The sequence below is a fragment of the Cupriavidus sp. 207A1 genome, assembly GCF_057798955.1.
This window is the reverse complement of the sequence record NZ_JBYOJO010000016.1, coordinates 57672-162131: the sequence shown is the minus strand read 5'-3', so window position 1 is coordinate 162131 and position 104460 is coordinate 57672. Positions and strand designations below refer to the sequence as shown.

102 protein-coding genes and 2 tRNA genes (1 of these 104 cut by a window edge) are annotated in these 104460 nt (G+C 68.7%); 56 read left to right on the top strand and 48 right to left on the bottom strand.

The window, feature by feature from the left end:
* The first annotated feature begins 596 nt into the window (after window positions 1-596).
* The 3 genes from AC3FMM_RS25800 to AC3FMM_RS25790 all read left to right on the top strand — a co-directional run bounded on the left by AC3FMM_RS25800 (window position 597) and on the right by AC3FMM_RS25790 (window position 2949).
* The gene (locus AC3FMM_RS25800; protein WP_488687660.1) at window positions 597-983 is read left to right on the top strand and encodes a DUF488 domain-containing protein; all 387 of its coding nucleotides are present in this window, start codon (window positions 597-599) and stop codon (window positions 981-983) included.
* Window positions 984-1062: 79 nt separating this feature from the next.
* Window positions 1063-2307, top strand: coding sequence for a nucleoside recognition domain-containing protein (locus tag AC3FMM_RS25795; RefSeq protein WP_488687658.1), 1245 nt, complete (start codon window positions 1063-1065; stop codon window positions 2305-2307).
* A gap of 363 nt (window positions 2308-2670) precedes the next feature.
* On the top strand, window positions 2671-2949 hold the full coding sequence (locus AC3FMM_RS25790; RefSeq protein ID WP_078198172.1) for a DUF1488 family protein: 279 nt from the start codon (window positions 2671-2673) through the stop codon (window positions 2947-2949).
* 14 nt (window positions 2950-2963) lie between these two features.
* Here the strand turns inward: AC3FMM_RS25790 and AC3FMM_RS25785 are convergent, their stop codons facing one another.
* Window positions 2964-3434: a universal stress protein gene (locus AC3FMM_RS25785; protein WP_326348070.1), complete on the bottom strand. Its 471-nt coding sequence runs from the start codon at window positions 3432-3434 to the stop codon at window positions 2964-2966.
* A gap of 207 nt (window positions 3435-3641) precedes the next feature.
* Between AC3FMM_RS25785 and paaA the strand changes: the two genes are divergently transcribed.
* The 7 genes from paaA (at window position 3642) to AC3FMM_RS25750 (ending at window position 9190) form a co-directional block, all read left to right on the top strand.
* Window positions 3642-4661 carry a 1,2-phenylacetyl-CoA epoxidase subunit PaaA gene (paaA, locus tag AC3FMM_RS25780; RefSeq protein ID WP_115678830.1) on the top strand — a complete coding sequence of 340 codons (1020 nt, stop codon included), beginning with the start codon at window positions 3642-3644 and terminating at the stop codon, window positions 4659-4661.
* Window positions 4662-4687: 26 nt separating this feature from the next.
* Complete coding sequence (gene paaB / locus AC3FMM_RS25775) at window positions 4688-4975, top strand: 1,2-phenylacetyl-CoA epoxidase subunit PaaB (protein WP_012354162.1); 288 nt, start codon at window positions 4688-4690, stop codon at window positions 4973-4975.
* A gap of 10 nt (window positions 4976-4985) precedes the next feature.
* Complete coding sequence (paaC, locus tag AC3FMM_RS25770; RefSeq protein WP_326348067.1) at window positions 4986-5837, top strand: 1,2-phenylacetyl-CoA epoxidase subunit PaaC; 852 nt, start codon at window positions 4986-4988, stop codon at window positions 5835-5837.
* A gap of 43 nt (window positions 5838-5880) precedes the next feature.
* The gene (paaD, locus tag AC3FMM_RS25765; protein WP_473703611.1) at window positions 5881-6450 is read left to right on the top strand and encodes a 1,2-phenylacetyl-CoA epoxidase subunit PaaD; all 570 of its coding nucleotides are present in this window, start codon (window positions 5881-5883) and stop codon (window positions 6448-6450) included.
* Window positions 6451-6474: 24 nt separating this feature from the next.
* Window positions 6475-7572 carry a 1,2-phenylacetyl-CoA epoxidase subunit PaaE gene (gene paaE, locus AC3FMM_RS25760; RefSeq protein WP_326348065.1) on the top strand — a complete coding sequence of 366 codons (1098 nt, stop codon included), beginning with the start codon at window positions 6475-6477 and terminating at the stop codon, window positions 7570-7572.
* Window positions 7573-7767: 195 nt separating this feature from the next.
* Window positions 7768-8562 (top strand): DUF1835 domain-containing protein, encoded by a 795-nt coding sequence (locus AC3FMM_RS25755; RefSeq protein WP_115678834.1) that lies wholly within the window; start codon window positions 7768-7770, stop codon window positions 8560-8562.
* Window positions 8563-8572: 10 nt separating this feature from the next.
* Window positions 8573-9190, top strand: a complete 618-nt coding sequence (locus AC3FMM_RS25750) for a TetR/AcrR family transcriptional regulator (protein ID WP_018006092.1) — start codon at window positions 8573-8575, stop codon at window positions 9188-9190.
* Window positions 9191-9217: 27 nt separating this feature from the next.
* Here the strand turns inward: AC3FMM_RS25750 and kefC are convergent, their stop codons facing one another.
* On the bottom strand, window positions 9218-11032 hold the full coding sequence (gene kefC / locus AC3FMM_RS25745) for a glutathione-regulated potassium-efflux system protein KefC (RefSeq protein WP_115711173.1): 1815 nt from the start codon (window positions 11030-11032) through the stop codon (window positions 9218-9220).
* Window positions 11029-11583, bottom strand: a complete 555-nt coding sequence (kefF, locus tag AC3FMM_RS25740) for a glutathione-regulated potassium-efflux system oxidoreductase KefF (protein ID WP_116311854.1) — start codon at window positions 11581-11583, stop codon at window positions 11029-11031. Before kefF ends, kefC begins: the two co-directional genes overlap by 4 nt.
* Window positions 11584-11912: 329 nt before the next feature.
* Here kefF and AC3FMM_RS25735 point away from each other — a divergent pair, with 329 nt between their 5' ends.
* The gene (locus AC3FMM_RS25735; protein WP_488687657.1) at window positions 11913-12602 is read left to right on the top strand and encodes a GNAT family N-acetyltransferase; all 690 of its coding nucleotides are present in this window, start codon (window positions 11913-11915) and stop codon (window positions 12600-12602) included.
* A gap of 88 nt (window positions 12603-12690) precedes the next feature.
* Here AC3FMM_RS25735 and AC3FMM_RS25730 read toward each other — a convergent pair whose 3' ends face one another.
* The 5 genes from AC3FMM_RS25730 to AC3FMM_RS25710 all read right to left on the bottom strand — a co-directional run bounded on the left by AC3FMM_RS25730 (window position 12691) and on the right by AC3FMM_RS25710 (window position 17051).
* Window positions 12691-13185, bottom strand: coding sequence for an Lrp/AsnC family transcriptional regulator (locus AC3FMM_RS25730; protein ID WP_010813460.1), 495 nt, complete (start codon window positions 13183-13185; stop codon window positions 12691-12693).
* Window positions 13186-13597: 412 nt separating this feature from the next.
* Complete coding sequence (locus AC3FMM_RS25725) at window positions 13598-14218, bottom strand: EF-hand domain-containing protein (protein ID WP_115711178.1); 621 nt, start codon at window positions 14216-14218, stop codon at window positions 13598-13600.
* Between the two features lie 154 nt (window positions 14219-14372).
* Window positions 14373-15158 carry a type II secretion system protein N gene (locus AC3FMM_RS25720; RefSeq protein ID WP_116311855.1) on the bottom strand — a complete coding sequence of 262 codons (786 nt, stop codon included), beginning with the start codon at window positions 15156-15158 and terminating at the stop codon, window positions 14373-14375.
* 126 nt (window positions 15159-15284) lie between these two features.
* Window positions 15285-16505 (bottom strand): globin domain-containing protein, encoded by a 1221-nt coding sequence (locus AC3FMM_RS25715; protein WP_115711181.1) that lies wholly within the window; start codon window positions 16503-16505, stop codon window positions 15285-15287.
* Between the two features lie 93 nt (window positions 16506-16598).
* The gene (locus AC3FMM_RS25710) at window positions 16599-17051 is read right to left on the bottom strand and encodes an RrF2 family transcriptional regulator (protein WP_115711183.1); all 453 of its coding nucleotides are present in this window, start codon (window positions 17049-17051) and stop codon (window positions 16599-16601) included.
* A 244-nt stretch (window positions 17052-17295) separates the two neighbouring features.
* Here AC3FMM_RS25710 and gspG point away from each other — a divergent pair, with 244 nt between their 5' ends.
* The 11 genes from gspG (at window position 17296) to gspF (ending at window position 28907) form a co-directional block, all read left to right on the top strand.
* Complete coding sequence (gene gspG, locus AC3FMM_RS25705) at window positions 17296-17757, top strand: type II secretion system major pseudopilin GspG (protein WP_012354175.1); 462 nt, start codon at window positions 17296-17298, stop codon at window positions 17755-17757.
* 33 nt (window positions 17758-17790) lie between these two features.
* On the top strand, window positions 17791-18291 hold the full coding sequence (locus tag AC3FMM_RS25700) for a GspH/FimT family pseudopilin (protein ID WP_115711187.1): 501 nt from the start codon (window positions 17791-17793) through the stop codon (window positions 18289-18291).
* Window positions 18288-18701, top strand: a complete 414-nt coding sequence (gspI, locus tag AC3FMM_RS25695; RefSeq protein ID WP_488687656.1) for a type II secretion system minor pseudopilin GspI — start codon at window positions 18288-18290, stop codon at window positions 18699-18701. The genes AC3FMM_RS25700 and gspI overlap by 4 nt, the downstream gene beginning before the upstream one ends.
* Window positions 18679-19386, top strand: a complete 708-nt coding sequence (locus tag AC3FMM_RS25690; protein ID WP_488687655.1) for a PulJ/GspJ family protein — start codon at window positions 18679-18681, stop codon at window positions 19384-19386. Before gspI ends, AC3FMM_RS25690 begins: the two co-directional genes overlap by 23 nt.
* The gene (gene gspK / locus AC3FMM_RS25685; RefSeq protein ID WP_116311856.1) at window positions 19383-20429 is read left to right on the top strand and encodes a type II secretion system minor pseudopilin GspK; all 1047 of its coding nucleotides are present in this window, start codon (window positions 19383-19385) and stop codon (window positions 20427-20429) included. Before AC3FMM_RS25690 ends, gspK begins: the two co-directional genes overlap by 4 nt.
* A gap of 270 nt (window positions 20430-20699) precedes the next feature.
* Window positions 20700-22145 (top strand): type II secretion system protein GspL, encoded by a 1446-nt coding sequence (gene gspL, locus AC3FMM_RS25680; protein WP_488687654.1) that lies wholly within the window; start codon window positions 20700-20702, stop codon window positions 22143-22145.
* A 16-nt stretch (window positions 22146-22161) separates the two neighbouring features.
* The gene (locus AC3FMM_RS25675) at window positions 22162-22767 is read left to right on the top strand and encodes a type II secretion system protein M (RefSeq protein WP_488687653.1); all 606 of its coding nucleotides are present in this window, start codon (window positions 22162-22164) and stop codon (window positions 22765-22767) included.
* A complete protein-coding gene (locus tag AC3FMM_RS25670; protein ID WP_116311858.1) occupies window positions 22767-23576 on the top strand; it encodes a type II secretion system protein N in 810 nt (269 codons plus the stop codon). Before AC3FMM_RS25675 ends, AC3FMM_RS25670 begins: the two co-directional genes overlap by 1 nt.
* 34 nt (window positions 23577-23610) lie before the next feature.
* Window positions 23611-26100, top strand: coding sequence for a type II secretion system secretin GspD (gene gspD, locus AC3FMM_RS25665; RefSeq protein ID WP_116311859.1), 2490 nt, complete (start codon window positions 23611-23613; stop codon window positions 26098-26100).
* Window positions 26101-26198: 98 nt separating this feature from the next.
* The gene (gene gspE, locus AC3FMM_RS25660; RefSeq protein ID WP_488687659.1) at window positions 26199-27674 is read left to right on the top strand and encodes a type II secretion system ATPase GspE; all 1476 of its coding nucleotides are present in this window, start codon (window positions 26199-26201) and stop codon (window positions 27672-27674) included.
* Window positions 27675-27689: 15 nt separating this feature from the next.
* Window positions 27690-28907 carry a type II secretion system inner membrane protein GspF gene (gspF, locus tag AC3FMM_RS25655; protein ID WP_115678851.1) on the top strand — a complete coding sequence of 406 codons (1218 nt, stop codon included), beginning with the start codon at window positions 27690-27692 and terminating at the stop codon, window positions 28905-28907.
* Between the two features lie 197 nt (window positions 28908-29104).
* Here the strand turns inward: gspF and AC3FMM_RS25650 are convergent, their stop codons facing one another.
* Window positions 29105-30394 (bottom strand): NYN domain-containing protein, encoded by a 1290-nt coding sequence (locus tag AC3FMM_RS25650; RefSeq protein WP_488687652.1) that lies wholly within the window; start codon window positions 30392-30394, stop codon window positions 29105-29107.
* 337 nt (window positions 30395-30731) lie between these two features.
* Here AC3FMM_RS25650 and AC3FMM_RS25645 point away from each other — a divergent pair, with 337 nt between their 5' ends.
* Window positions 30732-34349: an indolepyruvate ferredoxin oxidoreductase family protein gene (locus AC3FMM_RS25645; RefSeq protein WP_488687651.1), complete on the top strand. Its 3618-nt coding sequence runs from the start codon at window positions 30732-30734 to the stop codon at window positions 34347-34349.
* A gap of 145 nt (window positions 34350-34494) precedes the next feature.
* On the opposite strand, the gene AC3FMM_RS25640 is transcribed toward AC3FMM_RS25645, so the two are convergent.
* Window positions 34495-35106: an HD domain-containing protein gene (locus AC3FMM_RS25640; protein WP_111521211.1), complete on the bottom strand. Its 612-nt coding sequence runs from the start codon at window positions 35104-35106 to the stop codon at window positions 34495-34497.
* Window positions 35107-35281: 175 nt separating this feature from the next.
* Between AC3FMM_RS25640 and AC3FMM_RS25635 the strand changes: the two genes are divergently transcribed.
* The 4 genes from AC3FMM_RS25635 (at window position 35282) to AC3FMM_RS25620 (ending at window position 38640) form a co-directional block, all read left to right on the top strand.
* Window positions 35282-35632, top strand: a complete 351-nt coding sequence (locus AC3FMM_RS25635; protein ID WP_018006114.1) for a GFA family protein — start codon at window positions 35282-35284, stop codon at window positions 35630-35632.
* 4 nt (window positions 35633-35636) lie between these two features.
* Window positions 35637-36056 (top strand): VOC family protein, encoded by a 420-nt coding sequence (locus tag AC3FMM_RS25630; RefSeq protein ID WP_115711204.1) that lies wholly within the window; start codon window positions 35637-35639, stop codon window positions 36054-36056.
* 98 nt (window positions 36057-36154) lie between these two features.
* Window positions 36155-37444 carry an MFS transporter gene (locus tag AC3FMM_RS25625; protein ID WP_198036007.1) on the top strand — a complete coding sequence of 430 codons (1290 nt, stop codon included), beginning with the start codon at window positions 36155-36157 and terminating at the stop codon, window positions 37442-37444.
* On the top strand, window positions 37441-38640 hold the full coding sequence (locus AC3FMM_RS25620) for an MFS transporter (protein ID WP_326348054.1): 1200 nt from the start codon (window positions 37441-37443) through the stop codon (window positions 38638-38640). The genes AC3FMM_RS25625 and AC3FMM_RS25620 overlap by 4 nt, the downstream gene beginning before the upstream one ends.
* A 4-nt stretch (window positions 38641-38644) precedes the next feature.
* Here the strand turns inward: AC3FMM_RS25620 and AC3FMM_RS25615 are convergent, their stop codons facing one another.
* Window positions 38645-39529, bottom strand: a complete 885-nt coding sequence (locus tag AC3FMM_RS25615) for a DODA-type extradiol aromatic ring-opening family dioxygenase (RefSeq protein ID WP_116311865.1) — start codon at window positions 39527-39529, stop codon at window positions 38645-38647.
* A gap of 239 nt (window positions 39530-39768) precedes the next feature.
* Between AC3FMM_RS25615 and AC3FMM_RS25610 the strand changes: the two genes are divergently transcribed.
* On the top strand, window positions 39769-40107 hold the full coding sequence (locus AC3FMM_RS25610; RefSeq protein ID WP_326348053.1) for a hypothetical protein: 339 nt from the start codon (window positions 39769-39771) through the stop codon (window positions 40105-40107).
* 77 nt (window positions 40108-40184) lie between these two features.
* The gene (locus AC3FMM_RS25605; RefSeq protein WP_414249189.1) at window positions 40185-41495 is read left to right on the top strand and encodes an MFS transporter; all 1311 of its coding nucleotides are present in this window, start codon (window positions 40185-40187) and stop codon (window positions 41493-41495) included.
* 69 nt (window positions 41496-41564) lie between these two features.
* On the opposite strand, the gene AC3FMM_RS25600 is transcribed toward AC3FMM_RS25605, so the two are convergent.
* Window positions 41565-41921 (bottom strand): DUF2314 domain-containing protein, encoded by a 357-nt coding sequence (locus AC3FMM_RS25600; protein ID WP_488687650.1) that lies wholly within the window; start codon window positions 41919-41921, stop codon window positions 41565-41567.
* Between the two features lie 105 nt (window positions 41922-42026).
* Between AC3FMM_RS25600 and AC3FMM_RS25595 the strand changes: the two genes are divergently transcribed.
* A complete protein-coding gene (locus AC3FMM_RS25595) occupies window positions 42027-42653 on the top strand; it encodes a DNA-3-methyladenine glycosylase I (protein WP_116311867.1) in 627 nt (208 codons plus the stop codon).
* A gap of 345 nt (window positions 42654-42998) precedes the next feature.
* Here AC3FMM_RS25595 and AC3FMM_RS25590 read toward each other — a convergent pair whose 3' ends face one another.
* Window positions 42999-43943, bottom strand: coding sequence for a cation diffusion facilitator family transporter (locus AC3FMM_RS25590; protein WP_240987629.1), 945 nt, complete (start codon window positions 43941-43943; stop codon window positions 42999-43001).
* Window positions 43944-44159: 216 nt separating this feature from the next.
* Here AC3FMM_RS25590 and AC3FMM_RS25585 point away from each other — a divergent pair, with 216 nt between their 5' ends.
* Complete coding sequence (locus AC3FMM_RS25585; RefSeq protein WP_018006124.1) at window positions 44160-44411, top strand: hypothetical protein; 252 nt, start codon at window positions 44160-44162, stop codon at window positions 44409-44411.
* 15 nt (window positions 44412-44426) lie between these two features.
* Here the strand turns inward: AC3FMM_RS25585 and AC3FMM_RS25580 are convergent, their stop codons facing one another.
* Window positions 44427-45140, bottom strand: coding sequence for an aspartate/glutamate racemase family protein (locus AC3FMM_RS25580; RefSeq protein WP_488687649.1), 714 nt, complete (start codon window positions 45138-45140; stop codon window positions 44427-44429).
* Between the two features lie 302 nt (window positions 45141-45442).
* Window positions 45443-46294 (bottom strand): MurR/RpiR family transcriptional regulator, encoded by an 852-nt coding sequence (locus AC3FMM_RS25575; RefSeq protein WP_488687648.1) that lies wholly within the window; start codon window positions 46292-46294, stop codon window positions 45443-45445.
* Between the two features lie 719 nt (window positions 46295-47013).
* Here AC3FMM_RS25575 and AC3FMM_RS25570 point away from each other — a divergent pair.
* Window positions 47014-48933 (top strand): hypothetical protein, encoded by a 1920-nt coding sequence (locus tag AC3FMM_RS25570; RefSeq protein WP_488687647.1) that lies wholly within the window; start codon window positions 47014-47016, stop codon window positions 48931-48933.
* A gap of 204 nt (window positions 48934-49137) precedes the next feature.
* On the top strand, window positions 49138-50169 hold the full coding sequence (locus AC3FMM_RS25565) for a hypothetical protein (RefSeq protein WP_488687646.1): 1032 nt from the start codon (window positions 49138-49140) through the stop codon (window positions 50167-50169).
* A gap of 90 nt (window positions 50170-50259) precedes the next feature.
* Here AC3FMM_RS25565 and AC3FMM_RS25560 read toward each other — a convergent pair.
* The 18 genes from AC3FMM_RS25560 to AC3FMM_RS25475 all read right to left on the bottom strand — a co-directional run bounded on the left by AC3FMM_RS25560 (window position 50260) and on the right by AC3FMM_RS25475 (window position 64080).
* Window positions 50260-50335 (bottom strand) — tRNA-Ala (locus tag AC3FMM_RS25560).
* Between the two features lie 73 nt (window positions 50336-50408).
* On the bottom strand, window positions 50409-52130 hold the full coding sequence (soxB, locus tag AC3FMM_RS25555; RefSeq protein ID WP_116311871.1) for a thiosulfohydrolase SoxB: 1722 nt from the start codon (window positions 52128-52130) through the stop codon (window positions 50409-50411).
* Window positions 52131-52187: 57 nt separating this feature from the next.
* Window positions 52188-52682, bottom strand: a complete 495-nt coding sequence (locus AC3FMM_RS25550; protein WP_115711225.1) for a TlpA disulfide reductase family protein — start codon at window positions 52680-52682, stop codon at window positions 52188-52190.
* Window positions 52683-52686: 4 nt separating this feature from the next.
* Window positions 52687-53349, bottom strand: coding sequence for a sulfur oxidation c-type cytochrome SoxX (gene soxX, locus AC3FMM_RS25545; protein WP_116311873.1), 663 nt, complete (start codon window positions 53347-53349; stop codon window positions 52687-52689).
* Window positions 53350-53368: 19 nt separating this feature from the next.
* On the bottom strand, window positions 53369-54196 hold the full coding sequence (gene soxA / locus AC3FMM_RS25540) for a sulfur oxidation c-type cytochrome SoxA (RefSeq protein ID WP_116311874.1): 828 nt from the start codon (window positions 54194-54196) through the stop codon (window positions 53369-53371).
* Between the two features lie 78 nt (window positions 54197-54274).
* A complete protein-coding gene (locus AC3FMM_RS25535) occupies window positions 54275-54739 on the bottom strand; it encodes a DsrE family protein (RefSeq protein WP_115678869.1) in 465 nt (154 codons plus the stop codon).
* Window positions 54740-54845: 106 nt separating this feature from the next.
* Window positions 54846-55157: a thiosulfate oxidation carrier complex protein SoxZ gene (gene soxZ, locus AC3FMM_RS25530; RefSeq protein WP_115711233.1), complete on the bottom strand. Its 312-nt coding sequence runs from the start codon at window positions 55155-55157 to the stop codon at window positions 54846-54848.
* Between the two features lie 50 nt (window positions 55158-55207).
* Entirely contained in the window at window positions 55208-55663 is a 456-nt protein-coding gene (gene soxY / locus AC3FMM_RS25525; RefSeq protein WP_018006136.1) for a thiosulfate oxidation carrier protein SoxY, read from the bottom strand.
* Between the two features lie 156 nt (window positions 55664-55819).
* Entirely contained in the window at window positions 55820-56146 is a 327-nt protein-coding gene (locus tag AC3FMM_RS25520) for a c-type cytochrome (protein WP_035826540.1), read from the bottom strand.
* Window positions 56147-56263: 117 nt separating this feature from the next.
* A complete protein-coding gene (locus AC3FMM_RS25515) occupies window positions 56264-57313 on the bottom strand; it encodes a c-type cytochrome (protein ID WP_488687645.1) in 1050 nt (349 codons plus the stop codon).
* Window positions 57297-58655 carry a sulfite dehydrogenase gene (soxC, locus tag AC3FMM_RS25510; protein ID WP_326348042.1) on the bottom strand — a complete coding sequence of 453 codons (1359 nt, stop codon included), beginning with the start codon at window positions 58653-58655 and terminating at the stop codon, window positions 57297-57299. Before soxC ends, AC3FMM_RS25515 begins: the two co-directional genes overlap by 17 nt.
* Window positions 58656-58771: 116 nt before the next feature.
* On the bottom strand, window positions 58772-59191 hold the full coding sequence (locus AC3FMM_RS25505) for an ArsR/SmtB family transcription factor (protein WP_326348041.1): 420 nt from the start codon (window positions 59189-59191) through the stop codon (window positions 58772-58774).
* A 51-nt stretch (window positions 59192-59242) separates the two neighbouring features.
* Window positions 59243-60142, bottom strand: coding sequence for an EamA family transporter (locus tag AC3FMM_RS25500; protein ID WP_115711241.1), 900 nt, complete (start codon window positions 60140-60142; stop codon window positions 59243-59245).
* A gap of 126 nt (window positions 60143-60268) precedes the next feature.
* Window positions 60269-61534, bottom strand: a complete 1266-nt coding sequence (locus tag AC3FMM_RS25495; RefSeq protein WP_115711243.1) for an NAD(P)/FAD-dependent oxidoreductase — start codon at window positions 61532-61534, stop codon at window positions 60269-60271.
* A 12-nt stretch (window positions 61535-61546) separates the two neighbouring features.
* On the bottom strand, window positions 61547-61912 hold the full coding sequence (locus AC3FMM_RS25490) for a c-type cytochrome (protein WP_115711244.1): 366 nt from the start codon (window positions 61910-61912) through the stop codon (window positions 61547-61549).
* Window positions 61913-62088: 176 nt separating this feature from the next.
* Window positions 62089-62967, bottom strand: coding sequence for a BON domain-containing protein (locus tag AC3FMM_RS25485; protein WP_115711246.1), 879 nt, complete (start codon window positions 62965-62967; stop codon window positions 62089-62091).
* Window positions 62968-63020: 53 nt separating this feature from the next.
* Window positions 63021-63608: a phosphoheptose isomerase gene (locus AC3FMM_RS25480; RefSeq protein ID WP_115711248.1), complete on the bottom strand. Its 588-nt coding sequence runs from the start codon at window positions 63606-63608 to the stop codon at window positions 63021-63023.
* A 61-nt stretch (window positions 63609-63669) separates the two neighbouring features.
* A complete protein-coding gene (locus AC3FMM_RS25475) occupies window positions 63670-64080 on the bottom strand; it encodes a YraN family protein (protein WP_115711250.1) in 411 nt (136 codons plus the stop codon).
* An 18-nt stretch (window positions 64081-64098) separates the two neighbouring features.
* On the opposite strand from AC3FMM_RS25475, the gene rsmI reads away from it, so the two are divergent.
* Window positions 64099-65004 (top strand): 16S rRNA (cytidine(1402)-2'-O)-methyltransferase, encoded by a 906-nt coding sequence (rsmI, locus tag AC3FMM_RS25470; protein WP_488687644.1) that lies wholly within the window; start codon window positions 64099-64101, stop codon window positions 65002-65004.
* A gap of 102 nt (window positions 65005-65106) precedes the next feature.
* Here the strand turns inward: rsmI and AC3FMM_RS25465 are convergent, their stop codons facing one another.
* Complete coding sequence (locus AC3FMM_RS25465) at window positions 65107-65874, bottom strand: septal ring lytic transglycosylase RlpA family protein (protein WP_488687643.1); 768 nt, start codon at window positions 65872-65874, stop codon at window positions 65107-65109.
* Window positions 65875-66144: 270 nt separating this feature from the next.
* Between AC3FMM_RS25465 and AC3FMM_RS25460 the strand changes: the two genes are divergently transcribed.
* The 3 genes from AC3FMM_RS25460 to AC3FMM_RS25450 all read left to right on the top strand — a co-directional run bounded on the left by AC3FMM_RS25460 (window position 66145) and on the right by AC3FMM_RS25450 (window position 67881).
* Window positions 66145-66795: an MBL fold metallo-hydrolase gene (locus AC3FMM_RS25460; protein ID WP_115705330.1), complete on the top strand. Its 651-nt coding sequence runs from the start codon at window positions 66145-66147 to the stop codon at window positions 66793-66795.
* Between the two features lie 4 nt (window positions 66796-66799).
* The gene (locus AC3FMM_RS25455; protein ID WP_115711257.1) at window positions 66800-67447 is read left to right on the top strand and encodes a 3'-5' exonuclease family protein; all 648 of its coding nucleotides are present in this window, start codon (window positions 66800-66802) and stop codon (window positions 67445-67447) included.
* Window positions 67448-67653: 206 nt separating this feature from the next.
* Window positions 67654-67881, top strand: coding sequence for a hypothetical protein (locus AC3FMM_RS25450; RefSeq protein ID WP_115705439.1), 228 nt, complete (start codon window positions 67654-67656; stop codon window positions 67879-67881).
* A gap of 70 nt (window positions 67882-67951) precedes the next feature.
* Here the strand turns inward: AC3FMM_RS25450 and arsC are convergent, their stop codons facing one another.
* On the bottom strand, window positions 67952-68311 hold the full coding sequence (arsC, locus tag AC3FMM_RS25445; protein WP_115711259.1) for an arsenate reductase (glutaredoxin): 360 nt from the start codon (window positions 68309-68311) through the stop codon (window positions 67952-67954).
* 172 nt (window positions 68312-68483) lie between these two features.
* On the opposite strand from arsC, the gene AC3FMM_RS25440 reads away from it, so the two are divergent.
* Both AC3FMM_RS25440 and AC3FMM_RS25435 read left to right on the top strand, forming a co-directional pair.
* Window positions 68484-69068, top strand: a complete 585-nt coding sequence (locus tag AC3FMM_RS25440) for a GNAT family N-acetyltransferase (RefSeq protein ID WP_116311882.1) — start codon at window positions 68484-68486, stop codon at window positions 69066-69068.
* A 97-nt stretch (window positions 69069-69165) separates the two neighbouring features.
* Complete coding sequence (locus tag AC3FMM_RS25435) at window positions 69166-69462, top strand: antitoxin of toxin-antitoxin stability system (protein ID WP_115711263.1); 297 nt, start codon at window positions 69166-69168, stop codon at window positions 69460-69462.
* An 88-nt stretch (window positions 69463-69550) separates the two neighbouring features.
* On the opposite strand, the gene AC3FMM_RS25430 is transcribed toward AC3FMM_RS25435, so the two are convergent.
* Complete coding sequence (locus AC3FMM_RS25430) at window positions 69551-70819, bottom strand: M20/M25/M40 family metallo-hydrolase (protein ID WP_116311883.1); 1269 nt, start codon at window positions 70817-70819, stop codon at window positions 69551-69553.
* Window positions 70820-70875: 56 nt separating this feature from the next.
* Complete coding sequence (locus tag AC3FMM_RS25425; RefSeq protein ID WP_488687642.1) at window positions 70876-72132, bottom strand: allantoate amidohydrolase; 1257 nt, start codon at window positions 72130-72132, stop codon at window positions 70876-70878.
* 386 nt (window positions 72133-72518) lie between these two features.
* Between AC3FMM_RS25425 and AC3FMM_RS25420 the strand changes: the two genes are divergently transcribed.
* The 5 genes from AC3FMM_RS25420 (at window position 72519) to AC3FMM_RS25400 (ending at window position 77746) form a co-directional block, all read left to right on the top strand.
* A complete protein-coding gene (locus AC3FMM_RS25420; RefSeq protein WP_115711269.1) occupies window positions 72519-73916 on the top strand; it encodes a C4-dicarboxylate transporter DctA in 1398 nt (465 codons plus the stop codon).
* Between the two features lie 47 nt (window positions 73917-73963).
* Entirely contained in the window at window positions 73964-74656 is a 693-nt protein-coding gene (locus AC3FMM_RS25415; protein ID WP_012354232.1) for a GntR family transcriptional regulator, read from the top strand.
* A gap of 580 nt (window positions 74657-75236) precedes the next feature.
* On the top strand, window positions 75237-76040 hold the full coding sequence (locus tag AC3FMM_RS25410; RefSeq protein ID WP_115711270.1) for an SDR family oxidoreductase: 804 nt from the start codon (window positions 75237-75239) through the stop codon (window positions 76038-76040).
* A gap of 51 nt (window positions 76041-76091) precedes the next feature.
* Window positions 76092-76871 (top strand): enoyl-CoA hydratase-related protein, encoded by a 780-nt coding sequence (locus tag AC3FMM_RS25405; protein ID WP_115711272.1) that lies wholly within the window; start codon window positions 76092-76094, stop codon window positions 76869-76871.
* Window positions 76872-76912: 41 nt separating this feature from the next.
* The gene (locus AC3FMM_RS25400; RefSeq protein ID WP_414249176.1) at window positions 76913-77746 is read left to right on the top strand and encodes a crotonase/enoyl-CoA hydratase family protein; all 834 of its coding nucleotides are present in this window, start codon (window positions 76913-76915) and stop codon (window positions 77744-77746) included.
* A gap of 10 nt (window positions 77747-77756) precedes the next feature.
* Here AC3FMM_RS25400 and AC3FMM_RS25395 read toward each other — a convergent pair whose 3' ends face one another.
* From AC3FMM_RS25395 to AC3FMM_RS25385, 3 genes are all read right to left on the bottom strand, one after another.
* Complete coding sequence (locus tag AC3FMM_RS25395) at window positions 77757-78137, bottom strand: DUF2784 domain-containing protein (protein WP_115711276.1); 381 nt, start codon at window positions 78135-78137, stop codon at window positions 77757-77759.
* 17 nt (window positions 78138-78154) lie between these two features.
* A complete protein-coding gene (locus tag AC3FMM_RS25390; protein ID WP_025586057.1) occupies window positions 78155-79075 on the bottom strand; it encodes a LysR family transcriptional regulator in 921 nt (306 codons plus the stop codon).
* A 149-nt stretch (window positions 79076-79224) separates the two neighbouring features.
* Complete coding sequence (locus AC3FMM_RS25385) at window positions 79225-79923, bottom strand: hypothetical protein (protein ID WP_116311885.1); 699 nt, start codon at window positions 79921-79923, stop codon at window positions 79225-79227.
* 283 nt (window positions 79924-80206) lie between these two features.
* Between AC3FMM_RS25385 and gcl the strand changes: the two genes are divergently transcribed.
* The 7 genes from gcl (at window position 80207) to AC3FMM_RS25350 (ending at window position 91437) form a co-directional block, all read left to right on the top strand.
* A complete protein-coding gene (gene gcl, locus AC3FMM_RS25380; protein ID WP_326348032.1) occupies window positions 80207-81991 on the top strand; it encodes a glyoxylate carboligase in 1785 nt (594 codons plus the stop codon).
* A 127-nt stretch (window positions 81992-82118) separates the two neighbouring features.
* On the top strand, window positions 82119-82901 hold the full coding sequence (gene hyi, locus AC3FMM_RS25375; RefSeq protein WP_115678893.1) for a hydroxypyruvate isomerase: 783 nt from the start codon (window positions 82119-82121) through the stop codon (window positions 82899-82901).
* Window positions 82902-82977: 76 nt separating this feature from the next.
* Entirely contained in the window at window positions 82978-83898 is a 921-nt protein-coding gene (locus AC3FMM_RS25370) for a 2-hydroxy-3-oxopropionate reductase (RefSeq protein ID WP_092316699.1), read from the top strand.
* 112 nt (window positions 83899-84010) lie between these two features.
* On the top strand, window positions 84011-85324 hold the full coding sequence (locus tag AC3FMM_RS25365) for a glycerate kinase type-2 family protein (protein ID WP_488687641.1): 1314 nt from the start codon (window positions 84011-84013) through the stop codon (window positions 85322-85324).
* Between the two features lie 73 nt (window positions 85325-85397).
* The gene (gene pyk, locus AC3FMM_RS25360) at window positions 85398-86861 is read left to right on the top strand and encodes a pyruvate kinase (protein WP_115705363.1); all 1464 of its coding nucleotides are present in this window, start codon (window positions 85398-85400) and stop codon (window positions 86859-86861) included.
* A 256-nt stretch (window positions 86862-87117) separates the two neighbouring features.
* Window positions 87118-87993 (top strand): KPN_02809 family neutral zinc metallopeptidase, encoded by an 876-nt coding sequence (gene ypfJ / locus AC3FMM_RS25355; RefSeq protein ID WP_488687640.1) that lies wholly within the window; start codon window positions 87118-87120, stop codon window positions 87991-87993.
* A gap of 306 nt (window positions 87994-88299) precedes the next feature.
* A complete protein-coding gene (locus AC3FMM_RS25350; RefSeq protein ID WP_488687639.1) occupies window positions 88300-91437 on the top strand; it encodes a multidrug efflux RND transporter permease subunit in 3138 nt (1045 codons plus the stop codon).
* A gap of 111 nt (window positions 91438-91548) precedes the next feature.
* Here the strand turns inward: AC3FMM_RS25350 and AC3FMM_RS25345 are convergent, their stop codons facing one another.
* The 3 genes from AC3FMM_RS25345 to AC3FMM_RS25335 form a co-directional block, all read right to left on the bottom strand.
* The gene (locus AC3FMM_RS25345; RefSeq protein ID WP_115711291.1) at window positions 91549-91962 is read right to left on the bottom strand and encodes a hypothetical protein; all 414 of its coding nucleotides are present in this window, start codon (window positions 91960-91962) and stop codon (window positions 91549-91551) included.
* A gap of 259 nt (window positions 91963-92221) precedes the next feature.
* Window positions 92222-92641, bottom strand: a complete 420-nt coding sequence (gene rnk / locus AC3FMM_RS25340) for a nucleoside diphosphate kinase regulator (RefSeq protein ID WP_115711292.1) — start codon at window positions 92639-92641, stop codon at window positions 92222-92224.
* Window positions 92642-93159: 518 nt separating this feature from the next.
* Entirely contained in the window at window positions 93160-93591 is a 432-nt protein-coding gene (locus AC3FMM_RS25335; protein ID WP_116311889.1) for a Cd(II)/Pb(II)-responsive transcriptional regulator, read from the bottom strand.
* Between the two features lie 222 nt (window positions 93592-93813).
* On the opposite strand from AC3FMM_RS25335, the gene AC3FMM_RS25330 reads away from it, so the two are divergent.
* Window positions 93814-94149, top strand: a complete 336-nt coding sequence (locus AC3FMM_RS25330; RefSeq protein ID WP_326348025.1) for a hypothetical protein — start codon at window positions 93814-93816, stop codon at window positions 94147-94149.
* Window positions 94150-94271: 122 nt separating this feature from the next.
* Window positions 94272-95150, top strand: coding sequence for a protease HtpX (htpX, locus tag AC3FMM_RS25325; RefSeq protein ID WP_111521265.1), 879 nt, complete (start codon window positions 94272-94274; stop codon window positions 95148-95150).
* Between the two features lie 9 nt (window positions 95151-95159).
* Here htpX and arfB read toward each other — a convergent pair whose 3' ends face one another.
* On the bottom strand, window positions 95160-95564 hold the full coding sequence (gene arfB, locus AC3FMM_RS25320) for an alternative ribosome rescue aminoacyl-tRNA hydrolase ArfB (protein ID WP_488687638.1): 405 nt from the start codon (window positions 95562-95564) through the stop codon (window positions 95160-95162).
* Between the two features lie 38 nt (window positions 95565-95602).
* The gene (locus AC3FMM_RS25315) at window positions 95603-96430 is read right to left on the bottom strand and encodes a MipA/OmpV family protein (protein ID WP_414249171.1); all 828 of its coding nucleotides are present in this window, start codon (window positions 96428-96430) and stop codon (window positions 95603-95605) included.
* 310 nt (window positions 96431-96740) lie between these two features.
* On the opposite strand from AC3FMM_RS25315, the gene AC3FMM_RS25310 reads away from it, so the two are divergent.
* Entirely contained in the window at window positions 96741-98489 is a 1749-nt protein-coding gene (locus tag AC3FMM_RS25310) for a diguanylate cyclase (protein ID WP_488687637.1), read from the top strand.
* 52 nt (window positions 98490-98541) lie between these two features.
* On the opposite strand, the gene AC3FMM_RS25305 is transcribed toward AC3FMM_RS25310, so the two are convergent.
* A tRNA-Arg gene (locus tag AC3FMM_RS25305) sits at window positions 98542-98617 on the bottom strand.
* A 464-nt stretch (window positions 98618-99081) separates the two neighbouring features.
* On the opposite strand from AC3FMM_RS25305, the gene AC3FMM_RS25300 reads away from it, so the two are divergent.
* On the top strand, window positions 99082-99975 hold the full coding sequence (locus tag AC3FMM_RS25300) for a c-type cytochrome (RefSeq protein ID WP_115711303.1): 894 nt from the start codon (window positions 99082-99084) through the stop codon (window positions 99973-99975).
* Between the two features lie 76 nt (window positions 99976-100051).
* Here AC3FMM_RS25300 and hemN read toward each other — a convergent pair whose 3' ends face one another.
* Window positions 100052-101509, bottom strand: coding sequence for an oxygen-independent coproporphyrinogen III oxidase (gene hemN / locus AC3FMM_RS25295; protein WP_488687636.1), 1458 nt, complete (start codon window positions 101507-101509; stop codon window positions 100052-100054).
* A gap of 211 nt (window positions 101510-101720) precedes the next feature.
* On the opposite strand from hemN, the gene AC3FMM_RS25290 reads away from it, so the two are divergent.
* Window positions 101721-102848, top strand: coding sequence for an ABC transporter substrate-binding protein (locus AC3FMM_RS25290; protein ID WP_488687635.1), 1128 nt, complete (start codon window positions 101721-101723; stop codon window positions 102846-102848).
* Window positions 102849-102872: 24 nt separating this feature from the next.
* On the opposite strand, the gene AC3FMM_RS25285 is transcribed toward AC3FMM_RS25290, so the two are convergent.
* Window positions 102873-104460: the 3' portion of a UvrD-helicase domain-containing protein gene (locus tag AC3FMM_RS25285; protein ID WP_326348017.1), read on the bottom strand. It continues 509 nt past the right edge of the window; the window shows 1588 of its 2097 coding nt (coding positions 510-2097); the start codon falls outside the window, past its right edge — the gene reads right to left on this strand; it ends in the stop codon at window positions 102873-102875.

Sequence of the window (104460 nt, the reverse complement as noted above, 5' to 3'; positions counted from 1 at the left end):
TCTGTGTGGACCCGAAGGTCCTCGCTCTTTCGAGCGGTCGCTCACTCTCAGAAAACTGACTGACCAGATCCGAAGATCCAGTCACGTTTTGCTGTGCGAGCACTGTATAACTTGAAGCATCACTGTCTGTAGACAGCGGCGTCCGCTACCCAGCGCCCACACTTATCGGTTGTTTGTTTGTTAAAGAACTTCGCCACCCGGCTTTGCCGTTCAGCGCGCTGCGTTGTCAGCAGCAGAGAAACGAGATTATGCAGAGCTTTCTTCGTTTCGTCAACCGTTTGCCGCAATCTTTTTTGCTGCCGTCAGCGCTGCAAACTTCGCCGCGCCAACCTCCCGATCGACCCCGCATCCCTTGCTGCGCCTGCCTTGCAGGTGCCGCGTCGTGTTGCGAGGGGGCGAATAGTAAGCGAGCGCAGCGAGGTTGGCAAGCGGTCCCACGAAATAATTCGATGACGCCGGAAAGACCTGCCCAATGCGCACGACAATGAGCACAGTTTGTCAGCCGCAGCACCATGATTCATGATCTGGGGCTGGAGCGAAGCAGGCACACCGCCGCCGCGGCTCTGCATGGCGGCCAGAGCCAAACCGGGATCCTCATGACCATCAGAATCGTAAGATTGGGTACACCGCGCGCGGCTGACGAAGGACTGCGCGTCGGTACTGTACGCCGGCCGCCGCGGGGCGTGCCCAAATCGAAGTTTGCGAGCCGCGATTACTATGATGTCTGGTATCCGGCCCTTTCTCCGTCACCAGAACTCGTCGCCCAGGCGCTGCATGCGACCGACGACAAGCAATGGCGCGCCTTCGTGCGGCATTTCCGCAAGGAAATGGCCGAGCCGGACGCCAGCCGCACGCTGGACCTGCTGGCGGCGCTGTCGCACCAGACCAATTTCTCGGTGGGCTGCTATTGCGAGGACGAAGCGCGTTGCCACCGCTCCGTCCTGCGCGAGTTGCTCGCGGAGCGCGGGGCCGTGATCGACTGAGTTGCGCGACGTGCCGGGATCTTCCCGGCTTTGTTTTCACGCTTTTCCGCTCTCTTTTTTCCCGCTTCCCAATTTTCCGATGGCGCTGAACGTAGTCTGGCTCGGCTTCTTTCTGATTTCCTTCGCCGCCGCCTGCGTCCGTGTGGCGCAGGGTGACCTCGCCGTCTTTCCGGCGATGCTCGGCAGCCTATTCGACAGCGCCCGCACCGCCTTCGAGATCGCGCTCGGACTGGCCGGGGTAATGAGCCTATGGCTGGGCATCATGCGTATTGGCGAGCGCGCCGGCGTCGTCGACGCGTTTGCCCGGCTGGTGAACCCGCTGCTGCGGCACTTCTTTCCCGGGGTGCCCCAGGGCCACCCGGCACAGGGCGCGATGATGATGAACGTGTCGGCCAACCTGCTCGGGCTCGACAACGCCGCCACGCCGCTGGGTCTGAACGCCATGCGCGAGCTGCAGACGCTGAACCGGCGCCCGGACGTCGCCACCGACGCCCAGATCATGTTCATCGTGCTGAACTCTGCCGGGCTGACGCTGATCCCGACTTCGGTCATCGCCATCCGCCAGGCTATCGCAGTCAAGCAGGGCCTGGTCGGCTTCAACGCCGCCGACATCTTCTTGCCGACGCTGCTGGCCACAGGCGGCGCCTGCCTGGCCGGATTGCTCGCGGTGGCGTGGGTCCAGCGGATCAACCTGCTGCGGCCCGCGGTGCTGGTGATGTTCGGAATGGTGATCGCGTTGCTGGGGGCAATGTTCGCGTGGTTGCAGCATGCGCCGCCCGAGCAGGTTGGCACCGTGACGGCGCTGGCTGGAGCCGGCTTCATCCTGTCCTTGATCACTCTCTTCCTGATTTGCGGCGCGCTGCGCCGGGTCAATGTGTATGAGGCGTTTATCGACGGCGCCAAGGAAGGCTTCGGCGTCGCGGTGCAGATCATGCCCTATCTGGTTGCGATCCTGATCGCCATTGGGCTGTTCCGCGCTGCCGGTTGCATGGACGTGCTGATGCGCTGGCTCATGCACGGTTTCGCGATGCTGGGCGTCAACACCGACTTTGTCCCGGCGCTGCCGGTCGGGCTGATGAAGATCCTGTCCGGTGCCGGGGCGCGCGGGTTGATGGTGGACGTGATGACCACTTATGGCGTCGATTCCTTCCAGGGACGCCTGGCGGCGATTATCCAGGGTTCGACAGAAACGACCTTCTATGTACTGGCGGTCTATTTCGGAAGCATCAATGTGCGCAACACGCGCCACGCGCTTGGATGCGCGCTGGTTGCGGACGCGGCTGGCATTGTTTGTGCCGTTGGCGCCGCATATCTATTCCGCTGACCACCCTGGGGTGTCGGTTTGTTGCCGCCTTACAACAATATTGTGCGCATCATCGTACATTGACACATTGGACTTGGTGCGTCGCAACAAAGCATGTATAGTGAAGTCTGTCTCCTCCACCACCTCGGTGGATTCCAACCCACGCACAACCTGCGTGGGTTTTTTTTCGTCCGTATGCAGCCACTGCCGCGATGGATTTCCGCATCGCAACAACGGGGGCCCAAAGGCCAAGCCATGGCAGGTCAGCGGAACATCGGCGACGAGGGAAACATCGTATGGACGGGCATCTTGGCGCGGGGCTTTACGGAATGCCGACTTGGCCTATATTGATTGGATACGTCCGCCGCCAGCCCGAGGCACGCCATGCCAGACATCACGTTCCCTCGCAGCCTCCCCACCTACTGTGCAGCCAGCCTGACGCTGTCCTGCCCCGCGACGGTCAACGGCAGTCCCACCTTGTATTCCGTCACCGCCGAGGCCCTCGAAGCCCATTTCGGCGCGCGCTCGCCGCGCGAGGAAGATCTGGTGGCGGCCTTCACCAGTAACCGCCAGCGCATCGAACGCCTGGCCGAAAGCCTGTTCGAGCTCACCGAGGCGCGCGAAATCGTGCTGCGCAGCGGCCACTTCCGCTTTGCGGGCTGAGCTTCAGGGGCGCTTCAATCGGCTTTCGCTTCGCCGCGCACCAGCAGCACCGGCACGGTGGACTGGCGGATCACCGCTTCGGCCACGCTGCCCAGCACCAGCCGGCGCACGCCGCGACGGCCATGCGTGCCGATTACCAACAGGTCTGCTCCCCATTGGCATGCGGCCTCATTGATGGAAGCACCAATGTCCCCAGGCACCGCAGCCGCGGTCACGAGTTGGGTTTCGTGCGTGACGCCGGCACCAGCCAGGCGCCGTGCTGCGTCCTGCAGGGCGCGCTGCCCGCTTTCCTCGAACGCCTTCTGCAACTGGCTTGGGTCGTAGTAGCCGGCGTCGAACATCGGCGTGCCGGTATCGACCACATAAAGCGCCAGCACGGTGGCGCCGCCTGGCGATGCCACGCGAATGGCTTCGTCAACCGCCAGGTCTGACGTGCTGCTGCCGTCCACCGCCACCACGATCTTGCTGTATGCCGCGCTTGTCATGAGCGTACCTCCGTCGATGGAAGAGAGATGCGGCGCGGGGGCCGCTTGTCCTGGATAGTACACATCGGGCGAAGCCGGCGTCATGCGCCGACACAAACCCACCGGCGGGCACACCCGCTTTAATTGACCGACCGGTCGGCTTATATATAATAGGGCCAGCCACGCCGGACCGATTTGGCGGGGCGCCCCCCCGCCAGAGGAGATGCTATGTACACGCAGAGTCTTGACCTGCCCGGCCAGCACGCCGATGCAGCACAGGCCAGCGCGCCCCCCGATGAAGCCGCCCGCCAGGCAGCATTCGATGCCTGCATGGCCGCCGACGGCAAGATCGAGCCGCAGGACTGGATGCCGCAGGCCTACCGCAAGACCCTGGTGCGGCAGATCTCGCAGCACGCGCACTCCGAGATCGTCGGCATGCTGCCGGAGGGCAACTGGATCAGCCGGGCGCCGTCGCTCAAGCGCAAGGCGATCCTGCTGGCCAAGGTCCAGGATGAAGGCGGCCACGGGCTCTACCTGTATTCGGCGGCCGAGACCCTGGATGCGTCGCGCGACGACCTGGTCGATGCGCTGCACAGCGGCAAGGCCAAGTATTCGTCGATCTTCAATTACCCGACGCTGACCTGGGCCGACGTGGGCGTGATCGGCTGGCTGGTCGATGGCGCCGCGATCATGAACCAGATCCCGTTGTGCCGCTGCTCCTACGGGCCGTATGCGCGCGCCATGATCCGCATCTGCAAGGAAGAGTCGTTCCACCAGCGTCAGGGCTTCGACGCGCTGCTGGCCATGATGCGCGGCACCGACGCGCAGCGCGAGATGGTGCAGGACGCGGTCAACCGCTGGTGGTTCCCGGTGCTGATGATGTTCGGCCCGCCCGATGCGGCCTCGACCAACAGCGCCCAGACCATGGCCTGGGGCATCAAGCGCATCTCCAACGACGACCTGCGCCAGAAGTTTGTCGACGCCACCGTCGAGCAGGCGCGCGTGCTGGGCGTGACCCTGCCCGACCCCGGCCTGCAATGGAATGCCGAACGCGGCCACTACGACTACAGCCCGCTGGACTGGGATGAATTCTGGCGTGTCATCAATGGCGACGGCCCGTGCAACAAGGAACGTTTGGCCACCCGCGTGAAGGCGCACGAGGACGGCGCCTGGGTGCGCGAAGCCGCGCTGGCGCACGCCGCCAAGCTGGCCGAACGCGAATCCGGCGCCGGTCGCGCCGCCGCCTGACCCCTGACATCGCCGAGGAGACCACGATGCAACGCAAGGAATGGCCGCTGTGGGAAGTGTTCGTGCGCAGCAAGCAAGGCCTGGAACACAAGCATTGCGGCAGCCTGCACGCGGCCGACGCGCAGCAGGCGCTGCACATGGCGCGCGACGTCTATACGCGGCGCCAGGAAGGCGTGTCGATCTGGGTGGTGCCCTCCGCGGCGATCACCGCCAGCGTGCCCGAGGAAAAGCCGGAGCTGTTCGACCCGATGGCCGACAAGATCTACCGGCATCCGACGTTCTACCAGCTGCCCGACGAAGTCAACCACATGTAAGGCCCGCACGATGACCGCGTCACCACAGCCCGCCGTGCCCGCTTCGATCGACCACCTGCCACCGGCCCGCACCGCCGCGCTGCGCTACGTGCTGCGCCTGGCCGACAACGCCCTGATCCTCGGCCAGCGCAATGCCGAATGGTGCGGCCATGGGCCGGTGCTGGAAGAAGACATCGCGCTGGCCAATATCAGCCTCGACCTGATCGGCCAGGCGCGACTGCTGTATGGCCGCGCCGGCGAACTCGAGGGCGAGCTAACCGGCCTGCCCCGCCATGAAGATGACTACGCCTACTGGCGCGCGGAGCGCGAGTTCCGCAACTGGACGCTGATGGAACTGCCGCATCGCGGCCCGCTGGCGGGCAACGCCGCCGCCGAACGCGACTACGCCGTCACCATCGTGCGCAACTTCCTTTACAGCGCGCTGATGGTCGAACTCTGGCAGGCCTTGCACGCCAGCCGGGACGAACAGCTGGCCGCAATCGCCGCCAAGGCGATCAAGGAGGCGCGCTATCACCTGCACCACGCCGCCGGCTGGATGGTGCGGCTGGGCGACGGCACCGAGGCCTCGCACGCGCGCATGCAGCGCGCGCTGGAACACCTGCTGCCGTATATGAACGAGTGCTTTGCGGAGGACGCGGTCGAAAGCGACGCCGCCGCGCAGGGCATCGGCGTGGTCACCGCCACGCTGCGCCCGGCCTGGGACGCCACCGTCGCCGAGACGCTGCAGGCGGCCACGCTCGCATTGCCGCCAGCCACCGGCTTTGTCTCGGCCGGCAAGCATGGCGTGCATTCGGAACACATGAGCTACCTGCTGGGCGAGATGCAGGGGCTGGCGCGGGCCCATCCGGGCGCGCAATGGTGAGCACACTGGTGAGCGCACGCTTCATCGCAAAGGCCCGTTCCACATGAACATCACCGCCCTTCCATCCCATCACGTGGACAACGCAGGGGCCACCGACGCGCGCCTCGCGCGCGCGTGGGCGGCGCTCGAGGCGGTGCCGGACCCGGAGATCCCGGTGGTGTCGATCCGCGAACTGGGCATCCTGCGCGAGGTGGCAGCGGCGCCGGACGGCGTGCTGGAAATCGTCATCACGCCCACCTATTCCGGCTGCCCGGCGATGTCGCAGATCGGCGAGGACATCGGCCACGCGCTGGACCGCGCCGGGCTGGCGCCCTGGCGCATCCGCACCGTGCTGGCGCCGGCCTGGACCACGGACTGGATCACGCCGGCCGCGCGCGAGCGGCTGCGCGCGTTTGGCATCGCGCCGCCGGGACAGTGTGGCACCCCGGCCGGGACGCAGCCGCTGCGCTTCGTGCCGCGCGCCGCGCGTGCCGGCGCGCCCGATGCCGTGCCCTGTCCACGCTGCGGCAGCGTCCATACGCAGGAGATCTCGCGCTTTGCCTCGACCGCCTGCAAAGCGCTGTACCGGTGCCTGGACTGCCGCGAGCCGTTCGACTATTTCAAACCCTACTGAGCCCCCGGGCCGAGCCAGGCTGCCATGACTCCACAGTTCCACCCGCTGCGCGTGGCGCAGGTGCGCCCCGAGACCGCCGACACCATCTCGATCGCGTTCGAGGTCCCGGACGCGTTGCGCGATGCCTACCGGTTTACGCAAGGCCAGTTCCTGACGCTGAAGGCACCGGTCGACGGCAAGGACCTGCGGCGCTCCTACTCGATCTGCTCGGCGGTGCAGGACTATGACGTGCATGGCGAATTGCGGGTCGCGGTCAAGCTGGTGGAGGACGGGCTGTTTTCCAGCCATCTGCACGATTCCATCGCCCCCGGGCAGGTGATCGATGTGATGACGCCCGACGGGCGCTTCCACGTGCCGCTGGATGCCGATGCCGCGCGCCACTATGTCGCCTTTGCCGCCGGCAGCGGCATCACCCCGGTGCTGTCGCTGGTCCGCACCACGCTGCAGGCCGAGCCACACAGCCGCTTTACGCTGGTTTATGGCAACCGCAATGTCGACAGCATCATCTTTTCCGAAGCGCTGGAGGACCTGAAGAACCAGTACCTGGCGCGCTTCACGCTCTATCACGTGCTGTCGCGCCAGCCGCAGGAAGTAGACCTGCTGCATGGCCGGCTCGACCACGCCCGGGTGACGGCCTTCCTGCAGACGCTGATCCCGGTCGACGATATCGACGCGGCCTTCGTGTGCGGGCCGGCCTCGATGATCGACGAGGTGGAAGCGGCGCTGCGCGATGCGGGCCTGGACCCGCATCGCATCCACGCCGAGCGCTTCGGGGTGCCGCTGGCACCGACCCGGCGCAAGCCGGCCGCCGCCCATGACGCGCACGCTGACCATGCCGGCACGGCGGAGCTGGTGGTGGTGCTCGATGGCAAGCAGCACAGCATGCGCCTGCCGCTGGAGGACGGCAACGTGCTCGACACCGCGCTGGCCGCCGGGCTGGACCTGCCCTACGCCTGCAAGGGCGGTGTCTGTTGCACCTGCCGGGCCAAGGTGCTGGAAGGCAAGGTCGAGATGGAAAAGAACTACACGCTCGAGCCCTGGGAGATGGACAAGGGCTTCGTGCTTACCTGCCAGGCACGCGCGCTGACGCCGCGGGTGGTGGTCAGCTACGACGAACGCTGATCCCGGCGCGCCGTCGCGTGCGTCGTCAGACAATCGCCGACATTGGCCAGCACGGGCCGTGACTACAATGGCGGCAGGCGGCGCCCTGCTGGCGCGATGCTTGCAGGCGGGTGATCAGGCGCGCGGTGCGGGCAGCTGTCGCGCCGCCGCCGCGGCGGCGCCAGCGAACCGCCCCACCCATATACAATCACGGCCATGCAATATATCCACGTCGTCAACGGTGATGTAGCAGGCACGACCCTGCGCCAGGCGCTGGCCCAGGCGGCGCGGCCGGATCCTGTCGTGGTGCTGCGCGACGATCTCGCCGTCGGGCCGCTGGCGGACATCGACAGCACCGGGATGATCCGCTCCGGATTCTGGCAGCGCGTCGCCCCGCACACCGACATCGACTTCGCCGCCGAGATGCGCCAGGCGCTGGACCAGTTGCTGGCGCTGCGGCAGGACGACATGGAAGTGGCGATCTGGCACGGCCAGAGCGCGGCGGACCAGCTGATGCTGCGCCGGGTGGTGTTCCACCTGTACCAGGCGCCGCAGCGGATCAACGAGGTCGCGATGGACCTGCGCGAACTGGAAATGCCCGCGCAGGGCAACCTGGCTGCCATCGGCATGTACTCGCCGGCGCGGCTGGCGCGGCGCTTCTCCACCATCGCGCCGGTCTCGGTGCTGCGGCTGGGGCGCCTGGGTTACGAATGGCAGCAGAACGTCAAGGAAAACGCCGACGTGCGGCTGTGGAAGGGCAACACCCTGGTGCCGGCGGCCTACCGCACCATTGACGACATCATCATGGAGCGCGCCCCGGCCGAATGGACCCCCGCGGCGCAGGTGGTGGGCAGCGTGATGGGCGCGATCGAGGGCCTGCTGGCCAGCGACTGGTTCGTGTTCTGGCGCTGCCGCGAACTCATCGCCATGGGGCAGCTGGTGCTGCGCGGCAACGCCGACTCGCTCGACACCTGTGAGCTGCGCCGCCATGCCGGCGGCGGGGGCGAATAAACAAGAATATATGGCCCGTACCAAGGCACCCGATTTCGAGGCGCAGCGCGAACAGATCCTGGACCTGGCCGCCGCCGCCTTTGCCAACAGCAGCTACCCCAGCACCTCGATGGCCGACCTGGCCGCCGCCTGCGGCACCTCAAAAGCGCGGCTGTACCACTACTACGAGAGCAAGGAAGCGATCCTGTTCGACCTGCTGGACCGCTACACGCGCCGGCTGATGCTGCTCGTCACCGAGGTCGAAGCCGACGCCGAGCGCCATGCGCGCACCGACAAGGACGCCTTCGGCAACCTGATCCGCGCGTTCCTGGCCGAATACGAGACTTCGCAGACGCGCCATATCGCGCTGATCAACGACGTCAAGTTCCTGGCCGAGACCCAGCGCGACCTGATCCTGGGCCGCGAGCGCGACGTGGTCGCGGCGTTCTCGCGCCTGCTGCGCCGCGCCTACCCGGAGCGCGTCACGCGCGAAAACCAGACCGCGCTGACCATGACCATCTTCGGCATGATCAACTGGACCTTCACCTGGCTCAAGCCGGGCGGCCGGCTCTCGTACGCTGACTTTGCCGAGATGGTGGTCGACCTGCTCGAAGGCGGCCTGCCCGGCCGCGCTGCCGCCGGCCGCTAGGCCGGCCACGCCGGGCCACGCCCGCGCCTACATCCACTCGGCCTCTTCACGCTGGCGCCGCTGCTCGCGGTCCTGGCGGAACATCTCTTCCAGCTCGTCGCGCGCCTGGCGCGCCAGCGAGACCAGCTTCTTCTGGTCGGTGTAGTGCGGGTAGAAGCGGTCGATCGCCTCGATGTTGTGGCGCCGGAACCGCAGCGCCACGTTGCGCGCCTCGCCGGGGTCGAAGCCCAGCCCTTCCAGCACGCGCCGGCCCAGCATCAGCGAGCCCTCGAACATCTCGCGCTCGAACAGCTGCACGCCGCGGTCCTTGAGCTGGTAGACATGCGAGACGTGGCGCGCGCGGGCATAGATCTGCAGATCGGGGAAGCGCTCGCGCACGCGGTCGATCAGCGCCAGGCTGTCGTCCATGCTGTCGATGGCCACCACCAGGATGCGCGCGTCGGCAATGCCGGCGGCCTCCAGCAGGTCCAGCCGGGTGGCGTCGCCATAGAAGACCTTGAAGCCGTACTGGCGCAAAAATTCGATCTGGTCCGGATCGTGGTCCAGCACCGTCACGCCCACGCCCTGGGTGTACAGCAGCCGCCCGATGATCTGGCCGAAGCGCCCGAAGCCGGCGATCAGCACCGGGTTGTGCTGCGGCGTGATGACTTCGTCCGGCCGCGCCTTGCCGGCGCCGATGCGGGGCGCCACCAGCCGGTCATAGGCCAGCAGCAGCAACGGCGTGGCCACCATCGACAGCGCCACCACCAGCACCAGCAAGGCCTCGGTCTCGCGCGGCAGCAGCCCGGCGCCGCCGGCGACGCCGAACACCACGAAGGCGAACTCCCCGCCCTGCGAGATCAGCAGCGCGAACAGCAGGCGCTGGCCGCGGGCAATCGCAAAATACCGCGCCAGCAGCGCCAGCACCGCGGTCTTGGCCACCACGAAGGCCGCCACCAGGCCCAGCACCAGCCAGGGGGAGCGCGCCAGCACGGCAAAGTCGATCGACATGCCGACCGCCATGAAGAACAGCCCCAGCAGCAGGCCCTTGAACGGCTCCAGGTCCGCCTCGAGGGCGTGGCGGTATTCCGAATCGGCCAGCAGCACGCCGGCCAGGAAAGTGCCCAGCGCCATCGACAGGCCGACCGCGTCCATCATCAGCGCGATGCCCACCACCAGCAGCAGCGCAAAGGCGGTGAACATCTCGCGCATGTCGGTGCGGGCGATGAAGCGCAGCGCCGGGCGCACCAGGTAGCGGCCGCCGGCCACCACCGCGCCGATGACCGCCACCGCCTTGCCCGCCGCGAGCCAGCCGGCCGCGCCGGTGCCGGTCCCTTCGGCGCCCTGCGTGGCCAGCAGCGGCAGCAGCGCGATCATCGGGATCGCGGCGATGTCCTGGAACAGCAGGATGCCAAAGCTGGCGGCGCCGGCCGGCGTGCCGAACAGGTTGCGCTCGGTCAGCGTCGCCAGCGCGATCGCGGTGGACGACAGCGCCAGCCCCAGCCCCGCCACCAGCGCCACCTGCCAGGGCGCGCCGGCCAGCGCCGCGGCCACCCCGATCACCAGCGCGCAGGCGGCAAGCTGCGCGCCACCGTAGCCGAAAATGCTACGCCGCAGCGCCCACAGCTTGCGCGGCTCCAGTTCCAGCCCGATCACGAACATCATCAGCACCACGCCAAACTCGGAGAAGTGCAGGATCGATTCGACATCGGTCACCAGGCGCAGCGCGAACGGCCCGATCGCCGCCCCGGCCAGCAGGTAGCCCAGCACCGCGCCCAGTCCGCCGCGCCGCGCCAGCGGCACCGCCACCACCGCCGCAACCAGGAACACCAGCAGCGCAATCAGGAAATCATGCTGGTTCATGCCTGCACCTCCGCCGGCGCCGGATGCGTCCCCAGCCGCCCGCAAACGTGGGCGATATGGTCGGCCAGCGCCTGGGCGTCGGCATTGTTGGCGTCGTGCAGCACCACCGGCGGCAGCCAGGTCATGCCGCACAGCAGGGCGGTCTGCTCCAGCGGCAGCAGGAATTCGGCGATCGGGTGGCCATGCGTGCCCTCCGGCCCGTACGCGTCTGCCGTGCCGCCGGTGCTGACCACCGCCAGCAGCGACTTGCCGCGCAGCGCGGTGCCGCCCGGGCCATAGGCCCAGCCCGGTTCGAGCACTTCATCCAGCCAAAGCTTGAGCAGGGCCGGCACGCTGTACCAGCGCACCGGGAACTGCAGCACGATCGTGTCCGACACCGACAGCACGCGCTGCTCGGCGACGACATCGACGTCGTAGTCGACATAGCTGCGGTAGAGGTCGCGTACCTGGACCTGCGGCAGCGCGTCCAGCGCGTCGGCCAGCGGCCGGTTCACGCGCGAGCGGCTGGGCGTCGGGTGCGCGTAGATCACAACGATTGGGGGCTCTTTCATTGAAAGACGTCAGGGCTGTCTGGGTGATCGGAGTTCGGCAGGGTGCCGGTGAATTGCCGCGTTGCACCATATCCACACCTGACGGCGCGCAACAATTCATCACATTTTTTTAAGTCGTTGTTTTTACTAAAATTTATTTCGCAACGGGGCCGCAAAGGTTTCTGCTGCGGCGCAGGATGCTTACGTCAAACTGACAATTCCACTACAATACTTTTCGTGCTGCATCAAGTTGGTGTTTCCCCGAGTCTCGCACGGTTTCGGGGAAAAGTGCCTGGAAAAACACCACCGCAGTGCCTATTTTTTATCTGACAGCACCGGAAGGAATCATCGTGAACCCGCTCGAACTGAGCAAGGCCGTCGGCGCACTGACCGACGAAGATCTACGCAAGGCAGCCGAAGCCGCCCACCGCGCCACCGTCCTGGTGCGCGAGCTGTCGGCCCACCACCGCTCGCGCCTGCTGAAGCATTTCCTCGCCCTGGGCGAGGAGGATCGCCTGCTCCGTTTCGGCCAGTCGGTGGGTGACCACGTGATCGAGGCCTATGTCGACAGCATCGACTTCGACCACGACAGCGTGTTCGGCGTCTACGACGACAAGCTCGAGCTGATCGGCGTGGGCCACTTCGCCAACCTGCGCGACAACGCCCAGGGTCGCGTGGCGGAGTTCGGCGTGTCGGTGTCGGGCAGCGCCCGCGGCCGCGGCATCGGCAGCGCGCTGTTCGAGCGTGCCGCCATCCATGGCCGCAATACCAATGTGCGCACGCTCTACATGCACTGCCTGTCGCGCAACGCCGCGATGATGCATATCGCCAAGAAGGCCGGCATGAAGGTCCAGTACGCCTACGGCGAAGCTGACGCCTACCTCGAACTGCCGCCGGCGGATACCGCCAGCCGCCTGAGCGAGGCACTGGACGAGCAGCTCGCCGACCTGGACTACGCGGTGCGCCGCAACCTGCGCGACGCCCGCCGCTTCGGCCTGCGCTTCTGGCGCACCATGGTGCCGCAGAAGCATACCGCCTGAGCGGCCGCAACCCGGTCCGCACGGCATCGACAAAAACGGCGCATCGCAACGATGCGCCGTTTTGCGTTGCCGGCCCGGGCCGCGCCGCTCAGGCCGCGCCGCCCACCGGCAGCGCCGTGGTGTCCTTGATGCTTTCCAGCGCAAAGCTCGAGCGCACGTCGATCACCGATGGATGCGCCAGCAGCTGTTCCTGCATGAAGCGCGCAAAGTGCTCCATGTCCTCGACATAGACCTTGAGCAGCAAGTCCATCTCGCCGGTCATGGCATGGCACGCCGCCACTTCCGGCCAAACGGCGATCGAGGCGCGGAACAGGTCCAGCGGAGCCTTGCCCTTGGGCGCGCCGCCATGCTTTTCCAGCCGCACATTGATATAGGCCAGCAGGCCGAGTCCGATCTTGTTGGGCTCAAGCAGTGCCGCGTACTGCCGGATCACGCCGATCTCTTCCAGCCGCCGGATGCGGCGCAGGCAGGGGCTGGGCGACAGGTTCACGCGCTCGGCCACCTCCAGGTTGGTCAACCGGCCGTTGGTCTGCAGCACTTCCAGGATCTTCCGGTCGATCTTGTCCAACTCCACCTTGCTCACGATATTGTTGCTCCGCAATATGTTTATTGGCAATTTTTTTGCGCAAATTTAGCAAGCCGTGCACAAGTACGCAATTTTTTGTGAAATTACATCCGATCCGCGCCCGATTTAGTGGGTGGGCGGCCTTATCGGTCACTCGCGCTTCAGCCGTTCGGGCCGGGCAAATCCCAGTCTGGCGGCGCTGCCCGGGTGTCGCGGACGCGGCTGACCGGAGAACGGGCGAGGTGGTGCGCAGGTTCCGGCAAACAGGGGAAGCGGCATTCTACGGGCGTTTGCGTCCGCGCCAGTGCGTTCCTGTCCCGGAGTTCTCCACGATGTCCGCTGAACGGACAAAAAAAGCGCGCGGCCCTCAGGCTCGCGCGCTTGGTCGGTATGCCGGCAGCGGCGCTCGGGCGGCGCTACCGGGGACCGTTCAGCCGCCGCTGGTCGACGGCGCGGCCGGGTTGGCGGGCGCCGGCTGGTTGTCCGGGGCGGCCTGGCCGCGCGGGCCGCGTTCGCCACGCTCGCCGCGATGGGGACGATCGCGGTGCATCTTCTCCATGCCGGCGCGGATTTCATCGCGGGTCAGCTTGCCGTCGCGGTTGGCGTCGAGCTGGTCGAAGCGCTTGGCCAGGCGCGGCAGGCCGGCGTTGGCCTCGGCCTTGGTCAGCGCGCCGTCGCCGTTCTTGTCGGCGGCCTTGAACTTCTCGTCGAAGGCGGCCTGCATGCGCGCGTGATGCTCGGCCATGGCGGCCTTGCGCTGTGCGTCCATCTCGGCCTTGTCGATCTTGCCGTCGCGGTTGGTATCGAGCTTGTTGAACCACGCGTCGGCCTCGGCCTTGGAAATGGCGCCGTCGCCATCGGTATCGATCGCCTTCATCCACATGCCGCCGCCGTGGTGGCGGTGGTGGTGGCCCATGCCGGGCTTGCCGGCCGGTGCTGCGCCCGGTGCGGCGGGAGCGCTGGCCTGGGCAAAGGCGCCGCCGGCGACCAGCAGCGCGGCCGAGGCGGCCAGGAACTGTTTCAGGATCTGCGGCTTGTGATTGCGTTGCATGTCTTGCTCCTTGTCATCACGTTGGCATGTACGGATTAGAACGCAGACGATGCAGCGGAGTTGGCGCTTTTAATACGATGTTACCCGCCTCACAGAAAGCCGGGAGCGGCGTAAGGGAACGCAAGCAAGCGCGAATATTCGATGCGCCGGGAGCCTAGGGCTGCGCTTTCGGCACGATCTGCCCTTCATCCGCCGCCTCGGGCGACATTCCGGGCTGGTACTGACGCGGATCGACGGGTTGAGGCTGGGGCTGGGCCGGCTGGACTGATGTTGCCGGCTGGACCGGTTGTGGCTGAGGCTGGACTTGTGGCTGGATCTGGGGCTGGGCTTGCGGCTGCGGCTGGGCCTGTTGCCCTGGCGGCTGGCCGCGCGGCGGCTGGGCCGGCGTGGGCTGCGCAGCGGCCTGCGCTGGCGGCGGCATGGGCGTTGCCATGGGCGCCGCCGCGCCGGCGGGCGGGGTCGGCAGCGGGCTGGCGGCACGCGGCGAACCGCGCGTGGCAACCGCCTGCAGCGGCAGGGCAATCTCCTGGCGCACGCCATTGCGCTCGATCACCACGCCGCGCTGGCGCACTTCCACCAGCCGGATCTGCGGCGCCAGGTCGGCACCCATGCGCACCGCCTTGGCCGGGCCGCCATCGATGGAGACGATCGCCGCGCTGGCGCCACCGCCGAGCTCGGCCACCACGCCGAGCAGCTGCACGTTGCTGGGGCCGGCCTGGGCCGAGCCGCCGAACAGCGTGGCGATCGCGCCGGTCTCGACCGCTTCGGTCTGCGCCACGCGCGCGCTCTTGGGCACCGGGATGGTCCGCATCGCACTGAACGTCAGCACCCAGTAGGTGACCAGCGCGCACAGCGCGATAAACAGCACCACGCTGGCCAGGCGCGGCAGCCACAGCGCGGAGGCATCGAAGCGGAACGAAGGCCGGAGGGACAATTGCATGGATCGGGACCCTGGATACCCGCCGCGGCGGGTCATGGCGCGAGAGCGCGGACGCGCCAAGCGTACCAGAGCCCCATGACGCTGTCTGCCGCGCCGGCGATGCTGCCGCCGGCCCGGCCCGGGCGCTTAAAGCAGGTCGTCCAGCAGGTCGGGACCGAACACTTCGCGCTCGATATGCGCCACCGGCACGCCCGCGCTGAGCAGCGCGTGACGCTGCGCCTGCATGAAGCCAAGCGGCCCGCACAGGTAGAAGCGGCCATCGACGAAGCGTTGCAGCTCGGGCTGGCGCAGCATCTCGGCCAGCGGCATGGTGCCGGCGTGGTCGTAATCGCGGCCTGCGGCGTCGCCGGCTTGCGGGAATTCGTAGCTGATGTGCGTGACCAGTCCCGGCAAGCGCTCGCGCGCCCATTGCAGGTCGGCGCGATGGGCATGGTGGTGGCCGTCACGGGCGGCGTGGGCGAACAGCACCGGCCGCTGCGAGCCTTGCGCGGCCAGCGTGCGCAGCACCGACAGCATCGGCGTGATGCCGATCCCGCCCGACAGCAGCACCAGCGGCCGGCGGCTTTCCAGCGCCGGCGTGAACTCGCCGAACGGCGCGCTCACCTTGAGCTCGGTACCCTCGTGGGCGTTGGCGTGCAGCCAGTTGGACACCGCGCCGGCCGGCGTGGCCTGGTCGCCGTCCTCGCGCTTGACCGAGATGCGCCAGGTCGGCAGGCCGGCCTCGGCCGACAGCGAGTACTGGCGCAGCTGGCGCGCGCCGTCGTCCAGGCGCGCCTCGACGCTGATGTACTGGCCCGGGCGGAACTCACGCAGCGGCTGGCCGTCGGCCGCCGCCAGCGTCAGCGCCACCACCTGGCCGCCCTGCGCTTCGCGTCGCACCACGCGCACCGGCATCAGCTCGCCGGCGGCGACGCCGGTGCGCTGGTACAGGCGCGCCTCGGCGGCGATCAGCTCGCCTGCCAGCAGCCAGTAGGCCTCGTCCCAGGCCGCCAGCAGCGGCGGCGTGGCGGCTTCGCCCAGCACCGCGGAGATGGCGCCGAGCAGGTGGCGGCCGACGATCGGGTAGTGCGCGGGCGTGATGCCCACCGCCGCATGCTTGTGCACGATACGCTCGACCACCGGCCCCAGCGCCGCCGCGTTGTCGATGTTGGCGGCGTAGGCGAACACCGCCGACGCCAGCGACTGCTGCTGGCTGCCGTTGGCCTGGTTGCCCATGTTGAACAGCTGGGTCAACTCGGGCCGGTCGGCGAACATCTCGCGGTAGAAATGCGTGGTGATGGCCAGGCCATGCTCGCGCAGCACGGGCACGCTTGCATCGATATAGGGGCGGGAAGCGGCGGACAGCATCAGGTATCACTCCGTTTTATTCATGCAAACAATATGCATGTTTTTGGACAACAAAAAACCGGCATTCGCCGGCCACGCGCGGATCCCATCCGCTCAGGCCGAACGCCGGTTCAGGAAATCACGATGCAGGCGGATGATCGATTCGGCGGTGTGGCTGCCGGTGACATCGGCCAGCGTGACGTCGTCGAGCGCGCGGTAGAAGGCTTGCTCGGCCACGTCCAGCGCGCGCTTCAGGTGGCAGTTGCCGTGCAGCGCGCAGGGCGGGTTGTCGCAGTCGATCACCGGCCGGTGCCCTTCCAGCTCGCGCAGGATGGTGCCGATGGTGAGGCGCTCGGCGTCGGGGCCCAGCTGCAGGCCGCCGTGGCGACCGCGCGTGGCGCTGACCCAGCCCAGCTTCGACAGCCGCGCAGCCACCTTGACCAGGTGGTTGTGCGAGATGCCGAACTGCTGGCCGACCTCGGCGATCGTGATCGGCCGGCTGCCGTCGCCACGGGCGACGTACATCAGCAGGCGCAGCGCATAGTCGGAGAAGCGGGTCAGTTGCATCGTGGCGTCATGTTAAAAAAGATGCATCCTGGATGCAAGTTATATTTTTCCGCGGCGTGCTACGGTTCGGGATCCGCCAACAGGCGCCGGCCACCATTGTGATTCACAACAGACTTCGCTGCAGCCCCATCCAGGGCCGCCCACAAAAGAGTCATAAGGCGCCGGTTATACTGATTGGCGAACCCGGCCCCGCCCGCCCCGTGGCGCGGGGCCTCGCCATTCCAGCAACGAGGTCTTACCAACAATGCGCAGATTCACTTCCCAGCTTGCCCGCCCCGCCCGTCCTGCCCGCCGCGCGCGCGGCTTTACCCTGATCGAGATCATGGTCGTGATCGTGATCCTCGGCGTGCTGGCGGCACTGGTGGTGCCCAAGATCATGAGCCGTCCGGACGAAGCCCGCATCGTCGCGGCGCGCCAGGATATCTCGTCGATCATGCAGGCGCTCAAGCTGTACCGCCTTGACAACAGCCGCTATCCGACCACCGAGCAGGGCCTGGGTGCGCTGGTGGCCAAGCCTACCACCGAGCCGGTGCCCAACAACTGGAAGGGCGGCGGCTACCTGGAAAAGCTGCCCAAGGATCCGTGGGGCCATCCGTACCAGTACCTGAACCCCGGCGTGCGCGGCGAAATCGACGTGTTCAGCTTCGGTGCCGACGGCCAGGCCGGCGGCAACGCCAACGACGCCGATATCGGCAACTGGGAGTAAGCGCCCCTGCCGCCCGCCCTTGCCGCTTCCCTGATGACCACGGCGCCGCGCCGCCGCGCCCCCCGGCAGCGGCACTCCGGCTTCACACTGCTGGAGTTGCTGGTGGTGATGGTGATCGCCGGCATCGTGATCTCGCTGGTCGCGGTCAATGCCTCGCCCAACGAGCGCGGCCGCGTGCTTGACGACGGCCAGCGCATCGCGCGGCTGTTCGAGCTGGCGCAGGAAGAAGCGCAACTGGGCGCGCGCCCGATCGCCTGGGAAGGCGACGCCGGCGGCTGGCGCTTCCTCGAATCGACTCCCAATGGCTGGATCCCCTTGCGCACCGACGTGTTCGCGCCCGGCACCTGGCGCCTGGCGCTGGACCAGGTCATCGTCGCCGAGGGCGGCCGCAGCACCGGCACCAACAGCCCGCCGCGGCTGATTTTCGGGCGCGAGCTGATCGATGCCCCGCAGCGCCTGGTTCTTGTGCGCGGCGATATCCGCGTCGACGTGGCCGGCGACGGCAGCGGCCGCTATTTCGCCAGCACGCCATGATGCGCCCGCGCTTGCCCGCACGCCGGCGCGCCCGCGCCGCCGGCTTCACGCTGATCGAAGTGCTGGTTGCACTGACCATCCTGGCGGTGGCTTTGACCGCGGCGATGCGTGCGATGGGCTCGATGGTCGATGCCAGCGCGTCGCTGCAGACCCGCATGCTGGCCGAATGGAGCGCCGAGAACCACCTGGCCTCGCTGCGCCTGGCCAAGACCTGGCCCGAGCCCGGCGTCAGCGGCTATGCGTGCCCGCAGGGCGGCACGCCGCTGTACTGCGAGCAATCCGTGTCGGCCACGCCCAATCCGGTATTCCGCCGCGTCGAGATCGCGGTCTATCCGTCGGCCACCGACAAGTCGGTGCGGCTGGCGTGGCTCGTCACCATCGTTCCCAATGAAATCCACAACGTGCTCTGAGCGCCGGCGCGGGCGCCAATCCGTTGGCGGCTTCACGCTGCTGGAAATGCTGGTCGCCATCACGCTGCTGGCGGTGATGGCGGTGATCGGCTGGCGCGCGCTGGACAGCCTGACGCGCGGCCGCGAACGGCTGATCGACCATGACACCCGGCTGGATGCGCTGAAGGTGCTGTACGGCCAGCTGCAGGCCGATTGCGAGCATTTGGCCAACCCCACGCTGCTGCAGGGCAGCCCGGTCGAGCTCGGCCCGAACCGCGTGCTGCTGGTGCGCGACCGCCGCGACGAAGGCCAGCCGCCGGCATGGCAGGCGCTGTCCTACCAGCTTGACGGCAACACGCTGGTGCGCGTGGCCGCGCCGCCGGTGAGCAACCGCGCCGCGCTGCAGTCATCGCTGCTGGCGCTGCGCCAGGGCGGGGAAAGCAACGCGCAGGTGCGGCGCGTGCTGGGCAACGTCGACGGCATGAGCGCGCGCGCCTGGGTCGAACCCGGTGGCTGGCAGGCCGACAGCAACCGCATCCGCAACGTGCTGTTCAGCGGCAACGCGGCCAGCGCGGTGCAAGCGTCGGAGGCCGGCGCGGCGGTGCCCAATACCGCGGTGCGCGCGGTGGAACTGACCATCCTCGCCCGCATGGGCGACGGCGACGCGCCGCGGCAGTTCCAGAAGATCTGCATGTCGGGGCTATGACGCACGCCCGCCGCCCCCTCCGCTTCAGGCCTTTGCGCCGCGCGCGCGGCGCCGCCGTGGTCACCGCGCTGCTGATGGTGACGCTGGCCGTGGTGGTGGTGTCGGGCATGCTGTGGCGGCAGCAGGTGCAGATCCGCGCCATCGAGAATCAGCGGCTGCTGGCCCAGGCCACCTGGATCGAGCGCGCCGCGGTCGACTGGGCACGGCTGATCTTGCGCGACGACCAGCGCCGCAGCAATGTCGACGAACTGGGCGAGCCGTGGGCGGTGCCGATCGCCGAGACCCGCCTGTCGGATTTCCTGGGTGCGTCGCTGCGCACCGACGTTGCGGGCGAGACCTCGTTCCTGTCCGGGCGCATCCTCGATGCGCAGGCGCGCTTCAACCTTGCCAACCTGGTGACATGGTCCGCCACCGGCGGCCAGGGCGCGGCGGTCGGGCGGGTCGCCAATATCGACCAGTCGGCGCAGGCCGCCTATGGCCGGCTGCTGCGCACCGTGGGCCTGAACCCGGCGCTGGCCGAGTCCACCGCGCGCCACATGCTGCAGGCCGCGCAAGGCGGCCACGGCGGCGAGGGCTCGGGCCGGCAGGCGCCACGCCCGCTCGACAGCGTGCAGGGCCTGCTGGCGCTGCCCGGCTACACGCCCGAGATGGTGGCGGTGCTGGAGCCCTTCGTGATCGTGCTGCCCGAGCGCACCCTGGTCAATGCCAACACCGCCGAGGCCGAGGTGCTGGCGGCCATGATCGACAAGCTGCCGCTGGAGCGCGCGCGCGAACTGGTGCGCCAGCGCGACCGGGCGTACTTCAACAATATCGGCAACCTGCAGACACAGCTGTCCACGCTGGCGCCGCAGGCCAGCAGCGGCAACCTGGGCAACCTGCTCGACGTGCGCACGCATTACTTCCTGGTCTACGGGCTGGTGCGGCACGAGCGCGCCAGGCGGCTGCAGGTGTCGCTGATCTACCGCGGCGAACCGCTCGGTGCGGCCAACACCACCCGCGTGATGTGGGTCCAGGACGCGGACCGGCTGCCGGACCTGCGCTGAACCATGCAAGGCGGCCTGGCGCACATATGAAAACGGCACACCGGTGCAGACGGGGAGAATGGTATTGACGCGATTTTGTCACGCAGGCAAGGTATGCTGCGGCGCTGGCGCGAGCCTGACACCAGCCCGCTCGCCGCTGATCGGCCTCCCAGGCCGCCCGCCGGCATCCCCGCACTCCGGCAAGTTTCCTGCGCCGGGGCGTTCCCGGGCGCACCCCCATGGGCCAAGCGCCTTATCGAGCCGTTCTACTGAAGCCAAAGCAAGGACACCTTGAGCACCACTCTGTACGTGCGCTTGCCGCACCGGCCGCATGACCAGCCGCAACCGTGGCAGTTCGGCGCCCTGCCCTTTGCGCTGGTGCGCACGGCGGCGGGCGAGCCGACACGGCGCGGATCGCCTCGCGCCGCACCGGAAGTGTTGCGAGAAGGCCACGCCCGCATCGCCGACCTGCCCGCGGCGGAGCGGCTGGTGCTGATCCTGGCCGCGAGCGACGTACTGCTGACCACCGCCAGCGTGCCGCCGCTGCCGCCCGCGCGCTTGAAGCAGGCGCTGCCCAACCTGGTCGAGGACGCGCTCGCCACCGACGCGCAGCCCTGCCATATCGGCATCGGCCCTGCCCTCGACGGCGCCACGACCGGCCGCGGCCCGCGCCGGCGCTTGCTGATGGTGGCGGACCGCGCCTGGGTGCGCGCGGTGCTGGATGCCTTTGCCGAGCACCGCCATCGCCGCCGCCACATGCTGCCCGCCCAGTTGTGCGTGCCGTTGGCCGCGCTGGCCGAAGCAGAAGCCGGCGCAGAGCCGTCGCTGGCGCCGCCCGGCGCGGAGCCGGCACCGGCGCAGCCGGCCACGCTGGTGGTCGAGGCCGCCGCCAGCGCACTCGCCGAAGGCGGGGCGCTCGGCGATGCATTGGGCGAAGCCTTGCCGGACACCGCCAGCAGCACCACACGCCAGTGGCAACTGACCGTGCGCACCGGTGCGCACGCCGGCTACGGCCTGCTGCTGGGCGACGACGCCCTGGCCGCATGGCAGGCGCTGGCGCCTGAAGGCGCCTGGTATGCCGATGCCGACGCCGCTGCGATGGCGCCGGTGCCCGGCCTGCGCCAGGCCGCTCGCACCGGCTGGCAGCTGTGGATCGATGGTGCGCAGGAATGCCTGCGCGAACCTGGGCTCGACCTGGCGCAGTTCGAGTTCGCGCAGGGCCGCGCCGACCGCTGGAACCTGGTGGCGTGGCGCCTGCCGCTGGCACTGCTGGCGGGCCTGGTGCTGGTCCAGCTGATCGGCATGAACACGCACTGGCTGCTGCTGCGCAACGAACAGCAACGGCTCGAAGCCGCGCAGGCGCAGACGCTGCGCGGCACCTTCCCGCAGACGCCGACGGTGATCGACGCCCCGCTGCAGATGCGCCGGCAGGTCGAGCAGCTGCGCATCGCCAGCGGGCGCAGCACACCCGATGATTTCCTGCCGCTGGCCGACCGCTTCGCCCAGGCCGCGCGCCGGCTGCCGCCCGACGGGCTGCAGGCCCTCGAGTACCGCGGCCGCATGCTGGTGGTGACGCTCAAGCCCGGCACCGACACCGCCGGCCTGCGCAGCGCGGCGCGCCAGGCCGGGCTGCAGATGGAAGAAGACAAGGCCGGCAATGCCGCGGGCAGCACCGGCTCGAGCGCAGGCACGCCTGTGACACCCGGCTCGCGCTGGACCGTCAAGCCCGGCCTGTGACCGGCGGATGCCCGACATGAACCCATTGAAAGATTCCACCCGCCACCCCTCGCCCGCCGCCCGCCGCAGCGGCACCGCAGCGCTGCGCACGCGCCTGGCGCGGCTGCGCCCGTCGGTGCCGCAGGCATGGCGGGAACGCTTCGACGCCTTCTGGTCGGCGCGCAACCCGCGCGAGCAGGCCATCCTCGGCGGCGGCGGCGCGGTACTGGCGCTGGTGCTCGGCTACCTGCTGCTGTGGGAGCCGGCCGCCGACGGCCGCGAACGCGCCGCGCGCAACCTGCCGCAGCTGCGTGCCGACCTGGCCGAGATGGAAACGCTCGCGCAGGAAGCCCGCGGCCTGAAGGCCACGCCGGCGCCGTCGCTGCGCGGCGACGAACTGACCCAGGCGCTGCAGGAAAGCCTGGGCCAGTACGGCCTGAAAGCTACCCGGCTCGCGGCTGCCGCCGACAACAGCGTGCAGGTGCAGCTCGACAAGGTTCCGTTCGGGGCGGTCAGCACCTGGCTGCAGGACGTACGCCAGCAGCAGCGCATGAAGGTGATCGATGCGCGCGTGGTCTACGTCGGCGCGACGGCGCTGGTGAACGTTACCGCGACCCTGCAGGGTCCGGGTGGCCGCAGCTGATGGTGCGGCTGGAAACCCTGCGCCTGCCGCGCCGTGCGCTGCGCCAGCCGGCCGCCGCGCGGCGCCTGCGCTGGCTCGGGCTTGGCCTGGCCACGGCCGCGGTCACCACGGTGGCGATGCTGCCGGCGACTTGGATCGCCGCGCGCGTCGCCACGCAGACGCAGGGACGTGTGTTGCTGGCCGATGCCAGCGGCTCGCTGTGGCGCGGCAGCGCCACGCTGGCGCTGTCGGCCGGCGCAGGCAGCCAGACCGCCACCGTGCTGCCCGGCCGGCTGCACTGGACGCTGGCGTTCTGGCCGCTGCTGACCGGGCACGCACGGCTGGTGCTGACCCACGCCGAGGCCATGGCCGCGCCGGTCGCGGTCACCGCGACGCCGGGCGGCTGGACCGCGCAATCCGGCGCGATGCGGCTGCCCGCCTCGCTGCTCGAGGGCGTGGGCGCGCCGTTCAACACGCTGCGCCCGGACGGCCTGATGCGGGTGGACTGGTCCACGCTGCAGGGCCGGTTTTCCGGCAAGGGCATGACCGGCCATATGACGCTGCGCATCGAGCAGGTATCGGCCGCGGTCAGCCGGCTGCGCCCGCTGGGCAGCTACCGCGCCGAGATCGACTGGACCGGCGAAGGCGACGGCAAGCTGCAGCTGCGCACCATCGATGGTCCGCTGCACCTGGAGGGCAGCGGCACGCTCGGGCGGCAGGCGCGCTTCGAGGGTACCGCGCATGCCGAACCGGACGCCGCGACGCAGCTGGCCAGCCTGCTGAGCCTGCTGGGACGACGAGACAACAATGTGACTAGGCTGCGTTTCTGATGCCACGCAGAGCGCACAGCCCACGGAAATGACTATGACCACCCACGCCAACCGACCTGTTTTCAAGACCGCCTGCGCCCGTGCCGTGGCATTGCTCTGCGGGCTCTCCTTGCTGGCGCCCGCGCCGCTGTGGGCCCAGCCCGGGGCGCCGGCCTCGCGTACCCAGGGCACGCCGCCGGCGCCGCCCGACGTGACTCCCGCCAATCGCGACCAGGTGGTGCTGAACTTCGTCAACGCCGACCTGGATTCCGTGATCAAGGCGGTCGGCCAGGCCACCGGCAAGAACTTCGTCATCGACCCGCGCGTGAAGGGCACCGTCAATCTGGTCACGGAGCAGCCGGTCTCGCGCGCGCAGGCGCTGCAGACGCTGGGCTCGGTGCTGCGCATGCAGGGTTATGCCATGGTCGAGAGCAACGGCTTTACCAAGGTCGTGCCCGAGGCCGACGCCAAGCTGCAGGGCTCGCCCACCGTGATCGGCGGCAGCCCCAGCCGCGGCGACCAGGTGGTGACCCAGGTGTTCCGGCTGAACTACGAGTCGGCCAACAACCTGGTGCCGGTGCTGCGGCCGATGATCGCGCCCAACAACACCATCACCGCCTACCCGGCCAACAACACCCTGGTCATCACCGACTACGCCGACAACCTGCGCCGCATCGCCCGCATCATCGCCGCGGTCGATGCGCCGGCCTCGGGCGAGGTCGAACTGGTGCCGCTCAAGCACGCGCTGGCCAGCGATACCGCGGCGGTGCTGCAGCGCCTGCTGGACCCGGGCGCCGCGGGTGCCACCGGCGGCGGCGGTGCCGCGGCCGTCGATGCCAGCCTGCGCACCTCGGTGGTGGCCGAGCCGCGCAGCAACTCGCTGATGATCCGCGCCACCAGCCGCGCGCGCCTGCAGCAGGCGCGCCAGCTGATCGAGAAGCTCGACCAGCCCTACGCGCGCCCCGGCAACATCTGGGTAGTGCCGCTGAAGAACGCCGATGCGATCAAGCTGGCCGCCACGCTGCGCGCCATCGTTGCCGCCGACAGCAGCTTCGCCAGCACCACCCAGCCCGGCGCACAGGCCGGCGGCATCGGCGGCGCGGCGGGCATGACCAATGTCTCGACGCCAACCGGCGGCCAGTTCACCGGCGGCGCCACCACCGCCCAGACCGGCATGCGCGGCGGCACCGGCACCGGGGGCGGCACCGGCGGCGCCTATGGCAACTCGGCCTTCGCGGCCTCGTTCGGCACCACCACGCAGCCGGCCACGGGCGGCATCATCCAGGCGGACCCCTCCACCAACTCGCTGATCATCACCGCCAGCGAACCGGTCTACCGCAACTTGCGCGGCGTGATCGACGACCTCGACGCGCGCCGAGCGCAGGTCTATATCGAGTCGATGATCGTCGAAGTCACCGCCACCCAGGCGAGTGAACTCGGCATCCAGTGGCAGGGCCTGATCAGCTCGTCAAGCGGCAACAACAACGTCTTTGCCGGCACCAACTTCGGCACCGGCGGACAGAACATCCTCAACCTGACCCTGGCCGGCGCCCTGGCCGACGCCAACCGCTCCGCCGGCATCGCTGCCGCGCAGCAACTGGTCCCCGACATCGGCGGCCTGAACCTGGGCATCGTCAACCGGGCCATGGGCCTGGGCGCCCTGCTGCGCGCGCTGGGCACCAACGGCAGCGTCAACCTGCTGTCGACACCGAACCTGATCACGCTCGAGAACGAGGAAGCCAAGATCCTGATCGGCCAGAACATCCCGATCACCACCGGCTCCTACGCCCAGACCGGCGGCGCGGCGTCGGTCACGCCGTTCCAGACCTTCGACCGCAAGGACGTCGGCATCACCCTGCGGGTCAAGCCGCAGATCACCGACGGCGGGCTGGTGAAGATGCAGATCTTCCAGGAATCGTCGAACGTGGTGCAGGCGACCGCCAACCTGATCCAGGGCCCGACCACCAATGTGCGCTCGATCGAGACCAACGTGCTGGTCGACGACGGCCAGATCATCGTGCTGGGCGGCCTGATCGAGGACAACTATGGCGACGGCGTGCAGAAGGTGCCGCTGCTGGGCGACATCCCGCTGATCGGCGGCCTGTTCCGCTACGAGAACAAGAACCGCTCGAAGACCAACCTGCTGGTGTTCCTGCGGCCCTACGTGATGCGCACCGCCGGCGCCACCGACCGCCTGACCGCGGACCGCTACGACTATATGCGCGCGCAGCAGCAGGGCTTCGTATCGCCTAACATCATGGTGCGGGACACCAACACGCCGCTGCTGCCGCCGGCCGACGCGCCGAGCACGCCGTTCGTCAACCCGCGCACCAACGGCCCGGTGGCGGGCCCGTTGCCGCTGCCGCAAACGCTGCCGCAGAGTGCGCCGCAGCCCGGCGTGCCGGGTCAGCCACAGCCGCTGCAGGCGGTCCCGCAACCGGTGCCCGAACCGGTCCCGCAACCCGCGCCCCAGCCCGTGCCGCAAGCGCCGGTGGGCGCCCCGCAGCCGCTCAACCAGCGCGGCGAAGCCGCACTCCCGTACTGAGGCCCGCCATGGCCAGCGAAGTCCAAACCGCCCTCTCCACCGCTCCAGCCGGCATCGCCGGCATCAGCCCGCCGGCCGAACTCGAACCACCCTCGCCGATGGCGGCGCGGCTGGTCTCGTACGGCTTTGCGCGCGAGGCCCCGCTGCTGATCGCGCACCAGCGTCCCGACGGGCTCGAGGTGTGGGTCAGCCGCGCCACCTCGCCCACGGCGCTGGCCGAAGTGGCGCGCGTGCACGGCGCATTGCGCCTGCGCGTGCTGGAACCCGAGGCGCTGGAGCATGCCATGTCCGACGCCTATAACCGCCAGGACGGCAGCGCCGCGCAGGTGGTGGGCGAGGTCGAGGGCGAGGTCGACCTGTCGCGCCTGATGCAGGACATTCCCGCGGTGGAAGACCTGCTGGAATCCGAAGACGATGCGCCGATCATCCGCATGATCAACGCGCTGCTGACGCAGGCGGCGCGCGAAGGCGCCTCGGATATCCATATCGAGCCGTTCGAATCGTCGTCGGTGGTGCGCTTCCGCGTCGACGGCACGCTGCGCGACGTGGTGCGTCCCAAGAAGGCGCTGCACGGCGCGCTGATCTCGCGCATCAAGATCATGGCGCAGCTCGACATTGCCGAGAAGCGCCTGCCGCAGGACGGCCGCATCACGCTGCGCGTGGGCGGGCGGCCGGTCGACGTGCGCGTCTCGACGCTGCCCACCGGCCACGGCGAGCGCGCGGTGCTGCGCCTGCTGGACAAGGAAGCCGGCCGGCTGGACCTGGCCAAGCTGGGCATGGCGCCCGACACGCTGCGTGGCTTCGACCAGCTGATCCGCCAGCCGCACGGCATCGTGCTGGTGACCGGGCCGACCGGCTCGGGCAAGACCACCACGCTGTATGCCGCGCTGTCGCGGCTGGATGCGCGCACCACCAACATCATGACGGTGGAAGACCCGGTCGAGTACGACCTCGACGGCATCGGCCAGACCCAGGTCAACCCGCGCATCGACATGACCTTCGGCAAGGCCCTGCGCGCAATCCTGCGCCAGGACCCGGACGTGGTCATGATCGGCGAGATCCGCGACCTGGAAACCGCGCAGATCGCGGTACAGGCGTCGCTGACCGGCCACCTGGTGCTGGCCACGCTGCACACCAACGACTCGGCGTCGGCGGTGACGCGGCTGGTCGACATGGGCATCGAGCCGTTCCTGCTGTCGTCGTCGCTGCTGGGGGTGCTGGCGCAGCGGCTGGTACGCCGCCTGTGCCCGCACTGCAAGCGCGAGGAAGTGATCGAGGTCACGCCCGCCGAGGCCGACGTGCTGCACGCGCAGGGCAAGCCGCTGCAGACCGTGTGGCATCCGGTCGGCTGCGACAAGTGCGGCCAGTCGGGCTACCAGGGGCGCATGGGCGTCTATGAACTGCTGACGGTGGACGACGAAATCCGCACCATGATCCACCGCCAGGCGCCCGAGTCGGAGATCAAGCAGGTGGCGCTGACGCGCGGCATGCACACCATGCGCGGCGACGCGCAGCGCTGGATCGACAGCGGCGCGACCTCGCTCGAGGAAGTGCTGCGCGTCACGCGCGACTGACGCGGAGCCGCCCGCATGCCAGCTTTCCGCTATGAAGCCGCCGATGCCGCCGGCAAGACCGACCGCGGCGTGATCGAGGCCGACAGCGCGCGCCAGGCCCGCACCCAGTTGCGCGCGCGCGGGCTCACGCCGCTGACCGTCGACGCGCTGGCCGGCGCCGGCCTGGCGCCGCGCGGCGGCAGCCAGCTGTTCGCGCGCAAGCTGTCGACACAGGAGCAGGCGCTGTTCACGCGCCAGCTGGCCAGCCTGATCGTGGCCGGCCTGCCGCTGGACGAAGCGCTGGGCGCGCTGGCCGACCAGGCCGAGCGGCCCTACGTGCATGAACTGCTGGCCGGCATCCGCGCCGAAGTGATGGGCGGCAGCGCGCTGTCGGTGGCGCTGGCGCAGCATCCGCGCGATTTTCCGGACATCTACCGCGCGCTGGTCTCGGCCGGCGAGCACTCCGGCCACCTGGGCGTGGTGCTGGAGCGGCTGGCCGGCTACATCGAATCGCGCAACACGCTGACCTCCAAGATCCGGCTGGCCTTCACCTATCCGGCCATCGTCACGGTGGTGGCGTTCGCGATCGTGATCTTCCTGCTGTCGTATGTGGTGCCGCAGGTGGTGAGCGTGTTCGCCAACACCAAGCAGAAGCTGCCCACGCTGACCATCATCATGCTGTGGCTGTCGGATTTCGTGCGCAACTGGTGGTGGGCGGCGCTCGCGGTGATCGCGGTGGCCGCGTTCAGCATCCGCCGGCTGCTGAGCCAGCCCGCGGTGCGGCTGGAATGGCACCGCTGGCTGCTGACCGCGCCGCTGGTCGGCAAGCTGGTACGCGGCTACAACACTGCGCGCTTTGCCGGCACGCTGGCGATCCTGGTTTCCGCGGGCGTGCCGATCCTGCGCAGCCTGCAGGCTGCCGGCGAGACCCTGACCAACGAAGCGCTGCGCGCCAACGTCGAAGACGCCAACACCCGCGTGCGCGAAGGCGCCTCGCTGGCGCGCGCGCTGGCGGCGCAGAACCAGTTTCCGCCGGTGCTGGTGCACCTGATCCGCTCGGGCGAAGCCACCGGCAACCTCCCGGTGATGCTGGACCGCGCCGCGCAAGGCGAAGCGCAGGAACTGGAACGGCGCACGCTGTTCCTGACCAGCCTGCTGGAACCACTGCTGATCCTGACCATGGGCGTGGTGGTGCTGCTGATCGTGCTGGCGGTGCTGATGCCGATCATCGAGATCAACCAGCTGGTGCGGTAAGAGCGCTGTGCTGGCAACCAGCAACGCTCGCATTGCCTGACGCCGCTGGTGCAGGCTCCCCTCTCCCGCGAAGTGGGAGAGGGGTGGGGGTGAGGGTGGGAGCATCAACGAAGTGCAGCGCATCGGTATGCTGCCGCCTGCCCTCACCCCCTGCCCCTCTCCCGCAGGCGGGAGAGGGGAGAAAACCAGCAGCCGTTTTACTCCGCCTTCTTGCTCGGACGCTTGCGCGTCTTGCGCGCCGGCGCCGGCACCGGTGCGGCCTCGGCCTCAACCGCAGCCGGTTGCGGTTCCGCCTCTACCGTCGCCGTCAGCACGGTCGTGCCCGGCGCCGCGAACACCGACTGGTCGATCGGCCACGGCGTCTCGCTCAACGTCACCTCCGGCCGGCGCGCCGCGCGCTTGCGCGCGCTGGTGCGGCTGCCAGCCTTCGGTTGCACATCAGGCGGCACTTCGGGCTGCGGGTCCGGCTGCGGCGCCGCTTCCAGCGGCGGCACCGGTTGCGGCTCGGGCTCGGCCTGCACCGCGTCGGCCGCGACAAAGGGCGGCTCGGCTTGCGCCGGGGCTTCCAGCTCGGACGCAACCGTCTCCGGCGTGGGCAGTGGCTCGACCCCGCGGGCCGGTTCCGGCGCCGGCGCGGGTGCGGGTGCGGGCTGGCGACGCGCCGGCTCCGAGTGCTGGGCCGGCGGCTGCGGCGTGCGCTGCTGCGGCTCGCCGCCCTTGGCGCGCTTCTTCAGCCGCACCCAGATGGTCTTGTTGTTGCCGCCGTTGCGGGTCTCGACCTCGAACAGGCCGGTCGCCGCGACCAGCTCCGACAGCTTGCCGTAGCCGTAGTTGCGCGAGTCGAATTCCGGCGCCTGCTTGGCGATATGGTTGCCCATGCTGCCCAGCGCCAGCCAGCCGTCTTCGTCCGACACCGCCTGCGCCGCGTTCTGCAGCAGGCGCACCAGGCGCGAATCCTGGCGCAGCTCGCCGGTGCTGCGCTTGCGCGTGGGCGCGGCGGCGCCATCGGCCCCGTCCGCGCCGTCGGTGTCGACTTCGGCGCGCAGCACGTCGGAATAGATGAACTTGTCGCAGGCGGTGACGAACGGCTTGGGCGTCTTGCGCTCGCCAAAGCCGTACACCGTCAGGCCCTGTTCGCGGATGCGCGAGGCCAGCCGGGTGAAGTCGCTGTCGCTGGAGACGATGCAGAAGCCATCGAAGCGCCCGGTGTAGAGCAGGTCCATGGCGTCGATGATCATCGCGCTGTCGGTCGCGTTCTTGCCGACGGTGTAGCGGAACTGCTGGATCGGCTGGATCGAGTGCGACAGCAGCCGCTCCTTCCAGCCGGCCAGGTTGGGGCGAGTCCAGTCGCCGTAAATGCGCTTGACGGCGGCCACGCCGTACTTGGCGACCTCGGCCAGCAGGCCTTCGACGATGGCGGGCGCCGCGTTGTCGGCGTCGATCAGCACGGCCAGGGTCGCAGTGCCCTGGCGGGGGGAATTGGTCATGTTCGGATATTCGCTGGCAAGCCGCGCACCGGCGCGGGCGGACTAGATCGGGTTGCACCAGGATGGCAACGCAGATATGACGCACAAGAGACCGCCCGGCCAAGGCGCGGGCGATCTCGATGCAACGCAGTGTACACGCCAGGCCCTGTCGATACGGGAAATCGCGGCCATGACCGGCACGCTTTGTGCTGCATTGCAAGGTACCGCCGACTTTGTGGCGGTGCTACCATGCCGCGCAGAGACACAGCCGCTCCGGGCCTTCACAAGAGGCAACGAGGCGGTTGCCCACAACTGCAGGTTTCGGTGATCCCGACAGCACGCCCATAGAGGAGCACGCATGAATGCCCCCCTGACCTCGCCGGTCAGCGACGCCATCCGCCAGGCGCTCGCCAACGTTTCCCTCGAAGACAAATACACGCTCGAACGCGGCCGCATCTATATCAGCGGCACGCAGGCGCTGGTGCGCCTGCCGATGCTGCAGCAGGAGCGCGACCACGCCGCCGGGCTGAACACCGCCGGCTTTATCTCCGGCTATCGCGGCTCGCCGCTGGGCGCGCTCGACCAGTCGCTGTGGAAGGCCAAGAAGCACCTGGCCGCGCACAACATCGTGTTCCAGGCCGGCCTGAACGAAGACCTCGCCGCCACCTCGGTGTGGGGCTCGCAGCAGGTCAATATGTACCCCGACGCGAAGTTCGACGGGGTCTTCGGCATGTGGTACGGCAAGGGGCCGGGCGTGGACCGCACCGGCGACGTGTTCAAGCACGCCAACTCGGCGGGCTCCTCCCAGCACGGTGGCGTGCTGGTGCTGGCCGGCGACGACCACTCGGCCAAGTCCTCGACGCTGGCGCACCAGTCCGAGCACATCTTCAAGGCCTGCGGCCTGCCGGTGCTGTATCCGTCCAACGTGCAGGAGTACCTGGACTACGGCCTGCACGGCTGGGCCATGAGCCGCTACTCGGGGCTATGGGTGGCGATGAAGTGCGTGACCGACGTGGTGGAATCGTCGGCCTCGGTCGAGCTGGACCCGCACCGCGTGCAGATCGCGCTGCCGGGCGACTTCATCATGCCGCCGGGCGGCCTCAACATCCGCTGGCCCGATCCGCCGCTGGAGCAGGAGGCGCGGCTGCTCGACTACAAGTGGTACGCCGGCCTGGCCTATGTGCGCGCCAACAAGCTCGACCGCATCGAGATCGATTCGCCGCATGCGCGCTTCGGCATCATGACCGGCGGCAAGGCCTATCTGGACACGCGCCAGGCGTTGGCCGACCTGGGCCTGGACGACGCCACCTGCGCGCAGATCGGCATCCGGCTGTACAAGGTCGGCTGCGTGTGGCCGCTCGAGGCGCATGGCGCGCGCGCCTTTGCCGAGGGCCTGCAGGAAATCCTGGTGGTGGAGGAGAAGCGCCAGATCATGGAGTACGCGCTCAAGGAAGAGCTGTACAACTGGCGCGACGATGTCCGCCCCAAGGTCTACGGCAAGTTCGACGAGAAGGACAACGCCGGCGGCGAATGGTCGATCCCGCAGGGCCACTGGCTGCTGCCGGCACACTATGAGCTGTCGCCGGCGATCATTGCCAAGGCCATCGCCACGCGCCTGGAAAAGTTCGACCTGCCGGTGGACGTGCGCGCGCGCATCACCGCGCGCCTGGCCATCATCGAGGCCAAGGAAAAGGCGCTGGCCACGCCGCGCGTGGTCGGCCAGGGGAAGGACCAGCCGAAGGCCGAGCGCAAGCCGTGGTTCTGCTCGGGCTGCCCGCACAACACCTCGACCAACGTGCCCGAGGGCTCGCGCGCGCTGGCCGGCATCGGCTGCCACTACATGACGGTGTGGATGGACCGCAGCACCAGCACCTTCAGCCAGATGGGCGGCGAAGGCGTGGCGTGGATCGGCCAGGCGCCGTTTGCCGGCGACAAGCATGTGTTCGCCAACCTGGGCGACGGCACCTACTTCCATTCCGGCCTGCTGGCGATCCGCGCGTCGATCGCCGCGGGCGTCAACATCACCTACAAGATCCTGTACAACGACGCGGTGGCGATGACCGGTGGCCAGCCGGTGGACGGCCAGCTGTCGGTGCAGGATATCGCCTGGCAGGTGCACAGCGAGGGCGCGAAGCAGATCGTCATCGTCAGCGACCAGCCCGAGAAGTACAACGCGGCGATCAAGCTGCCGCCAGGCATCGACATCCATCACCGCGACCAGCTCGACCGCGTGCAGCGGGAACTGCGCGAGGTGCCGGGCTGCACCATCCTGATCTACGACCAGACCTGCGCCACCGAAAAGCGCCGCCGCCGCAAGCGCGGCACGATGGAAGACCCGCCACGCCGCGCCTTTATCAACGACGCGGTCTGCGAAGGTTGCGGCGACTGCTCGGTCAAGTCCAACTGCCTGTCGGTGGAACCGCTGGAAACCGAGTTTGGCACCAAGCGCCAGATCAACCAGTCCTCGTGCAACAAGGACTTCTCGTGCGTGAACGGCTTCTGCCCCAGCTTTGTCACGGCCGAGGGCGCGCAAGTGCGCAAGCCCGAGCAGCATGGCGTGGCGATGGACAGCCTGCCGGCGCTGCCTGAGCCGCAGCTGCCGTCGATCCGCCGCGCCTACGGCATCCTCGTGACCGGCGTCGGCGGCACCGGCGTGGTGACCATCGGCGGCCTGCTGGGCATGGCCGCGCACCTGGAGAACAAGGGCGTCACCGTGCTCGACATGGCCGGCCTGGCGCAGAAAGGCGGCGCGGTGCTGTCGCACGTGCAGCTCGCCGCGCGCCCCGACGACCTGCATGCCACCCGCATTGCCATGGGCGAGGCCGACCTGGTGATCGGCTGCGATGCCATCGTGTCGGCCTCCGACGAGGTCATCTCCAAGACCCAGGCCGGCCGCACCCGCGCCGTGGTCAACACCGCGCAAACCCCGACCGCCGATTTCATCAAGAACCCGAAGTGGCAGTTCCCGGGCCTGTCCGCCGAGCAGGACGTGCGCAATGCGGTGGGCGACAAGTGCGACTTCATCAATGCCTCCGGGCTGGCCGTGGCGCTGCTGGGCGATGCCATCTACACCAACCCGCTGGTGCTGGGCTACGCCTGGCAGAAGGGCTGGATCCCGCTGACGCTGCAGGCGCTGGAGCGCGCCATCGAGCTGAACGGGGTGGCGGTGGAAAAGAACAAGGCCGCCTTCGACTGGGGCCGCCATATGGCGCACGACCCGGAGCACGTGCTGTCGCTGAGCGGCAAGCTCAAGAGCACCGCAGAAGGCGCGGCCGTGGTCAAGCTGCCGGCGTCGACCGGCGCCCTGCTCGACAAGCTGATCGCGCGCCGCGTGGAACACCTGACGGCGTACCAGGATGCGGCTTATGCCAGCCGCTACCGCGAAGCGATCGAGCGCGTGCGCGCGGCCGAGAGCGCGCTGCTGGGCAGCGGCAAGGCCCTGCCGCTGACCGAGGCGGCGGCACGCAACCTGGCCAAGCTGATGGCGTACAAGGACGAGTACGAAGTGGCGCGTCTTTATACGGATCCAGCCTTCCTGGACAAGCTGCGCGCGCAGTTCGAGGGCGAGCCCGGGCGCGACTACCAGCTCAACTTCTGGCTGGCGCCACCGCTGAACGCGAAGCGCGACGACAAGGGCCAGCTGGTCAAGCGCAAGTTCGGCCCGTCGACGATGAAGCTGTTCCGCGTGCTGGCGAAGATGAAGGGCCTGCGCGGCGGCATCTTCGACATCTTCGGCAAGACCGAAGAGCGCCGCACCGAGCGCGCGCTGATCGGCGAGTACCGTGCCTTGCTGGATGAACTGGTGGCGGGCCTCAATGCCGCCAACTACGACACCGCCGTGGCGCTGGCCAACCTGCCGGACGATATCCGCGGCTTCGGCCACGTGAAGGAAAACAACCTGAAGGCGGTGCGCGGGCGTTGGGCGAAACTGCTGGAGCAGTTCCGGCATCCGGAGACGACGCAGCGGGCGGCGTAGCCACACTGAATCTCACCGCTGCATTCTCCCCCCGGGAGAGAGCGGGAGCTTCGGGATACGTGGCGTCTAGCCAAACCACCCCTCACCCTGCCCTCTCCCCATGCGGGGAGAGGGAAACACCATCGGTACGGGCGCGTCGGTCGGCTTACGCCTGCGCCAGCGTCGTCTCTCCCGGCTTCACATACATCGAATGCTTCGGCTGCGACAGCACCCGGCGCACCATCGGCTCGAAGAACGACAGCGGCAGCGTGTCGTAGTCGGTCATGAAGGCGGCGGCATCGTACTTGCGGCAGAACTCCGCGGTGCGCTCGAACAGTTCGGGCTGGCTGCGGTATTGCTCGCGCAGGTTGCGATCCAGGCCGAGATGATGGAAGAAGTAGTAGCCCTGGAACACGCCGTGCTTTTCCACCATCCACAGGTTCTCGGCGCTGACGAAGGGCTTGAGGATGGCGGCGGCGATATCGGGATGGTTGAAGCTGCCCAGCGTATCGCCGATATCGTGCAGCAGCGCGCAGACCACGTACTCCTCGTCCTGGCCGTCGCGGTGGGCCAGCGTCGCGGTCTGCAAGGAATGCGTGAGCCGGTCCACCGGGAAGCCACCGCAATCGCCGTCGAGCAGGCGCAGGTGCGCCAGCACGCGGTCCGGCAATGCGCGTGCGAACGGCATGAACTCGGCGGAGATGGCGGCCCAGTCCTCGCGGGTGCCGTGTTCCATATGGCTGAAGCTGGCGCGTGCAGGCGCGTGGGTGTCGCTCATGCGGGTCTCCTTTGATGGGATGGGGCGCGGTGGCCGCGCGTGTCGTTGTCTTTTGCCGGCATTGTGGCACCCGTGGCCGGACTACACTGTCAAAAACCAAACAATGTGCCGGCATATTGCGGCGCAGCAGCGTTGATGTGATCCGGTTCGCACGGCTGTATCTCAAGGAGACAACATGACCTTCAACGGAAGCTGCCATTGCGGCAACATCGCCTTCGCGGTCGAGGCCGACAGCATCCCCAGCGTGATCCGCTGCAACTGCTCGATCTGCCGCCGGCGCGGGCACCTGCTGTGGTTCGTGCCGCGCGCGACCTTCAGGCTGGAAACGCCCGAGAGCAACGCCTCCACCTACCGCTTCAACACCATGAAGATCGCGCACCGCTTCTGCCCGGTATGCGGCTGCGGCCCGTACGCGGACGGCCAGGACAAGGACGGCAAGCCGATGGCCGCGGTCAATGTGCGCTGCCTGGACAATGTCGACCTCGACAGCCTGAAGGTCATCGACTATGACGGCCTGCACCACTGACCCCATGTTCCGCATCCTCGGCATCGACCACCTGGTATTGCGCAGCGCCGATGTGGCGGCGCTGCGGCGCTTCTATGTCGACGTGCTCGGCTGCAGCGTGGAGCGCGAGCAGGCCGAGCTGGGCCTGACCCAGCTGCGCGCCGGTGCCAGCCTGATCGACCTGGTCGCGCTCGACGGTCCGCTGGGCCGCGCCGGCGGCGCCGGGCCGGGCGAGGAAGGTCGCAACCTCGATCATTTCTGCCTGCGCATCGACCCGTTCGACGCTGACGCGCTGCGCGCGCAGCTGGCGCGGCACGGTGTCGACGCGGGCGAAGTGGCGCAGCGCTTCGGCGCCGAGGGCAAGGGCCCCTCGCTGTATGTGCGGGACCCGGACGGCAACGTGGTCGAGCTCAAGGGACCGCCCACGCCGGTGACCGCACAGTAACACGGTGGCGTCCGGCGCGCCGCGCGCAGTATCGCTACAATTTGCGACTGGCCCCAGGCGCGCCGCTTCCATGGCGGCCATCCCCCGCCGGGCCCGCCATGACCACACTAGAAGCCAGTCCCGGCACGGACGCTGCCGACCACCGCCATGATGTCAGCGCGGCCCGCACCGGGCCGGCGCAGCCGGCCACGCCGCCGCGCCGGCTGGTGTGGATCCTCGGCCTGACCGAGACCATCTCCTGGGGCACGCTGTTCTTCGCCTTCACCGTCTTCATCGAGCCCATGATCGGCAGCCTGGGCTGGTCCAAGCCCTTCCTGGCGGGCGGCTATTCGCTGGGGCTGCTGGTATGGGCGCTGTGCTCGTTCGCGGTCGGCCGGCTGCTGGACCGCGCCCCGGCGCGCAAGGTAATGGGCGCGGGCTCGGTGCTGGCCGGGCTGGGCCTGCTGCTGTGGGCGTGGACGCCGTCGCAGTCCGTGTTCCTGCTGATGTGGGTGCCGCTCGGCCTGGCCATGGCGACCACGCTGTACGAGCCCGCCTTCGTCGTGCTGCGCCAGGCCTATGGCGACCAGTACCAGAAGCCGATCGTCGCGGTCACGCTGATGGCCGGCTTTGCCAGCACGATCTTCGTGCCGCTGGCGCAATGGCTGGTGCTGCATGTCGGCTGGCGCCCGACCCTGGTCGGCTTTGCCCTGCTGAACCTGCTGGTCTGCGCGCCGCTGCATGCGCGCATGCGCTACGCCCTGCATCCCTCTTACACCGGCGCTGGCGCCGGCACGGCCTCCGCCGGCGGCCGCGACATTGCCCGCGCCACGCTGCGCCAGCCGGTGTTCTGGGCGGTGGTGCTGGCCTTTACCGCGACCGCGGTGGTGGCGTCGCTGCTGGGCGCGCACCTGATCCCGATGCTGACGGAGAAGGGCATGCCGGTGGCACAGCAGCTGGCGGTCGCGGCGCTGATCGGGCCGGCCCAGGTGGCGGGCCGCATGCTGATGATGCGCGCAGGCGTGCGCCACCCGGTGCGGCTGTCGCTGCCGGTCTATGCGCTGATGAGCGCCGGGCTGCTGTGCTTTGCGCTGGGGCATGGCGCGTGGCTGATGGTGGCGGCCGTGCTGTACGGCTGCGCCAACGGTGTCAACACCATGCTGCGCGCGATGGCCATGCCGGAGCTGATCTCGCGCCACCACTACGCCACCCTCAACGGGCTGATGATGACGCCGGTACTGCTGATGCAGGCGGCGGCGCCGTGGCTGGGCGCGCTGCTGTGGCGCGCGGCCGGGGGCTACTGGCTGATGCTTTGGGTGATGCTGGCACTGGCGCTGGCCGCGCTGCTGGCCTTCGGCTACGCGCTGCACCGGCGCGGGCTGCTGCGCGTGGAGGCGGGCCACCCATGACCGGCTCCCCGGCGTCCGCCGCCGTGCTGCCCGCTGGCCGGGTCGCGCGCGCCACGCGCGGCACCATGGCGCTGTTTTTCGTCAACGGCGCTACCTTTGCCACCTGGGGCGTGCATATCCCCACCATCAAGGCACGCTTCGGCCTGTCCGACGCGATGCTGTCGCTGGCGATGCTGGCGGTGGCGGGCGGCGCCATCGTGGCGATGGGCCCGGTCGGGCGCTGGGTGGCGCGCGCCGGCAGCGCGCGCGCCTCGATGGCTGGCGGGCTGCTGTTCGCGCTGGCCACGGTGGCGATCCTGGCGATGCCGTCGTTCTGGCTGCTGCTGCCCGCGCTGCTGGTCTTCGGCATGACCAACGCGGCGTTCGATGTGGCCATGAACGCGCAGGCCGCCACGGTCGAAGCCAGCCGCACGCGGCCGGTGATGTCGTCGCTGCATGGCATGTTCAGCCTGGGCGGCATGGCGGGCGCCGGCTTTGGCGGCCTGATGCTGGCCTTGGAGGTGCCGCCGCTGGCGCATGCGGCCATGATGGCCGGCCTGACCGCGGCGGTGGCGGTGGCTACGCTGCCGGGGCTGCTCGCCGACCACCCCGTGCCGCCTTCCGCGCCCCACCATCGCGACCATGCGGTGCGGGCGCTATGGCTGCTGGGGCTGCTGGCGTTTCTGGGGCTGGTCGGTGAAGGCGCGATGTACGACTGGACCAGCGTCTATATGCGCGACGTGGCACGGGCGCCCGACGGCTGGGTCAGCCTGGGCTATGCCGCGTTCTCCGGCGGCATGGCGTGCGGGCGCTTCGGCGGCGACCGCCTGCGCGCGCGCCTGGGCGACAGGGCGACCCTGACCGGCAGTGCCTGGGTGGGCTTTGCCGGCATTGCGCTGGCGCTGGCCGTGCCGCTGCCGCTGGCCGCGCTGGCGGGCTTTGCGCTGATGGGGCTGGGCGCGGCCAATATGGTGCCGATCTTCTTTGTCGCCGCGTCGCGGCTGCCCGGCGTGGCACCGGCCGAAGCGATTGCGCGCGTGGCGCGCTTCGCCTATGTGGGGCTCTTGCTGGGCCCGGTGCTGATCGGCGGCGTGGCGCACCTGGCCAGCCTGCGCGCCGGCCTGGCGCTGGTGGCGCTGACCATGGGCTGGATCGCGCTGGCGGGAGCGCGCTCGGCGCGGCGCTACCTGCCGCCGCGTACCCCGGCCGGCCAGTAAGCCTTCAGGCCGCGGCCCGCAGCGGTGCCCCGGCGCCCATGCCCTCGAACACGAAGCTGTCCATGGCCAGCACGCCATAGGTGACCTCGTCGGCGACCCGGGACACCGTGGCCGGCTCCGGCAGCGCCGCGCGCGCGCCCTCCGGGCCGAGGGCAGCGCCCAGCGCCACATAGAAAGGCAGCAGGTGCTCGTCGGTCGGGTGTGCCCGGCGCGCATAGGGCGCCTGCGCACGGTAGTCGGCAATCAGGCGGGTGTCGCCGGTGGCCAGGGCCTGGTCCAGTGCCTCGGCCATCCACTGGCGGAACGCTTCGACATAGGGCTCGGCTGCCGGACCGTGCTGTTCACGCCGGCCGCCGCCAAACACTTCCTGCAGGTTGTGCGTGAAGCTGCCGGAGGCCAGCACCAGCACGCCTTCGTCGCGCAGCGGCGCCAGCGCCCGCCCGATCGCGATCTGGGCCTGGGGAGCCAGATATGGATTCAGCGCCAGCTGCACCACCGGCATGTCGGCATCGGGAAAGAAGTGGCGCATCGGCATCCAGGCGCCATGGTCCAGCGGGCGCTCGTCGTCGTGGCCGACAAAGCCCGCGCCGGGAATCGCCGCCGACTCGACCAGCACCTTGACCCGCGCCGCCAGTTCCGGCGAACCCGGGGCGTCGTAGCGCAGCGCGTACAACTCGCGCGGGAAGCCGCCGAAATCGTGCCAGGCCTCCTGGCGCTCGCGGCTGGTGACCGCCAGCGTGCTGTAGATCCAGTGCGCCGAAATCACCAGCACCGCATGCGGGCGCTGCGCGCGCAGCCGGGCGCCGAGCGCCTCGAACGCGGCGCCGGTGGGGCCGGGATCGATGGCCAGCATCGGCGAGCCGTGGGAGATATAGAGCGAGGGAAGCATGGCAATACCGCCTTCAAACGGTTTGTGTACTGGCTTCCAGTTTGGCAAAGAACGCCGCCGGGCGCGGCCGCGCTTTGCGGACACCTCATGCAAAAAAATTGAATCCGGGGGCCGATCCGTGGCGCGGCCCACATAACCCGCGCCGAGCCCGCACCTCGGCGGATGCAAGGGACTTATGCTGCAGCCGGAAGCCCCCTCATGCGGGCGCTCCGCAGGAAATTCCGTAACAGGAGACTAGGGTGGCATCGCGCAATCCGCGCCGCGCCGGACGGTACAACCCCATTCCGCGCCAGTGGTGGCAGCCGGGCGTCTACGGCAGCATGCCGGCCGTGGCGCTGTGGATCCTGGCGCGGCTGCCAGCCGGACTGCTGCTGTCCGTGACCGGCATGCCGGCCGCGCCGGCCTGGCTGAACCGGGCCGGAGACACGGTGTTCGTGTCGGGCTGGGTGGCCAGCGCCGTGCTGCTGTGGCTCACACGACGCCGCCTTGCCCCCGCCCCCTCGGCTTGCGCCGAGACTGTCCCCGCGAGCCCGCCAAGGCCGGAGCAGCGGGCGACTGAACCTGCACTGCCCGGCTGAAGTCGCGCGCGACGGCGCGCAGGCCTGCGATTAAGGAATCGCTTAATATGGCGATTTCCTCGCATGACCAACGCTTCATGACCGCGACTACCGTCCCCGTTCCAGAACTGACCAACGCCACCCGACGCAAGGCGATCATCGCCGCCACCATCGGCAATGGCCTGGAGTGGTTCGACTTCACCGTCTACAGCTTCTTTGCCGTCATCATCGCCAAGCTGTTCTTTCCCACCGGCAATGACCTGACCTCGTTCCTGCTCACCGTCGCCACCTTTGGCGTGGGCTTTTTCATGCGCCCGGTCGGCGCCATCGTGCTGGGCGTCTATGCCGACCGCGTCGGCCGCAAGGCGGCGCTGACGCTGACCATCCTGCTGATGGCGCTGGGCACCGCCATCATCGGCCTGGCCCCGACCTACGACCAGATCGGCCTGTGGGCCCCGGCGCTGATCGTGGTCGCGCGGCTGATCCAGGGCTTTTCCGCCGGCGGCGAAGTCGGCGGTGCCACCGCCTTCCTGATCGAGCACGCGCCCGACGCCGAGCGCGGCGCCTACGCCAGCTGGCAGCAGGCCAGCCAAGGCATTTCGTTCATGCTGGGCGCGGCCATGGGCGCACTGGTCACCAACGGCCTGTCGCCGGAACAGATCGACGCCTGGGGCTGGCGCATCCCGTTCCTGTTCGGCCTGCTGATCGGCCCGGTGGGCATGTATATCCGCTCGCACCTGCACGAGCCGCCCGAGTTCGAGGCGCGCCAGGCCGCCCGCAAGGCCGCGCAGGTGAAGTTCTCGCCGCTGTCGCAGGTGCTGCGCGACCACCCGCGCGAGGTGCTGGCCGGCCTCGGCGTGACCATCCTGTGGACGGTCTGCACCTACGTGCTGGTGTTCTACATGCCGTCGTACGCCAAGCAGCAGCTGGGCCTGCCGCTGGGCGCGACGTTCCAGTCGACCGCGCTGTGCGGCGCCATCATCCTGGTGCTGTGCCCGCTGATGGGCATGCTGTCGGACCGCGTGGGCCGCAAGCGCATGCTGGGCGTAGTGGCGCTGCTGATCGGCGTGCTCGCCTATCCGCTGTTCCACTGGCTCAACATGGCGCCGACCACGCAGACGCTGCTGCAGGTGCAGATCGTGCTGGGCATCCTGCTGGCGGCGTTTACCGGCCCGGCGCCGGCGGTGCTGGCCGAGCAGTTCCCGACCGAAGTGCGCTCCACCGGCCTGTCGCTGGCCTATAACTTCGCCGTGACAATCTTCGGCGGCTTTGCCCCGCTGATCGTGACGTGGCTGATCGAGTCGACCCAGAACAAGCTGGCGCCGGCCTACTATGTGATCGCCGCCGCCGTGGTCAGCTTTGTCGCGCTGGTGTTCATGCACGACCGGACCGGCAAGCGGCTGGCCTGAGCGCGCCGCGCGTCTTCATCGAAAAAGCCAGCCGCGAGGCTGGCTTTTTTGTGGCCGGCTGGCGGTCGCTCAAGCGTCTTCGTCGCCCTCCCGATAGATATGGATCACGTGCCGGGCCTCGAAACACAGCGGCATGCCGGGATTCATCTCGTCGGTGCAGTACGGCTGGTTGTCGAGTTCGCCGGTATAGAGCGCGCCTTCGCGCCCGGTCACATTGACCCACATCCGCTCGACGTGGACTTCCTCGTTGCCACCCTCGTCGGCGACGAGGATGCGGAAGATCAGCTTGGCCTGCTGGCCCGCGGCAAGCGCGTCGCGTTCGGCGCGCGGCGGCAGCCAGAAGGTGTCGGGGTGGGCGGCCGCGATGGGCTCGGCGTCGTCGAGCTCCCATCCGTCCTCGTCCAGGGTGGTCAATCGCATGTCCATTTTCAGCCTTCCGCAATCTCTCAGGTGCGGGCATGATCGCAGCAAATGCGCCGGCCGGCGAGAGCCGGAGCCGCGCCCCATTTATTCGATACTGGAAAGGTACGCATGACGAGCAACAAGGAAGCGCTGGCCGCGCCGGTGCGCTGCGGCTGGTGCGGCACGCTGGAGGACTACTGCCACTACCACGATACCGAGTGGGGCTTTCCAGTGGCCGACGACCGCCGGCTGTTCGAGAAACTGTGCCTGGAAGGGTTCCAGTCCGGTCTCAGCTGGCTGACCATCCTGCGCAAGCGCGAAGCCTTCCGCAAGGCGTTCGCCAATTTCGACATCGAGAAAGTCGCGCGCTTTACCGAGCGCGATATCGCGCGCCTGCTGGGCGATGCCGGCATCGTGCGCCACCGCGGCAAGATCGAAGCCGCGATCAACAATGCCCAGCGGGCCCGCGAACTGCTGGAATCGGAGTCCTCGCTGGCCGCCTACTTCTGGCGCTTCGAGCCCGATCCGGCCAGCCGGCCGAAGGTGCTGACGCCAGAGGTACTGCGCACCATGGCCATTTCCCCCGAGTCCACCGCGCTATCCAAGGACCTGAAGAAGCGCGGCTGGCGCTTTGTCGGGCCCACCACGATGTATGCGCTGATGCAGGCCATGGGCCTGGTCAACGACCACCAGGAGGGCTGCGCCACGCGCGCGCAGGTTCTGGTTGCGCGCAAGGCGTTCAAGGTGCCGCGCTAGCCGGTATACGGACAGCCGCGTATACATGCCGGCCAGGAAACAACACCTGGCGCAAAGGTCCTGGCTGTCGTCTTTATATTGTTTACGTATGTAAACATAGTAGTAGTAGGTAAACCGGGCTCCGGGCCGTGGATAAGTCACCTTTTCCCTTCTGGGTCAGTGACTTGCAGCGAAGATAACGGCTCCGGGATAACCCTGATTTGCCGGGACAAGTCCGCGGCAGCGTATACATCTGTCGCGCTCCCCGTGAGTTGTCCGTATACGTCCCACAGCGCGTCCCCAGGCGCGACACAGCTTGTCCGGCCAGTTATCCCCAGCTTGGCCCACGCTGTCCACAGTCTGGGCTCAGCCATCGGCCGTGGTTGCGCCCACGTATACCGGGTCGACGTGCGTCATCACGTTCAGCACGTGGTGGTGTTCCAGCGTGCGGCGCCGAGCTTCCACCGCGATGGCATGACCCTGCGCCACGGTCAGGGTGGCGTCGATCTCGAGGTGCACGTCGACCAGGACCTGGTCGCCCATCTTGCGCGTGCGCAGTTCGTGCAGGCCGAGCACGCCGGGCGTGGCCAGCATGGTGGCGCGAATCGCGGCGACGGTTTCCTCGTCGGCGGCGCGGTCCATCAGGTCGTTGAGCGCGTTCCAGCCGAAGCGCAGTCCCATGCGCGCCACCATCAGCCCGACCACGATCGCCGCGATCGGGTCGAGGATGTGGTAGCCCAGCAGGTTGCCGCCAATGCCGAGCGCCACCACCAGCGACGACGCCGCATCCGAGCGCGCATGCCAGGCGTTGGCCACCAGCATGCTTGAGCGCACCCGCCGCGCCACGGCCAGCATGTAGCGGAACAGCAGTTCCTTGGACGCCAGCGTGGCCAGCGCAACCCACAGCGCCACGGGCTGCACCGGCTGCGCGCCGCCCGCAGACTGCAGCTTGCCCAGCGCCGCCCACAGCATGCCGGCCCCGACCGTCAGCAGCAGCACGCCCAGAGCCAGCGAGGCGGCGGTCTCGAAGCGCAGGTGGCCGTACTGGTGGTCGGCATCCGGGTCCTTGCGGCTCTGCCAGCCGGCGGCCAGCACGACGAAGTCCGAAAGCAGGTCGGACAGCGAATGCGCGGCGTCGGCGATCAGCGCCTGCGAGCCAGAGATCACCCCAGCGACCGCCTGCACCGCGGTCAGGCCGATATTGACCGCCACGCTGACCAGCGTGCTGTTCCGGCCGGCGCGATGGCGCGCCTCGGCTTGCGCGGCCGGCGTGGCGCCGTCGTCGGGCAGGCTGCCCGGTTTTGCTTGCATGCGGGGCGAGTGCGAATCCATCGGGTGACTATAGCCGAACCTGCGGGCAGCGCGGCGCGGCAGCGACGCTCGGTCGAGCCGCGCCATCGTGCCGATTTCGTAACAGCGCTGGCTAACTTATTGCGCCGCCTTTACCGTAGAAAGGACGGGCACCGCACGGAGCGTGCGGACCCGCGCCAACGGGCGCACCCGGTCTTTGCAAGGAGGGCTCTCACGATGGCGATCCGTTCGCTAGCCTCGCACAGCACATCCCAGCTACGCCGCCTGGTCGGACAGATGCAGGCGGAAGTCGACGCACTCGAAAACCTTTCCACGCCCGATGCCGATGCGCAAAGCCGCCTGGGCTATGCCACCGGCCGCCTGCGCGACGGCATCGAAGCGGTCGAGGATGCCCTGCAGTCACTGCGCGCGCTGCAACAGGTACGCCCGTCGGCGATGAAGGCCAGGCGGCCGACGCGCGTGGCCTAGCACGCCTTTGGTGGCTTAAGCGCCGGCCGCGGCCGCAGCCGGCGCATCCGCCGGCCCCTGGCGCGGCGCCAGCCCCAGGGCGCGGGCCAGCGCTTCGCATGCGGCCGGGATCGGCCCGATCACGGGTACCGCGAAGCGCTGTTCCAGCGCCCGCGCGGCCTCGCCCAGCGGCCCGCCGCCGATGATCACGGCCTGCGCGCCATCGTCGATGCACGCCTGCACCGCGTCGGCGAGCCGTTCCTCCTGTTGCTGCGGCGCGCTGCCCAACGCGCGCGGGTCGCCATCGGTGAAGTGCGCGCCGGTAAACCAGGTCTCCAACCCGTGCCGGCGCACGCCGGATTCGATCGATGCCGCCAGCCGCGGCGTGGTGGTGGCGATGCCGAAGCGCCGCTCGCCCGCCGCGGCGGCGCGCATCGCGGCCTCGCCGATGCCGACCACCGGCGCCGCCAGCTGCGCGCGCAGCGCGTCGAGGCCCGGATCCCCGAAGGCGCCGACGATCACGCCCCCGGCAAGGCCAGCCAGGCGCACCATGTCCGCGTCATTGACCGCGCCGGCGGCCACCGCCAGATCGTTATCGTCGACGATCATCGGCGCGCCGCGCGCCACCGTCGCGCCGACCACGGCCGGCGGCGCGGCCAGGCGCTGCGCCAGCCAGGCGCGCGCGATGCCGACCATCATCTGCGTGGTGGCGCTGGAAGTGTTCGGGTTGATCAGCAGGATATGGCTCATTCGCGTCTCGGGACTCAGGAGTGCTGGCTGGCGGCTGGCGCGGCATGGGCGGCCGCTGACTGGCCGGCCGGATCCCGCGTTGACTTCCGCACCCATGCCTTGTCTCCATGCGCACCCGGCGCTTTCTTTTCCGGGCCGGGGCCGAGCCGCTCCGGACGTATTGGGTTATTTTTTTCGCATGATAACCATCTGAAAATAATTTTTCATTCGGCTTTATACCAAGGCGTCGGCTGAAAAAGGCAGCCGACCTCGTTTCAGAAAGGGAAATGGCATCGAGTCGCGCCGGCGGCGCCAGCGCGCGTTCAGAGTTCGTCGAGCGCGTCGTGGAACGCTTCGACCAGGCCCAGGTGCCGTCGCCCCGGCGTGCCGGCCAGCTCCATCACCTGAGTGGCCAGCAGATGGCACAGGCCGGTCACTGCGGCGTGGTTGTCCAGCACGCCAGGGGCCTGCACATCACAGCGCAGCACCCATCTGGCCGGTGCCTTGACCGCCGCCCCCTGCTCCGTGATGTAGAGCAGCCGCGGGCAAGCCTTCGCCGCCTGCGCCACGACCGACGGCAACTCGCGCACGCGCCGGCGCAAGGCCAGCACGATCACCACGTCGTCTTCCGTCATGCCGGCGAGATGCTCGCCCATGGTTTCGCCGGCGCCGGGCACCACCTGTGCGCTCGGCACGATCTGCAACAGTTGCCAGCGCAGGTACATGGCCAGCGGCTGGCTCGAGCGGAAGCCGACGATCCAGACCTTGCGCGCGCCCAGGATCGCCTCGGCGATTTCCCGCAGCTGCGCCTCTGACAGGCGCCGGTAAGTGGCGCCGAGGTTGGCCAGGGACTGCTGGAGATGCGCGCCGAGCGAGCCGGTGTCGGCGGCGCCGGCTGCGCTTTCGGTGGCGGCCAGCAACAGCGGCGAGCCCGCGCTCTTCTCCGAGCGCACATGCTTGCGCGCGTCGTCATACGAGGCATAGCCCATGCGGCGCACGAAGCGCGTCACGGTGGCATTCGACACATTGGCCAGCCCGGCCAGTTCCGAGGCGGTATAGCCCGCGAGATCGCCGGGGAAATCCAGCGCGAACTCCGCCAGCCGGCGCTCCGATGGCGACAACTGGTCCAGCTGTTCGCGGATGCGTCCGACGAACGATTTTCTGGTGGCTTGCATGGGACGAGCTCGGCTTTGGTGCGCGCGGTCGGTCGACTCACGTCGGTGCGCGCGCGGGGCTCCAAGGGGCTCAACGATAACGTATGGCGCCGCGCGAAGCGAGCCGCAGGCGCCGGCCTGCCCGACCCACTGCGCGTGGCGCTTAACGCCGCGGGCCGCTGGCATTCATGTGGAATTCAGGTGGCATTAACCCTCGCCCTGCTGGCGCCGCGCCGGCATTAAATAACCGCCCGGACCTGTTTCAAAGCCCTCCAATTACCCGTTTTGTTAGTCGCGAAAATCGCGCGCGATGATATTGCCGCGTACGGAAGCCTGTCCACAAATCGAACAAATCCTTACATGTGATCCAAGCGCGAGTAATCCTTACGTCGCAAGAGCGCACCGCAATAGTGCACAGGTGCCCCGCCCGAAAATCACACGTAACCCATTGTTACCAGCCTGTACGGTCTCGGACACGTACCCCTAGTATCGCCGCTGCCGGGTTTTCCAAGGGGTTAACCCGATCCGCTTTTTATGCCACTGCAATTCGTCGCGCACACTGCAAACCGGCACAAGAACGGGCGTGGTGATGTTTATTCACTTTCATCTTTTATCCATTCACTTAAATATCAATGACTGGGAAAAATCTACCTCGCGATAACCCATCCGACCTGCGCAGAGCGCGCAATACTTACATTCTGCCGAGCCTGAACTTCCTGGCTGCCGCCTGCGCCGCTGTGGTGCTTACGGCATGCGGCGGTGGTGGCGATGGCAGCGATGCCACCACCTCCGGTAGCACCTCGTCGACCGAAGCTTCGCGCGGCCCGACCACTCCGGCAGCGGAATCCACTCAAGTCGCCGACGAGATTTTCGACGGCTCGGGCAATTTGAATGCCGACGAATATGTCGCCATTGCCTCGGATTATTCCGGCGACAAAGCCATGGCTTATCGCTACGGCGCGAGTAATTCCGCCCCCGCAGCGGTTGGTACGGTGTGGAAACCCGAGGACAAGACCTTTTACCCGCACGGCAATACCTGTTTCCAGCAGGATTACCCGGGCGCCACGATGGATACCAGCACCAACGTGATCTATCAGCTGGGTAACCTCGACTGTGCCCGCAATGATTACGGCAGCAACATGGGCGACGTGATTTTCCGCGCGGACTCCGCTTCGGACTCTGGCGTCACGCCGCTGCTGACGCTGGCGCTGAGCGCCGGCACCATTGCCGAAAAGCCGCAGACCCCGTGGTTCTGGGGCCATACCACCACCAATCCGCTGCTGAAGGAACACGTCACGGCCAACGGTGGTGCGATGCCGACGCAGCCTATCGCCATGGGCCGCTGCAGCGAGCACGATTGCGCACAATCGCTGGTGGCTTTTCAGAACGGCCTGATTGCCTCGGTCGGCATGAATACGGCTTCGCACTCGGCTTCGGTGAAGCTGCCGGAGGGCAAGGTGCCCACGGCCATCGCCATTACGTCGAATTCCGAATTTGCCCTGGTGACCATCTGGGACACCAAGAACCTGAAGGGCCAGGTGGCGGTGATTGCGCTGGGCAGCCTCGCCGACGGCAGCCAGGTGGGGGGTCCGTATGACTCCAGCGATATGTCGTGGCATGGCCTCTATCCGGGCTTCCGCAACATGTCGAACTTCGTCTTCATGAAGCTGCTGGGCTTCGTTGACCTGCCGGATATGAAGGCCCCGACGGAGATTTCCGCCGTGACCGACTTCAGCGTCATGCAGGACAACACCACCCAGGGCTGGATGCGTGACCCGGTGGGTGACCGCGGCGCGAGCCTGGGTCGCGACGAAGCGACGCCTGGCCTGAGCGAAGCCAACCAGAAGAGCTACGCCCCGGGTGGCGTCAACGCCGACCTGATCTCCCGCGCCGGCGTGGCCGCAGTGATCTCGAAGTCGGAAAAGAAGGTGGTGTTCCTGGACCTGAAGCCGCTGTTCGACAAGGTCAACAGCACCTACTTCGAAGGCAGCTTCAGCGATCTGCAGAACACCCTGAACAATACCGGCCTGGAAGACTCGCAATGGCCGCAGACGTTCTCGGTGGACAACTACGCTCCGACCATCGTCAAGACCATGAGCCTGGCCGAAAAGCCGACCGCGGTGAGGGTCTCGATGCTGGCAAACCCCGGCCAGGCCTGGGTGGCGACGGAAGACGGCGTGATCCACGCGATCTCGGTGGCTGGCGTGCAGTCGGGTACCAACCTCGATCCGGAACTGATCAAGGAAGTGACCAGCCTGCAAGTGGGCAAGAACCCGACCAGCATGATCCACCAGGTGAATCGCGAGAGCTTCGGCAACTCGAACACCAAGTTGTGGGTGGTGTCGCGTGGCGAGCAGAAGGTCCAGCTGGTCGACATGGCAACGCTGACGGTCGAAAAGACGCTGCAGGATTCGCGTATGGTCGATCCGATCACGGTGTCTGAAACCCAGCAAAGCCCGCTGCTGACCAGCGTGTTCTCGGTGACCGACTATGCCGGCAAGCAGGTGCTGAACTATCGCTATGCGCCGATCAACCTGCAGGGCGGGAACACCCCGATGTATATCGGCGTGGGCCAGTCGGGCAATGAAGAGTTCGAGTTCGGCGGTTCCTATGCGGTGGCCGGCAAGCCGTTCAACTTCACCCAGAGCAATGTACCCTGAGCGCCATGTCAGCCTGAAGCGCGCCGGCTGATCCCGGCAAGCTTCTGCCCCTGATAGCGCTTGTTCGAGGCCCGCACGGTTCGCCGTGCGGGCCTTTTCCATTTGGGCCGAAGCCGGCCACGCCGTGACGCGGCGTGCGCTGGAGCACAGATTGCCAGCCCGGGGACATGACAACCTCGCCATATGCGCAAGGAGCCCGTCCCAATGCCGAATCCATCCGCCCACGACCTGAACGCCCGCGGCATCGGCGCCCCCATCAGCCTGGTCGCGCCCGGCGAAGGTGGCGTCAGGGACTATGCCGCGACGCTCAACGGGCTGCTGCAGGGAAAGCTGCTCGAGGCGACGCCCGACCTGCCGGCGGCCGCGCTGGCCGGCGCCGACGTGATCCTCCATTACGTTGGCTACGGCTACGCCACGCGCGGCACGCCGTTGTGGCTGCTGCGGCGCCTGCGCGAGGCGCGCCCGCACATCCGCCGCCTCGGCGTCTTCTTCCACGAACTGTATGCCGACGGCGCGCCATGGCGCTCGGCATTCTGGCTCTCACCGGTGCAGCGCTACATTGCCGCCGAACTGGCAGCGCTGGCCGACTTCTGGGTGACCAACCGCGAGGGGTCGGCACGCTGGCTCAGCGCCCACGCGCCGGCGCGGCCGCACCGGGTGCTGCCGGTGTTTTCCAACCTGGGGGAAAGCGGCGTGCAGTTACCGGACCGGCAGGCGGCCGTGGTGGTGCTGGGTGGCTCCGCGCTGCGCGCCCAGACGTACCAGGAGGCGGGCGAGGCCCTGTTCGACTGGGTCGGCAGCGCCGGCTTCACGCTACACGACATCGGCCCGCCCCTCGCCGACACCGGCCTCGCCGCCCGCATCGCCCGGCGCGGCGCGGTGGTGCACGGCCGCGTCGAAGCCGCAGAGGCGGCGCGGCTGCTGTCGGTATCGACCTATGGGGTGCTGGCCTACCCCGTCGACTACGCGGCCAAGAGCGGGGTCTTCGCCGCCTACTGCGCCCACGCGGTCTGCCCGGTGCTGCTGTCCCGCAGCAGCGGCGTGCACGATGGCATCACGCCCGGGCACTACCTGCCGTCGATCGAGGCCATGACACCGGACCCGGATGCCGCCTGGCGCATCGGCCGGGCGGCCCACGCGTGGTATGCGCCGCATGCGCTGCGGCATCACGAGGCCGGGTTCAGGGAGTTGCTGGGGTTGGAAACGCTGCCAGTGCAGGTCGCTGCGGCGTTGTGAGGAGGGACGGCGGGAACGCCGCCAACAAAAAACCCCGGCAGCCTGGCGGCTCCGGGGTATTCGTTCGAATTACGGACTTGCGAAGAATTCTGGTGGACCGAAGGAGGATCGAACTCCCGACCTCTGCATTGCGAACGCAGCGCTCTCCCAGCTGAGCTATCGGCCCGTCGCGGAGGATTGTAGCGTACTTGGGCGGCGCGCTTCAATCCTCCGCGCGGCCGTGCGTGCTGTTTGCCACATCACGCCGCGATGCCGGCATTGCCGTCCATGCCGCGCACGCGCGGCAGGTTCAGCGGGCGCGCGCTGACTTCGCGGGTGTTGCGCAGCCACTGCGCCATCACGTCCCAGACCGGCGCCCCGCCGGCCTCCCGCGCTTGCTCCGCGACCGGCGCCCAACCCGCCACCTTGTAGGTCTTGCCCGCTTCCAGCGGCTTGCCCGCCAGGCGCATGTCGGTGATGCGCTTGCCCATGCCGGCGGCGGGATCGATGGTGTACTGCAGCCCGCCCACGCGCACCATGTCGCCGCCCTGCTGGTAGTACGGGTCGGGATTGAACAGGTTGTCGGCGACGTCTTCGAGGATGGTCTTGATGGTCTCGCCGCTCATCGCCGTCACGGTGGTGTACGGGTAGGTGATGGCAGTCTGGTCCATCAGGTGTTCCATGGTGATGGCCTGGCCCGGCAGCAGCGTGGTGCCCCAGCGGAAGCCCGGCGAGAACGCGATCTGCGCGCCCTGCACCTGCATCAGGCCATCCAGGATCAACTGGTCGAAGGTGCCGTTGAAATTGCCGCGGCGGTACAGCAGGCCGCGGTTGACGGCGAGGACTTCGGACAGCTTCTTTTCATACGGCGCCCGTACCTTGTGGATGAGCGCATCCATGGCCGGGTCGGCCGGCAGGTAGTTGGCGAAGACCGGCAGCAGCCGGTAGCGGAAGTCCGCCACCTTGCCGTTCTTGACGTCGAAATCGAGCACGCCGAGGAACTTGCCGTTGGAGCCGGCATTGGTCACCAGCGTGGTGCCGCCGGCGTTCTTCACCGCCACCGGCGCGGGCACGCCGTCATGGGTGTGGCCGCCGAGGATGGCGTCGAGCCCGCGCACGCGCGAGGCCAGCTTCAGGTCGACGTCCATGCCGTTGTGCGACAGCAGCACCACCGCCTGCGCGCCCTTGCCGCGCGCCGCGTCGATGACCTGCTGCAGGTTTTCTTCCTGGATGCCGAAGGTCCAGTCCGGCACGAAGTAGCGCGGGTTGGCGATCGGCGTGTACGGGAAGGCCTGGCCGATGATGGCCACTGGCACGCCGTTGATCTCGCGGATCACGTACGGATCGAACACCGGGTCGCCGAAGTCGTTGGTCTTGATGTTCTGCGCCAGGAAGGCGACCTTGCCCTTGAAGTCCTTGTCGACGATTTCCTTGACGCGCTCGGCGCCGAGCGTCATTTCCCAGTGCGGCGTCATCACGTCGACACCGAGCGCCAGCGCCGCATCGACCATGTCCTGCCCCTTGGTCCACAGCGCCGTGGCCGAGCCTTGCCAGGTATCGCCGCCATCGAGCAGCAGCGCGCCCGGCCGGCCTGCCTTGAGCCGCTTGACCAGCGTGGCGAGGTGCGCAAACCCGCCGACCTTGCCGTAGCGTCGCGCGGCCTCGTTGAAATCGAGATAGGTGAACGCATGCGCCTGCGGCGTGCCGGGGCGGATGCCGTAATGGCGCAGCAAGGCCTCGCCGACCAGGTGCGGCGGCTTGCCGGCGTAGTCGCCGATACCGAGGTTGACGCTGGGTTCGCGGAAATTGACCGGCCGCAGCTGCGCATGGCAGTCGGTGAAATGCAGCAGGTGGACGTTGCCGAAGCGAGGCAGGTCGTACATCGACTCGACGGCCTGCGCGGCGTGCGCGTCCTGGTGGGAAAAACTCATGCCGCCGGCGCCGGCGATGGCCAGCACCTGCAGGAACTCGCGTCGGTTCATGTCTCGTCCTGTGGATAAGTGCGTGCCGGTGGGCGCATGGCGTCCGGCATCGCATCGCTATGGCTTCGCGTAACGCTCCAGCGCGGCCACGTCGTCTTCGAGCATCTCGCCCACTTCCTTCTGCACCACGCGGCCGCGCGCGTCGATCACGTACAGTTCCGGCAGCCCCTTGCGCTTGCCGAACGCGGCCTGCAGCGCGGGCGAATCCATCGTCGCGGGGAAGGTGTAGCCGCGCTTCTTCATGTAATCGGCGGCCTCGCGCGGGTCCTTGTCGATGCTGATGGTCAGCACCTGCAGCGGCGTGCCCCGCGTGCGCTCGTACAGCTTCTGCAGGCGCGGGTTCTGCATCGCGCAGAACGGGCACCAGGTGGCCCAGTATTCGACCACCAGCGGCTTGCCCGCCAGCGCGGCCGCGCTCAGCGTGCGGCCGTCGAGGGTGCGGACCTCGGGCAGGCGCACCGTGTCGCCCACTTCCAGCGCGGCGGCGCCGGCCGCGGCCATGAACAGGCCCGCGGCCAGCAGCGCGCGCAGCAGCATGGCGGGCGCGCGCACGGCGTTACTGGTTGACCGGCGAGGCCGGGTCGAGCAGCAGCGCCATCACGTCGCGGATCTGGGCCTCGGTCAGGATGCCCTTGTGGCCGAAGCGCGGCATGTTGGAGCAGGCGGCGTAGGCGCTGGAGTCCCAGATCTTGCCCCAGGTGTACTTGATGACCTCCTGCGAGTTGCCGCGCAGCTTGCCGTACTGATACAGCGACGGGCCGATGTTGCCGAACGAGATCTCTGCCTTGGTCATCTGGTGGCAGGCGTAGCAGTTGCCGCCGTTGGTGCCGCCGACCTGGTCGGTGAACTGCATGCCGCGGCCGTTCTGCGCGACCTTCTCGCCTTCCTTCCAGTCGCCCAGCCATTTGTCGTCGGTTGGGTACTTGACCTGCTTCAGCTCGGCGGCCTCGATCTTCTTTGCCAGCTTGGCCGGCACCCGGGTGCGGTCGGGATACTGGCTGCAGGCCTGCTGCATGCCGTCCTGGTTCAGCACGCCCTCGACCGTGACCGGGCCGCGCGAAGAGAACGAGTCTTCGATCAGCTGCTTCATGTCGGCGCCGCTGACGGCGGCGGGCTTGCCCTTGGCGGTGCGGGCCTTCCCGCCGTCTTGCGCATACGCGCCGGTTGCCAGCAGGGCGGCCAGGGCCGCGACGGCCACTGCCTTGGTATGTCGTTGCATGGTGTCTCTCCCGTACTGGTCAGCGCTTCATCGCCGGGCCGTCGTAGGTGCCGCCGTTGGCGTTTTTCGCCAGGAACATGGTCAGCGCGGTGATCACGTCCGAGCCATAGGCGGGTTCGGGAAAGCGCTGCTGGCGCAGGCAGTCGTACAGGCGGTGCTGCATGGTGCGAACCTCGCCCTGCGACACGCGGTACGCCGGCCAGGTGGTGTAGGCCGCCTGCGCGCCCTTGTCGGTCAGCAGGTTGGGCAGGTCCTGCAGGCGGATGCGCTGGCCGTCCACCGCATGGCAGGTGGCGCAGGCAAAGTCATAGGCGCCGCCGCGGTAGAAGAACATCTTCTCGCCCAGCGCATAGGTGCGCTTCTCTTCCGGATGGCTGAGCTGCACGTTCATCTTCACGCCGCGCGACTCGCCGGTCAGGTAGGCGACCAGGCGCTCGATCTCGGACGGCTTGCCCGACGACGAGAACGGGGTTTTGGTGGCCTCTTCCTTGCTCAGCCCCTGCAGCGTCATGCGGCAGTGGGCCAGCCGCTGCTCCAGGTCCATCACCTTGTTGGTGTCCTTGAAGTAGCGCGGCAGTTCGGCGTAGGCGCCCTTGGTTACGCCCGGGCCCTTGCCGAGGTCGCATTGCTCGAGCGAGGCGTTCTTCGGGCCGGCAGGCTTCTTCCACAGCTCTTCGCCGGCGGCTTCCCACAACTCGGCGGGATTGCCTTCGGCCAGCATCTGGCGGTATTTGGCGATTTCGTCGGCGGTGCTGCCCTGCGCATGCACGGCGGCGGCGCCTGCAACCGCCGCGGTGGCGGCCGCGGCCAGCGCGGCGCGCCGGAGCTGGCTTCGGATGGTGTTCATGGGGCTTCTCCTCGCGGCCGCGCCCTTGTGGACGGGCCGTTCTTCTCTTGTCTTGCCTTCAGGCAGCGCCAGCCCGGCTCAGGGCTTGATATAGGCGTAGCCTTCCTCGGCCTGCAGCCGGGCGATCTCGACCACGCCGGCCTGGACCACCTTGGCTTCCATCAACAGCTGCGATTCGGAAATCTTGCGCGCGGTCAGCGTATTGCGGCACACGCGGAACTCCACGCCGTCGGCCGCGAGCGCGCCCACCGGGCTCTCGAAGCCGTTGCCGCGCGCGTCCTTGGCGCCTTCGACGAGAAAGTCGACGCCGTAGCCGAACGCGACCACCACGATCCTGGTGCCGGGGGCGCCATTCAGGTGGTTGCGCAGGTTGCCCATCGCGCGCACCGCCTGGTCGATGCCTTCCGACAACTGGTACACCACCTTCACGCGCCCGCCCTTGCCCGCACCGGCCGCGGTCGACTGACCGGACTGGGCCGAAGCCCTGGCTGCCAGGCCGATGGCGGCCAGGGCCGCCGATGCTCGAATAAATGCTCGCCGCATAATGCTCCTTCCGGCCGGGTCCGTCCCGGCATTCCGCCCCGAACCTTAGCAGAGGACGGCGCGACGTGCCGGCAACATGCCGGGCGCGGGCCGGGACCGCGCGGCCTCAGGCGATGGTGGCCTCGTCGGTGCGCTTGTCGCCCTTGTTGTCGGTCCAGGTCACGGCGACCTTGTCGCCCTTGGCGCCGCCCTTGAACTTGAAGTTCAGGAACGGGTCCTTGGACACCGCCGGGCCGAACTGGGCGCGGAACACTTCCTTGCCCTTGCACTGGGCGGTCACGGTCTGGATATGCCAGGCCGCGACGACCTTGCCGGACGCATCCTTGCGCTGGCCGGTCTCCATGTCGTGCTTCATCAGAATCTTGACGTCCACCACGCCGCCGTTTTCGGTGGCGCGTACGCGCATCGGGTCTGCCATGTGTTTCTCCTGTTGCAGTTTGGCGGGAATCTCGGTCCAGGGGCGCGGCGTCAGCCGCCGCAGCCGCCCAGCGTGACCTTGATTTCCTTCGATGCCACGTACCACTTGCCGCCGGCCTTGACCGCGGCGTGCACCACCGAGGTCTGGCCCATCTTCACGCGCGTGGAGACGAACGGCTCGGTGCCGGCCGGGATGATGAAGTCGGCGGCCAGGGTGTTGGGGTTCTTTTCCACCAGGATCGCGATCTGCTCGGTATCCGGCAGGGTGCTGGTCACGGCCACCGGCACCACGGCGCCGTTCTCGGCGATATCGGGGGCGGTGAAGGTGATGGCGGTGCTCTTCTCGGTGCCGCTGCCGCCGAGGGCCTTGATCACGTCGGCAACGCTCTTGCCGTCAAAGGCGTTCTTGTTCCACTCGGCCGCCTGCGCTTCGCTGATCAGGCCGGTGGCGGCCATCAGCGACAGGACAGCGGTGACCCGCAGCACTTCTCGTCGTTTGGAATTCATTGCTTGCTCTCCGGCTACTCCGTTCCAGTCGGTCGTGGACCGTTTCAGGGGTGTTGCATGCGGCCGGTACATGGCCGGCCGCTGGTTGTCCCGGGCCGCGCGGCAATCACTGCCCGGCCCGGTGCATCGGCGGACTGCCCGTTATGGCAGTCGGTCTTACTTGGCGGGGGCGCCTGCCAGCACCCACTCGACCACGGTCTTCAGGTCGGCGTCGCTGATAGCGGCGTTGGCCGGCATCGGCACCGGACCCCACACGCCCGAGCCACCGCTCTTGACCTTCTTGCTCAGGGTCGCCAGGGCGTTCTTGTCGCCCTTGTACTTGGTCGCCACTTCCTTGTAGGACGGGCCGACCAGCTTCTTGTCGACCTGGTGGCAACCCATGCAGGCGTTCTTGTTGGCGATCTCCTGTGCCTTGGCGGCATCTACCGCGTGGGCCGATGCGGCGGCGCCGAGCATCAGCGCTGCGATGACAAACTGCTTCATTGTTAAGCTCTCCAAGCTCTGTAAAGCCGTGGGGACGGCAAAGGCCGCGCGGCCGTGCTGCAATGGCCCGGCGGCACACACTGGCCACCGCCTGGGGGCACTGCGGCGGCCAGTCCGCTATTTTGCCTCAAGAATCCAGCCCACCATGGCCTGCACGTCCGAATCCGGGATTTGCGGCTGCGGCGGCATCGGCACGGCGCCCCACGTGCCCTGCCCGCCCGCCTTGACCTTGCGCGCCAGTGCCGCATGCGCATCCTGCCCCTTGTACTTGCCCGCGATATCGACGAACGACGGCCCTACCAGCTTGCGGTCGATCGCGTGGCACGCCACGCATTGATACTGGCTGGCCAGGCGCGCGCCCGGCGCGGGCGCCGCCGCGGCCACGGCTGCGCTGCCTGGCCTGGCCGCGCCGGCCGCCGCGATACCGCGCACCGGGCCGAACGCGCGCTGCTGCTGCGCCAGGTCGCCATGGGCGTCGCGGGCATAGTCCGGCATCGACGAGGCAACCAGGACCTGCTCCGCGCAGCGCGACATGCACGCGGTGTTGCGCGTATCCGGCCGGCCGCGCCCCGGCCACAGGCCGTGCTCGGTGGTCATGCCGGCACGGTTGGGCATGCGCCGCTGGACCTCGGCGATATTGGCGTCGGACAGTGCAAAGTCGGCCGGCACGATCTCGCCCAGGTGGAGCAGGTAGGCGGTGACCGCATAGACCTCGGTGACGCTCAGGCTCTTGGGCGCGTTCCACGGCATCGCGCGGTGGATGTAGTCCCACAGCGTGCTGACCGTGCTGACCTTCATCAGCGTGGTGCGGTACGGCTGGTTGCCGGTCATGCCGGCGACGCGCCCGCGCTTGATGTCTTCGGCGGTGGTGCCGCCGACCAGCGGCGTAAACACTTCGTTGGATTCGCCGAAGTCGCCGTGGCACGACGCGCACTTGCCGTCCCAGACCTTCTGCCCATGCGCGACCGTGCCGCTGCCCTTGGGCAGGCCCTTGAAGTCCGGGCGCACGTCGATGTCCCACGCGGCCACCTCCGCCGGCGTGGCGGTGCGGCCAAGTGCCGCACGCGCGTCGCCCGTGCCGGCGGCTGTCGACGCGGATGCCGGCACGGCGCAACCGGCCGCCAGCAGCAGCGCCGCCGCGACCCTGAGCTCAACCCACATGGACATTGGTCACCTCGCCGCCGGCCGCCACCTGCCAGCTCTGGATCGCGTTGTTGTGATAGATCGAGCGCGTGCCGCGCACCGCGCGCAGCTGCCCCAGCTTCGGCTGCACGTAGCCGGTCTCGTCGATGGCGCGGCTTTGCAGGATGGCCGGGCCGCCGTCCCAGACCCAGTCCAGGTTGAAGCGCGTCAGGCACTTGGACAGCACCGGCGCCTCCAGCCGCGCGGTGCGCCAGTTGCGCCCGCCGTCGGTCGACACATCGACCCGCTTGACACGTCCGCGCCCGGACCACGCCAGGCCGCTGATGTTGTAGAAGCCCTTGCCGACCAGTTGCTGCCCGCCCGACGGCGTGGTGATGACCGACTTGCACTCCTGGATCGAGGTGTACTGGCGCAGCTTGCCGTCGGGCATCATGTCGACGTAGTGGATGGTCTCGTCCTTGGCGTTCCAGGGCCGGTCGCCCAGCTCCAGCCGGCGCAGCCACTTGACCCAGGACACACCCTGCACGCCCGGCACCACGAGGCGCAGCGGGTAGCCGTTCTCGGGGCGCAGCATCTCGCCGTTCATGCCCCACGCAACGATGATCTCGTCGGCCAGCTCCATCGGGATGGTGCGCGTCATCGACGAGCCGTCGCAGCCCTCGGCCAGCAGGTAGCGGCCGCGGCGCAGGTCGGCGCCGGCGTCGTCCAGCAGCACCCGCAGCGGCACCCCGGTGAATTCGCAGCACGACAGCATGCCGTGGGTGTACTGCACCGTCGGCACCGCCACGTTGCCCCACTCCATGCCGGTGTTGGCGCCGCATTCGATGAAATGCATGCGCGACACCGCCGGCAGGCGCATCAGGTCGTCCATGGTGTAGACCCGCGGCGTGCGCACCAGGCCGTTGATCATCAGCCGGTGGCGCGCCGGGTCGATATCGTGCCAGCCCTGGTGGTGGCGCTCGAAGTGCAGGCCGTTGGGGGTGATGATGCCGAAGAAGCCCTGCAGCGGCGCGAACGCGACCGAGGCCGCCGACACCCGGGTCAGGCCGGGCGACTCGCGCCGGATCAGGTTTTTCTCATGGACCGAAGGCTGGCCGTAGGGGCGCGCCGCGACCGGTTGCCCCAGCGACGTCGCCCAGGGCTGCGGCTGCAGGATGGCAGGATCGCCATTCGCGCCGTCCGCGGCCAGCGCGTGCCGGCCCGCCGCGGCCGTGGCGATGCCCGCGGCGGCCCCCAGGAAGCTCTTGCGCAGGAAGTCGCGCCGCGGCGCGTCCAGGCCGTGCCGGCCGATGTCCTGCTGCAGCGATGCGCTGACGAAGTGCTCGGGCGCGGGCACGATGCGCCCGGGCCGGTTCCGTTCCTGCAATGCGGTCTCCTCCGGCGCGCTCGCCCCGGTCGGTCAGACCGGTCGGCGTGCCTGTTGTACAGGGCGCCGCAACGGGTGCGGCACCGCCGTTTGCTGCCGGAAGAGTGGTGGCGCGGCTAGCTTGCCGTGCGCCGCCGGCGCGCCTGGGCTTGCGGCGCGGGCTGGGCCATGAAGCGGTCGACCACGACGGACGGCAAGGCGTTGTCCTCCAGCCGGCTTGCCACCTGCACGCAGACCGTGCGGCACAACTCGATCACGCTTTCGTCCGCAATGGCGTAGAACACCAGGTTCGCCTCCTTGCGGCGCGACAGCACGCCCGAGCGGTACATCGCGTTGAGATGCCGCGACACGTTGGTCTGCGACGAACCCACCGTCTCGACCACCGTGCTGACCGGCTTCTCGCCATCGCACAAGGCGTGCAGGATCTTCAGCCGCGTCGGCTCCGCCAGCAGGCTGAAGTAACCCGATACCTTTTCGAACACGCGATCCAGCTCTTCCATGCCGTCCAATATATTCGTATATGCGTGAATGCGCATATAGTGTTTACCCATTGATGCAGCACAACATGAGGGGCCGCGCGCGCCGGCTCAGCGGCGCGCCAGCGCCCTGCCCGCCCACAGGCGCTGGCCGAACACGTTGAGCAGCAGCCCTGCCATCACCACCGCCGCGCCGATCCACTGGGTACCGGACAGGTCCTCGCCCAGCAGCACGTGCGCCGACACCAGCCCCACCACCGGCACCAGCAGTGTCAGCGGCGCCACCTGGCTGGCCGGATAGCGCGTCAGCAGCCGGCCCCACATGGTGTAGCCGAACACCGTCGCCGCGAACGCCAGGTACGCCACCGCGAACACCGCCATGCCGGACACCTGCGTCACGCTTTGCACGATGCGCGCCGGCCCCTCGAACCACAGCGACAGCAGCGCGAACGGCACGATCGGCACCAGCGCGCCCCAGATTACCAGCCCGAGCAGGTCCACGGGGCCGATCTTCTTGCTGACGATATTGCCGCTGGCCCAGCAGAACGCCGCGCACAGCGTCAGCACGAAGCCGGCCGCGCTCATGCCGCCCATGCCGCCCGCACCACCCGCACCGGCGCCGATCAGCGCCAGCCCGCCAGCCGCCACCGCCATGCCGGCAAAGTTGTGCCAGCGCACCGGCTCGCCCAGCCACAGCGCGGCGATCGCCAGCGTGAAGAAGGCCTGCGACTGCAGCACCAGCGACGCCAGCCCGGCCGGCATGCCGACCGCCATGGCGTAGAACAGGAAGGCGAACTGGCCCAGGCTGATGGTGGCGCCGTAGGCCAGCAGCAGCTGCCACGGCACGCGCGGGCGCGGCACGAAAAAGATCGCCGGGAACGCCACCAGCAGGAAGCGCAGCGCCCCCAGCAGCATCGGCGGCACGCCCGCCAGCCCGACCTTGATCACGACAAAGTTGACGCCCCAGACGCAGACGATGGCGAGGGCGAGGAGGCGGTCTCTGGCTTGCATGGGAATGCCGTGCGCGGGTGCGCGAGTTCAGATAGGGACGCCTAGCGTAGCAGCGCCGGTGCGCGCGGCATTGCACGTTCTTGCGGTTTTGTGCGGGCAGCCGTGCCGCCCGCACCGCCGCCACCGTCAGGCCAGCATCTCCGCCCAGATGCCCCGCGCCCAGGCCAGCGCGTAATCGCCCTCCAGCACCGTCGGCGCCGGCGACAGCCCGCCCGAGCCCGGTACCGTGACCATGGTCTTCTGCGCCGCGTCGTAGCGATGCACGCTGGACACATGCACCGCCTCGCGGTCGGAGGTGAAGCTGTAGCAGGTGTTGTTGTACAGCGGCTCCGGGTCCGGGGCGCGGCCCGACAGCAGCGCCACCAGCGCCGCCGCCGCGACCTTGCCGTGCTGGTTGGCCATATGGCCGGACTTGGGCATCAGCGGCGCGATCTGGATGGCGTCGCCGATCACATGGATATGGGCCGCGGCGCGCGACTCGAAGCTGAGGAAATCCACCTCGCACCACTTGCCATTGGCCGTGGCCAGCCCGGCCGACACCGCGATCGCGCCGGCCCGCTGCGGCGGCAGCACATTGAGCACGTCGGCGCGCACATCGTCCTGCACCTCGAACTTGAGCGTGCGCGTGGCGGGGTCGACATCGGCCACCTCGTGCTGCGGCCGGTATTCCACCATGCCCGGGTATTGCGTGGCCCACACCTGGCGGAACAGCGCGGCCTTGGAGGTGATGTCGGCATTGGCGTCCACGATCAGCACCTTGCTGCGCGGCTTGTGCTGCCTGAAATAGTGCGCCACCTGGCAGGCGCGCTCGTACGGGCCCGGCGGGCAGCGGTACGGCGCCAGCGGCACGCTGATGGCATAGGTGCCGCCATCGGGCATCGCCTCCAGCTGGCGGCGCAGCGCGACGGTTTCGGGGCCGGCCTTCCAGGCATGCAGGATCTGGTCGCCGCCGGGCCGCTTCAGCCCGGGCAGCGCCTCGCGCATCATTTCGACGCCGGGCGACAGCAGCAGGCGGTCATAGGGCAGCACGCTGCCGCCCGCGAGGCGCACGGTGCGCCTGGCCGGGTCGATGGCGACCGCGGAGTCGCGCGCGAGCCGCACGCCGTGGCGGCGCACCAGTGCGTCGTACGGCAGCGTCAGGTCGCCGAGCTGGCGGCTGCCGCCCAGCACCAGGTTCGACAGCGGGCACGAGACAAAGGCCGGATTCGGTTCGACCAGCGTCACCTCGATCGCCTGCCCGCTCCATTCGCGCAGGTAGCGCGCCGCCGTGGCGCCGCCATAGCCCCCGCCAACCACCACCACCCTGGCACGGGCCGCGGCGCGTGCCGGCCGGATCCCGGCCGTACCCAGGACTGCGGCGCCCGCGGCGCCGAGGAAGCTTCGTCTGTGCATGGCTCGCTCCTGTCAGCGCACGGCGGCAAACCACGCCGCGATCGCGGCGATCTGGTCGTCGCTATAACCCTTGGCGATCTGGTGCATCACGGTGGCGGGGCGCGTGCCGGCCTTGAAGGCCTGCATCTGCGCGGCCAGCTCCGCCTGCGGGCGGCCGGCCAGCGGCGGAATCGTGCTGCCCGCCGGGGCCCGGCCGGCCGGGCCGTGGCAGCTGGTGCAGGCGGCGGCCTGGCTGCGCGCGCGCAGCGCGGCATCGGTGGGCTGGGCGGGGGCACCGGCGGGCTCAGCCGACAGCGCCGGCTGGGCGCACAGCATCGCTGCGAGCAGCGCCAGTCGGCGCGGTATATGCCAGGCAGGCCGGGGGATCGTTGTTGTCATGGTCTCGCTCCGTCTGGGGGCCGGCGCAGCGCTATCGCAGTCAGCGCACTCAGCCGGCGTGGCAACCGTAGCACATCGGCCGCGCCCGGTGTGCGTTGCAAACCGCAGAACGAAAAACGGCGCCCGCATATGCGGGCGCCGTCTTGACCGGCCGGGGCGGGCGAGCGTTGCGCGCTTCAGGGCAGGTTGCGGCCGGGCGGCAGCGCCACCGGCGAGGTGACCGGAGCCGCGACCGGCGCGGTGGTGGCGCCCGCGCTGCCCGCGGTACCAGGTGCGGCACCGGCCGGCGCATCGATCGGCCCGCCCACGCCCGGCACCGACTGCACCGGCGCCGGCGTGCCGACGTTGCCGTCGAACGACGGGTTTTCCGAGGTCGAGGCCGCATCCAGACGCGCACGCTCGGTGTCGTTGACGTAGTCGAAAGCCTTCACCACCTTGGTCACGCCCGAGGCATTGCGCGCCACGTCCGTGGCCCGGTCGCCCTCGGCGCTGGTGACCACGCCAAGCAGGTAGACCACGCTCTTTTCCGTGGTGATCTTGATCGAGTTGGACGGCACGCCTTCGGCGGTCATCAGCAGGGTCTTGACCTTGCTGGTCAGGTAGGCGTCCTGGCTCTGGGTCATGAAGCCGGGCGAGTTGACCACCTCCAGCTCATTGATCACCACGCGCGCATTCTGCAGGCCGCGCACGTACTGCTCGATCTGTTGCTTGACGCTGTCGTTCTTCGCTTCGCCGGTCAGCAGCACCTTGCGGTTGAAAACGGTCACGTTGACGCGGGCCTGGCCGCTGAAGCGCGAGTTGATGGTGCTCTCGGCCTCCAGCTGCAGGCCGCGGTCGACGGTCTGGGTGGCGGCCGGGCGGCGGTCGGTGGCCATCGCCACCCCGGTGCCCATGGCGCCGGCAATCACCGGAAAGCAGCCGGCCAGCTGCGTGGCGCACACCAGCGCGGCCGCGGCCAGGCCGGCGCGGCCCAGGCCGAAACTGGCCAGGGGGCGGAAGGGATGGCGCGCCTCCGCGCCATTCCGGGAAGCTTGCGTAGTGGGCAGATGAGTCATGCGGTCCTTGCTCTGGCTGAATGTTGGAAATGAGGGTCGGCGGATGCCCGGCATCACGCCTCTCCGAGCAGTGCCTCGTCGATGCCGTTGCACAGGCAGTGCAGCGTCAGCAAGTGCACTTCCTGGATGCGCGCGGTGCGCTCGCTCGGCACGCACAGGTGGATGTCGAATTCGTCGAGCAGGCCGGCGATGGCCCCGCCGCCCTTGCCGGTCAGCGCCACCACCGCCATCTCGCGCTGGCGCGCGGCGGCCACGGCCGCCATCACGTTGTCCGAGTTGCCCGACGTGGAAATCGCCAGCAGGATGTCGCCGGGCTGGCCGAGCGCCTCGACCTGCTTGGCAAACACCTTGCTGAAGTCGTAGTCGTTGCCGATCGCGGTCAGGATCGAGCTGTCGGTGCTCAGCGCGATCGCGGCCAGGCCGGGCCGTTCGCGCTCGAAGCGCCCGACCAGCTCGGCGGCGAAATGCTGCGCCTGCGCCGCCGAGCCGCCATTGCCGCAGGCCAGGATCTTGTTGCCGCTGGTCAGCGCGCCGACCATGCGATCCACCGCGGCGTCGATGTAGGGGGCCATCACCGCCGCGGCCTGTCGCTTGGCTTCGGCACTGTCTAGAAATTGTTGCTGGATACTTTCGATACTCATGGCTCTGGGGGCCCGCTTGTTGCCATGGCGATCCGCGAATCGCCCTCATGTTTGCCGTGCATTATGACCCAGCCCCGGCGGCATCCAGGTCAAAGGCGTGCTGCAGCCATTCCAGCCGGCCGGGTTCCAGCGCCACCACGTCGAAGCGGCACGGCGGCACCCGGGCCAGCGTGGCCAGGTAGTGCGCGGCGGCCAGCAGCACGCGCCGCTGCTTGGCCGGCGTGACGCTGGCCGCGGCGCCGCCGAAGCCGCGCCCGCTGCGCTGGCGCACCTCGACGAACACCAGCGTGCCGTCGGGCGCGCGCATCACCAGGTCGATCTCGCCGCCTTTGCAGCGATAATTGCGGACCACGGGCTCCAGGCCCTGGCGCCGCAAGTGGGCCAGGGCCCGGTCCTCTGCCTGCGCCCCGCGCGCCTGCCGGCTGGGCGCCTGCCCGCCCGGCCCCTGCGTGGTGGATTTGAATGATCGCATCAACGGAAGTTCTCAAGCATGAGTGACTGGATCTCCCTGGCGGCAAGCCAGTCGTACCCGGCCGGCACGCTCTATGTCGTGGCCACGCCCATCGGCAATGTCGCCGACCTGTCGCTGCGCGCGCTGCATGTGCTGGGGCTGGCCGACGCGGTGGCCTGCGAAGACACCCGCAATACCGGCCAGCTGCTGTCGCGCGTCGGCCTGCAGCGGCCGCTGGTGGCGGTGCACGAGCACAACGAGCGCGAGGCCGCGGGCCGCATCGCCGAACGCCTGGCGGCGGGCGAGCGCATCGCCTATGTCTCGGACGCCGGCACGCCGGGCATCTCCGACCCCGGCGCGCGGCTGGTCGAGGCGGTGCGCGCCGCCGGCCATCCGGTGGTGCCCCTGCCCGGTCCCAGTGCGGCGGTGGCGGCGCTGTCGGTGGCGGGCGACCTGCTCGAGGCCGGCGCGGGCCGCTTCACCTTTGCCGGCTTCCTGCCCCCCAAGCCCAAAGCGCGCGCCGAGGCGATCGCCCGGCTGGCGGCACTGGACCACGCCTGGGTCTGCTACGAGGCGCCGCACCGAATCGCCGACACGCTTGCGGCGCTTGCCGCGGGCCTGCCGGGCGAGCGCCGGCTGCTGGTCGGACGCGAACTGACCAAGCTGTTCGAGGACATCGCCGTGATGCCGGTAGCGCAGGCGCCGGCCTGGCTGGCGGCCGACCCGAACCGGGCCAAGGGGGAATTCGTGCTGGTGGTGGAAGGTGCCGGCAGCCCCGCCGCGGATGCCCTGCCGGATGCCGAAGCGCGGCGCGTGCTGGCGCTGCTGCTGGCCGAGCTGCCGGCCAAGCGCGCCGCCAAGCTGGCGGCCGCAATCACCGGCGCGGACACCGGCGCGCTGTATCAGCTGGCGCTGGCACAGCGTGCCGGCGACGCCAACGATTGAGGGCGCGGCCCGCGCGCGGGCATAGGCACAAGCGCGAGCCTGCAAGTCAGAATGTAAGGAGGAAGTGTCAGCGCGCGGCGGCATGCGACGGCGCTGGCGCGCTCAGTGGCGCTTGCGCTTGACGGTCTTGCCGCTGGCCTTGGCCGCCTTGCGCGCCTTGGCGGGCGCCAGCGAATTGGCCAGTTCCGGCACGGATACGTCGTCATCGCCGCTGCCGTCGCCGGCCTCGGTGCCGCCGGCATCGACCTGCGGGCCCAGCGCGGCGACCTCGGTGCGGGTCAGGCGACGGATCTCGACATTGGTGGCGCCGCGTTCGACGAAGCCCAGGCGGCGCGCCGCGCCGTAGGACACATCCAGCACGCGGTTGCCGTGGTACGGGCCGCGGTCATTGATGCGCAGCACCGCGACCTTGTTGTTGCGCAGGTTGCGCACCAGCACCCAGGTGTCCAGCGGCAGCGACGGATGCGCCGCGGTCATGGCGCGCATGTCGAAGCGTTCGCCGTTGGCGGTCTTGCGGCCATGGAAGCCCTTGCCGTACCACGAGGCCACGCCGCGCTGCTCGAACGTGCCGATGTCGGCGCGCAGGCCTTCGAGCGAGTTGCCGCTGCGGCCTTCGTCGGGGTCATAGCCGAACAGGTTCCAGCTGCCGGTGTCGGGCGTGCGCGTGGCGGGCCTGGCGTCGGCGCGTTCGGTCCGGCCGGGCTTGCCGTTTTTTGCCGCGCGCGTGGGCACGGCATCGCCAGCGTCGGTGCCCGCGGTATCGCTTTCGGGCGGCGTGGCACAAGCGGCCAGCACCACGGCGCATGCGGTGCATGCGCCGAGCTTGGCCAGCCGTTGCCAGCGCTTGGTGAGAGCGGAGATCCGTAACATGGGCGGCAGTCTAACATTGACTGTTTGGGACTATCTCTTTCAATTTGTTACGAAATCTGTGCGATTTCGCACGAACATGGCCTAATTGGCCGGAATCCCGCCTGTGGCAACGGATTCGGGTCAACATGGCACGGCATGCGGTGGGTAATGGATTGATCACACGGCAGGTGCCGGGCGCACGCCAGGCGCCGGACGCTACAATGCTGGGCACCGCCGCGGATCGCGCCGCCAAGACGCCCGGGCCGGTCCGCCCGGCCGCATAACACGCCCATGAAAGCCCTGCTCATTCCCGTCACGCCCTTCCAGCAGAACTGTTCCCTGCTGATCGATGAAAGCACCGGCGCCGCCGCGGTCTGCGATCCCGGCGGCGACCTCGACCGCATCCGCGCGGCGGTCAAAGAGCAAGGCGTCACGCTGGAAAAGATCTTCCTGACGCACGGCCACGTCGACCACTGCGCTGGCGCCGCGGCGCTGTCGCGCGAACTCGGCATCCCGATCGAAGGCCCGCAGCAGGACGAGCGCTTCTGGATCGAGCAGTTGCCCGAGCAGACGCGCCGCTTCGGCTTCGGCCATGCGGAGAGCTTCGAGCCCGACCGCTGGCTCGAGAACGGCGACACCGTGCAGTTCGGCAACGAAACCCTGGAGGTCTATCACTGCCCCGGCCATACCCCGGGCCATGTGGTGTTCTTCTCGCGTCCCAACCGGCTGGCCGTGGTCGGCGACGTGCTGTTCGCCGGGTCGATCGGCCGCACCGATTTCCCGCGCGGCAACCACGCCGACCTGATCCGCTCGATCCGCACGCGGCTGTGGCCGCTGGGCGAGGACGTGACCTTCATCCCGGGGCACGGCCCGGTCTCGACCTTCGGCGAAGAGCGCCGCAACAACCCCTTCGTCGCCGATCATCTGGTCGACGCGGGCTGAGGCCATGGCCAAGCGACAGGCGCCCGACACCCGTCCCGAGATCTACGTCAGCACCGACGTCGAGGCCGACGGCCCGATCCCGGGCCCGCATTCGATGCTGTCGTTCGCTTCGGTGGCGATGCTGGCGGACAAGACCGTGCTCGGCACCTTCTCGGCCAACCTCGAAACCCTGCCCGGCGCCGCCGGCCACTCGGTTCAGATGCAGTGGTGGCAAACCCAGCCCGAAGCCTGGAGCGCCTGCCGGCGCGACCTGCAGCGCCCCGAGGACGCCATGGTGCGCTATGTCGAATGGGTCGAGGCGCTGCCCGGCAAGCCGGTCTTCGTCGCCTTTCCGGCGGGCTTCGATTTCACCTGGATGTTCTGGTACATGATGCGCTTTGCCGGGCGCTCGCCGTTCGGCTGGGCCGCGCTCGACGTCAAGACGCTGGGCTTCGCGCTGACCGGGCGTCCCTATCGCAAGACGGTCAAGGCGGCCTTCCCGGCGGCGTGGATGGATCCGCTGCCGCACACCCACGTAGCGCTCGACGATGCGATGGAGCAAGGCGCGCTGTTCTGCAACATGCTGGCCACGCTGCGCGATCGCGAGACTGCGCTGGCGACGCTTACGAGAACTGACGCAAGCGAGCCCTCACCTCCGCCGACACAGGCCTGATTGTCTGTTGCGCCGCGTCAGGCGCGGCGGCATGCCCTTTGCATGCCGCGGCTCGCATCCGGCGCCAGCCCGCCTATAGTAGAAGCGGATATGGCGTTACCGGGCGAAACGAGCCATGACTAACCGGCGCACTTGCGCAGCCACGCCATATGACGTTTGAGCCATCCTGCCCGGACCGCGCGGCGCCTGCCGAGGAGGTGTCGATCATGCGTTTCCCTACCGACCTGCACTTGAGAGACTTGGCCGGCCGGATCCATTGGCCGCATGCCACGCGGGACGCCACGCCCATTACCCATCGCCATTCCTCGGATGAGGACGCCGAAGTCGCCAAGGCCACGCTCTACATCAGCACCGTGACGCTGGTGGTGCTGCTGGTGGTGCTGGCGGCCATCGCTTTCGGTCAGGAGGCCATGCACTGGCTGGGTGTTCATTAGACGACCCCGCCTGAAGCAGACTGCCTCGCAGACCGGCCGGCCCCCACACACCGTGGGGGCCGGTTCTATTTCAGGCCAGCAGCGGCGCCACGTTCTCGGGCGGGCGGCCGATCGCAGCGCGGCGGTTGCGCACCACCACCGGACGCTGCAGCAGGATAGGATTGTCGGCCACCGCCGCCAGCAGCTCGGCATCGGTCAGGCCGGGGTCGGCCAGGCCCAGTTCGGCATAGGAGGCTTCGTTGTCGCGCAGCATCTCGCGTACCGGCACGCCCAGCAGGGTGTGCAACTGGCGCAGCGTCGACAGCGACGGCGGGTCCTTCAGGTACTCCACGATCTCCACCGGCTCGCCCAGCCGCTCGGCGGCTGCCTGGACCAGGGCGAGGGTCTCGCGCGACTTGGAGCAACGGGGGTTGTGGTAGATGGTGATCATGGCAGGTCCTTTCTTGTCATGGCCGCGCCCCGCGGCGGGGCGGCGGCACTAATGCGGTGCAAATCCACCCGCACTATATACAAGACCGCGGGGGCCGCGCAGCATGACGTGGTGCATCGCCACCGGCACGCATCCTGCGTTGCACCGGTTCTTGCCCCAGGCACCATTTCCGATGACCTCCATTCCTGTCTCCACCACCGGGCCGCGCGGCGATGGCATGCGCCAGCCCTATACGCTGCGTGACGCCACCCGCGCCGACATTGCCTCCATCCACGCCATCTACGCCCACCACGTGCAGCACGGCCGCGCCTCGTTCGAGGAAGTGCCGCCGAGCATCGACGAGATGCAGCTGCGCCTGGCCGAAGTACACCGCAAGGGCCTTCCCTGCCTGGTCGCAGAGCGCGACGGCGAGGTACTGGGCTACGCCTATGCCTCGGCCTACCGCGCGCGCAGCGCCTACCGCTTCGCCATCGAGGACTCGATCTACATCGACCACCGCCGCGTCGGCGAAGGCCTGGGCCAGGCGCTGCTGGCCGCGCTGATCGCCCGCTGCGAAACCGGCCCGTGGCGCCAGATGGTCGCCGTGATCGCGTGCACCGCCGCGGGCGAAGGCGCGGGCTCGCTGGCCGTGCACGAACGGCTGGGCTTCCGCACCGTCGGGCGGCTGGAGGCGGTGGGGTTCAAGCACGGGCAGTGGATCGATACGGTGCTGATGCAGCGGGCGCTGGGTGTGGGCGCGACGACGCTGCCGGGGTAGGCGGAATCGGCTGCGGCAAGTTCAGACGGGTCTTATCGCCGTGCAGGTGTCCTGATGTCGACAATGCCTATACTTTGTCATCACAAGGACACCGGACATGCTTGTGTCGGAAGAAATCCAACTCACATTCACGCTTGACGCCCGGCTGCGTGACGCGTTCATTGCCGAAGCCGCGGCACGGGGACTCACGCCGTCGCAAGCGCTTCAGGGCCTGGTGCGCGAGTTCCTCGACCACAGCGCCCGAAAGCGCGACTACGAGATTTTCCTGCGCAACAAGGTGGAAGCTTCCCGCGCCTCGCTGCGCGACGCGGGCGGCATCCCCGCGGAACAGATCGAAGCGGAGTTTGCAGCCTGGCGCGCTGCGGCCCGGCCACCGGTTGAAGATCAGACCTGACCAAATCGCCGCCTAAAAAAAAACGCCACGGATACCTCCGTGGCGTCTTTCCATCAAAGCTCGGCGCCTGCGGCGCGTCGTCTTCGTCTTACTTCATCAGATCCGACAGCGCCAGTGCCACCACCTTGGTGGCACGGTTCAGGTCGTTCAGGCGCAGGTTCTCGTCCGAGTTATGGCCGCGCGCTTCCATCAGCGTGCGCGGGCCGGCGCCGTACAGCACGGTGGGGATACCGCGCTTGGTGTAGTGGCGGGCGTCGGTGTACAGCGGCACGCCCTGCACCGGGATCTCGACGCCGAACACCGACTCGGCACGGCTCTTCAGCGCGCCGATCAGCTTTTCCACGCCCGGCAGTTCCGACAGCGGCTCGGCCAGGATGATGCGCTCGACCTTCACTTCGATGCCCGGGCGGTCCTTGGCGGCCTTTTCCACCACGGCGCGGATCTCGCCTTCGGCGTCGAAGCCGATTTCCTCGGGGATCATGCGGCGGTCGACGCGGAAGGTCACCAGGTCCGGCACCACGTTGGTGTTGATGCCGCCCTTGATCAGGCCGACGTTCAGCGTGGCGGTGTCGATGCCCGGCACCTTCGACTTGCGCGTGGCCAGTTCCGCGCGCAGGCCGTAGATGGCCTGCAGGATGTGGGTGGCGGCCTCGATCGCGTCGACGCCGGTGTGCGGCATGGCGGCGTGGCCCTGCTTGCCCTTGACCGTCACCTCGACGTGCAGGCAGCCGTTGTGCGACGAGGTGATGCCGTACGAGAAGCCCGCCGAGATGGCGTAGTCGGCCTTGCTCAGGTTGTTGTCCAGCAGGAACTTCGGGCCGATGTCGCCGCCGGTTTCCTCGTCATAGGTGAACTGCAGCTCGACCGCGCCGTTGATCTTCGCGCCCTGCTTCTCGGCTTCCATCAGCGCCAGCACCGCGTAGGTGTAGGTGGCGAAGTCCGACTTGGACACCGCCACGCCGCGGCCGTACATGACCGGGCCGTGCTCGCTGTCGGCGATCTCGCCGCCGTACGGGTCCTTGGTCCAGCCCAGGCCGGGGGGCACCACGTCGCCGTGGGCGTTCATGGCGATGACCGGGCCGCCCGTGCCGAACTGCTTGCGCACGATCAGGTTGGTGGCGCTGATCATGCCGGCGGCCTTGACCTGCTCGTCGGGCACCTTGTGGGCCTCCACCGTGAAGCCCAGGCCCTCCAGCAGTTCCTTGGCGCGCTTGCCGTGCGCGTCGCAATCGCCGGCCGGGTTGTCCGACGGCACCTTGACCAGTTCGGCCAGGAAGGCTTCCTGCTGGGGACGGTGCTGGTCGATGAACTGCGTCAGCGTGGTTTCGATGGGGTTCATATTGTCTCGTGCGGTCATGACTTGTTCTCGTTACAACTGAAGGAGGTTCGGGTGGGGCTTCCGGGCGCGCTGGCTTACTGCGGCAGCCGGAAGTGCTCGACGAAATCGCTGAACACGCGCGCGGACAGTGCGGCATCCTCGGCGGTCATGGTTTCGGTGGGATGGTGGCTGATGCCGCCGTTGCCGCAGCGCACGAACAGCATGGCGACATCGGCGATGGCGGCAATGGCCATGGCGTCGTGGCCGGCGCCCGACGGCAGGTGGCGCACCGGCACGCCCTGGCGGGCGATGGCGGCGGCCCATTGCTCTTGCAGCCACGGGGCGCAGGGAACGCTCTTCGCCTCGTGGGTCTTGCGGATCTGCGCGCGCACGTTGCGGCGCGCGCAGACGCACTCGATCTCGGCCAGCACGTCGTTGACGGCGGCCTCGCGCTCGGCGTCCTCGCCGGCGCGGATGTCGATGGAGAACACGGCGCGGCCCGGCACCACGTTGGTGGCGCCGTTGGGCACGTTGAACTGGCCCACGGTGCCGACCAGGCCCGGCTTGCCGCCGCAGCGCTTTTCGATATACAGGCCGATTTCGGCGCCGGCCATGGCGGCGTCGCGGCGCATGTCCATCGGCACGGTGCCGGCGTGGCCGGCCAGGCCTTCGAGCTCGACCAGGAAGCGGGTCGCGCCGGAAATCGCGGTCACCACGCCCACCGGCAGGCCTTCGTTCAGCAGCACCGGGCCCTGTTCGATATGCACCTCAATAAAGGCCGCGACCTTGCTCGGCTCATGCTTGGCCGCGGGCAGCGCGGCGGCGTCGAAGCCGGCCTCGCGCATCACCTCGCGCATGGTCTTGCCGCTGTCGTCGACGTTGTCCAGCACATTGTTGTCGAAGGTGCCGGCGATGGCGCGGCTGCCCAGCAGCGTGGCCTTGAAGCGCACACCCTCTTCCTCGGCGAAGCCCACCACCTCGAGCGCGAACGGGAAGCGCTTGCCCTGGCGGTTCCAATCCGCCACGCAAGCGATCGGCAGGATCACGCCCAGGTTGCCGTCATAGCGGCCGGCGTCGCGCACGGTGTCGAAATGCGAGCCGGTCAGCAGCGCCGGCGCGTCGGGCGTGGTGCCCTCGTAGCGGCCGATCACGTTGCCGGCGGCGTCGCGGCGCACCGTCATGCCGGCCTGCTGCATCCACTCGGTCAGCTGCGCGGCGGCGCCGTGATGGGCCTCGGTCAGGTAGGTGCGGGTGAGCATGCCGGGCTGCTCGGTGTGGACGGCCAGGGCGTCGGCCCAGGCCATGATGCGCGTGCCAGTCTCTGCGGCGGACGGCGACGGATTTGCTGCCATGCGTGTCTCCTGCTGGAAGTGCGTGAAAGCCGCGGCGGCGTGGCTGGCGGGGTGCCAGTGCGGGCGGGACGCCCATGGCCGAAGCTCTATTCTGTGCGATTCATGGTAGCACAGTGAATTCAAAAATTGCATACAAAAATGATATGCACTATATTCGGTTCCACGTTCAGACAATGCGCTGCGGACAATCCGGTCCGGACAGCGGATGGCGTGGAATCCGCCCCAACAGGGGGGCCGTCCGCGCGGTGGCGTACTCCCGACTCGGGAGTCCCGCCGGAACGTAAGGCCGGCAGCCCAACCCAGCCGTCAGAGCAGCACGGGGCCGCCGGTGATTCCTGGATCGAAAATGGGCCGGCGCACAGGACCGGCCCCGCACGGAGACAACCATGCAGCACGCAGTTCCCTCGCAGCAGCGCCCGGGCAGCCCCCGCCTGCACACCCGCTTCACCCGCTCGCTGTTCGGCCAGGTGCTGATCGCCCTGGTGATCGGCACGGCGCTCGGCCTCGCCTTCCCAGAGTTCGCCGCCAAGCTCAAGCCGCTCGGCGATGCCTTTATCAAGCTGATCAAGATGCTGATCGGCCCGATCGTGTTCTGCGTGGTGGTGGCCGGCATCTGTGGCGCCGGCGAGCTGAAGAAGGTGGGCCGCGTCGGCATCAAGGCGGTGGTGTATTTCGAGATCGTCACCACCATCGCGCTGGCGCTGGGCATCGTGCTCGCCTACGTGTTCCAGCCGGGCGTGGGCATGAACGTCGATCCCCGTTCGCTCGACGCCTCGGCCATCGCCGGCTTTATCGACAACGCGACCAAGGTCAAGGACCAGGGCACGGTCGACTTCCTGCTCAAGCTGATCCCCAATACCGTGTTCGGCGCCTTCGCCAACGGCGACGTGCTGCAGGTGCTGGTGGTGTCGATCCTGTTCGGCTGCGCGCTGTCGCTGGTGGGCGAGCCCGGCCGGCCGCTGGTCAGCCTGATCGATACCTTCTCGCACACCCTGTTCAAGATGATGGGGTTCATCATCAAGCTGGCGCCGCTGGGCGTGCTGGGCGCGGTGGCGTTCACGGTAGGCAAGTACGGCATCGGCTCGCTCAAGCAGCTGGGGTTCCTGGTGCTGCTGTTCTACGGTGCGGTGATCGTGTTCGTGCTGGTGGTGCTGGGCGGCATCATGCGCGCGTGCGGCTTCTCGGTGATCAAGCTGATCCGCTACCTGCGCGCCGAGCTGCTGGTGGTGCTGGGCACCGCCTCGTCCGACAGCGTGCTGCCGCAGGTGATGAAGAAGCTCGAGTTCATGGGCGTGAAGAAGTCAGTGGTGGGCCTGGTGATTCCGACCGGCTACTCGTTCAACCTCGACGCGTTCTCGATCTACCTGACGCTGGCCGCGGTCTTTATCGCGCAGGCGACCAACACGCCGCTGGCGATGGCCGACCTGCTCGGCATCCTGGCGGTGGCGCTGATCACCTCCAAGGGCGCGCACGGCATCCCGGGCTCGGCCATCGTGATCCTGGCCGCGACGCTGTCGGCACACCCGGCGATCCCGGCGATCGGCCTGGTGCTGGTGCTGTCGGTGGACTGGTTTATCGGCATCGCGCGCGCGCTCGGCAACCTGATCGGCAACTGCGTCGCCACCGTGGTGGTGGCCGCGTGGGAGAAGGACATCGACCGCGCCCGGGCCCATGGGGTGCTGAACGGCACCATCGAGGCGTCCGACCTGGACGCCGGCCTGGCCGCGATGGCGCAGGACGCCGCCGCTCCGGCGATCGTGCCGGGCCCGGTCGCGGGGCGCTAGAATCACGCATCTACCCAACCGCGCAGCCTCTGCGCAAGTGCGCTGCCATGCCCGAGCATATCGATCCTGACATGACCGCCGAAGCGATCGCCGACGACATCGTCGCGGCGATCGTTTCGCACCGCCTGCCGCCCGGCACCAAGCTGCGCGAGGAGGCGCTGGCCAGCGTCTACCGCGTCAGCCGCACCAAGGTGCGCGCGGCGCTGCTGATGCTGTCCAAGGACAAGGTCATCCAGATCGTACCGGACAAGGGGGCGTTCGTGGCCAAGCCCAGCGCCGAGGAAGCGCGCGAGGTGTTCGCCGTGCGCCGCATCCTCGAAGCCGCGCTGGCGCGCGAGTTTGTCGCCAAGGCCACCGCCGCCGACTACAAGCGCATCGACCGCCACCTGGCGGCCGAGCGCAAGTCGCTGGCGGGCAACGATGCCCAGGTGCGCACGCGGCTGCTGGGCGACTTCCATATCGTGCTGGCCGAGGTGGTCGGCAACGGCGTGCTGACCGAGATGATGCGCGAGCTGTCGGCGCGCAGCGCGGTCATCACCATGCTGTACCAGTCGCGCCGCGACGCGGCCTGCTCGTCGGACGAGCACCGCGAGTTCATCGAGGCGGCGCGTGCCGGCGATGTCGAGCGCGCCGTCACGCTGATGGTGGACCACCTGGGCCACGTCGAAGGCGCGCTGCATTTCGAGGAAACCGCGCCGGTGGCGCGCGGCAAGGACCTGGTCGCGGCGCTGCTGGCATAGGCGCCGGCTCCGCCTGCCCCACTCTCCGGCTTTGGTGCCGGCCGCTTGACGTGAGTCAAAGCCCGCCTGGCCGCCCGCGCGCAAACTTCATCTCGCCATGAAGACGCGGGGGCGCACTTCATGAGCACTTGCCTGCCGGCACCTCATCGTCGACAGGCTGCCCGCACGCTGCAACGGTGTGCGGGCTTTCTTTTTTCTGAGGACGGGGTTCCGCGGCGCCGAATGGCGTGCCGCCCGGCGGCCTCTGACCCGTGCCGTCCCGCACCGGTTTTTCCCTTTTCCGACAGCAGGTTGCGTTACGCCGCGTCGACGCTCGGGATTGCCGCCTGGTCGGGTCATGCGCGTCCCGCGCGGGCTGGCGCGCCGGCCACGCTCGAAAAGCGAATCGCGCCTTCGGGTTAGGATGCCGCAGGCCCCGCCAGAGGCCCGCGCTGTCCCGCCACGCTGCGGAGGCAGCCGCACACGATAACGATCCCAGGGAGACCGCCATGCGCCATCGCGCAATACCTGCCGTGCCGCCGCACTGCCGGCGCTAGCCCTCGCCTGAATCCGCCGTGCTTTCCACCGAAAAGGACTTCCCATGCCCAGCGCCTTCCGCCCCGACGCCTTCGCCGGCAAGACCGTATTCGTCGCCGGCGCCTCCTCCGGCATCAACCTTGGCATCGCGCACGGCTTTGCGCGCGCCGGCGCGCGGCTGGCGCTGATCAGCCGCACCGCCGAGCGCATCCAGGCCGCCGCCGACACCATCACCGCGGCTGGTGGCACCGCCATCGGCATGGCCGCCGACGTGCGCGACTACGCCGCGGTCGAAGCGGCCTTTGTACGCACGCAGGACGAGCTGGGCCCGATCGACGTGGTCATCTCCGGCGCCGCCGGCAATTTCCTGGCGCCCGTGGTCGGCATGTCGGCCAATGCCTTCAAGACCGTGGTCGATATCGACCTGCTCGGCACCTTCAACGTGTTCCGCGCCAGCTTCGATCACCTCAGCAAGCCCGGCGCTTCGCTGATCGCGATCACCGCGCCGCAGGCGGTCAACGCGATGATGTTCCAGGCCCATGCCTGCGCCGCCAAGGCCGGCATCAACATGCTGATCAAGTGCCTGGCGATGGAATGGGGCCCGGCCGGCGTGCGCGTGAACGGCATCTCGCCCGGCCCGATCGCCGACACCGAAGGCATGGCGCGGCTGGCCCCCACGCCCGAGATGGAGGCCCGCTACAAGGCGCGCCTGGCGCTGCGCGACTACGGCACCAAGGACGACATCGCCGATGCCGCGATGTACCTGAGCAGCGACAACTCCCGCTATGTCACCGGCACCATCCTCGACTGCGACGGCGGCAGCAAGCTGGGCGACGCCTCGGCCGATGCGCTGAAGCCATCCCGGTAGACCGCCCCCCGATTCCTGCACCGCAACGACCCAGAAACCCGGAGAACCACCATGACGGCAACCGTCCTCTATCAAGCCAGCGAAGGCGTGGCCACGCTGACCCTGAACCGCCCCGACGTGCTCAATGCACTGAACGCCGACATCCTGCGCGAACTGCGCGAGGCCGTGGACCGCGCCGCCGCCGACGCCGAGGTGCGCGCCGTGCTGCTGACCGGTGCCGGCCGCGGCTTCTGCGCCGGCGCCGACCTGGCCGCGCGCCAGGGCGGCGGCGTGTCCGACTCCGGCACGCTGCTGCGCGAGCGCTACCACCCGATCATCATGGCGCTGCGCGAGATGCCCAAGCCGGTCATCACCGCGGTCAACGGCGTGGCGGCCGGTGCCGGCATGAGCCTGGCGCTGGCGGGCGACGTGGTGCTGGCAGCGCGCTCGGCCAGCTTCCTGCAGGCGTTCTCGAAAATCGGCCTGATCCCGGATGCCGGCAGCACCTACTTCCTGCCGCGCTATGCCGGCGAGATGCGCGCCCGCGCGCTGGCCATCCTGGCCGAGAAGATCGACGCGGAAGAAGCCCACCGCATCGGCCTGGTGTGGAAGATCCATGACGACGCCGCGCTGCAGGACGAGGCCGGCAAGCTGGCGCGCCACCTGGCGACCATGCCGACCATGGCCTACGCCATGATCAAGCAGGCCCTCAACCAGAGCCTCGGCAATGACCTGGCCGCGCAACTCGAGGTGGAAGCCACGCTGCAGTCGCGCGCCAGCCGCAGCGAAGACTGCAAGGAGGGCGTGGCCGCCTTCGTCGAGAAGCGCAAGCCGCAGTTCAAGGGCCGCTGAGCGCGGCGACCGCACCACTGCCACTACCAGGGAGCCCGCGCATGAGCGCCAGCAATGAACGTATCCTCGTGACGATCGAAGGCGGCGTCGCCGACGTCCGCCTGAACCGACCCGACAAGATGAACGCGCTCGACCAGGCCATGTTCGATGCCCTGATCGAGACCGGCGAACAGCTCGCGCGCCTGCCGGACCTGCGCGCGGTGGTGCTGTCCGGCGCAGGCCGCGCCTTCTGCGCCGGACTGGACATGGGCCGCATGGCGGGCATGTTGTCCGACGGTGGCGGCGAATCCCACGACGACGGTATCGGCGCCGGCCGCCTCGGCCAGCGCACCCATGGCATCTCGAACCGGCCGCAATACGCCTGCATGGTCTGGCGCGAGCTGCCGGTGCCGGTCTTTGCCGCCGTGCACGGCGTGGCCTTCGGCGGCGGCCTGCAGGTGGCGCTGGGCGCGGACGTGCGCTACGTCGCGCCGGATGCCAGGCTCTCGGTGATGGAGCTGAAGTGGGGACTGGTGCCCGACATGGCGGGCATGGTGCTGACGCGCGGGCTGGTGCGCCCCGATGTGCTGCGCGAGCTCATCTACAGCGCGCGCGTGCTCAGCGGCAGCGAGGCGTGCGAACTGGGGCTGGGCACCTACCTGGCCGACGACCCGCGCGCCGCGGCACTGGCCGCCGCGCGCGAGGTCGCGCAGAAGAACCCGCACGCGATCCGCGCCGCCAAGCGGCTGATGGCCGTGGCAGAGCGCGGCGACCACGCCGCCATCCTGCAGGCCGAGTCCGACGAGCAGGACCGGCTGGTGGGCTCGCCCAACCAGCGCGAAGCGGTGCTGGCCAACCTGGAGAAACGCGCGCCGCGCTTCACGCCGGCAGGCTGAGGCGGTCCGCTCAGCGCCTGGCATGGTGGTGGCGCCGCCGGCGCCACCACAGCGCATAGATGGCGACGTTCACCACCAGCACCACCAGCCCCAGCCACAGCTGCACCGCGGGCGTGAGCCCCGCCGGATAAATCAGCGGCAACAGGTAGCGCTCGACAAAGCCGCCGCTGTAGCCGGCCTGCCCGGCAGCCCGGCGCAGCGAGTTTTCCAGCGGCGTCAGCGGACAGATCCAGCCGCCCCATTCGATCAGCACGCCCCACACTGCCGCGGGCAGGTGCACCCATGCCGCACGCGGCCAGCGCAATACCAGCAGGCCGCCCGCCACCACGAACACGATGAACAGCGCGTGCGCGATGACCACCAGGTCGGCCAGCCAGGCGCTGATGGGCATGGCGTAGCGCGGCGGCCTCAGTTGCCGCCCGCGGTGTCCATCCAGTAACCCGGGCGCGCGAACTGCGCCTTCAGGTGCTCGATGAAGAAGCGGATCTTGGCGGGCACCGGCCGCTGCTGCGGGTACACGGCGAGGATGTCGTAGGCGGGCAGCGCGTATTCGTCCAGCACCGTGATCAGCTCGCCGCTCTCCAGCTGCGGCAGGATCTCCCAGGTGGAACGCCAGCCCAGGCCCAGGCCCTCGCCGGTCCAGCGGTGCAGCAGCTCGCCGTCGTTGCAGTCCAGGTTGCCGTTGACGCGCACGGTCACGGTCTTGCCGTTCTGGCTGAAGTACCAGCCGCGCTGCTGGCCGCCCTGCAGGTTGAACGCCAGGCAGTTGTGCTGGGCCAGGTCGTCCAGGGTCTGCGGCACGCCGTATTTGGCAAAGTACGCCGGCGTGCCGCACACCACACGCTTGTTCGACGCCAGCTTGATCGCGACAAAGTTCGGATCGATGGCGCCGCCGATGCGGATGCCGACGTCATAGCCTTCGCGCACCAGGTCGACCACGCGGTCGGTCAGGTTGAACGAGATCTGCACCTCGGGATTGCTGGCCAGGAACGCCGGCGCGTGCGGCGCCACGTGCTTGCGCCCGAATGCCGCCGGCGCCGACACGATCAGGTGACCGGTGGCCTTGTGCTTGCCTTCGGCGATCAGCATCTCGGCGCGGTCGAGGTCGGCCAGCGCCTTCTTGCACTGCTCCATGAACACCGCGCCCTGCTCGGTCACGGCGATGCGGCGCGTGGACCGGTGCAGCAGCTTGACGCCGATGCGGGCTTCGAGCGCGTTGATGCGGCGACCGATCATCACCGGCGTGACGTTCTGCGTCAGCGCCGCGGCCGCCATGCTGCCGTGCTCCACCACGGCGATAAAGGCTTCGATTTGCTTGAGTTTGTCCATCGGATATTCGTCTCCCGGGCGCCATTGTGCGGCATCGCCGGGGTTGTGGCATCCCTGCGCGGCTGATGGGCCGGATCGAGGCCGGCGCATAAGGGCCGCCGCCGGGCCCCGCCACGGGCACGCGGCCGCACCCGGCACGCAGGCGGGTTTCAGCCTGCGCCCGCCGTACGCTTGCTGATTTGCGCGTTCAGCTCGGCCGCCTCGCCCAGCACATGGGCCAGGCGCCGCAGCGGCCTGCTGCATTGCAGATGCAGGTACAGGTAGCAGGCGGCACCGGTCACGACCATCACGCCGTAGAGCCACAGCAGCGTACCGGCCAGGGCCTGCTGGCGCGGCAGTGCCGCCATCACCGCGGCGGCCGGCGCCAGTGCCAGCAGCACCGCCAGCGTACGTGCCGCGCCCTCCCACAGCCGCAGCTGCAGCGCTACGCGACGCTGGCGCGCCTGCAATTGCTGTGGCGGGATGCGCGCCAGCCGGCGCAGCAGCGCGTCTTCGGCGGCACTGTCGCGGTCCAGCTCGGCGGCCTGCCAGCGCAGCGGATGGCGCAGCCGCCCCAGCACCGTGCCGGCACGGGCCAGCCCCGCGCCGACATAGCACGCGGCCGCCAGCGCCAGCAGGGCCTCGAAGCCGCGCAGGGACCAGAGCGGCACGGCCTGCTTCAGCCCCAGGCGCCAGACCGCCAGGCCGGCGCCGCACAGGATCGTCGCGGCCAGTGCCGCGATAAAGCCGAGCCACAGCGCACGCCCGAGCCGGCTCTCCGGCGCGGGGGCAGGCGCTGACGCCGCCTCGGGCGAGGCGGCGGCAAGCGCCTCCAGCAGTTCGTAGGTGGACGGCAGCCTGGAATACATGGTCGGCCCGGATGGCAGGGAATGCCGCCATTTTGCCGCAGCGCGCCGCGGCGGCACGCCGGCGCGCCGGCGTACCCGGTGCTGCGCGGCGTGTCCGTATCGTCACACCACATATCCAATGGCATGCATCGGAGTACCCGCGCCGACCATCCGACGTGGCTTTCCAGCCCATATTGCGTACTACAGGTATCGAATCAACTGATCGCTCTTCTGTTTATCCCAACCGGCCTGCGGGAATAGGATCGACTCCAACGAAATTCCCACCATTACCGGAGACAAGATCATGGCAAAGATGAGAGCAATCGACGCGGCAATCGCCGTGCTGGAGAAGGAAGGCGTGACCACCGCGTTCGGCGTGCCGGGCGCGGCCATCAACCCGTTCTACTCGGCGATGCGCAAGTCGGGCAACATCAACCACGTGCTGGCCCGCCACGTCGAGGGCGCCTCGCACATGGCCGAAGGCTACACCCGCGCCGAGCCGGGCAATATCGGCATCTGCGTCGGCACCTCGGGGCCCGCCGGCACCGACATGATCACCGGCCTGTACTCGGCCTGGGCCGATTCGATCCCCATCCTCTGCATTACCGGCCAGGCCCCGCGCGCGCGCCTGTACAAGGAAGACTTCCAGGCCGTCGATATCGAATCGATCGCCAAGCCCGTGACCAAGTGGGCCGTGACCGTGCGCGAGCCGGCGCTGGTGCCGCAGGTGTTCCAGCAAGCGTTCCACATCATGCGTTCGGGCCGCCCGGGTCCGGTGCTGATCGACCTGCCGTTCGACGTGCAGGTGGCCGAGATCGAATTCGATATCGACACCTACCAGTCGCTGCAGCCGTACAAGCCGGCCGCGTCGCGCGCCCAGATCGAGAAGGCCATCGCCATGCTCAACGCGGCCGAGCGCCCGCTGATCGTGTGCGGCGGCGGCGTGATCAACGCCGACGCATCAGAACTGCTGGTCGAATTCGCCGAGCTGGTCAACGTGCCGGTGGTGCCGACCCTGATGGGCTGGGGCGTGCTGGCCGACGACCACCCGCTGCAAGCCGGCATGGTCGGCCTGCAGACCTCGCACCGCTACGGCAACGCCACGCTGCTGGCTTCGGACTTCGTGATGGGCATCGGCAACCGCTGGGCCAACCGCCACACCGGCAGCGTCGACGTCTACACCAAGGGCCGCAAGTTCGTGCACGTCGATATCGAGCCCACCCAGATCGGCCGCGTGTTCGGCCCGGACCTGGGCATCGTCTCCGACGCCAAGGCCGCGCTGGAACTGTTCGTCGAAGTCGCCCGCGAAATGAAGATGGCCGGCCGCCTGCCGTGCCGCAAGTCGTGGGTCGCCGACGTGCAGAAGCGCCGCCGCACCATGCAGCGCAAGAGCGACTTCGACAACGTGCCGGTCAAGCCGCAGCGCGTGTACCGCGAGATGAACCAGTACTTCCCGCGCGACGTGCGTTATGTCAGCACCATCGGCCTGTCGCAGATCGCCGCGGCCCAGTTCCTGTCGGTCAACGAGCCGCGCCACTGGATCAACTGCGGCCAGGCCGGCCCGCTGGGCTGGACCATCCCGGCCGCGATCGGCGTGAAGACCGCTTCGCCGGATTCGGACGTGGTGGCGATCTCGGGCGACTACGACTTCCAGTTCATGATCGAGGAACTGGCCGTGGCCGCGCAGTTCAAGGTGCCGTACATCCACGTGGTGGTGAACAACTCCTACCTCGGCCTGATCCGCCAGGCGCAGCGCAACTTCGAGATGGACTACTGCGTGCAACTGGCCTTCGACAACGTCAACGCCCCGGAGCTGAACGGCTATGGTGTCGACCACGTCAAGGTGGTGGAAGGCCTGGGCTGCAAGGCGATCCGCGTGTTCAAGCCGGAAGACATCGCCCCTGCCTTTGCCGAGGCGCGCGACCTGATGGCCGAGTTCTCGGTGCCGGTGGTGGTCGAGGTGATTCTGGAGCGCGTGACCAATATCGCGATGGGCACCGAGATCGACAACATCAACGAGTTCGAGCCGATCGAAGACCTCGAGGACATCGAGGAAGCGATCCTGAACGAAGAAGTGGAAACGGCGTAAGACCTTCCCGCCCCTTTGCAGTCCGACACGTCATCCCCGCGCATGCGGGGATCCAGCGTCTTCTGAAGTCACTGGGTTCCCGCTTGCGCGGGAACGACAAGAAAAACCAAGTCACAGGAGATGACAAATGACCAAACTTGCGGCCAACCTCACCATGCTGTTCAACGAAGCCGGTTTTCTCGACCGCTTCGAAGCCGCCGCGCGCGCGGGCTTCCGCGGCGTGGAATTCCTCTTCCCCTATGCGTTCCATGCGGACCAGATCGCTGACCGCCTGAACCGCTTCCAGCTGGACCTGGTGCTGCACAACCTGCCCGCCGGCAAGTGGGACGCGGGCGAGCGCGGCATTGCCTGCCACCCGGACCGCGTCGGCGAGTTCCAGGACGGCGTGGGCGAGGCCATCAAGTACGCCAAGGTGCTGGGTGTGCGCCAGCTGAACTGCCTGGTCGGCATCCTGCCGCAGAACGTCAAGCGCGAGCAGGCCCAGGAAACGCTGGTGGAGAACCTGCGCTTCGCCGCCGGCGCGCTGGCCGCCGAGCATATCGACCTGCTGGTCGAGCCGATCAACACCTTCGACATCCCGGGCTTCTTCCTGTCGCGCACGCAGCAGGCGCTGGACCTGATCACCCAGGTCAACGCGCCCAACCTGTACGTGCAGTACGACATCTATCACATGCAGCGGATGGAAGGCGAGATCGCCAACACCATCAAGGCCAACCTGCCGAAGATCAAGCACATCCAGCTGGCCGACAACCCGGGCCGCAACGAGCCGGGCACGGGCGAACTGAATTACCAGTACCTGTTCAAGTTCCTGGACGAGATCGGCTACACCGGCTGGATCGGCTGCGAATACAAGCCGAAGACCACCACCGAAGCCGGCCTGGGCTGGCGCGCCGCGCACGGCGTGCAATAAGCGCCGCGCCCCCGTCGTATCCCGCTACTACCTACGCGAACCAAGACACATTTAATCTCAAGCAAGGAGACATCACATGGCAACCACTCGCAACGTCGGCTTCATCGGCCTGGGCATCATGGGCGCACCGATGGCGGGCCACCTGCGCGCCGCCGGCCACACGCTGTTCGTGCATGACGTCAACCCGGCCCCGCAGGCGCTGGTCGATGCAGGCGTGACCGTCTGCACCAGCGCCGAGGAAGTCGCCAAGCGTGCCGACATCATCGTCATCATGGTGCCGGACACGCCGCACGTGGAAGCGGTGCTGTTCAGCGAGAAGGGCGTGGCCGCCGCGTTCAAGGCGGCCGGCAAGGAAGCCAGCTACAGCAAGATCGTGGTCGACATGAGCTCGATCTCGCCGATCGCCACCAAGGACTTCGCCGCGCGCATCAACAAGCTGGGCGCTTCGTACCTGGATGCGCCGGTGTCGGGCGGTGAAGTCGGCGCCAAGGCCGCTTCGCTGACGATCATGGTCGGCGGCCCGCAGGAGGCCTTCGACCAGGTCAAGCCGCTGTTCGAGCTGATGGGCAAGAACATCACGCTGGTGGGCGGCAACGGCGACGGCCAGACCACCAAGGTGGCCAACCAGATCATCGTTGCGCTGAATATCCAGGCCGTGTCCGAAGCGCTGCTGTTCGCCTCCAAGGCCGGTGCCGATCCGGCCAAGGTGCGCGAGGCGCTGATGGGCGGCTTCGCCGCCTCGCGCATCCTGGAAGTGCACGGCGACCGCATGGTCAAGCGCACCTTCGATCCGGGCTTCCGCATCGAGCTGCACCAGAAGGACCTGAACCTGGCGCTGCAGGGTGCCAAGGCGCTGGGCGTGGCGCTGCCCAACACCGCCACCGCGCAGGAGCTGTTCAACACCTGCTCGGCCAACGGCCTGGGCAAGCAGGACCACTCGGCCCTGTGCCGCGCGATCGAGATCATGTCTAACCACCAGATCGCCAACGCCAAGTAAGCAGCAACCTGTCGTCCCCGCACCGCGGGGACGACACGCTTTGAAGTACCCGATTTCGTACCCGATACGTACCCGAAGTACCCAGCGTTCCCGTCAGCACCCAGGATTCTTCATGCTCGTCACCGAACCCCAAGCCGCCCTGCTGTCGCCCCAGCGCACCGCAGCCAACGCTGAACCGCGCGCGCTGCTGCGCGACCTGTTCGATACCGCGGTCGCCTCCGTCAGCGCCAGCCACTGCCTGCCGCCGCACCTTCCCGCGCCGCCCAGGGGCCGCACCGTGGTGATCGGCGCCGGCAAGGCCGCTGCCGCGATGGCGCAGGCGGTCGAGGCGAGCTGGCAAGGCGAGCTGTCGGGCCTGGTGGTGACGCGCTACGGCCACGGTGCCGACTGCAAGCGCATCGAAGTGGTCGAGGCCGCCCACCCGGTGCCCGACGAAGCCGGCGCGCGCGCCGCGCATCGCATGGTGGAGCTGGTGCAGGGCCTCACCGCCGACGACCTGGTGCTGTGCCTGATTTCCGGCGGCGGCTCCGCGCTGCTGGCAGCACCCGCGCCGGGCCTGACGCTGGCCGACAAGCAAGCCGTGAACAAGGCGTTGCTCAAGAGCGGCGCCAGCATCGGCGAGATGAACTGCGTGCGCAAGCACCTGTCCGCGCTCAAGGGCGGACGCCTGGCGCTGCACTGCGCGCCGGCGCGCGTGGAGACGCTGCTGATTTCCGATATTCCCGGCGATGACCCGACCCTGATCGCCAGCGGCCCGACGCTGCCCGATGCGACCACCTGCGCCGATGCGCTGGCGGTAATCGCCAAGTACGGCATCGAGGTGCCGGCCAATGTGCGCGCGCACCTGGAGAGCGGCGCCGGTGAAACGCCGAAGCCCGGCGACGCGCGCTTCAGCGGCCACCGCAGCGTGACGCTTGCAACCGCGCAGCAATCGCTTGAAGCCGCCGCGGCGCGTGCGCGCGAACTGGGCTTCGAGGCCCATATCCTGTCCGACTGCATCGAGGGCGAAGCGCGCGAAGTGGCCGAAGTCCACGCCGCCATCGCGCGCCAGGTTGCGCAACGCGGCCAGCCCTTCAGCAAGCCGTGCGTGATCCTATCCGGCGGCGAGACCACCGTGACCGTGCGCGGCAAGGGCCGCGGCGGGCGCAACGCGGAGTTCCTGCTGTCGCTGGCGGTGGCGCTCGACGGCCTGCCCGGCGTGCATGCGATTGCCGGCGATACCGATGGCATCGACGGTTCCGAAGACAACGCCGGTGCGCTGCTGTCGCCCGACACGCTGACCCGCGCCGCCGCGCGCGGGCTGAATGCGCGCGCGCACCTCGAGAACAACGACGGCTACGGCTTCTTCGCCGGCCTGGACGACCTGATCGTCACCGGGCCGACCCGCACCAACGTGAACGACTTCCGCGCGATCCTGATTGCCTGACGATCGCGCCAACGTAGTACCGACTGACTCGCGGCGCCGACGCGCCGCTACCGAGAATGGAAGAGGAGACATCATGAGACGCCAGCGCAAAGCGAAGATCGTGGCCACGCTCGGCCCCGCCAGCACCGACATCGCGGTGATCCGCGCGCTGTTCGAGGCCGGCGCGGACGTGTTCCGGCTGAACTTCAGCCACGGCACGCACGACGACCACCGCGCGCGCTACGACGCGGTGCGCCAGGTCGAGGCCGAGACCGGCCGGCCGATCGCCGTGCTGGCCGACCTGCAGGGCCCCAAGCTGCGCATCGGCACCTTCGCCGCCGGCAAGGTCGCGGTGCGCACCGGCGATGTGTTCGTGCTCGACAGCGATCCGACGCCGGGCGACGGCACCCGCGTGTACCTGCCGCACCCGGAGCTGTTCCAGGCCGCGCAGCCCGGCCAGTCGCTGCTGATCGACGACGGCAAGGTGCGCCTGGCGATCGAGTCGGTCACCACCGGCACCATCACCACGCGCGTGGCCAACAACGGCTCGCTGTCCGACCGCAAGGGCGTGAATGTGCCCGACGCGGTGATCCCCATCCCGGCGCTGACCGAGAAGGACCGCAAGGACCTGGACTTCGCGCTGTCGCTGGGCGCCGACTGGATCGGCCTGTCGTTCGTGCAGCGTCCGTCCGACATCGTCGAGGCGCGCGAGATCGTCGGCACCCGTGCCGGCATCCTGTCCAAGATCGAGAAGCCGGCCGCGCTGCAGCAGCTCGAAGAGATCGTGCGCGTGTCCGACTCGGTGATGGTGGCGCGCGGCGACCTGGGCGTGGAACTGCCGCCCGAGCGCGTGCCCGGCGTGCAGAAGCGCATCCTGCGCGTGTGCCGCCAGCTGGGCAAGCCGGTGGTGATCGCCACGCAGATGCTGGAATCGATGATCGACTCGCCGGTGCCGACGCGCGCCGAAGCGTCGGACGTGGCCAGCGCCATCTATGAAGGCGCCGATGCGGTGATGCTGTCGGCCGAGTCGGCTAACGGCCGCTACCCGGTGCAGGCGGTGTCGATGATGAACCGCATCGTCACCGAGGTCGAGCGCGACCCGCTCTACCGCAACCTGCTCGACGCCCAGCACGAGACCCCGCTGAACACGCGCCAGGATGCCATTTGCGCCGCGCTGCGCGAAGTCACGCAGATCATCGGCGCCGCGGCGACGGTGACCTACACCTCGTCGGGCTCGACCGCGCTGCGCGCCGCGCGCGAGCGGCCGTGCGCGCCCATCGTCAGCATCACGCCCAACCTGGAGATCGCGCGCCGGCTGGCGATCGCGTGGGGCATCCACTCCACCGTGAGCCCGGACGTGCAAAGCGTCGATGAAATGGTCGAGGCCGCCACGCGCGCGGCCGTTGCCGAAGGCTACGCCGCGCCGGGCGACCAGATCACCATCGCCGCCGGCATGCCGTTCGGCCAGGGCGGCACCACCAACCTGCTGCGCGTGGCCGAAGTCAGCGCCAGCGCGCTGGCCGCCGCGCCTGTCGCACGCGAGGCCGCACTGGCCTGAGCGCACTGCGCGCGTTCCCGCTGCGCAACGGCCACGCCATGACGGAACCGGGTGCAAACCCGGTTTCTTCGTTTTGCCGCACACCGCCCGCATTGCCCGTCTCCAGGGTGAGTGGGCGGTGTTTTTTTTGACGTGCCGCTGAGCGCATCCGCCGGCACGGCGCGCTGCGGGAACCAGCACCAGCGCGAGCACCGAAGCGCGGATTGCTATACTGAATTCCACTTCCCTTACCCTATTCCCCAAGCCCGGAGCCCCCATGCGCCTCGATGACGAAGCCGAAAGCCAGCACGTTGAAGACCGCCGCGGTGGATTCGGCGGCCTTGGCGGCAAGTCGATCGGCATCGGCACGGTCATCATCGCGCTGGCGGCGTCGTATTTCTTCGGCATCGACCCGATGCTGATCATGCAGGGCGCGTCGGTGCTGCAAGGCTCGGGCCCGCAGCAGCAACAGCAACAGCAACAGGCCAACCGGCCGCCGGCGACGGACCAGATGACGGTGTTCACGCGCAAGGTGCTGGGCAATACCGAGCGCACCTGGCAACACATCTTCGAAACCCAGCTCAACCGCCGCTATGCGCCGCCGACGCTGGTGCTGTTCTCCGGCGCCACGCCGACGGCATGCGGCACAGGGCAGTCGGCGATGGGCCCGTTCTACTGCCCCGGCGACCAGAAGGTCTATATCGACCTGGCCTTCTATGACGAATTGCGCCAGCGCTTCGGCGCCAGCGGCGACTTTGCCCAGGCCTATGTGATCGCGCACGAGATCGGCCACCATGTGCAGAACCTGCTCGGCGTTTCGGACAAGGTCGACAATGCGCGCCGGCGCATGGGCGAGGCCCAGGCCAACCAGCTGTCGGTGCGCATGGAGCTGCAGGCCGACTGCCTGGCCGGCGTATGGGCCGCCACCGCGCAGCGCGCCAACCAGCAGCTGCTGGAACCCGGCGATATCGAAGAAGGCCTGAAGGCCGCCGCCGCGATCGGCGACGACCGGCTGCAGCGACAGTCGCAGGGCTATGTCGTGCCCGAAGCGTTTACCCACGGCTCCAGCGAGCAGCGCGTGCGCTGGCTGCGCCGCGGCATCGAGTCCGGCGACATCCGCAAGTGCGACGCCTTCGCCGCGCGCGACCTGTAGTTCCCGGCCCGGCCCCCAACCTCAGTGGGGGCCGACAATGTGACGTTTGCGTTGTCCGGGCCGCGCTTCCCTGTCTATAATCGCCGGCAAGGCCGCAATATGACGGCCGGTCGCCGGCGTCGATCCTCACCGATCATTTCCCGCCGCAGCGCCGGGTCCTTCCCCGCCGGACCCCCGTACCCGCCCGGTACGCACCAATTGCCGCAGTCGTTGCGGCGTCTCCGCACCCAAGCCGTTCCGTTCCAACCGCACCGGAGCCACGGCCGATCTTCACTTGCCGTGCGCCCGTGCCAGCCCTGACCTGACATGGCGTCGTTTTTCCTGAAGCGCCCGGCGTTCGCCTGGGTGCTGGCCATCCTGACCGTGGTGGCGGGCCTGCTGGCCCTGAACCGAATTCCCATCGCCCAGTATCCGGCGGTGGCGCCGCCCACGGTGATCATCTATGCCGATTACCCGGGCGCGTCCGCGCGCACGGTCGAGGATCGCGTCACCGCGGTGCTGGAGCAGCAGATGCACGGGATTCCCGGCCTGCTCTACCTCGATTCCAGCAGCGAGGGCGGCACCGCCACGGTGACGCTGGGCTTCCGCCAGGGCACCGACCCGCAGCTGGCGCAAGTCAACGTGCGCAACCGCGTGGCCCAGGCCGAGCCGCTGCTGCCCGAGGCGGTGCGCCGCGGCGGGGTCTATGTCGACCAGGCCAGCAGCAGCGCCTTCATGTATGTGTCGCTGGTCTCGGACAGCGGCCAGCTCGACGAAACCGCGCTGGGCGACTTTGCCGCGGGCTCGGTGCTGCCGCTGCTGCGCCGCCTGCCCGGCATCGGCAAGGCCGAGCCCTACGGCGCCGAATACGCGCTGCGGATCTGGTTTGACCCGGACAAGCTGAACGCCTTCAACCTGACCACGGCCGAGGTCGAGGCCGCCATCCGAGCGCGCAACGGCAACGTCACGCCGGGCCAGCTGGGCGGCGCGCCAGCCGTGCCGGGCCAGTCGTTCCAGGCGATCGTGCGCCCGCCCGCGCCGATGAGCGACGCGCAGGCATTCGGGCGCATCGTGGTGCGCGCCGCCACCGATGGCTCGGCGGTGCTGCTGCGCGACGTGGCGCGGGTGGAACTGGCCGCCAGCGACTACCGCTACGGTTCCACGCTGAACACGCGCAACGCCGCGTCGATCGGCCTGAAGCTGGCCGACGGCGCCAACGTGCTGCAGACCTCGCGCACCGTGCGCGCCGCGCTCGATGCCGCCAGCAAGGGCTTTCCGGGCGACGTGCGCTATGAGATCTCGTATGACGGCGCCACCTTCGTGCAGGCGTCGATCTCGCGCGTGGTGCTGACGCTGATCGAGGCCACGGTGCTGGTGTTCCTGATCCTGTACCTGTTCCTCGGCAACCTGCGCGCCACGCTGATCCCGTGCATCGTGGTACCGGTGTCGCTGCTGGGCACGGTCGCGTGCCTGTACGCGCTGGGCCTGTCGCTGAACGTGATCACGCTGTTCGGCGTAGTGCTGGCGATCGGCATCCTGGTCGACGACGCCATCGTGGTGGTCGAAAACGTCGAGCGCATCATGCGCAGCGACGGCGTGGGCGCGATGCAGGCCGCGGCGCGCTCGATGCGAGAAGTCTCCGGCGCGCTGGTCGCGGTGACGCTGGTGCTGTGCGCGGTGTTCGTGCCGATGGCGTTCTTCGGCAGCGCGGTGGGCGTGATCTACCGGCATTTCGCCGTGACCCTGGCGGTGTCGATCGCGTTCTCGCTGTTCTTTGCGCTGACGCTGGCGCCGGCAATGTGCGCCAGCCTGCTGCGCCACAGCGCGGCGCCGGCGCGCGGGCCGCTGGCGTGGTTCGATGCGCGCTTTGCCGCGTTCACCGCGCGCTATGCCGGCTGGGTGCAGGCGCTGCAGCGGCGGCGGCTGCGCTGGCTGGCGGTGTACCTGGCGCTGACGCTGGCGTGCGGCTATGCCCTGTGGAAGATGCCGAGCGGGTTCCTGCCGGAAGAGGATACCGGCGAGATCGTGGTCGATGTGGAATTGCCCGCCGGCAGCACGCAGGCCGACACGCGCCGCCTGGTCGCCAGCCTCGAGCAGTGGATGCGCGACCAGCACTACCCGGTGCGTTCCAGCTTTGCCGTGCTGGGCTGGAGCAGCGGCGGCAGCGGCGAGCAGCGCGCCAGCCTGTTCATCGGCCTGACCGACTGGAAGGCGCGCGGGCGCGGGCAGGCGGCGCAGGCGGTGCTGGAACGGCTCTCGGCCGGCCTGGAAGGCTGGCCCGGCCGCGGCACGGCGCAGCTGTTCGCCTACAACAGCTCGGCGCTGCCGGAACTGGGCAGCATCGGTGGCCTGGACATGCGCCTGGTGGCGCGCCAGCCGGTGGGGCGCGAGGCGCTCTTCGCCGCGCGCGACAAGCTGATCGAGCGCGCCAGGCAGGACCCGGTGCTGGGCGAGGTCCGCGCCACCACCGGCCAGCCCGTGCCAGCGCTGGACCTGAAGATCGACTACCGCAAGGCCGAGGCCTTCGGCGTCGATGCCGATGCCGTGCACCACACGCTGTCGGCGACGCTGGGCTCGCGCTATATCGACGAAGTCGCGCGCGAAGGCCGGGTGCGGCGCGTGATCCTGCAGGCCGACGCCCCGTTCCGCATGCAACCGGACCAACTGGCGCGGGTGCATGTGCGCAACGCCCAGGGCGCGATGGTGTCGCTCGCCGCCTTCGCCTCGCTGGAATGGGGGCAAGGCGAGGTCACGCTGGAGCGCTTCGACGGCTTCAGCTCGGTGCGCATCAATGCCGAAGTCGCGCCCGGCTACACCACCGGCGCGGCGATGACGCGGCTGGCGGAACTCGTGCGCGAGCTGGGGCCCGAATTCGACGTGCGCTGGACCGGGCGCGCCTACGAGCAGGAGCAGACCGGCACGCAGGCGCCGTGGCTGTTCGCGCTGTCGCTGCTGTTTATCTTCCTGTGCCTGGTGGCGCTGTATGAAAGCTGGACCCTGCCGCTGGCGGTGATTGCGATCGTGCCCACCGGCCTGATGGGCGCGGCCGCGGCGATCTGGCTGCGCGGCATGCCCAACGACGTCTATTTCAAGGTGGGCGTGGTGGTGATCATGGGGCTGGCGGCCAAGAACGCCATCCTGATCGTCGAATACGCCGAGCAGTTGCGGCGCGGCGCGGCGGGCGCCATGGACGTGGTCGAGGCCGCCACGCGCGCGGCGCGCCAGCGGCTGCGGCCGGTGGTGATGACCTCGCTGGCATTCGTGCTGGGGGTGGTGCCGCTGGCCATCAGCACCGGCCCGGGCGCGGGCGCGCAGCAGGCGGTCGGCACCGGCGTGCTGGGCGGCATGCTGGGCGCGACCGTGCTGGGCACGCTGGCGGTGCCGCTGCTGTACGCGGCCATCGCGCGCCGGTTGCCGCGCGCGCAACCGGCGCCGGAACCCGCGGCAGCAGCGTCTACGGAATAGAAAAACGCCTGCCAGGCGAAGAGAGAAGGAGGAGGAGGTCGGCCGGGCAGGCGGGAGAGAAAACTTGCGGCCACCGCAGTGGCCGCGTCAGGTCTGGAGAAGACCCGGGGGTCAGACGCGATAGCCGTACAGCGAACCGTCGCCGGAGCGCGAGTTGTCGAGCGCGCGTTCGGCCACGTCACCGGTGAAGCTGTGCGTGCCTTCGCTGAAGGTATCGAACTTGCCGCGCTTCGAGATCTCGCCGCTGAAGCTGCGCGCCCCTTCGCTGAAGGTGTCGAACTTGCCGTCGCGGCGCGAGCCTTCCGAGTACGGATCGAAGCGGCCGGTGCGGGCGCCGTCGGTGTAGGTGTCGAACTTGCCTTGCTTGGCGCCGTCCGTATACACATCGTACTTACCGACCCGCAGCGCGTCGGCATACACATCGAACTTGCCAACCTTGCTGGCAGCGGGGGCAGCCATCGCCGTAGCGGACGCGGCCACTGCCGCGAACACGAGCGCGCCGCCAAGGATACGTCTGGCGATCATTTGGGACTCCTTCAACTGATTTCGTCGTTCTTTCTTGTAGGTCCGGGATAAGACTCCGGCCGCTCTGCAATCTATGTTGCGATGCGAGCACGGACTGAAGATTAGTCACAGCCCGCGCCAGCAGAAATACCGCTGCGACGAATGGTGCGTTGCGAGTCGTCAACCGACTCGCTTGCCGATGAATGGTGTCCGCGGATCGCCGGCGATACGCCGCCACGGAGGGGGGCGCGCGGCGGCGGCCGCACCCGCGAGGGCGGGCTCAGAGCGTGTACTGGCCGGCGGCTTCGGGCTGGAATGCGATCTCGGCGACGCTTACCTGCTGTTCGCGGCCATCGGGCAGGCGGTAACTGACGGTTTCGCCGGCACGCGCGCCCAGCAGTGCCTGGCCCACTGGTGACAGCACCGACAGCCGGCCGGCGTCGAAGTCGGCCGCGTCGGGATACACCAGGGTCCAGTCGCGCGGCGCCTGCTCGCCCGGCAGCGTGCACACCACGCGGGTGTTCATGGTGACCACATCGGTCGGAATTTCCTCGGGCGCTACGATGGTGGCGCGCGCCAGCAGGCTGTCGAGCATGTCCTCGATCTGGGCCGAGCCGGCGCGGCTGGCGATGCGCTCCAGGCGGGTGACATCGAGTTCGGTCAGGTACAGGGTGGCGGTCTGGGTCTTGGTGGCCGTCATGGCGGGTCCTCCGGCAGTCGTGGGTGGGCGCGGCCGGCCTGCATGGCGGGCGGCGGCGGTCAGGTCTTGCGGGTTGGCGTGCCGCGCAGCGGCGCGCATCAACGGATCGGCAAAAGCGTTGCGGCGATCGCCGGCAACAACGGAAACGCTGGCTCGGGCCCGGTTCGGCCCGGGCCCCGCTATGGGAGACGAATCAGGCTGGGAACCGGGCGGAATCAGGCGGTGCGCCGATCCGGCGGGGAGAGATCGCGCGCTTGGCGCGCTGGGGCAGACTGGGCGCCAGGGCGACCGCGGACGCGCGTGCGCGGCCGGTCCGCAGCGGGCGGACAGGCGCATCGGGCATCGGCGTCAGGCGATCGGTCATGGTCATTGCGGAAAAGGATAAGCGGCAGCGGATGGCTTGCTGCAATGGCGAGCCCGGAAGTGGTGGCTCACCTGCCTTGCTGCCCCGGGGTTCATGCACCGTGCTGGTGCGAAGCCGGAGCAACCATCGTAGCACAGCGTCGGGTTCGGGGTCGTCACCCGTTGGTGGCATGGCACTCACAGCCCGCCCCCGCCGCTGCCTGCTGCAGGTTCTGCAGGATGCCGCACCCACTGGCGGGCTGGTGATGGCGGCAGGTCTCGCGCAATGCGCGCAGCTGGCCCTCGAGCGCCTCCAGCGCCACGCGCTGGGCATGGATCTGGGCGATCTGGCGGTCCAGCAACGTGTTGATGTCGTCGCAGTCCTGCGACGGGTTGCGCTCGAACTCGCGCAGGCGCCGGACGTCAGACAGGCTCATCCCGAGCGAACGGCAATGGCGCACGAAGTTCAGCTGCACCACATGGCCCTCGTCATAGCGGCGGTAGCCGTTGGCCTCGCGCGTGGGCGCGTCGAGCAGCCCTTCGCGCTCGTAGTAACGGATGGTCTCGACATCGCAGCCGCTGGACCGTGACAGTTCGCCGATACGCATGTGCCTGTTTCCTTTCCATACCCTGTAACCACTACAGGGTTGGCCATAGTGTAGGTCAGTCTGCCGCATCGTGCAGAAAGTGACGAAACGCTTGCAAACGGCCATGTGCTACCGCCGCCACGGGCGGCAACAGCGCCTTGCGGCATCCTGTAGAATTCCTTCCACTTCCACCGATAAGCCGTCCCCCTGTTCGTGCGCGTCCTGCGGCTGCTCCTGCTGGTCATGATGCTGGCCTTCCTGCCCCTGCCGGGCTGGGCGGCCGCATTCGCGCACGCGGTGCTGTCCACCAACGAAGCCACGGCCGTACCCGCCGCTGCGCTCGGCGCCGACGATGCGGATCGCGCCGCCGTGACAGGGGACCCGACAGGCGACCCTTTGCCGCTCCCCGAAGCCGCCGAGCCGCAGTGGCAGCCCGGCGCCGACCTGGCCGAGCAACTGCTGCCGGCCACGCCGCTGCAGCTGGCCCCCTCGCCCGGCCGTGCCGGGCCGCCTCGCTATGCCGGCGCCCTGCTGCCCGAACCCGACCTGCCGCGGCTGCCGCGACCGCCGCGCGCCTGATCTGACTGGCGCGGCCTGCCCGTGCCCGCCCGAACCCGCGTGCCGCAAACGAATGCGGCGCGCGCCTGCGGTCCCACCGCACCCTTGCGCCGCATGGCGCGACCTACCACTGCTCCACACACATGAAACGCGTACTGCTTTTCCTGGCGACCAACCTCGCCGTCATGCTTGTCCTCAGCATCACCGCCAGCGTGCTCGGGGTGAACCGCTTCCTGACCGCCAACGGGCTGAACCTGGGCACGCTGCTGGCATTTGCCGCGCTGATGGGCTTCGGCGGCGCCTTTATCTCGCTCCTGATGTCCAAGACCATAGCCAAGTGGTCGACCGGCGCGCAGGTCATCACCCACCCCAGCACCAGCACCGAGCTGTGGCTGGTGCAGACCGTCGAAAAGCTGGCGCAGCGCGCCGGCCTGCCGATGCCGGAAGTCGCCATCTACGAGGGCGAGCCCAATGCCTTCGCCACCGGCGCCACCAAGAACAGCTCGCTGGTGGCGGTGTCGACGGGCCTGCTGCAATCGATGTCGCATGAAGAGGTAGAGGCCGTGCTGGCGCACGAGGTGGCGCACGTCGCCAACGGCGACATGGTGACGCTGACGCTGATCCAGGGCGTGGTCAACACCTTCGTGATCTTCCTGGCACGTGTGGTGGGCTACTTCGTCGATTCGATGCTGCGCAAGAACGACGAGGAATCGAGCGGCCCGGGCATCGGCTACATGGTCACCGTGATCGTGTGCGAGATCGTGTTCGGCATCCTGGCCAGCATCATCGTGGCCTGGTTCTCGCGCCGGCGCGAGTTCCGCGCCGATGCCGGCGCCGCCGGCCTGATGGGCACCCCCACGCCGATGGTCGCGGCCCTGCGCCGCCTGGGCGGGCTGGATCCCGACGGTCTGCCGCAGAACATGCAGGCGATGGGCATCGCCGGCGGCAAGTCGTGGATGGCGCTGTTCTCGAGCCACCCGCCGATCGAGCAGCGCATCGCCGCGCTGCAGGCGGCGCGCTGACGCAACGGCTCAGTCGAACACGCGGCCGCGCAGCGCCTTGACCTGGCTGCGCTGGCTCTTGCCCTCCAGCCGGCGCTGGCGCGATGCCAGCGTCGGCCGCGTCGGCCGGCGCACGCGCGGCGGCGTGGCCACGCTGCGCACCAGCTCGTGCAGGCGCCGCACCGCATCGTCCCGGTTCTGGTCCAGGCTGCGGAATTGCTGCGCCTTGATCACCACCACGCCGTCGCGCGTGATGCGGTGATCGTGCAGCGCCATAAGGCGTTCCTTGTGGTCAGGCGGCAGCGAAGATGCCCGCACGTCGTAGCGCAGGTGCACGGCGTTGGATACCTTGTTGATGTTCTGCCCGCCCGCGCCTTGCGCGCGGATCGCGGTAATCAGGTATTCGTGGTGGGGAATGACCAGCTCGTCGACCATGGCTGCATCATAGCAAGCCGGCCCCCCGCCGGACCTCGCTAGCGCCACGAATAAGCCAGGCCGATGCCATAGGTGATCTGGTTGCGGGTGCCGCGCTGCGTGACGATGGGGCTGTCGGCCGCGTCGCCGGCCAGGCGCTGCGCGTAGACCATCGCGCCGCCATACCAGTGCTTGTCGAACTGGTAGATCATTGCCAGCCAGCCCGTAAACTGCTCCAGCCCGCCGCCCGGGCTGTAGACGGGCAGGCCGCTGGCGGCCGAGTCCGCCGGCGTTACGCCGAAGTAGGTACGGTTGAAGCTGCCGCTGACCCAGGTCGCGCCCAGGCCCATGCCGGCGTAGATGCGCTGGTGCAGCGGCATCCAGAAGGTGCCGGTGGCGGTGACGCGGCTGCCGCCGTAGACGATGCCGGCATTGGTCATCACGTTGATGCCGCCGCGCAGCCGCCACGGGACACGTCCGGGGTTCAGGTATTCATAGCCGATGTAGCCGCCCGCCTCCACCGTGGTGTCGATCTCGTGCACCTGCGCCACGACCGGATCGTCGACGTTGTTGCGGCCGAGGCGCAACCCTACCGCGGGCCCCCACTGGAAACCCGTCAGTCCGCCGAAGTTGAACTGCGCATACGGCCCATACCATTCCAGCAGCCGTCCGCCCGCGGTCACATAGCGCACGCCGGGCACCACGCCGAGCATGCGATCCTTGCCGCCGGCGAATTCGGTGGTGGAGCCAACTCCGAGGCCGACCATGTTCGGCAGCGATCCCGGCAGGCTTACCGGCGCGGCCTCGCCGGAGTGCGCGGCCACGACCAGCGCAATGCCGGCCAGCGCACCGCGCAGTCGGCGTGGAAGGCTTGTCGTGATCGCCATGGCATGTCGTCCGTGACAGGGTATGGTCGGGCGACTTTATCAGCATGGCCTGAGCGCCAGGTGGCGGGACCGTCCTGAAACTTTTCGCGCCGCGAATTAAGTCCGGGTCGAGATCCATGCCGGCGGTGGCGATATCCATGCCTCCACAGCCCGCATCATTCCAAATCCGGCAATGACATATCGACCTCCTTTGCCTTTTATTCCGGATGGCACATGATGAGCTCAGTTCGCTGAAGTCCGTGCGCGCGCGAAGCCGAGCGCGATTGCTGTACCCTGCGTGCACGGATTCAGGAACCCCCTGGAGTTACCCATGCGCCCCCGCCTTTCCGCACTGCTCGACCGGCTCTGGGAACAGGCAGTGCGCACGCCGCAACGCTTCGTGGTGTTGTCTTTTGCCGCCGCTTGCGCGCTGCTGCTGATCATTTCCGCGCACGGCCTGGTGGTACTGCGTGACCATGAAGTGCAGACGCTGCAGCAAACCCAGCAACTGCAAGTGGCCGGCATCAGCTCGGTGCTGAACGTTGAGTCCGAGCGGCTGCGCGGCGTGCGCAATTTCGCCCAGCACCTGATCCGCCTGCAGATGGGTCCCCACGCGGTCGAAGCCGATCCGCCGCTGCAAGCCGTCTACGCGCACCGCAACGACGACCTGTGGCAGCTGCCGGCGCCGGAAGGCGATGCGGTGCTGCTCGGCGCCGGCCCGCGCATGCTGGAAGGCCTGGATGGCTTTTCCCGCCGCGACGAAGACCTGCTGCCCGGCCTGTACGTGGCGCGCGGCCTCAGCCACCTGCTGAGCGCCGAGCCGGTCAACCCGCTGGTCACGCGCAAACTGATGTACGTGTCCACCAACGGCTTCTTTGTCACCTATCCGCCGGTGCCGCCAGCCCGCACCGCCGCCGTCTTGCGGCGCGTCAACGATGCAGGCCTCATGCGCGAGCACCTGCCGCGCAACAACCCCGATCGGACCCTGCACTGGCAGATGGTGCCGGTCGGCGGTGACAGTGGCATGTACCTGACGCTGAGCCTGCCGGTCTATCTCCACGCGCAGTTCCGCGGCGTGGCGATTTCCGCCATTTCGCAGCGCAGCCTGGACGACTACCTGACCAGCACCACGCGCAAGGGCGTGCACAGCTTCCTGATCGATATCGACGGGCACCTGATCGGCGCCAGCACGCGCGAAGTCAAGGGCGTCGAAAAGATTGACTCGGTGGTGCCGCCCGCCGGGCGCGAAGCCACGCCCCGGGAAATGTTCAGCCGCGGTGCCGGCACGATACACCTGCCCGACGGCAGCCGCCTGATGTTCGAGCGCATCGGCGGCAGCAACCTGATGCTGGTCGATTACTTCTCCGCCACCGACCTGCTGCTGCGCACCGCCTCGCACCTGAGCGCGGTGCTGGCGGCCAGCGCGCTGTCGTTGGCCCTGCTGCTGTGGGTCACGCTGCAGGGTTTCCGCAAGCTGTTTTCACACTACCTCGCCCGCGGCGAAGCACTGCGCGAACTGGCCGAGACCGACCCGCTGACCGGGCTGTCCAACCGTCGCATGTTCGAGGCGCGTTTTGCCATCGAGCACAACCACAGCCTGCGCGAGAAGACGCCGATGTCGATGATGATGGTCGATATCGACCGCTTCAAACGCATCAACGACAACTGGGGCCACGCCAGCGGCGACCGCGTGCTGAAAAAACTGGCCGACGTGGTGCGCGCGACCGTGCGGTCCATCGACGTGCCGGCGCGCATCGGCGGCGAAGAATTCGCCGTGCTGCTGCCGCGTACCAGCATCGCGGAAGCGACAGAGGCGGCCGAGCGGCTGCGCCAGGTCCTGGGCCAGGTAGTCTGCGAGCCGGCAGCCGACGCGACCGACAAGGGGGAGATCCGCTTCACGGTTTCGATCGGCGTATCGGACCTGGGCGCCGACGGCACCGACAGCCTCGACACCATGCTGATGGTGGCGGACCGTCGTCTCTATGCTGCCAAGAACGCCGGGCGCAACCGGGTCGTCAGCGACGACCCGGTGACAGAGCCGATGGACGACGGCACCCCCGCTCCTGCGCGCACGGCGTGAGCGTAGGTTGGAAAGCGAATCTGATCGCGTAAAGCGGGAATCCGGATGGGATTGGCGCGCCCGGCTGGGATCGAACCAGCAACCCCTGCCTTCGGAGGGCAGTACTCTATCCATTGAGCTACGGGCGCACAGGACGGTTTTGCAACCGGTTTTGCGGGTACAGCGGCTGCGGCGGGCGAATGCCGCCGCTGGAAAGTCGCATAGGATACCGCTTTTGCCCGGCGCCGTCCATGCGGGGCCGATACTGGCGCCGGGGAACGTCTCGCAACCGCCGCTTTTTGGCACTGGCAGGGGGGCTTTGGCGCTATAATCGCCAGCTATTTGCGTCAAATCGTGCCCGTCGCGCCGTCGGCGCAACGAGTCGACCGGGGTCAAATCCGGGCGGCTGGTTGTCGGCGACAATCGGGCCCCGGTCCGGGAGACAGGCCGAGGTACGCAAATGGCAACAGACCCAAGTCAGGCAAGGGCCGCAGGGGAGCGCGGGCGGTCCGGATGGGGCCGGATAGTGGTCAGCGAAGGGCCACACCAGGGCCAGAAAAAGCAAGCCGAGCGTAAGCGGCCAGAAGGTTTCCTGCAAAACTGAGAGTTCTGTATGAGCGACGTCCACAACGAACACCCCGAGCACGAGTCTCCCATCAAAACCCCGAAGCAGTTGATCGCAGTCGTGATCGCGGCGTTCCTGGTGCCGATCATCGTGATCATCCTGCTGGTCAACTTCGTCGGACACGGCTCGACCGAAAGCGCCGGTGCGAGCACCGCCGCCGAAGCCGTCAACGATCGCATCAAGCCGGTCGCCTCGCTCGAAATCAAGGATCCCAACGCGCCGCGCGTGTTCAAGACCGGCGAACAGGTCTACAAGGAAATCTGCGCCGCCTGCCACGCCACCGGCGCGGCGGGTGCGCCCAAGCACGGTACCGCCGGCGACTGGACCGCGCGCATCGGCCAGGGCTTCGACGGCCTGATGAAGTCGGTGCTCAACGGCAAGGGCGCGATGCCACCGCGCGCCGGCAGCACGCCTGACGACTACACCGATTACGAACTGGCCCGCGCCGTGGTCTACCTGGCCGACGCCGGCGGCGCCAAGTTCCCCGAGCCGCCGGCCCCGGCCGCTGCCGCGCCTGCAACGGCCGCAGCCCCTGAAGCGGCCGCCCCGGCTGCCGCTGCAGCGCCGGCCCCCGCTGCGGCTCCGGCAGCCGCTGCCGCACCCGCACCTGCCGCCGCCGCTGCCGCGCCGGCAGCTGCCTCGGCCGAAGTGGGCAAGAAGGTCTACGAGCAGGTCTGTGCCGCCTGCCATGCCGCCGGCGTGGCCGGTGCGCCCAAGTTCGGCGACAAGGCCGCCTGGGCCCCGCGCCTGAAGGAAGGCATGGATGCGGTCCACAACTTTGCGCTCAAGGGCAAGGGCGTGATGCCGCCCAAGGGCGGCTATGCCGGCCCGGATGCCGATGTGATCGCCGCGTCGGACTACATGGCCAACGCCGCCAAGTAAGCCGGCGCCGACGCCAACAAAAAACCCGCGCCTTGCGCGGGTTTTTTTTCGTCCGGCCCGGGGCCGCTCTTGCGCGCTACACCACGCGCGAGTAACGCGGCACGATACGGATCGGCTGGGTGCCGTCGTTGGCGGCGCGCGCGCCGCTGTCGACCGGCCGGGCGGCATCGTCGCGCAGGTAGCGGTCGAACACCATCGCCACGCGGCGCACCAGCAGCCGGCCCAGCGGCGTCACGGTGATGCGGCCGGGCTCGTGGCACACCAGTCCGTCGGTGGCCAGGCGCTCCAGCTCGGCCAGTTCCGCGGCAAAGGCCTCGTTGAAATCGATGCCATGGCGCGCCTCGATGGCAGGGAGATCGAGCACGCCACTGCACATCAGGTCGCCAATCAGCTCGCGCCGCAGGTGGTCATCGGCCGTCATCGCCACGCCCCTGGCCAGCGGCAGGCGGCCCTGGTCCAGCGCCCCGTAGTAGTCGTCGAGCGTGCGCGCGTTCTGCACGTAGCGCCCCGCGATCGCGCCGATCGCCGAGATGCCGAGCCCGACCTGGTCATAGCCGGCGTGCGTCGAATAGCCCTGGAAGTTGCGCTGCAGCCGGCCCTCGCGCTGGGCCACGGCGAGGTCGTCGTCGGGCAGCGCGAAGTGGTCCATGCCGATATAGACATAACCCTCGGCGGTCAGCCGCTCGATGGTCGAGACCAGGATGTCAAGCTTCTCGCCGGCTTGTGGCAACGCCTGTTCGTCGATGCGGCGCTGCGGCTTGAACACGTGCGGCAGGTGGGCGTAGCTGTAGACCGAAAGCCGGTCCGGGCGCAGCGCCAGCACCTGGTCGATGGTGCGGCCGAAGCGCGCCGCGGTCTGGTGCGGCAGCCCGTAGATCAGGTCCAGGCTGACCGAGCGGAAGCCCAGCGCGCGCGCGGCATCGACCACGGCGCGGGTCTCCTCGAACGGCTGGATGCGGTGGATGGCCTGCTGCACCTCGGGGTCGAAATCCTGCACGCCCAGGCTGACGCGGTTGAAGCCCAGCTCGGCCAGCAGCGCCATGCGGTCATGGTCGACACGGCGCGGATCGATCTCGATCGAGTGCTCGCCGTCGGCCGCCAGCGCGAAATGCGTGTTCAGCAGCGCCATCACGCGACGCATTTCTTCCGGGTTCAGGAAGGTCGGCGTGCCGCCGCCCCAATGCGACTGGATCACCTGCCGGCGCTCGCCCAGCCGCCCGGCCACCAGCGCCATTTCGCGGCCCAGGTAGCTGACGTAGCGCGCGCTGCGGCCGTGGTCGCGCGTGATGATCTTGTTGCAGCCGCAGTAGTAGCAGATGTTCTCGCAGAACGGGATATGCAGGTACAGCGACAGCGGCGCCGGCGCATCGGCGCGGCAGGCGGCCAGCGCGTCGTGGTACAGCGACGGGTCGGGGCCGTTGTGGAAGCGGTCGGCGGTCGGGTACGAGGTATAGCGCGGGCCGTTGCCGTCGATGCGCCCGGCCAGCGCGCGGAAGTCGGAGAGCGCGCGGCGGTCGAGCGCGGGGAAAGTCATGGCTGACGGGTTCATGGGGGCGCGGGGGAATGGGTATGCGACACGTCATCGTAGGACCGGCCCGGCGCCCGTAGCTTGACCGCCGTCAAATGCGCGCCTGAGCCGAGCGGCGCCGCTGCCGCTGGGCTGCACGCGTACGTCACATTGGTGTCATGGGTGCCGGGTACGCTGCGCGCCACCGCGCCCACGCGCGATCCGCCAGGTTCCAGCCATGTCACGTTCCCGCCGCTCCCCCACGCCCGTGCCGTACCCACCGCTGCGCGACCACCCGCCGGCAGACGCCGGCCGGCGCCGGCTGCTTGCCGCGACCGGCATGGCGCTGGCCCTGCCCGCGTTCTCTGCCCGGACACAGGCGCCGCGCACGGTGGTGGTGGGGCACCTGGTCGACCGCAACGGCGCCCAGTCCGACCTGGCGCGCGACTACCTGGCCGGGGCCAAGGTAATGTTCGACGCCGTCAACGCCACCGGCGGTCCTGTACGGATCCAGCACGTGGTGCGCGATGCGGACCCGGATCCGCGCCGCGCGCTGGCGCAGGCGGTGTCGCTGGCCGACACGGAACATGCGGGGCTGCTGTTCGGTCCCGGCGACCGGCTGCTGCCCGCGCTCGCGTCATCGACCGAACTGGCGCGGCGCGGCATGCAGATCATTGCGCCGCTGTCGGGGCTGGCGTTGGCCGCCGACAATGTCTGGTTCACGCGGGCCGACTACCAGGCGGAACTGGACGCGGCCGCGCAACAGTTGCGCGGCTACGGGCTGACGCACATCGCGCTGGCCGTGGCGCCGGATTTCGCGGTGTCGTCCCTGGCCCGGCTGGAGGCGCAGACCGGCACCCGCGCGGTGCTGCTGGAAGGCAGCGGCGACGCCGCGGCACGGCGCATTGCGGCAACACGCCCGGGCGCGGTGATCGTCGCCGGCGACACGCTGGCCTATGCCGAACTGGGCCGGGCGCTGGCGGCGCAGGGGTGGTACGGCTTCCTGGTGGGCCTGTCCGCGGTCAGCGCCAATGCCGCGCGCGAGATCCTGGGCCGCGGCTACGCCGGCGGGATGGTGCTGACCCAGGTCGCGCCGGGGCCGCAGCAGGCCACGTTGCGGGTGGTGAAGGAGCACGTGGCGCGCATGAAGCAGTACCTGGACGAGCCGCCGTCGCCGGCGACGCTGGCCGGCTATATCGGTGCCGCCTGGCTCGCACGTTCGCTGCAGGGTGTGCGCTCCGGCGGCACGGCGGAGTTGCGGCGGGCGCTGCAGGGGCGCGTCGATGTCGGCGACTTCACGCTGGACTTCACGCGCGGGCAGCGCGGCTCGCAGTACGTCACGCTGGCGGTGTCGGGCGCGCGGTAGAAGCTGCGCGGGCGCCGTGACCGCTCAGCCGGCGACCGCCTTGCCCCCATTGCCCAGCAGCGCCTTGAGCGCGCCGAGCCGGTCCTTGGGGCTCATCGCCGGGGTGTCGTCCTTGGGCGCCGGCGCTTCTTCCAGCTTCATCTCGCCGATAAAGCGCGACGGCTGGCACGAATAGGTCTCGCGCGCACGCTTGCGCTTCTTGCACCAGCTGATCTGCAGGCTGCGCTGCGCGCGCGTGATGCCGACATACATCAGCCGGCGCTCTTCCTCGATCTTCTCGTCGGTCATGTCGTCGTCTTCGCGGCAGTGGGGCAGGATGCCCTCTTCCACGCCGACCAGGAACACATGCGGATATTCCAGCCCCTTGGAGGCGTGCAGCGTCGACAGCCGCACCGCGTCGGGATCTTCCTCGCGCCCTTCGAGCATGCTCATCAGCGCCACGGTCTGCGTCAGCTCAAGCAGGTTCTTGCCTTCGCTGCCGAAGCCGTCGGCGTTGTCGTAGCCAGTGGCTTCCTCGCCCTCGACCGCTTCCGGCTTGGTGCCCTTGCGCTTGAGCCATTCGAGGAACTCCAGCGTGTTGGTCCAGCGCGACTGCGCCTGCCGCTCGTCGAAGCTGTCGTACAGGTAAGCCTCGTAGTGGATGCCGGCCATCAGGTCGTCGAGCACTTCAGTAGCCGGGTCCTTCGCCGCGCGGTCGGCCAGCCGCACCATCGATTCGCAGAACACGCGCAGCGGCTCCAGCTGGCGCGGCTGCAGCTTGCCCTCGATGCCGCCCATCATCGCCGCCTCGAACAACGACACCTTGGCCTGCCCGGCAAACGTGCCCAGCACTTCGAGCGTAGTGTTGCCGACGCCGCGGCGCGGCGTGGTGATGGCGCGGATAAAGGCGGGATCGTCGTCGGGATTGGCGATCAGGCGCAGGTAGGCGCAGATGTCCTTGATCTCGGCCTTGTCGAAGAAGCTCTGGCCACCCGACAGCACATAGGGAATGCGCTCGCGCCGCAGGATCTGCTCGAACAGCCGCGCCTGGTGGTTGCCACGGTAAAGGATGGCGTAGTCGCGGAACTGCGCGCGGCGCTCGAACTTGTGCGCCGACAGGCGGAACACCACCGACTCGGCCTCGTGCTCCTCGTCGTTCATCGGGTGGATGGCGATGGGATCGCCCATGCCGTGCTCGCTCCACAGCTTCTTGTCGAACAGCTTGGGATTGTTGGCGATGACCGCGTTGGCCGCTTCCAGGATGCGCACGGTGGAGCGGTAGTTCTGCTCCAGCTTGATCACCTTCAGGTTGGGGAAGTCGGTCTGCAGGCCCCGCAGGTTATCCAGCGTGGCGCCGCGCCAGCCGTAGATGGCCTGGTCGTCGTCGCCCACCGCGGTGAAGGCCGGCGCGCGCAGGTGCGAGCCACCCGCCAGCAGCTTGAGCAGCTGGTACTGGCAGGCGTTGGTGTCCTGGTACTCGTCGACCAGGAAGTAGCGCAGCCGGTTCTGCCACTTCAGCTGTACCGCCTCGTTGCGCGCGAACAGTTCGGCCGGCAGGCGGATCAGGTCGTCGAAATCCACCGCCTGGTAGGCGTTCAGCGTGGCGACGTAGTTGCGGTAGACCAGCGCGGCC

Bases quoted from the DNA above. Each gene is read 5' to 3' on its own strand.
- AC3FMM_RS25800 (WP_488687660.1), top strand. From the start codon at position 597: ATGACCATCAGAATCGTAAGATTGGGTACACCGCGCGCGGCTGACGAA.
- AC3FMM_RS25795 (WP_488687658.1), top strand. From the start codon at position 1,063: ATGGCGCTGAACGTAGTCTGGCTCGGCTTCTTTCTGATTTCCTTCGCC.
- AC3FMM_RS25790 (WP_078198172.1), top strand. From the start codon at position 2,671: ATGCCAGACATCACGTTCCCTCGCAGCCTCCCCACCTACTGTGCAGCC.
- AC3FMM_RS25785 (WP_326348070.1), bottom strand. From the start codon at position 3,434: ATGACAAGCGCGGCATACAGCAAGATCGTGGTGGCGGTGGACGGCAGC.
- paaA (WP_115678830.1), top strand. From the start codon at position 3,642: ATGTACACGCAGAGTCTTGACCTGCCCGGCCAGCACGCCGATGCAGCA.
- paaB (WP_012354162.1), top strand. From the start codon at position 4,688: ATGCAACGCAAGGAATGGCCGCTGTGGGAAGTGTTCGTGCGCAGCAAG.
- paaC (WP_326348067.1), top strand. From the start codon at position 4,986: ATGACCGCGTCACCACAGCCCGCCGTGCCCGCTTCGATCGACCACCTG.
- paaD (WP_473703611.1), top strand. From the start codon at position 5,881: ATGAACATCACCGCCCTTCCATCCCATCACGTGGACAACGCAGGGGCC.
- paaE (WP_326348065.1), top strand. From the start codon at position 6,475: ATGACTCCACAGTTCCACCCGCTGCGCGTGGCGCAGGTGCGCCCCGAG.
- AC3FMM_RS25755 (WP_115678834.1), top strand. From the start codon at position 7,768: ATGCAATATATCCACGTCGTCAACGGTGATGTAGCAGGCACGACCCTG.
- AC3FMM_RS25750 (WP_018006092.1), top strand. From the start codon at position 8,573: ATGGCCCGTACCAAGGCACCCGATTTCGAGGCGCAGCGCGAACAGATC.
- kefC (WP_115711173.1), bottom strand. From the start codon at position 11,032: ATGAACCAGCATGATTTCCTGATTGCGCTGCTGGTGTTCCTGGTTGCG.
- kefF (WP_116311854.1), bottom strand. From the start codon at position 11,583: ATGAAAGAGCCCCCAATCGTTGTGATCTACGCGCACCCGACGCCCAGC.
- AC3FMM_RS25725 (WP_115711178.1), bottom strand. From the start codon at position 14,218: ATGCAACGCAATCACAAGCCGCAGATCCTGAAACAGTTCCTGGCCGCC.
- AC3FMM_RS25720 (WP_116311855.1), bottom strand. From the start codon at position 15,158: ATGCAATTGTCCCTCCGGCCTTCGTTCCGCTTCGATGCCTCCGCGCTG.
- AC3FMM_RS25715 (WP_115711181.1), bottom strand. From the start codon at position 16,505: ATGCTGTCCGCCGCTTCCCGCCCCTATATCGATGCAAGCGTGCCCGTG.
- AC3FMM_RS25710 (WP_115711183.1), bottom strand. From the start codon at position 17,051: ATGCAACTGACCCGCTTCTCCGACTATGCGCTGCGCCTGCTGATGTAC.
- gspG (WP_012354175.1), top strand. From the start codon at position 17,296: ATGCGCAGATTCACTTCCCAGCTTGCCCGCCCCGCCCGTCCTGCCCGC.
- AC3FMM_RS25700 (WP_115711187.1), top strand. From the start codon at position 17,791: ATGACCACGGCGCCGCGCCGCCGCGCCCCCCGGCAGCGGCACTCCGGC.
- gspI (WP_488687656.1), top strand. From the start codon at position 18,288: ATGATGCGCCCGCGCTTGCCCGCACGCCGGCGCGCCCGCGCCGCCGGC.
- AC3FMM_RS25690 (WP_488687655.1), top strand. From the start codon at position 18,679: ATGAAATCCACAACGTGCTCTGAGCGCCGGCGCGGGCGCCAATCCGTT.
- gspK (WP_116311856.1), top strand. From the start codon at position 19,383: ATGACGCACGCCCGCCGCCCCCTCCGCTTCAGGCCTTTGCGCCGCGCG.
- AC3FMM_RS25675 (WP_488687653.1), top strand. From the start codon at position 22,162: ATGAACCCATTGAAAGATTCCACCCGCCACCCCTCGCCCGCCGCCCGC.
- AC3FMM_RS25670 (WP_116311858.1), top strand. From the start codon at position 22,767: ATGGTGCGGCTGGAAACCCTGCGCCTGCCGCGCCGTGCGCTGCGCCAG.
- gspD (WP_116311859.1), top strand. From the start codon at position 23,611: ATGACCACCCACGCCAACCGACCTGTTTTCAAGACCGCCTGCGCCCGT.
- gspE (WP_488687659.1), top strand. From the start codon at position 26,199: ATGGCGGCGCGGCTGGTCTCGTACGGCTTTGCGCGCGAGGCCCCGCTG.
- gspF (WP_115678851.1), top strand. From the start codon at position 27,690: ATGCCAGCTTTCCGCTATGAAGCCGCCGATGCCGCCGGCAAGACCGAC.
- AC3FMM_RS25650 (WP_488687652.1), bottom strand. From the start codon at position 30,394: ATGACCAATTCCCCCCGCCAGGGCACTGCGACCCTGGCCGTGCTGATC.
- AC3FMM_RS25645 (WP_488687651.1), top strand. From the start codon at position 30,732: ATGAATGCCCCCCTGACCTCGCCGGTCAGCGACGCCATCCGCCAGGCG.
- AC3FMM_RS25640 (WP_111521211.1), bottom strand. From the start codon at position 35,106: ATGAGCGACACCCACGCGCCTGCACGCGCCAGCTTCAGCCATATGGAA.
- AC3FMM_RS25635 (WP_018006114.1), top strand. From the start codon at position 35,282: ATGACCTTCAACGGAAGCTGCCATTGCGGCAACATCGCCTTCGCGGTC.
- AC3FMM_RS25630 (WP_115711204.1), top strand. From the start codon at position 35,637: ATGTTCCGCATCCTCGGCATCGACCACCTGGTATTGCGCAGCGCCGAT.
- AC3FMM_RS25625 (WP_198036007.1), top strand. From the start codon at position 36,155: ATGACCACACTAGAAGCCAGTCCCGGCACGGACGCTGCCGACCACCGC.
- AC3FMM_RS25620 (WP_326348054.1), top strand. From the start codon at position 37,441: ATGACCGGCTCCCCGGCGTCCGCCGCCGTGCTGCCCGCTGGCCGGGTC.
- AC3FMM_RS25615 (WP_116311865.1), bottom strand. From the start codon at position 39,529: ATGCTTCCCTCGCTCTATATCTCCCACGGCTCGCCGATGCTGGCCATC.
- AC3FMM_RS25605 (WP_414249189.1), top strand. From the start codon at position 40,185: ATGACCGCGACTACCGTCCCCGTTCCAGAACTGACCAACGCCACCCGA.
- AC3FMM_RS25600 (WP_488687650.1), bottom strand. From the start codon at position 41,921: ATGGACATGCGATTGACCACCCTGGACGAGGACGGATGGGAGCTCGAC.
- AC3FMM_RS25595 (WP_116311867.1), top strand. From the start codon at position 42,027: ATGACGAGCAACAAGGAAGCGCTGGCCGCGCCGGTGCGCTGCGGCTGG.
- AC3FMM_RS25590 (WP_240987629.1), bottom strand. From the start codon at position 43,943: ATGCAAGCAAAACCGGGCAGCCTGCCCGACGACGGCGCCACGCCGGCC.
- AC3FMM_RS25585 (WP_018006124.1), top strand. From the start codon at position 44,160: ATGGCGATCCGTTCGCTAGCCTCGCACAGCACATCCCAGCTACGCCGC.
- AC3FMM_RS25580 (WP_488687649.1), bottom strand. From the start codon at position 45,140: ATGAGCCATATCCTGCTGATCAACCCGAACACTTCCAGCGCCACCACG.
- AC3FMM_RS25575 (WP_488687648.1), bottom strand. From the start codon at position 46,294: ATGCAAGCCACCAGAAAATCGTTCGTCGGACGCATCCGCGAACAGCTG.
- AC3FMM_RS25565 (WP_488687646.1), top strand. From the start codon at position 49,138: ATGCCGAATCCATCCGCCCACGACCTGAACGCCCGCGGCATCGGCGCC.
- soxB (WP_116311871.1), bottom strand. From the start codon at position 52,130: ATGAACCGACGCGAGTTCCTGCAGGTGCTGGCCATCGCCGGCGCCGGC.
- soxX (WP_116311873.1), bottom strand. From the start codon at position 53,349: ATGCAACGACATACCAAGGCAGTGGCCGTCGCGGCCCTGGCCGCCCTG.
- soxA (WP_116311874.1), bottom strand. From the start codon at position 54,196: ATGAACACCATCCGAAGCCAGCTCCGGCGCGCCGCGCTGGCCGCGGCC.
- AC3FMM_RS25535 (WP_115678869.1), bottom strand. From the start codon at position 54,739: ATGCGGCGAGCATTTATTCGAGCATCGGCGGCCCTGGCCGCCATCGGC.
- soxZ (WP_115711233.1), bottom strand. From the start codon at position 55,157: ATGGCAGACCCGATGCGCGTACGCGCCACCGAAAACGGCGGCGTGGTG.
- soxY (WP_018006136.1), bottom strand. From the start codon at position 55,663: ATGAATTCCAAACGACGAGAAGTGCTGCGGGTCACCGCTGTCCTGTCG.
- AC3FMM_RS25520 (WP_035826540.1), bottom strand. From the start codon at position 56,146: ATGAAGCAGTTTGTCATCGCAGCGCTGATGCTCGGCGCCGCCGCATCG.
- AC3FMM_RS25515 (WP_488687645.1), bottom strand. From the start codon at position 57,313: ATGTCCATGTGGGTTGAGCTCAGGGTCGCGGCGGCGCTGCTGCTGGCG.
- AC3FMM_RS25505 (WP_326348041.1), bottom strand. From the start codon at position 59,191: ATGCGCATTCACGCATATACGAATATATTGGACGGCATGGAAGAGCTG.
- AC3FMM_RS25500 (WP_115711241.1), bottom strand. From the start codon at position 60,142: ATGCAAGCCAGAGACCGCCTCCTCGCCCTCGCCATCGTCTGCGTCTGG.
- AC3FMM_RS25495 (WP_115711243.1), bottom strand. From the start codon at position 61,534: ATGCACAGACGAAGCTTCCTCGGCGCCGCGGGCGCCGCAGTCCTGGGT.
- AC3FMM_RS25490 (WP_115711244.1), bottom strand. From the start codon at position 61,912: ATGACAACAACGATCCCCCGGCCTGCCTGGCATATACCGCGCCGACTG.
- AC3FMM_RS25485 (WP_115711246.1), bottom strand. From the start codon at position 62,967: ATGACTCATCTGCCCACTACGCAAGCTTCCCGGAATGGCGCGGAGGCG.
- AC3FMM_RS25480 (WP_115711248.1), bottom strand. From the start codon at position 63,608: ATGAGTATCGAAAGTATCCAGCAACAATTTCTAGACAGTGCCGAAGCC.
- AC3FMM_RS25475 (WP_115711250.1), bottom strand. From the start codon at position 64,080: ATGCGATCATTCAAATCCACCACGCAGGGGCCGGGCGGGCAGGCGCCC.
- rsmI (WP_488687644.1), top strand. From the start codon at position 64,099: ATGAGTGACTGGATCTCCCTGGCGGCAAGCCAGTCGTACCCGGCCGGC.
- AC3FMM_RS25465 (WP_488687643.1), bottom strand. From the start codon at position 65,874: ATGTTACGGATCTCCGCTCTCACCAAGCGCTGGCAACGGCTGGCCAAG.
- AC3FMM_RS25460 (WP_115705330.1), top strand. From the start codon at position 66,145: ATGAAAGCCCTGCTCATTCCCGTCACGCCCTTCCAGCAGAACTGTTCC.
- AC3FMM_RS25455 (WP_115711257.1), top strand. From the start codon at position 66,800: ATGGCCAAGCGACAGGCGCCCGACACCCGTCCCGAGATCTACGTCAGC.
- AC3FMM_RS25450 (WP_115705439.1), top strand. From the start codon at position 67,654: ATGCGTTTCCCTACCGACCTGCACTTGAGAGACTTGGCCGGCCGGATC.
- arsC (WP_115711259.1), bottom strand. From the start codon at position 68,311: ATGATCACCATCTACCACAACCCCCGTTGCTCCAAGTCGCGCGAGACC.
- AC3FMM_RS25440 (WP_116311882.1), top strand. From the start codon at position 68,484: ATGACCTCCATTCCTGTCTCCACCACCGGGCCGCGCGGCGATGGCATG.
- AC3FMM_RS25435 (WP_115711263.1), top strand. From the start codon at position 69,166: ATGCTTGTGTCGGAAGAAATCCAACTCACATTCACGCTTGACGCCCGG.
- AC3FMM_RS25430 (WP_116311883.1), bottom strand. From the start codon at position 70,819: ATGACCGCACGAGACAATATGAACCCCATCGAAACCACGCTGACGCAG.
- AC3FMM_RS25425 (WP_488687642.1), bottom strand. From the start codon at position 72,132: ATGGCAGCAAATCCGTCGCCGTCCGCCGCAGAGACTGGCACGCGCATC.
- AC3FMM_RS25420 (WP_115711269.1), top strand. From the start codon at position 72,519: ATGCAGCACGCAGTTCCCTCGCAGCAGCGCCCGGGCAGCCCCCGCCTG.
- AC3FMM_RS25415 (WP_012354232.1), top strand. From the start codon at position 73,964: ATGCCCGAGCATATCGATCCTGACATGACCGCCGAAGCGATCGCCGAC.
- AC3FMM_RS25410 (WP_115711270.1), top strand. From the start codon at position 75,237: ATGCCCAGCGCCTTCCGCCCCGACGCCTTCGCCGGCAAGACCGTATTC.
- AC3FMM_RS25405 (WP_115711272.1), top strand. From the start codon at position 76,092: ATGACGGCAACCGTCCTCTATCAAGCCAGCGAAGGCGTGGCCACGCTG.
- AC3FMM_RS25400 (WP_414249176.1), top strand. From the start codon at position 76,913: ATGAGCGCCAGCAATGAACGTATCCTCGTGACGATCGAAGGCGGCGTC.
- AC3FMM_RS25395 (WP_115711276.1), bottom strand. From the start codon at position 78,137: ATGCCCATCAGCGCCTGGCTGGCCGACCTGGTGGTCATCGCGCACGCG.
- AC3FMM_RS25390 (WP_025586057.1), bottom strand. From the start codon at position 79,075: ATGGACAAACTCAAGCAAATCGAAGCCTTTATCGCCGTGGTGGAGCAC.
- AC3FMM_RS25385 (WP_116311885.1), bottom strand. From the start codon at position 79,923: ATGTATTCCAGGCTGCCGTCCACCTACGAACTGCTGGAGGCGCTTGCC.
- gcl (WP_326348032.1), top strand. From the start codon at position 80,207: ATGGCAAAGATGAGAGCAATCGACGCGGCAATCGCCGTGCTGGAGAAG.
- hyi (WP_115678893.1), top strand. From the start codon at position 82,119: ATGACCAAACTTGCGGCCAACCTCACCATGCTGTTCAACGAAGCCGGT.
- AC3FMM_RS25370 (WP_092316699.1), top strand. From the start codon at position 82,978: ATGGCAACCACTCGCAACGTCGGCTTCATCGGCCTGGGCATCATGGGC.
- AC3FMM_RS25365 (WP_488687641.1), top strand. From the start codon at position 84,011: ATGCTCGTCACCGAACCCCAAGCCGCCCTGCTGTCGCCCCAGCGCACC.
- pyk (WP_115705363.1), top strand. From the start codon at position 85,398: ATGAGACGCCAGCGCAAAGCGAAGATCGTGGCCACGCTCGGCCCCGCC.
- ypfJ (WP_488687640.1), top strand. From the start codon at position 87,118: ATGCGCCTCGATGACGAAGCCGAAAGCCAGCACGTTGAAGACCGCCGC.
- AC3FMM_RS25350 (WP_488687639.1), top strand. From the start codon at position 88,300: ATGGCGTCGTTTTTCCTGAAGCGCCCGGCGTTCGCCTGGGTGCTGGCC.
- AC3FMM_RS25345 (WP_115711291.1), bottom strand. From the start codon at position 91,962: ATGATCGCCAGACGTATCCTTGGCGGCGCGCTCGTGTTCGCGGCAGTG.
- rnk (WP_115711292.1), bottom strand. From the start codon at position 92,641: ATGACGGCCACCAAGACCCAGACCGCCACCCTGTACCTGACCGAACTC.
- AC3FMM_RS25335 (WP_116311889.1), bottom strand. From the start codon at position 93,591: ATGCGTATCGGCGAACTGTCACGGTCCAGCGGCTGCGATGTCGAGACC.
- AC3FMM_RS25330 (WP_326348025.1), top strand. From the start codon at position 93,814: ATGATGCTGGCCTTCCTGCCCCTGCCGGGCTGGGCGGCCGCATTCGCG.
- htpX (WP_111521265.1), top strand. From the start codon at position 94,272: ATGAAACGCGTACTGCTTTTCCTGGCGACCAACCTCGCCGTCATGCTT.
- arfB (WP_488687638.1), bottom strand. From the start codon at position 95,564: ATGGTCGACGAGCTGGTCATTCCCCACCACGAATACCTGATTACCGCG.
- AC3FMM_RS25315 (WP_414249171.1), bottom strand. From the start codon at position 96,430: ATGGCGATCACGACAAGCCTTCCACGCCGACTGCGCGGTGCGCTGGCC.
- AC3FMM_RS25310 (WP_488687637.1), top strand. From the start codon at position 96,741: ATGCGCCCCCGCCTTTCCGCACTGCTCGACCGGCTCTGGGAACAGGCA.
- AC3FMM_RS25300 (WP_115711303.1), top strand. From the start codon at position 99,082: ATGAGCGACGTCCACAACGAACACCCCGAGCACGAGTCTCCCATCAAA.
- hemN (WP_488687636.1), bottom strand. From the start codon at position 101,509: ATGACTTTCCCCGCGCTCGACCGCCGCGCGCTCTCCGACTTCCGCGCG.
- AC3FMM_RS25290 (WP_488687635.1), top strand. From the start codon at position 101,721: ATGTCACGTTCCCGCCGCTCCCCCACGCCCGTGCCGTACCCACCGCTG.